96 protein-coding genes, 1 tRNA gene, 1 pseudogene and 1 riboswitch are annotated in these 108928 nt (G+C 72.6%); of the genes and pseudogenes, 56 read left to right on the top strand and 42 right to left on the bottom strand.

Going from position 1 to position 108928, the window contains the following annotated elements:
- Positions 1-126: 126 nt before the first annotated feature.
- The 6 genes from ABZX67_RS19555 to ABZX67_RS19580 are packed head-to-tail and all read right to left on the bottom strand — an operon-like array spanning position 127 to position 6515.
- Positions 127-777 carry a hypothetical protein gene (locus tag ABZX67_RS19555; protein ID WP_355361761.1) on the bottom strand — a complete coding sequence of 217 codons (651 nt, stop codon included), beginning with the start codon at positions 775-777 and terminating at the stop codon, positions 127-129.
- Positions 774-1070 carry a hypothetical protein gene (locus ABZX67_RS19560; RefSeq protein ID WP_355361763.1) on the bottom strand — a complete coding sequence of 99 codons (297 nt, stop codon included), beginning with the start codon at positions 1068-1070 and terminating at the stop codon, positions 774-776. Before ABZX67_RS19560 ends, ABZX67_RS19555 begins: the two co-directional genes overlap by 4 nt.
- Positions 1070-3439 (bottom strand): hypothetical protein, encoded by a 2370-nt coding sequence (locus ABZX67_RS19565; protein WP_355361765.1) that lies wholly within the window; start codon positions 3437-3439, stop codon positions 1070-1072. The genes ABZX67_RS19560 and ABZX67_RS19565 overlap by 1 nt, the downstream gene beginning before the upstream one ends.
- Positions 3426-4685 (bottom strand): hypothetical protein, encoded by a 1260-nt coding sequence (locus tag ABZX67_RS19570; protein ID WP_355361767.1) that lies wholly within the window; start codon positions 4683-4685, stop codon positions 3426-3428. The genes ABZX67_RS19565 and ABZX67_RS19570 overlap by 14 nt, the downstream gene beginning before the upstream one ends.
- Before the next feature lie 51 nt (positions 4686-4736).
- Positions 4737-5807: a hypothetical protein gene (locus ABZX67_RS19575; protein ID WP_355361769.1), complete on the bottom strand. Its 1071-nt coding sequence runs from the start codon at positions 5805-5807 to the stop codon at positions 4737-4739.
- 21 nt (positions 5808-5828) lie between these two features.
- Positions 5829-6515 (bottom strand): hypothetical protein, encoded by a 687-nt coding sequence (locus ABZX67_RS19580; RefSeq protein ID WP_355361771.1) that lies wholly within the window; start codon positions 6513-6515, stop codon positions 5829-5831.
- Positions 6516-6575: 60 nt separating this feature from the next.
- Here ABZX67_RS19580 and ABZX67_RS19585 point away from each other — a divergent pair, with 60 nt between their 5' ends.
- Positions 6576-7001: a DUF3592 domain-containing protein gene (locus ABZX67_RS19585; RefSeq protein WP_355361773.1), complete on the top strand. Its 426-nt coding sequence runs from the start codon at positions 6576-6578 to the stop codon at positions 6999-7001.
- 46 nt (positions 7002-7047) lie between these two features.
- Here the strand turns inward: ABZX67_RS19585 and ABZX67_RS19590 are convergent, their stop codons facing one another.
- From ABZX67_RS19590 to ABZX67_RS19605, 4 genes are all read right to left on the bottom strand, one after another.
- The gene (locus ABZX67_RS19590) at positions 7048-7389 is read right to left on the bottom strand and encodes a hypothetical protein (RefSeq protein ID WP_355361940.1); all 342 of its coding nucleotides are present in this window, start codon (positions 7387-7389) and stop codon (positions 7048-7050) included.
- Between the two features lie 65 nt (positions 7390-7454).
- Entirely contained in the window at positions 7455-7745 is a 291-nt protein-coding gene (locus tag ABZX67_RS19595) for a hypothetical protein (RefSeq protein WP_355361775.1), read from the bottom strand.
- Between the two features lie 125 nt (positions 7746-7870).
- Positions 7871-8455: a phage tail protein gene (locus ABZX67_RS19600; protein ID WP_355361777.1), complete on the bottom strand. Its 585-nt coding sequence runs from the start codon at positions 8453-8455 to the stop codon at positions 7871-7873.
- Positions 8456-8568: 113 nt separating this feature from the next.
- Positions 8569-8970, bottom strand: coding sequence for a hypothetical protein (locus ABZX67_RS19605; protein ID WP_355361779.1), 402 nt, complete (start codon positions 8968-8970; stop codon positions 8569-8571).
- Positions 8971-9299: 329 nt separating this feature from the next.
- Here ABZX67_RS19605 and ABZX67_RS19610 point away from each other — a divergent pair, with 329 nt between their 5' ends.
- Entirely contained in the window at positions 9300-9599 is a 300-nt protein-coding gene (locus ABZX67_RS19610; RefSeq protein ID WP_355361781.1) for a hypothetical protein, read from the top strand.
- Between the two features lie 118 nt (positions 9600-9717).
- Here ABZX67_RS19610 and ABZX67_RS19615 read toward each other — a convergent pair whose 3' ends face one another.
- From ABZX67_RS19615 to ABZX67_RS19625, 3 genes are all read right to left on the bottom strand, one after another.
- The gene (locus tag ABZX67_RS19615; RefSeq protein WP_355361783.1) at positions 9718-9951 is read right to left on the bottom strand and encodes a hypothetical protein; all 234 of its coding nucleotides are present in this window, start codon (positions 9949-9951) and stop codon (positions 9718-9720) included.
- Positions 9948-10739: a hypothetical protein gene (locus ABZX67_RS19620; RefSeq protein ID WP_355361785.1), complete on the bottom strand. Its 792-nt coding sequence runs from the start codon at positions 10737-10739 to the stop codon at positions 9948-9950. The genes ABZX67_RS19615 and ABZX67_RS19620 overlap by 4 nt, the downstream gene beginning before the upstream one ends.
- A gap of 198 nt (positions 10740-10937) precedes the next feature.
- Positions 10938-11321 (bottom strand): WhiB family transcriptional regulator, encoded by a 384-nt coding sequence (locus ABZX67_RS19625; RefSeq protein WP_355361787.1) that lies wholly within the window; start codon positions 11319-11321, stop codon positions 10938-10940.
- A gap of 210 nt (positions 11322-11531) precedes the next feature.
- On the opposite strand from ABZX67_RS19625, the gene ABZX67_RS19630 reads away from it, so the two are divergent.
- The 6 genes from ABZX67_RS19630 to tuf all read left to right on the top strand — a co-directional run bounded on the left by ABZX67_RS19630 (position 11532) and on the right by tuf (position 17696).
- Entirely contained in the window at positions 11532-12017 is a 486-nt protein-coding gene (locus tag ABZX67_RS19630) for a helix-turn-helix domain-containing protein (RefSeq protein ID WP_355361789.1), read from the top strand.
- Positions 12018-12188: 171 nt separating this feature from the next.
- Positions 12189-13007 carry a hypothetical protein gene (locus ABZX67_RS19635; RefSeq protein WP_355361791.1) on the top strand — a complete coding sequence of 273 codons (819 nt, stop codon included), beginning with the start codon at positions 12189-12191 and terminating at the stop codon, positions 13005-13007.
- Between the two features lie 337 nt (positions 13008-13344).
- Positions 13345-13716: a 30S ribosomal protein S12 gene (gene rpsL / locus ABZX67_RS19640; RefSeq protein ID WP_003948652.1), complete on the top strand. Its 372-nt coding sequence runs from the start codon at positions 13345-13347 to the stop codon at positions 13714-13716.
- A gap of 2 nt (positions 13717-13718) precedes the next feature.
- Entirely contained in the window at positions 13719-14189 is a 471-nt protein-coding gene (gene rpsG / locus ABZX67_RS19645) for a 30S ribosomal protein S7 (protein ID WP_031076642.1), read from the top strand.
- Between the two features lie 38 nt (positions 14190-14227).
- Positions 14228-16354: an elongation factor G gene (gene fusA, locus ABZX67_RS19650; protein ID WP_355361794.1), complete on the top strand. Its 2127-nt coding sequence runs from the start codon at positions 14228-14230 to the stop codon at positions 16352-16354.
- A gap of 148 nt (positions 16355-16502) precedes the next feature.
- The gene (gene tuf, locus ABZX67_RS19655; protein ID WP_355361796.1) at positions 16503-17696 is read left to right on the top strand and encodes an elongation factor Tu; all 1194 of its coding nucleotides are present in this window, start codon (positions 16503-16505) and stop codon (positions 17694-17696) included.
- Between the two features lie 83 nt (positions 17697-17779).
- Here the strand turns inward: tuf and ABZX67_RS19660 are convergent, their stop codons facing one another.
- From ABZX67_RS19660 to ABZX67_RS19670, 3 genes are all read right to left on the bottom strand, one after another.
- The gene (locus tag ABZX67_RS19660) at positions 17780-19807 is read right to left on the bottom strand and encodes a PIG-L family deacetylase (protein ID WP_355361942.1); all 2028 of its coding nucleotides are present in this window, start codon (positions 19805-19807) and stop codon (positions 17780-17782) included.
- A 198-nt stretch (positions 19808-20005) separates the two neighbouring features.
- Complete coding sequence (locus ABZX67_RS19665) at positions 20006-20461, bottom strand: DUF6463 family protein (protein WP_355361798.1); 456 nt, start codon at positions 20459-20461, stop codon at positions 20006-20008.
- Between the two features lie 73 nt (positions 20462-20534).
- Positions 20535-21221: a response regulator transcription factor gene (locus tag ABZX67_RS19670; protein WP_355361800.1), complete on the bottom strand. Its 687-nt coding sequence runs from the start codon at positions 21219-21221 to the stop codon at positions 20535-20537.
- A 185-nt stretch (positions 21222-21406) separates the two neighbouring features.
- On the opposite strand from ABZX67_RS19670, the gene ABZX67_RS19675 reads away from it, so the two are divergent.
- From ABZX67_RS19675 to ABZX67_RS19685, 3 genes are all read left to right on the top strand, one after another.
- Positions 21407-22354, top strand: coding sequence for an ABC transporter ATP-binding protein (locus tag ABZX67_RS19675; protein ID WP_355361802.1), 948 nt, complete (start codon positions 21407-21409; stop codon positions 22352-22354).
- On the top strand, positions 22351-23166 hold the full coding sequence (locus ABZX67_RS19680; protein WP_355361804.1) for an ABC transporter permease: 816 nt from the start codon (positions 22351-22353) through the stop codon (positions 23164-23166). The genes ABZX67_RS19675 and ABZX67_RS19680 overlap by 4 nt, the downstream gene beginning before the upstream one ends.
- Before the next feature lie 97 nt (positions 23167-23263).
- Positions 23264-24832, top strand: a complete 1569-nt coding sequence (locus tag ABZX67_RS19685; protein WP_355361806.1) for a histidine kinase — start codon at positions 23264-23266, stop codon at positions 24830-24832.
- On the opposite strand, the gene ABZX67_RS19690 is transcribed toward ABZX67_RS19685, so the two are convergent.
- A complete protein-coding gene (locus ABZX67_RS19690) occupies positions 24763-25746 on the bottom strand; it encodes a LysR family transcriptional regulator (protein WP_355361808.1) in 984 nt (327 codons plus the stop codon). The two genes, ABZX67_RS19685 and ABZX67_RS19690, sit on opposite strands and share 70 nt — an antisense overlap.
- A 121-nt stretch (positions 25747-25867) precedes the next feature.
- Here ABZX67_RS19690 and ABZX67_RS19695 point away from each other — a divergent pair, with 121 nt between their 5' ends.
- Positions 25868-26881: an alpha/beta hydrolase gene (locus ABZX67_RS19695; protein WP_355361810.1), complete on the top strand. Its 1014-nt coding sequence runs from the start codon at positions 25868-25870 to the stop codon at positions 26879-26881.
- A gap of 80 nt (positions 26882-26961) precedes the next feature.
- On the opposite strand, the gene ABZX67_RS19700 is transcribed toward ABZX67_RS19695, so the two are convergent.
- Both ABZX67_RS19700 and ABZX67_RS19705 read right to left on the bottom strand, forming a co-directional pair.
- Positions 26962-28626, bottom strand: a complete 1665-nt coding sequence (locus ABZX67_RS19700) for a penicillin-binding transpeptidase domain-containing protein (protein ID WP_355361812.1) — start codon at positions 28624-28626, stop codon at positions 26962-26964.
- 97 nt (positions 28627-28723) lie between these two features.
- The gene (locus ABZX67_RS19705) at positions 28724-30463 is read right to left on the bottom strand and encodes a phospholipid carrier-dependent glycosyltransferase (RefSeq protein ID WP_355361814.1); all 1740 of its coding nucleotides are present in this window, start codon (positions 30461-30463) and stop codon (positions 28724-28726) included.
- 52 nt (positions 30464-30515) lie between these two features.
- On the opposite strand from ABZX67_RS19705, the gene rsmI reads away from it, so the two are divergent.
- The 6 genes from rsmI to ABZX67_RS19735 all read left to right on the top strand — a co-directional run bounded on the left by rsmI (position 30516) and on the right by ABZX67_RS19735 (position 36095).
- Entirely contained in the window at positions 30516-31418 is a 903-nt protein-coding gene (gene rsmI / locus ABZX67_RS19710; RefSeq protein WP_355361816.1) for a 16S rRNA (cytidine(1402)-2'-O)-methyltransferase, read from the top strand.
- Between the two features lie 142 nt (positions 31419-31560).
- Positions 31561-32016, top strand: a complete 456-nt coding sequence (locus ABZX67_RS19715) for a hypothetical protein (protein ID WP_355361818.1) — start codon at positions 31561-31563, stop codon at positions 32014-32016.
- A gap of 36 nt (positions 32017-32052) precedes the next feature.
- A complete protein-coding gene (locus ABZX67_RS19720; protein ID WP_355361820.1) occupies positions 32053-32922 on the top strand; it encodes a TatD family hydrolase in 870 nt (289 codons plus the stop codon).
- 100 nt (positions 32923-33022) lie between these two features.
- Positions 33023-34336 carry a ubiquitin-like domain-containing protein gene (locus ABZX67_RS19725; protein ID WP_355361822.1) on the top strand — a complete coding sequence of 438 codons (1314 nt, stop codon included), beginning with the start codon at positions 33023-33025 and terminating at the stop codon, positions 34334-34336.
- Positions 34333-35196: a 16S rRNA (adenine(1518)-N(6)/adenine(1519)-N(6))-dimethyltransferase RsmA gene (gene rsmA / locus ABZX67_RS19730; protein WP_355361824.1), complete on the top strand. Its 864-nt coding sequence runs from the start codon at positions 34333-34335 to the stop codon at positions 35194-35196. Before ABZX67_RS19725 ends, rsmA begins: the two co-directional genes overlap by 4 nt.
- The gene (locus ABZX67_RS19735; RefSeq protein ID WP_355361826.1) at positions 35193-36095 is read left to right on the top strand and encodes a 4-(cytidine 5'-diphospho)-2-C-methyl-D-erythritol kinase; all 903 of its coding nucleotides are present in this window, start codon (positions 35193-35195) and stop codon (positions 36093-36095) included. Before rsmA ends, ABZX67_RS19735 begins: the two co-directional genes overlap by 4 nt.
- Positions 36096-36111: 16 nt before the next feature.
- Here ABZX67_RS19735 and ABZX67_RS19740 read toward each other — a convergent pair whose 3' ends face one another.
- The gene (locus tag ABZX67_RS19740; protein WP_355361828.1) at positions 36112-36804 is read right to left on the bottom strand and encodes a lipoprotein; all 693 of its coding nucleotides are present in this window, start codon (positions 36802-36804) and stop codon (positions 36112-36114) included.
- A gap of 64 nt (positions 36805-36868) precedes the next feature.
- Between ABZX67_RS19740 and ABZX67_RS19745 the strand changes: the two genes are divergently transcribed.
- The 8 genes from ABZX67_RS19745 to ABZX67_RS19780 all read left to right on the top strand — a co-directional run bounded on the left by ABZX67_RS19745 (position 36869) and on the right by ABZX67_RS19780 (position 47916).
- Complete coding sequence (locus ABZX67_RS19745; protein WP_355361830.1) at positions 36869-38683, top strand: ABC-F family ATP-binding cassette domain-containing protein; 1815 nt, start codon at positions 36869-36871, stop codon at positions 38681-38683.
- A 265-nt stretch (positions 38684-38948) separates the two neighbouring features.
- Complete coding sequence (locus ABZX67_RS19750; RefSeq protein ID WP_355361832.1) at positions 38949-40763, top strand: PQQ-binding-like beta-propeller repeat protein; 1815 nt, start codon at positions 38949-38951, stop codon at positions 40761-40763.
- 46 nt (positions 40764-40809) lie between these two features.
- Positions 40810-42555, top strand: coding sequence for a PQQ-binding-like beta-propeller repeat protein (locus ABZX67_RS19755; RefSeq protein ID WP_355361834.1), 1746 nt, complete (start codon positions 40810-40812; stop codon positions 42553-42555).
- Between the two features lie 251 nt (positions 42556-42806).
- Positions 42807-43499, top strand: coding sequence for a LuxR C-terminal-related transcriptional regulator (locus tag ABZX67_RS19760; protein WP_355361836.1), 693 nt, complete (start codon positions 42807-42809; stop codon positions 43497-43499).
- 103 nt (positions 43500-43602) lie between these two features.
- Positions 43603-44646: a galactose-1-phosphate uridylyltransferase gene (gene galT / locus ABZX67_RS19765; protein WP_355361838.1), complete on the top strand. Its 1044-nt coding sequence runs from the start codon at positions 43603-43605 to the stop codon at positions 44644-44646.
- Positions 44643-45614, top strand: a complete 972-nt coding sequence (galE, locus tag ABZX67_RS19770; protein WP_355361840.1) for a UDP-glucose 4-epimerase GalE — start codon at positions 44643-44645, stop codon at positions 45612-45614. Before galT ends, galE begins: the two co-directional genes overlap by 4 nt.
- Positions 45611-46801 carry a galactokinase gene (gene galK, locus ABZX67_RS19775; RefSeq protein WP_355361842.1) on the top strand — a complete coding sequence of 397 codons (1191 nt, stop codon included), beginning with the start codon at positions 45611-45613 and terminating at the stop codon, positions 46799-46801. The genes galE and galK overlap by 4 nt, the downstream gene beginning before the upstream one ends.
- Before the next feature lie 233 nt (positions 46802-47034).
- Entirely contained in the window at positions 47035-47916 is an 882-nt protein-coding gene (locus ABZX67_RS19780; RefSeq protein ID WP_355361844.1) for a response regulator transcription factor, read from the top strand.
- On the opposite strand, the gene tamR is transcribed toward ABZX67_RS19780, so the two are convergent.
- A complete protein-coding gene (tamR, locus tag ABZX67_RS19785; protein ID WP_355361846.1) occupies positions 47878-48372 on the bottom strand; it encodes a MarR family transcriptional regulator TamR in 495 nt (164 codons plus the stop codon). The two genes, ABZX67_RS19780 and tamR, sit on opposite strands and share 39 nt — an antisense overlap.
- A 131-nt stretch (positions 48373-48503) precedes the next feature.
- On the opposite strand from tamR, the gene ABZX67_RS19790 reads away from it, so the two are divergent.
- Complete coding sequence (locus ABZX67_RS19790; protein ID WP_355361848.1) at positions 48504-49331, top strand: trans-aconitate 2-methyltransferase; 828 nt, start codon at positions 48504-48506, stop codon at positions 49329-49331.
- Positions 49332-49436: 105 nt separating this feature from the next.
- Here the strand turns inward: ABZX67_RS19790 and ABZX67_RS19795 are convergent, their stop codons facing one another.
- Positions 49437-50114 carry a TetR/AcrR family transcriptional regulator gene (locus ABZX67_RS19795; RefSeq protein WP_355361850.1) on the bottom strand — a complete coding sequence of 226 codons (678 nt, stop codon included), beginning with the start codon at positions 50112-50114 and terminating at the stop codon, positions 49437-49439.
- Positions 50111-51103 carry a fatty acid desaturase gene (locus tag ABZX67_RS19800; protein ID WP_355361852.1) on the bottom strand — a complete coding sequence of 331 codons (993 nt, stop codon included), beginning with the start codon at positions 51101-51103 and terminating at the stop codon, positions 50111-50113. Before ABZX67_RS19800 ends, ABZX67_RS19795 begins: the two co-directional genes overlap by 4 nt.
- A 228-nt stretch (positions 51104-51331) precedes the next feature.
- On the opposite strand from ABZX67_RS19800, the gene ppc reads away from it, so the two are divergent.
- The gene (gene ppc / locus ABZX67_RS19805) at positions 51332-54061 is read left to right on the top strand and encodes a phosphoenolpyruvate carboxylase (RefSeq protein WP_355361853.1); all 2730 of its coding nucleotides are present in this window, start codon (positions 51332-51334) and stop codon (positions 54059-54061) included.
- A 60-nt stretch (positions 54062-54121) separates the two neighbouring features.
- Here ppc and ABZX67_RS19810 read toward each other — a convergent pair whose 3' ends face one another.
- From ABZX67_RS19810 to ABZX67_RS19840, 7 genes are all read right to left on the bottom strand, one after another.
- Positions 54122-54604, bottom strand: coding sequence for a hypothetical protein (locus ABZX67_RS19810; RefSeq protein WP_355361854.1), 483 nt, complete (start codon positions 54602-54604; stop codon positions 54122-54124).
- A 65-nt stretch (positions 54605-54669) separates the two neighbouring features.
- Positions 54670-55266, bottom strand: coding sequence for an aminoacyl-tRNA hydrolase (gene pth / locus ABZX67_RS19815; protein WP_355361856.1), 597 nt, complete (start codon positions 55264-55266; stop codon positions 54670-54672).
- Positions 55267-55371: 105 nt separating this feature from the next.
- Entirely contained in the window at positions 55372-55962 is a 591-nt protein-coding gene (locus tag ABZX67_RS19820) for a 50S ribosomal protein L25/general stress protein Ctc (protein WP_355361858.1), read from the bottom strand.
- A 205-nt stretch (positions 55963-56167) separates the two neighbouring features.
- Positions 56168-57145: a ribose-phosphate diphosphokinase gene (locus ABZX67_RS19825; protein WP_355361860.1), complete on the bottom strand. Its 978-nt coding sequence runs from the start codon at positions 57143-57145 to the stop codon at positions 56168-56170.
- 109 nt (positions 57146-57254) lie between these two features.
- Positions 57255-58706, bottom strand: coding sequence for a bifunctional UDP-N-acetylglucosamine diphosphorylase/glucosamine-1-phosphate N-acetyltransferase GlmU (glmU, locus tag ABZX67_RS19830; RefSeq protein WP_355361862.1), 1452 nt, complete (start codon positions 58704-58706; stop codon positions 57255-57257).
- A gap of 112 nt (positions 58707-58818) precedes the next feature.
- A tRNA-Gln gene (locus tag ABZX67_RS19835) sits at positions 58819-58891 on the bottom strand.
- A 27-nt stretch (positions 58892-58918) separates the two neighbouring features.
- Complete coding sequence (locus ABZX67_RS19840; protein WP_355361864.1) at positions 58919-59776, bottom strand: hypothetical protein; 858 nt, start codon at positions 59774-59776, stop codon at positions 58919-58921.
- A 155-nt stretch (positions 59777-59931) separates the two neighbouring features.
- Here ABZX67_RS19840 and ABZX67_RS19845 point away from each other — a divergent pair, with 155 nt between their 5' ends.
- A complete protein-coding gene (locus ABZX67_RS19845; protein WP_355361866.1) occupies positions 59932-61248 on the top strand; it encodes a histidine kinase in 1317 nt (438 codons plus the stop codon).
- Positions 61249-61251: 3 nt separating this feature from the next.
- On the opposite strand, the gene ABZX67_RS19850 is transcribed toward ABZX67_RS19845, so the two are convergent.
- On the bottom strand, positions 61252-61740 hold the full coding sequence (locus tag ABZX67_RS19850; RefSeq protein ID WP_355361868.1) for an SUKH-3 domain-containing protein: 489 nt from the start codon (positions 61738-61740) through the stop codon (positions 61252-61254).
- 10 nt (positions 61741-61750) lie between these two features.
- Positions 61751-62299, bottom strand: a complete 549-nt coding sequence (locus tag ABZX67_RS19855; RefSeq protein WP_355361870.1) for a YwqJ-related putative deaminase — start codon at positions 62297-62299, stop codon at positions 61751-61753.
- A gap of 237 nt (positions 62300-62536) precedes the next feature.
- Between ABZX67_RS19855 and ABZX67_RS19860 the strand changes: the two genes are divergently transcribed.
- The 3 genes from ABZX67_RS19860 to ABZX67_RS19870 all read left to right on the top strand — a co-directional run bounded on the left by ABZX67_RS19860 (position 62537) and on the right by ABZX67_RS19870 (position 67035).
- Complete coding sequence (locus ABZX67_RS19860; RefSeq protein ID WP_355361872.1) at positions 62537-63523, top strand: SMI1/KNR4 family protein; 987 nt, start codon at positions 62537-62539, stop codon at positions 63521-63523.
- Between the two features lie 7 nt (positions 63524-63530).
- The gene (locus tag ABZX67_RS19865) at positions 63531-66023 is read left to right on the top strand and encodes an SUKH-4 family immunity protein (RefSeq protein WP_355361874.1); all 2493 of its coding nucleotides are present in this window, start codon (positions 63531-63533) and stop codon (positions 66021-66023) included.
- 100 nt (positions 66024-66123) lie between these two features.
- On the top strand, positions 66124-67035 hold the full coding sequence (locus tag ABZX67_RS19870) for a cellulose-binding protein (protein WP_355361876.1): 912 nt from the start codon (positions 66124-66126) through the stop codon (positions 67033-67035).
- Between the two features lie 51 nt (positions 67036-67086).
- Here the strand turns inward: ABZX67_RS19870 and ABZX67_RS19875 are convergent, their stop codons facing one another.
- The 3 genes from ABZX67_RS19875 to ABZX67_RS19885 are packed head-to-tail and all read right to left on the bottom strand — an operon-like array spanning position 67087 to position 69244.
- Entirely contained in the window at positions 67087-67242 is a 156-nt protein-coding gene (locus ABZX67_RS19875; RefSeq protein ID WP_355361878.1) for a hypothetical protein, read from the bottom strand.
- The gene (locus ABZX67_RS19880) at positions 67239-67691 is read right to left on the bottom strand and encodes a DUF6518 family protein (RefSeq protein ID WP_355361880.1); all 453 of its coding nucleotides are present in this window, start codon (positions 67689-67691) and stop codon (positions 67239-67241) included. The genes ABZX67_RS19875 and ABZX67_RS19880 overlap by 4 nt, the downstream gene beginning before the upstream one ends.
- Positions 67692-67723: 32 nt before the next feature.
- Complete coding sequence (locus tag ABZX67_RS19885; RefSeq protein WP_355361944.1) at positions 67724-69244, bottom strand: MFS transporter; 1521 nt, start codon at positions 69242-69244, stop codon at positions 67724-67726.
- Between the two features lie 331 nt (positions 69245-69575).
- On the opposite strand from ABZX67_RS19885, the gene ABZX67_RS19890 reads away from it, so the two are divergent.
- Positions 69576-70394 carry an ABC transporter ATP-binding protein gene (locus ABZX67_RS19890; protein WP_355361882.1) on the top strand — a complete coding sequence of 273 codons (819 nt, stop codon included), beginning with the start codon at positions 69576-69578 and terminating at the stop codon, positions 70392-70394.
- A complete protein-coding gene (locus tag ABZX67_RS19895) occupies positions 70391-72970 on the top strand; it encodes an FtsX-like permease family protein (protein ID WP_355361884.1) in 2580 nt (859 codons plus the stop codon). Before ABZX67_RS19890 ends, ABZX67_RS19895 begins: the two co-directional genes overlap by 4 nt.
- 34 nt (positions 72971-73004) lie before the next feature.
- On the opposite strand, the gene ABZX67_RS19900 is transcribed toward ABZX67_RS19895, so the two are convergent.
- From ABZX67_RS19900 to ABZX67_RS19910, 3 genes are read right to left on the bottom strand one after another with little or no spacing between them, the layout of a single operon-like run.
- Positions 73005-74438 carry a DUF2079 domain-containing protein gene (locus ABZX67_RS19900; RefSeq protein ID WP_355361886.1) on the bottom strand — a complete coding sequence of 478 codons (1434 nt, stop codon included), beginning with the start codon at positions 74436-74438 and terminating at the stop codon, positions 73005-73007.
- Between the two features lie 24 nt (positions 74439-74462).
- Positions 74463-74819, bottom strand: coding sequence for a hypothetical protein (locus ABZX67_RS19905; protein ID WP_355361888.1), 357 nt, complete (start codon positions 74817-74819; stop codon positions 74463-74465).
- Entirely contained in the window at positions 74812-75324 is a 513-nt protein-coding gene (locus tag ABZX67_RS19910) for a SigE family RNA polymerase sigma factor (RefSeq protein ID WP_355361890.1), read from the bottom strand. The genes ABZX67_RS19905 and ABZX67_RS19910 overlap by 8 nt, the downstream gene beginning before the upstream one ends.
- A gap of 233 nt (positions 75325-75557) precedes the next feature.
- On the opposite strand from ABZX67_RS19910, the gene mfd reads away from it, so the two are divergent.
- A complete protein-coding gene (gene mfd / locus ABZX67_RS19915) occupies positions 75558-79112 on the top strand; it encodes a transcription-repair coupling factor (RefSeq protein ID WP_355361892.1) in 3555 nt (1184 codons plus the stop codon).
- Positions 79113-79151: 39 nt separating this feature from the next.
- Here the strand turns inward: mfd and ABZX67_RS19920 are convergent, their stop codons facing one another.
- The gene (locus ABZX67_RS19920) at positions 79152-79625 is read right to left on the bottom strand and encodes a carboxymuconolactone decarboxylase family protein (RefSeq protein WP_355361894.1); all 474 of its coding nucleotides are present in this window, start codon (positions 79623-79625) and stop codon (positions 79152-79154) included.
- Positions 79626-79825: 200 nt separating this feature from the next.
- Between ABZX67_RS19920 and ABZX67_RS19925 the strand changes: the two genes are divergently transcribed.
- The 3 genes from ABZX67_RS19925 to ABZX67_RS19935 all read left to right on the top strand — a co-directional run bounded on the left by ABZX67_RS19925 (position 79826) and on the right by ABZX67_RS19935 (position 84599).
- On the top strand, positions 79826-80578 hold the full coding sequence (locus tag ABZX67_RS19925) for an HNH endonuclease family protein (protein WP_355361896.1): 753 nt from the start codon (positions 79826-79828) through the stop codon (positions 80576-80578).
- 83 nt (positions 80579-80661) lie between these two features.
- Positions 80662-84105: a hypothetical protein gene (locus ABZX67_RS19930; RefSeq protein WP_355361898.1), complete on the top strand. Its 3444-nt coding sequence runs from the start codon at positions 80662-80664 to the stop codon at positions 84103-84105.
- A complete protein-coding gene (locus ABZX67_RS19935) occupies positions 84102-84599 on the top strand; it encodes a hypothetical protein (protein WP_355361900.1) in 498 nt (165 codons plus the stop codon). The genes ABZX67_RS19930 and ABZX67_RS19935 overlap by 4 nt, the downstream gene beginning before the upstream one ends.
- Here the strand turns inward: ABZX67_RS19935 and ABZX67_RS19940 are convergent.
- The gene (locus tag ABZX67_RS19940) at positions 84586-85323 is read right to left on the bottom strand and encodes a hypothetical protein (protein WP_355361902.1); all 738 of its coding nucleotides are present in this window, start codon (positions 85321-85323) and stop codon (positions 84586-84588) included. The two genes, ABZX67_RS19935 and ABZX67_RS19940, sit on opposite strands and share 14 nt — an antisense overlap.
- Positions 85324-85592: 269 nt before the next feature.
- Here ABZX67_RS19940 and ABZX67_RS19945 point away from each other — a divergent pair, with 269 nt between their 5' ends.
- From ABZX67_RS19945 to ABZX67_RS19955, 3 genes are all read left to right on the top strand, one after another.
- On the top strand, positions 85593-87608 hold the full coding sequence (locus ABZX67_RS19945) for an N-6 DNA methylase (protein ID WP_355361946.1): 2016 nt from the start codon (positions 85593-85595) through the stop codon (positions 87606-87608).
- 111 nt (positions 87609-87719) lie between these two features.
- Positions 87720-88277, top strand: a complete 558-nt coding sequence (locus tag ABZX67_RS19950; RefSeq protein WP_355361904.1) for a hypothetical protein — start codon at positions 87720-87722, stop codon at positions 88275-88277.
- Positions 88274-89821 carry a protein kinase gene (locus ABZX67_RS19955; RefSeq protein WP_355361906.1) on the top strand — a complete coding sequence of 516 codons (1548 nt, stop codon included), beginning with the start codon at positions 88274-88276 and terminating at the stop codon, positions 89819-89821. The genes ABZX67_RS19950 and ABZX67_RS19955 overlap by 4 nt, the downstream gene beginning before the upstream one ends.
- Before the next feature lie 40 nt (positions 89822-89861).
- On the opposite strand, the gene ABZX67_RS19960 is transcribed toward ABZX67_RS19955, so the two are convergent.
- Together ABZX67_RS19960 and ABZX67_RS19965 are read right to left on the bottom strand one after the other, a co-directional pair.
- Complete coding sequence (locus ABZX67_RS19960) at positions 89862-90677, bottom strand: class I SAM-dependent methyltransferase (RefSeq protein WP_355361908.1); 816 nt, start codon at positions 90675-90677, stop codon at positions 89862-89864.
- Positions 90678-90687: 10 nt separating this feature from the next.
- Entirely contained in the window at positions 90688-93135 is a 2448-nt protein-coding gene (locus tag ABZX67_RS19965; protein WP_355361910.1) for a YfhO family protein, read from the bottom strand.
- Between the two features lie 138 nt (positions 93136-93273).
- Between ABZX67_RS19965 and ABZX67_RS19970 the strand changes: the two genes are divergently transcribed.
- From ABZX67_RS19970 to ABZX67_RS20040, 15 genes and pseudogenes are all read left to right on the top strand, one after another.
- The gene (locus tag ABZX67_RS19970) at positions 93274-94269 is read left to right on the top strand and encodes a glycosyltransferase family 2 protein (protein ID WP_355361912.1); all 996 of its coding nucleotides are present in this window, start codon (positions 93274-93276) and stop codon (positions 94267-94269) included.
- Positions 94266-94724 (top strand): GtrA family protein, encoded by a 459-nt coding sequence (locus tag ABZX67_RS19975; protein ID WP_355361914.1) that lies wholly within the window; start codon positions 94266-94268, stop codon positions 94722-94724. Before ABZX67_RS19970 ends, ABZX67_RS19975 begins: the two co-directional genes overlap by 4 nt.
- Before the next feature lie 272 nt (positions 94725-94996).
- On the top strand, positions 94997-95527 hold the full coding sequence (locus ABZX67_RS19980; protein WP_355361916.1) for a hypothetical protein: 531 nt from the start codon (positions 94997-94999) through the stop codon (positions 95525-95527).
- A gap of 368 nt (positions 95528-95895) precedes the next feature.
- Positions 95896-96531, top strand: a complete 636-nt coding sequence (locus ABZX67_RS19985) for a SurA N-terminal domain-containing protein (protein WP_355361918.1) — start codon at positions 95896-95898, stop codon at positions 96529-96531.
- 9 nt (positions 96532-96540) lie between these two features.
- Positions 96541-97500, top strand: a complete 960-nt coding sequence (locus tag ABZX67_RS19990; RefSeq protein WP_355361920.1) for a nucleoside triphosphate pyrophosphohydrolase — start codon at positions 96541-96543, stop codon at positions 97498-97500.
- A gap of 31 nt (positions 97501-97531) precedes the next feature.
- Positions 97532-99412 carry a hypothetical protein gene (locus ABZX67_RS19995; RefSeq protein WP_355361922.1) on the top strand — a complete coding sequence of 627 codons (1881 nt, stop codon included), beginning with the start codon at positions 97532-97534 and terminating at the stop codon, positions 99410-99412.
- Positions 99409-100698 carry a cytochrome P450 gene (locus ABZX67_RS20000; protein ID WP_355361924.1) on the top strand — a complete coding sequence of 430 codons (1290 nt, stop codon included), beginning with the start codon at positions 99409-99411 and terminating at the stop codon, positions 100696-100698. The genes ABZX67_RS19995 and ABZX67_RS20000 overlap by 4 nt, the downstream gene beginning before the upstream one ends.
- Positions 100699-100863: 165 nt before the next feature.
- Positions 100864-101769 (top strand): transglycosylase family protein, encoded by a 906-nt coding sequence (locus ABZX67_RS20005; protein ID WP_355361926.1) that lies wholly within the window; start codon positions 100864-100866, stop codon positions 101767-101769.
- Between the two features lie 272 nt (positions 101770-102041).
- A riboswitch (cyclic di-AMP (ydaO/yuaA leader) is annotated at positions 102042-102212 on the top strand.
- 3 nt (positions 102213-102215) lie between these two features.
- Complete coding sequence (locus ABZX67_RS20010) at positions 102216-102926, top strand: transglycosylase family protein (RefSeq protein ID WP_355361928.1); 711 nt, start codon at positions 102216-102218, stop codon at positions 102924-102926.
- Positions 102927-103180: 254 nt separating this feature from the next.
- On the top strand, positions 103181-104470 hold the full coding sequence (gene eno / locus ABZX67_RS20015; RefSeq protein WP_355361930.1) for a phosphopyruvate hydratase: 1290 nt from the start codon (positions 103181-103183) through the stop codon (positions 104468-104470).
- A 103-nt stretch (positions 104471-104573) separates the two neighbouring features.
- Positions 104574-105068, top strand: coding sequence for a septum formation initiator family protein (locus ABZX67_RS20020; RefSeq protein ID WP_355361932.1), 495 nt, complete (start codon positions 104574-104576; stop codon positions 105066-105068).
- Between the two features lie 14 nt (positions 105069-105082).
- Positions 105083-105613, top strand: a complete 531-nt coding sequence (locus tag ABZX67_RS20025; protein ID WP_355361934.1) for a DUF501 domain-containing protein — start codon at positions 105083-105085, stop codon at positions 105611-105613.
- Positions 105610-106530, top strand: coding sequence for a Ppx/GppA phosphatase family protein (locus ABZX67_RS20030; protein WP_355361936.1), 921 nt, complete (start codon positions 105610-105612; stop codon positions 106528-106530). The genes ABZX67_RS20025 and ABZX67_RS20030 overlap by 4 nt, the downstream gene beginning before the upstream one ends.
- 382 nt (positions 106531-106912) lie before the next feature.
- Positions 106913-108298 (top strand): NAD(P)/FAD-dependent oxidoreductase, encoded by a 1386-nt coding sequence (locus ABZX67_RS20035; RefSeq protein WP_355361938.1) that lies wholly within the window; start codon positions 106913-106915, stop codon positions 108296-108298.
- Between the two features lie 215 nt (positions 108299-108513).
- Positions 108514-108928, top strand: a pseudogene (locus ABZX67_RS20040) (SAM-dependent methyltransferase); the annotation flags it as partial.

The following is a 108928-nucleotide window of genomic DNA, read 5'->3' on the forward strand; positions in this document are numbered from 1 at the left end:
GCGGGTCTGGGGAGTGGGGAGCGGCCATGCTTAGACGCCTCGTCGTGGTGGTGCGGGGGCGCGGTCCCGCCCGGGGGGCCGGGGGGGCCGCCGGCCGGCGCGGGGGCGGGCCGGCGGCCGCGGGGGTCACATCACGGGGTCGATGCGGATGAACCGGGTGTCGAAGTTGCCGGTGCTGGTGGCGTTCGCCGTCCGGTAGGCGGGGGTGGCGGTGTGCGTCGTGCCCACGGCCAGGCCGCCGACCAGGAACTGCGTCGAGACGGAGGACCGGTTGGGCGTGTTGACCAGCGCCGCCCGGTCGTCGGACGCGCCGAGCACCACGGCTCCGGCGGAGTTGCGGATGTTCGCCGACATGTAGCAGCCGACACCGGTGGTGGTGCCGTGCATGTAGCAGCCCACGGTGATGATGACCTGGCCCGAGGCGGGCACGGTGAACGTGGCGTTCATCGGGTCGCCCACGGCGTCGGTCAGGGTCTCGGCCCAGGTGGTGCTGGTGGTGCTGCCGCCGTCGAGGTTGACCCGGAAGACCGGGACCGGGCCGACGGGCGCCCAGGCCGAGCCCGTGTAGTACATCAGGCGCCCCGGTGAGGCGATCCACGCCACCATCCCGGCCACCGGCGCCGTGACCTTGGTGTCCCGCTCGGAGGCGGTGGCGAACCGCATCACCGCGCGCCCGTCCAGCGTCTGGGCGAGCGACTGGAGGTGCGCGGGCAGGTCGGCGGGGTCGCTCGGCTGCGGGTAGGGGAGGTTGCTGAGCGGGGTGTACTGGGTGGTCATGCGATCTCCTCCTGGCCTCCGCCGGAGACGGGGACGGCGGGTGCGGTGTCGGGCTCGGTTCCGGGCTCCGGGGCCTCCGGGACGGGGGGCGGGGGAGCGGGGGCGGGGTTGTGCTCCTCCAGGAGCACCTCGACCGGATGGGTCGGGTCTCCCGGCGCCTCGGTGATGATCTCCACCGGAGCCGGGGCGGGATCCTCGGCGACGGGCGGCGGCGGCGCGGGCTCGTCGGGTACGGGGATGTCCTCGGTGACCGGGGCGTCCCCGGTCACCGCGGTGTCGGCGTTCTCGGTCATCACGAGCTCTCCTTGACCTGCCGCCAGGTCAGACCGCTGTCGGCGAGGTCTCCCAGCGTGGGATGGGCGGCGGCGACGTCCGCGTAGGTGGCGCCCGCCGCGACGGGGGTGCGGTCGGAGGCGGTGTCGGGCGTCAGCCCGGCGTCCGCCGGGATGCCGTTCGTCCTGGTGCCGCGCAGGGTCAGGGTCTGCTGTACGGTTCCGGCGGCCGTGGAACCGGTCTTGATCCCGACGACCCAGGCGAGGGTGTCCAGCGCCGCGCCGGTGGAGTCCACGACGCGTACGACGTCACCGAGCTGGATGCGCGGGTCGTACAGCACCTCCACCTCGCCGAGCACGGGCACCGGGTACTGGCCCGCCACCCGCATCGCGTCGGCGAGTTCCTGCGCCGCCCGGTAGTCCTGGATCCAGTCGCTGGCCTCGGCGTAGAACTCCTGGCGCCCGTGGTACCTCTCGCTGGTGCTGCCGGAGATCCACGACGTCGCCCGCCGCTCGACCGCCTCGGTCGACGGCTTGAGCGTCTGGATGTGGACGGACGGCTTGCCGTCCTCCGTCACCGTGTACAGGCGGCGGCCGGTGCGGTTGGTGAACCGCAGGACCAGGCATCCCTCCTCCCGCCGCGCGAGGATGTCCACGGCTCCCTTGACGGCGTCCGCGCCGGCCGCGTTGGAGGCCGCGAAGCGCACCGAGAAGCCGGGGGCGACGCTCTGGTCGTCGTCGACGTTCGGCGGACCGACGTCGAACTCCTCCTCGGCGAGTACGTACTTCAGCGTCACCGAGCTGTTGCCGGGCACTTCGCGCACCACGGTGTCGTTGTAGGTCGTACCGCTGGTGACCTTCACCGACGACCAGTCCTTGAACGGCTGGACGCAGTAGTTGCGGCAGGCGTCGATCTCCTCGGTGACGGTGAGCGCCGCGATGTCCCGTACCGACGTCAGGGTCAGGTCGGCCGACGTCGGGGGCTTCGCGAAGCGCGTGTAGTTGCGCCAGTGGAAGATGCCCCGCTCGTCGAACTCGGCCGTCGACATGCTCGCCTTGGCGATCTGCGTGATCACGTCCCACTGGGAGCCGGACACGCGCGGGACCGCGTACAGCGGGAGGACCGCGTCGTCCAGTTCGGCTTCCTTGACCCACGTCTTCTGGTCGAACTCCGTGGCCGTGGGCGTGCCGGGCAGCCCGCTGGTGAGCTGGACCGCCTCGGCGGCGAGCTGCGTCACCAGCCGCAGCTGGTACAGCTCGGCGGCCGGCTGCTCGGACGAGGAGTGCGAGAAGGTCACCGGCTTGCACGGGTAGTGCGTCCCGTCCGGCGCGGTCAGGAACGGCTGCACGGTCGGCTGTACGGACGTCCCGGTCGACGTGGTGTCGAACAGGCCGCCGATGTGCCAGACACCGGGCTTCTCCTTGAGCGCCGAGACACCCCAGGAGTAGTAGTAGCCGCCGCCCTCCCGGGTGCCGGAGTGCATGAACACCTGGCCGGTCGAGAAGTCGACGGCCAGCCGCAGCCGGCCGGTCTGGGTGCCGGTGCGGTTGAGGTCCAGCTCCAGGGCGACGGTGCTGCCGAAGCCGACCGCGCTGTTCACCCACGCCTCGGCGAACAGCCGGTTGCCCGGAACGGTGACCCGGCTCCGGGGGAACCAGGTGGCGGTCATCGCGTTGGTGTCCGGCGCGGCGGCGTGCGGCACGAGTGCCATCTCGTGCGGGGCGCCCTGCCGGGTCCAGCTGTAGTGGCGCGGATCGGGCACGACCTCCGGCTGGCCGTAGGTCGCGGCGAACCCGCCGTGCAGCGAGGCGTACACCAGGGTGAGCGGCGCGTCCGGGTCGAACTCGGGGTAGCGCGGCGGCGGGCAGGAGTGCACGCCGGCCTGCCGCAGCAGCTCGTCGACGCACCAGGTGGCGGTGGCCACCGGACGCCGCCAGTAGAACCCGGCGTACGGCTTGGGCAGCTCGGCCGGGCCGTGCAGCCGCTCCGCGCCGTCGAGCGCCGTCAGCTGCACGCTGTCTGTGCCGGAGGCGGCGGACCGGTTGCGCAGGGTGCCGCGGAAGGCGGGCAGGACGCCGGCGTCGGTGCCGTACAGGTGGACCACGGACTGGCCCGGTCGGGCGATGTCACCGGTCGAGCGCGGCGCCCACGGCGAGTACAGCGCGGGCGCCGACTTGCCGCCGGTGCCGGACAGCTGGAGCTGCAGCTGCGCCGAGGAGCTGCCGGAGAACGCGCGCATGGCGTCCGGCAGGTCGGTGCTGTAGCTGCGCTCCAGCTGCCAGGACTGGACCTGCTCGGACACGTCCTGGCCGCCGAGGCGGGTGGTGTGGTGGGTGACGCGTGAGCCGGACTGGAGTGCGGCGGTCAGCTTCTCGTCAGTTGCTCGCACCGGCCACCTCCGCCAGCTCGATGGAGACGTTGCGGTACGGCAGCGGGCGGGCCGGGGAGTCGGTGAAGGCCGTGACGGCCATCACCGGGCACCCGTCGCCCGGCAGCTGGGGCACCGTGGGGTCGATGTGCAGCAACTTCGCCGGACCGATCCGCGACTGGAACGCCGTGGCCGCCGAGGCGAACGACACCGTGGCCGAGACCTGGGTGGCTCCGGCCGGCACGGCCGCCGGGGCCCAGCCGGTGACGGTCGCCAGGGACGCGCCGGCGGCGTCGTAGAAGGTGAGCGCGAGGCTCTGGGCGCGTGTGCGGACCGCGGCGGGCAGCACCAGGCCGACCAGTCCGGTCCCCGGCGGCAGTGCGTGCCCCTTCTGGGTGCCGTTGACGAAGGTCAGCGTTCCGGCGGTGGACGCGGCCAGGGAGGCGACCGCGTACCCCGAGGCGTCCGTCGACAGGGTGATGCCCGTCGCCGACCACTGCGTCAACGCCCCCTTGCCGGCGGCCTGGTCGGCGGAGAGCAGGTTCACCGGGGCGGTGGGCACGTGGTCGTCGTCGATGGTCAGGACGGCACCGTCGAGACCGTACGTCCCGATCTCGCCGGCGACTCCCGACGGGGTGACCAGCGCGGCACCCGCGGGGACCGTCGCCACGAGGGTGTGCCCGGTGTCGGCCGCGGACGACAGATAGGTGCCCGCCGCGTCGCGCCAGTGCAGGCGGGTGGCGCAGGGGCCGACCCGCCACGACTTCGGCAGGGTGAACCGCACCCGCATGCCGGGCACGACCGGGAAGCCGGCCCGGGGCCGGCGCTGCCAGTTCAGCTGCGCCGTGGTGGTCTCCGCCTTCCAGACGTACGTCTGGGGCAGCGCCCCGGCGGCCGTCGACAGCTCGAGCCTGCCGCTGCCGCTGACGGAGGTGTACCAGACGTTGTACGGGTTGCTGGACGCGATGCGCCCCTCCGCCTGGAGCGGGTCGAGCAGGTTGCGGGTCACCGGGTCGAGCAGGTCGACGGGGCCGGGGCCGTCGATGCGGCGGGCCAGCCGGTCCAGGTGCGCCGCGTCGTCCTGCGAGAGCCGGTCGAAGGTGAGCTTGATCCGGCGGGGGGCGCGCTTGGGCGCGATCGTGGTGATCTGGCCGCTCAGCGAGGTGAACTGGGAGACGCCGAGGTCCGCTCCGCGTTCGAAGGCGGTGGCCGCCTGGCTGATCTCCCGGAGCTGTCCGGGCAGGCCGACCCAGAGATTCCTTGGCATGGGACGTGCCTCCTTCCTTGGTCGTGACTACCGGGGCCGTGCGGGCACGACCTAGCGGCGGGCGAGTTGGCGGTGGCCGGCGATCACGGCGCGGGCGATGGTCTGGCCGTCGACCTGGACGTGGACGGGCCGGTCGGCGAGCCGCTCGACCGCCTCGGCGAGCCGGGCGATCTGGGCGCGGCTGCCGCCGGGGCCGATCATGCGCTCCAGCTTGCTGAGCGGGATGACGGCCTCGTGTTCGCCGGCCTCACCGATCACGGCGAGGGTGCCGCCGTTGCGGGGCTGGACGATGCCGCCCTTGGCGAGGTGGGGGACGGGGATCTTCGGCAGGTTGATGGAGAAGCTCTTGCCGCCGAACTTCGGCACCCAGCTGGGGATCGAGACCTTGAAGCCGTTGAGCGCGCCGATGATGGTGTTGATGGCGGTGGCGAAGGCCCGGAAGGGCGCGAGCATGACGTTGCCGACGCCCTTGAGGATCGGCGTGATGACCCCGATCGCCGTCGACACCGCGCTTTGGATCGCCTTCATGCCGGACTTGAAGCCCTTGGTGACGACCGCGACGATCTTGTCGACGTTGACGAACTTGGCGATGAGCGGGGCGAGCAGCGCCATGATGAGGCCGAACGGGCTGGCCGCCATGGCCAGGTTGAGGCCCTTCTGCGCGAGGCTCGCGCCCTTGAGGCCCTTGGTGAGGCCGCCGCCCATGGTCTTGCCGGTCTTGTCGGCGTTCTTGCCGGCCTTGCCGACCGACTTCTCGACGGCGTCCGCCTGGCGCTTGACGTCCCGCAGGGCGTTCTTCGCCTTGTCGGCGGAGCCCTTGAGCTTGTCGAGCGAGGTCTTGAACTTGTCGGTGCCGCCCTTGGCCTTGCCGAAGGAGGTGTTGGCGTTGTTGAGGCCGGTCCGGAGCTTGCCGACGGCGCTGTTGCCGTTGGTGGCGGAGGTGCGGAGCTTGCCGAGGGAGGAGCCTGCCTTGTCGGCGCCACCACGCAGCTTCGCCACGGCGGCGGCGCCCTGGGTGGCCGAGGTCTTCATACCGGAGACGGCTTTGCCGCCCTGTGCCAGTACTTGGGACAGCCGCTGGGTCGCCGAAGCCGCACCGCGCAGCTTGGTCGTCAATGACACTTTGGGTGCCACCTTTCCTGATCAGAGGGAGCTGGACAAATTGCGCAGCCCGTTCTGCACGGAGCGCATCTCGCGCATGAGGCCGCTCATTTCCGTCCGGGTCTTGCGAGAATCCGCAGACAAGTTCTTGCGGGCCTCTTCCGCCTTCTTCTCCATTTCCTTGATCCGGTTGAGCTTCATCTGCAGGGCGTTTGTCTGGCCGAGCTTGGCGACCTTTTCGCGTATGCGCTTTTCGGTGCGTTCCGCCTCGCGCATGAGCTTGCTCAGTTCGGCTCGCGTTTCATAGACGACGGTCTTGTCCTTCGATGCCCGCGCCTCGGTGTTCTTCTCGTCTACGCTCTTGCGGATGGCCTTGAGCTTCTCAACATCCTCGTTGAGCTTTTCGAGTTTTTTCTTTTCCGTTCGCTCCGCTTGCTCGATGCGGTTTTCGAGATGCTTCTTCTGGTCGGCCCAGGGGAAGGTGGCGATCTGCTTTCCGCGGAAGGTCATTCCCTTCTCGTCCACCTTGAACAGCGTGAAATCCGCCTTCACCACGGTGAGGCCCAGAGCGATCGCCGTGACGTCGAATTTGAGGCCGGCCAGACTCGTGGCCACCGCGTTGACACTGTGGCTGAGGTCGCGGTACATCTCCTTGTAGCGCAGCGCCTCTTTGGGGTCGATCCACGGCGGGGCGCCGATCAGCGGCTCATTCGATCCTTGTTGCGCCATTTTTTCCTCTTTTTCCGTTGCGGGAGGTTGCTGCCCGCCCTTTCGCTCCCCGGAGACACCATGTCCGTCGGACCGTGGATCGCGTGGCTTCTCCTGCTCTCGCCCGCTGTGGTTGTCGCGCCCGTGGCCGCGGCTTCGCTCTATATGCATCTGCGCTTGCGTCACAAGGGGGTTCCCGTGGAGGCGACGTGCGACCGCGCCTTCCGGAACAACGGGCTGTGGGCCTGCGCGTACCGCTATGTCGACAACGCCGGGGTCTCACACTTCGCGTACCGCCAGAAGCCCTATCCGCTGCCTATCCCGGAACAGGGCCGGCCGGTAGCCGTGGTCTACGACCCGAAACGCCCGAAGCGCTCGCGCACGCAGTACGAGTTGGGGCGCCGGGTCCCGTGGGCGGGTGTGAGCATCGGCACCTATCTCTTTGTTCAGCTCGTCCTGGGCATTCTGGGCGGCGCCTTTCTGGCCGTCGGCATGTTCGAGGGCTGACGCGCACCGGGTGTCCGGCGGCAGGGGTCCCCACCGGGCGGCCGGGTCAGGCGAAGAAGCGGGCGAGTGCGACCGGATCCGGGCCCGACGCCGCGGTCTCCGGCGGGTTGGACTCCTCGGTGTCCGCGTCGCCGTCGCCGGCGGGGCGCGGCACCGGCTTGGGGTACTCCAGTGCCTCCGCGTCCTCGTCCTGGTTGACCGTGGCGAACATCCAGTTGGACTCGGCGAGATGGTCCACCGCGGCGGCGAGCAGGTAGTCGCTCACACCCCACTCCGCCGCCTCGCCGTGCACCGCGCGCGCGAGCGCGCTGTCGCGCGGCATGTGGCGGACCAGCACCGCGAGCCGGCGGGAGGAGAGCCGGCCGCGGTGCCAGTCGAGCAGGTCCACGCCGTAGTGGCGCAGCAGGTCGGCCTCCAGGGCCTCGGCGTGCTCCTCGACGAGCACGCCGAGGCTCAGCCTTCCCCCAGGCCGAGCCCCGTCTCCTTGCCGTACGCCTCCAGGATCGCCGCGATGTCCTGCATCGTGACCTCGAGGCGGTCGAAGCGGGCGTACTGCTGCTCGCCCAGGAGCAGCCGCAGCAGCCCGTCGACGTCGTTGTCGTCGAGTTCGCGCAGCTTGCGGGCGGTGGAGCGGGACAGCTCGGTCGGCAGTTGGAAGGTCTGGTCGTCGAGCTCGAAGCTCCAGGCACGGCCGAGTGCTTCCAGGCGCTGGGCGCGGGCGGCGTTGACGTTGAAGGAGGACATGCGTGGGCTCCTCTGAGGGATGAAAGGGGGAAACGAAGGCGCCGGCGCCCGGCGCGCGGCCACGGGGGGCCGCGCGCCGGACACCGGCGTGGGGGAGGGGCGGGCGCCGGGGGAGCGCCGCGCCCTTACGCGTACGACTTGTCCTTCATGATCCAGGTCGCCAGCGTGGAGCTGCCCTCCGGCGCGAGGGCGGTGAAGGTGATACCGAGCTTCAGCGCCCCGGTGCGGGTCAGGCCGATCTCCTCGGTCTCCGTGACCTGGCCGCGCGGGATGATGAAGCGGTACGTGACGTCCGAGCCGTCCTTGAACTCGATGCCGAGCTGGCGCTCGTCCTTCTGCGGCTCGGCGCCCATCGCGTACGTGTAGGTGTCGACGGCCCCGGTGGCGGTCACCGGGGTGACCGCGCCGCCGCCCATGAAGAACGGCAGCGTGTCCTTGTTGAACTGCAGGAGCTGGAACTTCACCGTCAGGTCGCGGTCCGAGTAGATGAAGCGGGCCGGGCTGACCGACTGCCAGGTGTCGACCGGGTCGATCTTGTCCTTCTTGTTGAACTTGATGCCGTCGGTGCTGGTGTAGCCGAGCTCGGTCCAGCCGGTCACCCACTCGTCGGCGGTGTGCTTCGGCGCGGCCGGGCCGGTGGCGCCGGCGGCGGCGACGAGGATGCGGCCGGTGCCGGCGACGCGGATCTGGTTGCCGTTGTTGGCGGGCATGAGAACTCCTCAGTGAAGGGTGCTGCGGATAGGAAGAAGGCCCCGCCGCGGGTGCGGCAGGGCCTGGTCATGGGTGGTGCTGGTGATGCGGTGTTGCCTGTTACGCGGTCCTGTTACGCGGGCCGGATGGAGAGCCGGACCGTCGACAGGTAGCGGTTGGCGTTCGGCCGGTTGTAGTCGGGCAGCCAGCGCGGGCCGTCCGCCTCGGCCACCTCGGTGACGGCGGCGCCGCCGTACACCGTTCCGGCGGCTTCGAGCAGTGCGGCGCGCGCGGTGAGCGCCACCGTGTGGGCGGTGGTCTTGTCCGGCCCGTAGACCTCCAGGTCGAGCAGCGGATGGTCGAGGTGGAGGTCGTCCACCCAGGCGCCGCCGACGCGGGAGACGAGGACGGCCTTCTGGGTGCCGTCGAATCCGGCGGGCGGCCGGTTGTCGACCACGACACCGGTCAGTTCCGCCCGGTTCTTGAGGTGGTCGACCACGAGTCGTTCCGCGTCGGGGAAGGCGAGAGGGCTCACATGGACGCTCCCTTCGGGAGAGGTGTGCGGAAAACACGAAGCGGCAGGACCGCCGCCCTGGTGGAGGGCGCAGCTCTGCCGCTGCTCCAAGTGTGATCGAGGCCCGCGGGCTCCGCAACCAACTTGCTCCGGGCCCCGGCGGCGCGCGCTCCGTATGTCCGCCGCGACCTCCCTCATCTGCGCTACGCTCGCTAATCCGAACATGAGTTCGAGAAGAGTCGATCGGACGCGGACGCGGAAGGTACGGAGCACCCGGGCGGGCGTGAGGAGTGGTGGGGCGTGCAGGAGACGAACACGAGGAGCGGGCGGGCGGCCGGCGGTGAGGGCCGATGAGGAACAGCCCGCAGGACCGACTGGCCGATGTCGCCGCCGCCGTCGTCGAGGTCGCGGTGGAGAGCGCCGCGGCGGGGACGTACACCGGAGGGGTGGGGCGCGCCCTCACCGCCGTCATCGCCAAGGTCGGCGCGCGCCTCACGGTCGACGCCGAGCTGCGCGGCTTCTCCAGCGGCTGGCAGGAGGCCGTGGCCACGCTGACCCCCGAGCCGCCCGCGCCCGCGCAGCAGGTGCCGTCGCAGCACGCGTCCGTGGTGCGCATCCCCGGCCCGCCGGACCGGGCGGAACACGGCTGACGAGCCGGGACGCGCAAGGCGGACGCACGAAGACGCCGGGGCGGCCACTCCTTCAAGGGAGTGGCCGCCCCGGCGTCCGTGTGTACGACGTTTGTACGAGGTTTGTACGACGTGCGGCTCAGGCCCGGTCGGTCCGCGGCTTGCGGCGCGCGGAGCGCTCGGCGGCGAAGACGTCCTCCAGCCGGTAGAGCTGCGCCCGGCCCTGCCGCCCGGCGGGGGACAGGTGCCCGAGCTGCACCCACTTGCGGATGGTGGTGGGCACGACCCCCGCCTCCTGCGCGGCCATCGGCCCGGTGACGAGCGCGGCTCCGGCCGGGACCGGGACGCGGGGCATGGTCGGCGTACGACTCATCGGGCACCTCCGTCGCGCACCGCGGCGGTCACCGCCGTCGGCGCGGCCTCGTCCATGTGCGCGGCGATCTCCGCCACGCCGACCTCCGCCGCCCGGGCCAGGTCCTGCCAGGCGTCCTCCGCCCACAGGTGCCGGAACGCCGGGTCGCTCACGCAGTCGCAGTCCGGCAGGCCGCACCGGCAGCCGGGGTTGACGCACACCACGGCCCGGCTCGTCGGGAACGCCCGCAGCGACACCGAGTCGCACCACGGGCAGCGCCCGGACACGCGCACCATCGTCTCGGCCTCGCCCAGCGCCCGCGCGCAGCGCCTCGCCATGCGGCGCATCTCGTCCCGTACGTGGCCGGCGAGCGTGCGGTCGACGGCGATGAGGCCGAGCAGCCCCGTGATGCGCCGCAGGCGCTGCGCGACGTCGGCCCGGCGCGGCCGGCCCAGGCCCAGCCGGTCGTACACCGCCTCCTCCAGTTCGACCACGCCGTCGGTGATGTCCCGGATCGCGTCGGACACGTGGAGGCGGATGGGGGAGGCGACGTGGCCCGGTACGGACAGGCCGTGCCGCTGCTCGTTCAGCAGCGCCTCCTGCCGCTCGGCGCGCAGCCGGGCGGCGCGGGCGGCGAGCTGCGCGGCCCCGGGGGCCGGACGGTCGCCGGGGGCGGCGCCGCGACCCGGCGACGGCGCCAGTTCGGTGAGCAGTTCGGGGAACTGGCGGACCAGCATGGCGGTCCACAGTGCGGCATCCCGTACGACCTCGGCGGCGGCGGGGGTGGTGGTGGGCTGGTGAGCGGACATGAAGTGCTCCCTCCTGCGGGGCGCCCGCGAGGGCGCCGACGCGGAGCGACCGCCGGCGCGGACCGACCGGGAGGTGCCCGGGTCCGGCGTGACGGTGGCGGACGTAAGGGGTGGCTGCGGCCGGCTCGGCGGTTCTGGTCGCTTCCGGCGGCGCGTGAGGTGCGTGGTGCGGGTGCGGGTCCTGCGCTGCGGCGGAGGTCAGGCGGCCTGGTCGAGCGAGGGCGAGGGGCGGCCCTCCGTGCCCTGCGGGCTTTCGGCGCCCCCGGCGCCCCCGGTGTCCCCGGCGGCCTGCGCGCGGGCCCGGTGGCCGCGGTTCAGGTCGACCGGCCGCCCGTTGTGCCACAGCCGCCCGGCGCTGACGCCGTCGAACCACGTACGGGCCGGGTCCACGGTCTCCTCGCACTCCCGCGTCACGCGGCAGCGCGCACACGCCCGCAGCGCGGGCGCCGCGTCGGCCGGCCGCCGGGCGAAGACGACCTGCGGCGGCAGGCCCGCGCAGGCGGCGTCCATCCGCCACCCGAGGTACTCCCGCAGCTCCGCGGCGGACGACGACGGACGGGCGTTGAACGGCGGTACGGACATGACGGCGGCCCCCTGATGCGCTGCGAACGCGTGAGCGAAACGTATGTTGCGAGGCAGCACACTGGCATGTTGCGAGCGAGCGCGCAACTAAAAGTGAAAGCGGGCATATCTACTTCTCGACGCAACCTTCACAATTGCGTGCGCGTAAGCGCGCAATCCGTGCGCGCAAGCGCGATAGTGTGGTGGCCGCCTCGAAGGGAGGGCGTACCCATGTCCGTCAGCGAACTGGAAGAGTTCACGGCCTGGATCGAAGGGGTGATCCGGCGGCAGGGGTACGACATCGACAGCCCGCGCGGCGGTGGAAAATCCCGCCTCGCGGACGAGGCCGGTGTGCACCGGGCGGCCATCACCCGCCTGCTCCAGGGCCAGAGCATGCCGGACCTGGAGACCATGCGGCGTCTCGCCCACGTGCTGCGCGTCCCGGTGCGCGACATGCTGATCAAGTCCGGCAGGCTCACCGAGGAGGACCTGCCGTTGCCCGGCCTGCCCAGTGACGTGCCGCCCGCCGAGGAGGCGGCCGCCCCTTCCCTCACCCTCGAACAGGCCGCTGCCGGGCTCGGCATCCCGCCCGACCAGCGCGACATGTTCATCCGGGTGGCCGGGCAGTTCCTCCCGGAGTGGCCCGCCGGCCGCCCCGAGAGAGAGGGGCACCCGGGAGCCCGGCAGGCGGACGCGAAGGGTGTCCGTGAGGCCTGAGTCCGCTTTCTCGTAAGCTTGTTCGCGCCTGTCCCCACGATTTCGCAGGCTCATTGCCCCGGCGGCGCCGAGCCTCCGGGGGCACCGCCGTAGGTATGGGCGTCGTCGGCGCGGAGCGTGAACCGGCGTCTTCGGCGGAACCGACGGCGACGGGTTGCGAAAGAGAGTGTGATGGTCGAGGGCGAGGGGTGCTCCCGGCCGACCGGCGACCCGCGCGACGGCGAGGCCGGCCCGACCAAGGCCGGCAGGGGCCCCGTCCGCGGACTCCCCGAACCGGCCGACGACCTGCCGGCCCTGCTCGCCACCCTCGGCCGCTACCTGGAGGGCCACGCGCCCGACGAGGTCGTGGTCCTGCTGCGCGAGGAGCTGGCGCGCCGCGAGTTCCAGGCGTACGTCAACGGCTGGCGCGACGCCGCCGACGAGTACGAACCCGTCCTGGAGGAGGCGCGCCGCATCGCCCAGACCCGCCGCCTGCGGCTGGTCGGCCGTACGCCGGGCCAGGCGGCGGTCATCCCCTTCCCGCAGGGCGAGGGCCCGGCGGAAAGCGCCGAGTCGGCCGGGGCCGCCGAGGACGGGCCGGACACCCCGCCGGAATCCCCCGGACCCGGCGCCGAGGCGAGCGCCTCGGCCGCCCGCAGGAGGAGGGGGCGCGGCGGCGCGTCCGACGACGCCGGAAAGCCTCCGGCCCCGACGCCTGCGCGCTCGCGCGCAACGAACGCGGACGCGGCGGCGCCGACCGCGCGCCCCGCCGAGGCAGCCCCGGGAGGCGACGCCACGGCCTCCCAGGGCTCGCGGCACCCCCGCGACCGCCCCGACCGCCAGGTCCCGGACCAGGCCCGCGCGCCCGAGGACGACGTACAGCATCAGGCCCCGGACGCCTCCCGCGCCGGGGCCGGCGCACCCAAGCTGGTCGCCAAGTCCCGCAGCTCCCGCGTCCCCACGATTCCGCGGCTGCCGGCGCGCCGCCGGAGGCCGGGCGACCACCCCTGAGACGGCGCGCCCGCCCCGGCCGGACCCGGGGTCGGACCCGGGGTCGGACCCAGGGCCGGGCCGAGGGGCTTTCGCGCAGGCCGGCCGGGGCCTGGCGGGCGAGGTCATTTGTTTTGACCCAGCTCCATACGGTAGGTACGCTCAGACCTTGTGCCTGGGGTGTGCCTGGGCTCCTGTGCGTGTCCTCAACCGCACGGCGAGTCGAGCATCGGCCACCGCAATCTGCGCCCATTTCCGCCTCGCGGCGGAAGTCCGCAGTATTCGACACACCCGACCGCGTGGGTCGGCAACGTTCCAGGTTAGCTTTACTACACGGCACACAGAAACCGGAGAAGTAGTGCCTACGATCCAGCAGCTGGTCCGTAAGGGCCGGCAGGACAAGGTCGAGAAGAACAAGACGCCCGCCCTCGAGGGTTCCCCTCAGCGCCGCGGCGTCTGCACGCGTGTGTTCACGACCACCCCGAAGAAGCCGAACTCGGCCCTCCGCAAGGTCGCGCGTGTGCGTCTGACCAGCGGGATCGAGGTCACGGCTTACATCCCGGGTGAGGGACACAACCTGCAGGAGCACTCCATCGTGCTCGTGCGTGGTGGCCGTGTGAAGGACCTGCCGGGTGTTCGCTACAAGATCATCCGCGGCTCGCTCGACACCCAGGGTGTCAAGAACCGCAAGCAGGCCCGCAGCCGCTACGGCGCCAAGAAGGAGAAGTAAGAATGCCTCGTAAGGGCCCCGCCCCGAAGCGCCCGGTCATCATCGACCCGGTCTACGGTTCTCCTCTGGTGACCTCGCTCATCAACAAGATCCTGCTGAACGGCAAGCGCTCCACCGCCGAGCGGATCGTCTACGGCGCCATGGAAGGCCTCCGCGAGAAGACCGGCAACGACCCGGTCATCACGCTGAAGCGCGCCCTCGAGAACGTGAAGCCGTCTCTTGAGGTCAAGTCCCGCCGTGTCGGTGGCGCCACCTACCAGGTGCCGATCGAGGTCAAGCCCGGTCGCGCCTCCACGCTCGCGCTGCGCTGGCTCGTGGGTTACTCCCGCGCCCGTCGCGAGAAGACCATGACCGAGCGCCTCATGAACGAGCTCCTGGACGCCTCGAACGGCCTCGGTGCTTCGGTCAAGAAGCGTGAGGACACGCACAAGATGGCCGAGTCCAACAAGGCCTTCGCGCACTACCGCTGGTAGTCGCACCCACATCGAGACCGAGAGAAGACTGAAGCCTTATGGCTACCACTTCGCTTGACCTGGCCAGGGTCCGCAACATCGGGATCATGGCCCACATCGACGCGGGCAAGACGACCACCACCGAGCGGATCCTGTTCTACACCGGCGTTTCGTACAAGATCGGTGAGGTCCACGACGGCGCCGCCACGATGGACTGGATGGAGCAGGAGCAGGAGCGCGGCATCACGATCACGTCCGCCGCGACGACCTGCCACTGGTCGCTCGAGGACGTCGATCACACCATCAACATCATCGACACCCCGGGTCACGTCGACTTCACCGTCGAGGTGGAGCGTTCGCTCCGCGTCCTCGACGGCGCCGTGACGGTGTTCGACGGTGTGGCCGGTGTGGAGCCGCAGTCCGAGACCGTGTGGCGTCAGGCGGACCGCTACGGCGTTCCGCGTATCTGCTTCGTCAACAAGCTCGACCGTACGGGCGCCGAGTTCCACCGCTGCGTGGACATGATCTCGGACCGCCTGGGTGCGCAGCCGATCGTCATGCAGCTCCCGATCGGTGCCGAGGCGGACTTCAAGGGCGTCATCGACCTGGTCCGCATGAAGGCGCTGGTCTGGTCCGCCGAGGCCGCCAAGGGCGAGATGTACGACATCGTCGACATCCCGGCCACGCACGCCGAGGCCGCCGAGGAGTGGCGCGGCAAGCTGGTCGAGACGGTCGCCGAGAACGACGAAGAGATCATGGAGCTGTACCTGGAGGGCCAGGAGCCTTCCGAGGAGCAGCTGTACGCCGCGATCCGTCGTATCACCATCGCCTCCGGCAAGGGCACCGGCACCACGGTCACCCCGGTGTTCTGTGGCACCGCGTTCAAGAACAAGGGCGTCCAGCCCCTGCTCGACGCGGTCGTGCGCTACCTCCCCTCCCCCGTCGACATCGAGGCCATCGAGGGCCACGACGTCAAGGACGCGGAGACGGTCGTCAAGCGCAAGCCGTCCGACGACGAGCCGCTGTCGGCGCTGGCGTTCAAGATCATGAGCGACCCGCACCTCGGCAAGCTCACCTTCGTCCGGATCTACTCCGGTCGCCTGGAGTCCGGCACCTCGGTGCTGAACTCCGTCAAGGGCAAGAAGGAGCGCATCGGCAAGATCTACCGCATGCACGCGAACAAGCGTGAGGAGATCGAGTCGGTGGGCGCCGGCGACATCATCGCCGTCATGGGTCTGAAGCAGACCACGACCGGTGAGACGCTGTGCGACGAGAAGGCCCCGGTCATCCTGGAGTCCATGGACTTCCCGGCCCCGGTCATCGAGGTCGCGATCGAGCCCAAGTCCAAGGGTGACCAGGAGAAGCTGGGTGTCGCCATCCAGCGTCTCGCGGAGGAGGACCCCTCCTTCCAGGTGCACACCAACGAGGAGACCGGCCAGACCGTCATCGGCGGTATGGGTGAGCTTCACCTCGAGGTGCTCGTCGACCGCATGAAGCGCGAGTTCAAGGTCGAGGCCAACGTCGGCAAGCCGCAGGTCGCGTACCGCGAGACGATCCGCAAGGCCGTCGAGCGCGTGGACTACACCCACAAGAAGCAGACCGGTGGTACCGGTCAGTTCGCCAAGGTGCAGATCGCGGTCGAGCCGATCGAGGGCGGCGACGCCTCGTACGAGTTCGTCAACAAGGTCACCGGTGGCCGCATCCCGAAGGAATACATTCCTTCGGTGGACGCCGGCTGCCAGGAGGCCATGCAGTTCGGCATCCTCGCGGGCTACGAGATGACGGGCGTCCGCGTCACGCTTCTCGACGGTGCCTACCACGAGGTCGACTCCTCCGAGCTCGCCTTCAAGATCGCCGGTTCGCAGGCCTTCAAGGAGGCCGCGCGCAAGGCGTCCCCGGTGCTGCTCGAGCCGATGATGGCCGTCGAGGTCACCACGCCCGAGGACTACATGGGCGATGTCATCGGTGACATCAACTCCCGCCGTGGCCAGATCCAGGCCATGGAGGAGCGGGCCGGCGCCCGGGTCGTCAAGGGCCTGGTGCCGCTTTCGGAGATGTTCGGCTACGTCGGCGACCTCCGCAGCAAGACCTCGGGTCGCGCAAGCTACTCGATGCAGTTCGACTCCTACGCCGAGGTTCCGCGGAACGTCGCCGAGGAGATCATCGCGAAGGCCAAGGGCGAGTAACTCTCACCGGTTCACGCTTTAGGCTTGACACCATCCGCCGGGGCTCGGCCCCGAACCCGAGGCAGAGTTCCCGGCGGGTGGCCACCCAGCAAAGATCACCTGGCGCCGATGAGTAAGGCGTACCAGAACCACTCTCAGGAGGACCCCCGTGGCGAAGGCGAAGTTCGAGCGGACTAAGCCGCACGTCAACATCGGCACCATCGGTCACATCGACCACGGTAAGACGACCCTCACGGCCGCCATTACCAAGGTGCTGCACGACAAGTACCCGGACCTGAACGAGGCTTCGGCCTTCGACCAGATCGACAAGGCTCCTGAGGAGCGTCAGCGCGGTATCACCATCTCCATCGCGCACGTCGAGTACCAGACGGAGTCGCGTCACTACGCGCACGTCGACTGCCCGGGTCACGCGGACTACATCAAGAACATGATCACCGGTGCGGCCCAGATGGACGGCGCCATCCTCGTGGTCGCCGCCACCGACGGCCCGATGCCGCAGACCAAGGAGCACGTGCTCCTGGCCCGCCAGGTCGGCGTTCCGTACATCGTCGTCGCCCTGAACAAGGCCGACATGGTGGACGACGAGGAGATCCTGGAGCTCGTCGAGCTCGAGGTGCGTGAGCTCCTCTCCGAGTACGAGTTCCCGGGCGACGACCTGCCGGTCGTCAAGGTCTCCGCTCTGAAGGCGCTCGAGGGCGACCCGGAGTGGGCCGAGTCGGTCCTCAACCTGATGAACGCCGTCGACGAGGCCATCCCGCAGCCGGAGCGCGACGTCGACAAGCCGTTCCTCATGCCGATCGAGGACGTCTTCACGATCACCGGTCGCGGTACGGTCGTCACCGGCCGTATCGAGCGTGGTGTCCTGAAGGTCAACGAGACCGTCGACATCATCGGCATCAAGACCGAGAAGACCACCACCACGGTCACCGGCATCGAGATGTTCCGCAAGCTGCTCGACGAGGGCCAGGCCGGTGAGAACGTCGGTCTGCTCCTCCGTGGCATCAAGCGCGAGGACGTCGAGCGCGGCCAGGTCATCATCAAGCCGGGCTCGGTCACCCCGCACACCGAGTTCAAGGCGCAGGCCTACATCCTGTCCAAGGACGAGGGTGGCCGCCACACGCCGTTCTTCAACAACTACCGCCCGCAGTTCTACTTCCGTACCACGGACGTGACCGGCGTCGTGACCCTCCCCGAGGGCACCGAGATGGTCATGCCGGGCGACAACACCGCCATGACCGTCCAGCTGATCCAGCCGGTCGCCATGGAGGAGGGCCTCAAGTTCGCCATCCGTGAGGGTGGCCGGACCGTCGGCGCCGGCCAGGTCACCGAGATCGTCAAGTAACTCTGACGGTTGACCTGGTAGCTCGCTGAGCTGCAAGCCAAGGGCCCCGCACCGAGAGGTGCGGGGCCCTTCGGCGTATCCGTTCAGCCTTGCGTACGCGGCTCCGGGGCCCAGGTCCACGGGTGCGCGTCCGCGCCGAGGCCGACCGCGATGACGCCGTGCTCCCGGTGGGCGTGCAGCGTCGCCGCCTCCAGGGCCACGGCTCCCTGCGTACGGGTGGACAGCCGCCCGCCGCCGGTGCGGATCTGGACGCGGCCCTTCAGGTCCTTGCCGACCAGCACAGGTCCCTCGGGGGTGGCGACGGCGCCGACCGGTCCGTACCCGTCGAAGGCGATACGGCTCGGGGCCGCGCCGTCGACGCGTACCGCCGTCAGCTGCTCGCGGGTCGGTGCGCGGTAGTACAGCTCCAGGCCGCCGTCGGGCGCCGCGGCCACCGCCACCGGGTCGCCGGAGGCGGGCAGTCCGCTGTCCGGGCGGAAGGTGACCCGCCCGCCCGGCGCGACCTGCGCCCAGTGGTGGACGGTGTCCCGGGCGGTGGCGAAGAGGTGGACGCGCCCGGTGCGGTCCGCCGTGGCCGCCAGGCCGTCCTGGATCTCCTCGCCGCCGAGGTCCCGCCAGGGACCCCAGGTGCCGTCGGGCTCGCGGACGCGCGTGCTGACGCCTTTCTCCGCGTTGCGTACGAAGAGGTGGACGCGGTCGGTGCCGTCGGTGACGGCCACCGGGACGCCGAGCCGACGGCCGCGGTCGTCGCCCTGTTCGGGGTTGCCGAGCCCGCGCCAGGCGAGGAACGGCCCGCCCGGCGTGCGCTGTTCCAGCACCACGACCTCGCGCTTGTTGGCGCCGCCGTGCCCGCCGAGGGCCGAGAAGCGCAGGCCGAAGAGGAGCCGCCGGCCGTCTTCGAGGGCCGCCGAGCCGAGCCCGGGCGCGAGCGGCCCGCCGCCGAGGTCGTCGGGCTCGCCCCACTGGCCGCTGCCGCGCTCGGTCTCGCGCCAGCGCACCGCGCGCAGGCCGAGCACCCCGTACACGGCGAGCCGCCCGTCGGGCTCGGTGACGACGACCGGACCGGGGTCCGGGTAGCGGTAGTGCGTGGCCCGCACCCACCCCTTCTTGTTGGTGAGGGGGCGGACGCCGCCGACGTTGTAGTCGCCGCAGCCGCCGCTGTTGCCGCACTGCCAGGACGGGTCGCCGCCGTACGGCACGAGGTGCGCGGCCTTCTCGCGGAGGACGGGCTCGGGGAGGTTCTTGGGCCAGTGCCGGTTGTAGTAGCCCCGGAAGGACGTCGCCACGAAGGCCGGTATCGAGCCGCCGCCCTCCGTCGCGTGCGCGACCCAGCGGACCATGGCCGCCCAGCTGAAGGAGGCGACGGCGGTGTGGTCGGCGTGGTCCGAGTAGCCGGGCTGCTCGGAGTCCTTCTTGCGGGTCTTCTCGTCGCTGTGCTGGATGTCCGGATCCGGGTCCAGGGTGTGGACGACGGTCGGCCGGTACTGCTCCATGAGCCCGACGAGTACGTCGATGAGCCGGTCGTAGTCGTAGTCGTCGGCCTTGCGTACGGGGGAGTCGTCGGCGACGACGGTCCGCAGGCCCAGCTGGCGGTCGTGCCACAGGCTGGGGAGCGCCATCCAGCGGCGCGGGGTGTGCATGGCGAGGTTGAGGAAGACCAGCTCGACGCGGCGGTTGCCGTGGCTCAGCGTGTTGATCTCGGCGCGCCGGTCACCGCGGAGGGTGAGGACGCCCTTCTGCCACGGCGTGAACGTGTCGAGCCCGAGCATCTGCGCGTACGCCTGCCGCAGCCCCTGGTGCCGGGCCGAGGAGTACGCCGACTTGTCGGCGGTGATGTCCTTGCGGCCGGGGATGTGGTTCTTGCCGTCGTGCTCGCCCGCGGTGACGTAGACGCAGACGAGGGGGACGCCGGCGTCGACCATCCGCTGGGTGTCCGGGTTCATGAAGTACAGGTCGTCGTCCGGGTGCGCGGCGATCAGCATCAGCTGCGCGCGGCGCGAGCCGGCGATCGGCATCCCGGGCGCGGGATCGGCGGTGGGTCCGCTGCGCCGTGGTGTCGGCACGGTGCACCCGGTGATTCCGGCGGCCACCGCCGCCCCGATGGCGGCCATCCCGGCGAGGACCCCCCGCCGCCGCACGTGCGTCGCCACCCGTCCGATGGCAGGGCGCAGCCCCGCCCCCCGTATCTCGTCCACTTGTCGTGCTCCCCGTCCGCTTCCCCCGCAGCGGTGCCCCCGCCTGCGTTACGTCGTCCCCGATGGCGGCGGCGGGGCTGGTGCGGAGCCGCGCGCCGCGATCATCTAGACGGATTATCGGGGTGCGGGGTTGCCTGGGGCGGGGCGGCTCTCCTGACGGCTGCCCGCTGACGGCGACAGCGCCGACGCCGTACGGTCCCGACGCGAGGACACCACCGCCAGCAGGCCGATCGCGATCAGGGACCAGCCGCCGGAGACCGGCTCCAGCAGGGACACCGGGATCCCGAGCGCCAGCAGGATCCACCCGAGCTCGGGGGGCAGCGCCCCGGTGGTCGTCACGGACCTGCGGGCCAGGAGGCCGAGGCCGACGAAGGCGAGGCCGGCGGCCATGAACCAGAGGGCCATCATGCGGCCCTCGTCGTCGTTGGCGACGGTGTTCCACAGCCCCTCGGAAACGATGCCGCTCCAGTGGGAGCGGGCGGCGGCGGCGCCGACGAGCAGGTGCGCCGCGGCGGCGGCGTGGACGAGCCGGGGTATCCAGAGGCGGAGGCCTCGGGCCTGGGTGCTCATGAACTCACGGGCCTTTCCAGTGGTCTGTCGCGCCTTCGGTTTTCGTGCGGGAAGGGCGGGGACAGGGGCGGGGTCAAGGGCCGGGAGGCCGGGCCGGGACCAGGCCCGCCTCGTGCGCCGCGATGGCGGCCTCCACGCGGTTGCGGGCGCCGAGCTTGGCCAGTACGGCGCTGACGTGCGCCTTCACGGTGCCTTCGACCAGGTGCAGCTGGGCGGCGATCTCCGCGTTGGACAGGCCCGCGCCGAGGCCTGCCAGTACGTCCCGTTCGCGGCCCGTCAGGTGGTCGAGGGGGCGTCGGGGCCGGGCGGCCCGGTGCGCGCGCAGTCCGGCGACGACGCGGGCGGCGACCCTGGGGGACAGGTAGGCGCCGCCGGCGGCCACGGCCTGCACCCCGTTCAGCAGCTCCCGGGGGTCGTCCGCCTTGAGCAGGAAGCCGCTGGCGCCTTCCTCCAAGGCCTGCTGGATGAAGTGGTCCTCGCCGAACGTCGTCAGCATCACCACGCCGGCCGTCGGCACGGCCTGATGGATGCGGGCCGCCGCCGCGATGCCGTCGAGGCCCGGCATCTGGATGTCCATGAGGACCACGTCGGGCCGGTGGCGGCGCGCCAGGGAGACCGCCTCCGCCCCGTCGGCCGCCTCGGCGACCACCTCCGTACGCGGGTCCCTGGCCAGGATGGCCCGGATACCGGCCCGCACCATCGTCTCGTCGTCCGCCACGAGGACGCGGACCGGCCGTTGACCTGGTGTCGTCTCTTCCACACAGCGAGCGTACGGACCCGGCCGGGCCGCGCGGCCGGCTCCCCGGCGAAATCCGACCAGGGGCGCAAGGCCACCCCTGACGAACGGAAGGAAGGACCTGACGATCGGCCCATGTGCCCCTGGACGGAGCCCTCTTAGCGTCGAAGCCGTACCTCGGAACAGACCAGTCGACAGAGGGAACCGTTGTGATCACCCTGAGAGGGCTCGGCAAGCGCTACGGCGAGACCGTCGCCGTGAACGACCTGACGCTGGACGTCAGGGAAGGAAAGGTCACCGGCTTCCTCGGCCCCAACGGGGCCGGGAAGTCCACCACGATGAGGATGATCCTCGGCCTGGACCACCCCTCGCGGGGCAGGGCGCTCGTCAACGGCAGGCCCTACACCTCCCTGCGGCACCCGGTCCGCGAGGTCGGCGCGTTGCTGGACGCGAAGGCACTCCACCCGGCGCGCTCCGCCCGCAGCCACCTCATCGCCCAGGCCCGCAGCAACGGCATCCCCGTACGGCGGGTGGACGAGGTCCTGGAGACGGTGGGGCTGGCCAAGGCGGCGCGGCGCCGCGCCGGCACGTACTCGCTCGGCATGTCCCAGCGGCTCGGTGTCGCCGGAGCGCTGCTCGGCGACCCGGCCACGCTGATCCTGGACGAGCCGGTCAACGGCCTCGACCCCGACGGTGTGCGCTGGATGCGGGACCTCGTCCGCAATCAGGCCGCGGAGGGCCGCACGGTGTTCCTCTCCAGCCACCTCATGAGCGAGATGCAGCTGACGGCCGACCACCTCGTCGTCATCGGCAGGGGCAGGCTGCTGGCCGACACCTCCATGGCGGACTTCCTCGCGGGCAGCTCCCGCGCGACCGTGCGGGTACGCGTACCGGACCCCGAGGAACGGGCCGCCCTCGTACGCCGTCTGGCGGCCGACCACGCGGACGTCACCGTGACCGTCGACACGGCGGCCCGGGACGGGATCGTCGTCACCGGCCGGACCGCCGGACAGGTCGGCGACCTCGCCCACCGCTGCGGCGTCCGGCTGCACCAGCTGAGCGACGTCCAGGTGTCCCTGGAGCAGGCGTACATGGACCTGACGGCGCGCAGCGTCGAGTACGCGACCGGCGCACGGACCGACGAGGAGACACGATGACGGCCCACGACACGGCCACGACGACGGCCACGGCTCACGCGCAGGTCCGGCCGCCCGCCCGGCCGCCCGCCCAGCCGTTCCGCGGTGCGGTCGGCGCCGAGTGGACCAAACTGTGGTCGGTGCGCGCCCCGTACCTCTGCCTCGCGGCGGCCCTCGCCGTGACCGGCGTGTTCACCTTCTACTACGGCTCGATCGCGCGGATCAACGACCATCCCGTCCAGCCCGTCGGCCATGCGGCGGTCTCCTCCACGGTCCTGGTGCAGTTCGCCGTGGTCATCCTGGCCATGCTCACCATCACCAGCGAGTACACGACCACCAGCATGAGCTCGTCCCTGCTCTGGGTGCCGGTGCGCCGCCGCGTCCAGGCCGCCAAGGCCCTGGTCACCGCGCTGGTCTCCGTCACCGCCGGTACCGTGTGCGCCGCAGTGGGCACGGCTGTCGCGTGGGACCCGTTCGCCGGCCGCGCCTCGTTCGACGCCGGCGAGACGGCGGGCCAGGTGCTCGCCGTCGGCGCGTACTACGCCTTCATCGCCGTCATGACCGTGGGCGTCTCCTTCGCCACGCGCAACGCGGCCGGGGCGCTGACGGTGCTCGTCACACTGCTGTGGGCCCTGCCGAGCATGCTCGTGGGGCTCGGCGGGCAGACGCTGCTCGCGATCAACGACTGGTTGCCGCACAGCGCCGGTGCCGCCTTCATGCGGGGCGGCACCGACGCCCCCTACAGCCCCGCCACCGCGGTCCTCGTGCTGCTCGCGTGGACGCTCGCCGCCCATCTCGCCGGGCTGTACGTGCTGCGCCGCCGGGACGCCTGATCCGGTACCGGTACCGGTACCGGTGTCGTACGGGTGACGTAGCGTCGGCCCGGTGAGAGCACGCACCGCGCCCCCAGGAGAGGAACCCCCACCGACGATGCGGCGCCTTCACGCCCCGCTGAGGCCGGCGGTCGCCGACATCGCCCTGTGGGCGGTCTTCGCGACCGCCGGCGCCCTCTGGTTCGGCGACACCCGGGCCCCGTCCACCACCCGGGACCTGGTCCTCCCTCTGCTCGCGCTGGCCGTGGCCGTACCGCTGGCCCGGCGCCGCCCCGGGATGGCCGTTCTCCTGGCCGACGTCCCGTGCGCGCTGGGACTCGCCGGGACCGCGAGCCCGGCGAACGTCTACGCGCTGACGCTGGCCTGCATGAGCTTCCTGCTGGGTGTCCGCAGCGCCACGGCACGCACGCCGCTGCTGGTGCTCGCCGGCTGCCTGACGGCCGACCTGGCCGTGTGCGCCGCCCTGCGGGCCCCCGCGGTGTGGTGGTTCTACGCGATGACCGTGCTGCCCGCCGTGCTCCTGCTGCCCTGGCTCGCCGGCCGCTACTGGCGCGGTCGCCGGGAGCTGGCCGAAGGCGGCTGGCAGCTGGCCCGCAGCCTGGAGGAACGGCAGCACCTCGCCGCCGAGCGGGCCCGCCTGACGGAACGCGCGGCCATCGCCGCCGACATGCACGACTCGCTCGGGCACGTCCTGAGCCTGGTCGCGCTGCGCGCCGGGGCGCTGGAGCTGTCACCGACCCTCACCCCGCGGGACCGCGAGGACGTCGCCGAGCTCCGGCGGACGATATCCGACGCCGTCGACCACCTCCGGGAGACCGTCACCGTGCTGCGGTCCGACCCGCGGGCGGGCGCGGCCGACACGGTGGAGGAGCTCCTGGGGCGTGCGGTCGCCTCCGGCGTCCCGGTGCGGTGGGAGCGCAGCGGGCCGCCGCCCGCGCGGTCGCCCCTCGTCGAACGCGCCGTGTACCGCGTGGTGCAGGAGGCCCTCACCAATGCCACCAAGCACGCGCCGGGCAGCGCCGTCCGCGTCACCATCGCGCACACCGGCGACACCACGCGCGTACGGGTCGTCAACGCGGAGCCGCCGGCCGGGCCGACGCCTCACGACGCGGTGGGCGGCACCCACGGTCTGGCGGGGCTGCGCGAGCGGGTCACGGTACTGGGTGGCACCTTGCGAGCCGGTCCGTACGAAGGCGGCTTCGAGGTCGCCGCGACCCTTCCGCACCACGCCTCCGCCCAGGCGGCGCCCCCTGACCCGGACCGCACGCCGTCCGCCGGCCCCGTACCCGAATCCGTGCGGCGGCGTGCCCGCATCCGCCGCATCACCCGCTGGCGCTTCGCGGCCGTCTTCGCCGCCCCCGCGGCGGCGGCAGCGGTCTTCGTGCCGAGCGCCGTGTACCTCGCGTACCAGCTCACGGGCAGCGTCCTGCCGCCGTCCCGCTACGAGGAGCTCCGGGTCGGCACCCCGCGCGCCGAGCTGACGCACCTCCTCCCGGCGCGGCCCTTCCCGTACGCGCCCGACACCCCGGGTGCCACCTGCGACTTCTACCGCTCGAACGGCAACCTGCTGGAGGAGGTAGACCTTTACCGGCTGTGCTACGCGGGCGGGAGGCTGGTCGCCAAGGACACGCTCGAAGCGGATGGCGACGATGCCGGGAGCCCGTAGGGAGGTTCGGGCAACCAGTCGCGGGCCGGGTCGTACTCCAGCCATCGGCTTTGGCCGGCTTCAGCGGCGCAGGCGGTGGCGAGGCGCCTCAGCCCCGGGTGTGTGTCGCCGGTGCGCCACAGCAGCGACCAGGCGTACAGCGGCGTGGGGTCGACGAGGGGGACGGAGCGCAGGCCGGGGACCTCCGGCAGCGGTACGTCGGCGGGCAGCAGCGAGAACCGGCGCGGGTCCGCCGCGACCTCGGCGAGGAAGTGGGAGAGTCCCAGGTTGACGCTCGCGCCCCGCTCCCGGATGCCGAAGCGGTCGGCGAACTGGTAGAGGAAGTCCAGCCGTTCCAGGGCCCCGGGCGCCCACAGCACGCTGTCGCGCAGGTGGTCCGGCCGGAGCGCCGGCCGCGCCGCGAGCTGATGGTCCGCGCTCAGGACGGCGTCCACCGGTTCGAGCCGGACGAGACGGTGCGTCAGCCCGGCCGGGAGCGGCGCGTGGGCCCGGCCGAAGGCCGCGTCGATGTCGCCGTGCAGGAGGGCCGCCGTCACCGCCGGCAGGTCGCGCCCGTGCCCCAGCGCCAGCTCGCCCGCTTCCGGGGCGACGTGCGCCAGGGTCCGCAGCGGCGCGTAGAGGTGGCCCCAGACGTCCACCCGAAGCGGGCGGTCCTCCTCCGCGACTGCCGCTGCCGCGTCGTCGGCGGCGGCCAGTGCCCGCCGGGCGGGTGCGAGGAAGCGGTGCCCGGTGTCGGTGAGGCGCACTCCGTGGCCGGAGCGCTCGAACAGTTCCGTGCCCAGCAGCGCTTCGAGACGTGCGATCCGCTTGGACAGCGCCTGCTGGGAGAGGGACAGCAGCCCGGCCGCCCGCCCGAAGTGGAGCTCCTGGGCGGCGAGTACGAAGGCCCGCACCTGCGCCATGTCCAGATCCACAGCGCTCACCATAGGTGACAACCGATGGTTGTCGTTCTCCACCGTCCGTTGTTGGATCGGCGGCCGCCCGCGGAGGTTGCCTGGGAGCCATGCAGAGACTGATCCCCACGGGAGCGCCTCGATGAAGGTCGCCGAGTTCGTCGCCGCCCAGTGGACCCGCGCCACCGGCGCGGGTCTCGACCCCCACGAGTACCGGCGTGTCACCGGGGCTCTGGAAGCCGTCGCGGACTGGGGCCCGTCCTTCGTACGCACCGGACACCGCTACGTCCGGCGTGCGGCGAACGCGCGGTCCTCCTCGTCGGCGGGCGAGTACCTTCTGACGGCGGCCCGGTGGTTCCACGTCGCCACGCTGGCGCCGTACGGCGAGGCGCATCGCGCCGCGGCCGAGGCCGATGCCGCCCTGGGCCGAGGACTGGCGCTGCTGGAGCCCGACGCCCGGCGCGTGACCGGCGAAGGGTTCACCGGCTGGCTACGCGGTCCCGCCGACGGGCCCGGCACCGTGGTCGTCGTACCGGGCCTGGACTCGGCCAAGGAGGAGTTCCTCGATCTGGTGTCCGCGCTGCTGGCCAGGGGGCTGGCGGTCTTCGCGATGGACGGCCCCGGGCAGGGCGCGCTCGCGGCCACGACGACCGTCCGGTGGGACTACGACCGGGTCGTCGCCCGGGTCGTCGACGCCCTCGGCGTCGCACGCGTCGGGCTCGTCGGCCTCAGCCTGGGCGGCTACTACGCGGCCCGGACCGCCGCGCTGGAGCGGCGCGTGGCGGCTGTCGCGACCGTCAGCGGCCCCTTCCGCCTGGACTGGGACGAACTGCCCCCGCCCGTACGGGACGTCCTGGCCCTTCGCGGCGGCGGAACCGAGGCGGCCCGCGACTTCGCCCGCCACGTGGACCTGGCCGCCCTGGCACCCCGCATCGCAGCACCGCTGCTGGTCGTGGACGGAGGCCGGGATGTCATCCCGGGTGTGACGAACGGGGAACCCCTGGCCCGCCTGGCGCAGCACGGGACGTACCTGTCCGTTCCGCACGGTGACCATCTGCTGGGAAACGCGCGGCCGGACTGGCTGCCCCTGCTCGCGGACCGGATGCAGGAAGCACTGGTGGAAGGAGGGACGGAGGCACGGACGGGAGCGCCATGACCATGGGCAGCCGCCCTCGGGCAGCCTGACCACGGCGGTCGGCACCGCGGCCGCGACCAGCGGCATCACGCCGCCGCCCCCTACCGCGCCTTCAGCACCGACGCGACCAGCGGCCCCGCCGCGTCGCCGCCGTGGCCGCCGGACTCGACGACCGCCGCGGCCGCGAGGTCGTCGGCGTACCCGGTGAACCAGCTGTTGGAGGAGCCCTGGTTGTCCACCTCCGCCGAGCCGGTCTTGGCGCCCTTGTCGTTCGTGCCGAGCCCGGACATCGCCCGCGCTCCGGTCCCGTTGGTCGCCGTGGCGTGCATCATGTCGCGCAGGGCGCTCGCGATGGGGCCGGGAAGCGGCCGGGCGGTGGCCGGCGCGCGGTCGAGCAGGGTGCGCGGGACGATGACCGGCTGCTTGAAGGAGCCGTTCTTCGCGGTCGCGGCGATCGACGCGACGTTGAGGGCGTTCATCGTTATCTTGCCCTGGCCGATGTACGAGGCCGCGGTCTCGGCCCCGGCCGACTGCGGCACGCTGCCGTCGAGGGAGCGGACGCCGGTGTTCCACTCCTGCCCGATGCCGAAGTACGTGCGGGCCGTGGCGCCCAGCGCCGTACCGGCGACGCCCTTGTCGTTCAGCGGCTTGACGGCCTTGATGAAGGCGGTGTTGCAGGAGCGGCGGAAGCTGTCCCGGAAGGTGCCGCCCTGGATGGCGAAGCCGTCGAGGTTGTGGAAGGGGCGCCCGTCCCACGTGACGGTCGCGGGGCACTCGACGCGGTCGCCCGGTCCGGAGACCACGCCCTGGTCCAGCATCATCGCCGCCGTCACGATCTTCATCGTGGAGCCGGGCGCCTGGAGGCCGAGGAACGCGGCGTTGAAGCCGTCCTTGCGGTTGTTGGCGACCGCCCGTATCTCACCGGTGCTCGGCTTGATCGCCACCACCGACGATTCGCCGTACCGCCCCACCGCCTGCTCGGCGGCGGCCTGCACGTCCGCGTCCAGGGTGGTCTGCAGCTTGCCCGGCTCGCCCTTGGCGAGCGTCAGCAGCGTCTCCCTCGCCGCGCCCTCACCCGCGCCCTCGCCCGCCGGCTCGATCCACGTCTCCACGCCCGGCTTGCCGCCCGTCTCGGAGCCGTACTTCTCCCGCAGCTGGTCCAGGACCTGACCGAGCGACGGGTACTTCTCCTTCGTCAGCTCGCGGCCCTGGTGGTCGACCGCCTTCACCGGCGGGTCGGGCGCCTCGCCCGTCCGCAGGGCCGCGTCCTTGGTGAGCTTCGGGTGGATGACCGCCGGCTGCCAGTCGACCAGCGGCATGCCCGTCGTGACGCCCCGCACCACGGTCAGCTCGGAGGCGTACGTCCAGCGCGTGGAGACGCCTTCGTACGTCACCGTCGCGTCGACCGTGAACGGCACCTTCGGCCCCACCGCCTTGCCCGGCGTGATGACGGCCTTGGAGACGTGGGCCTTCTCGCGGAAGTCCCGCACGGCCGGGCCCGCGGTGCCGGCGGCGTTGGTCAGTCCGCCCGCCGTGTCCGCGTCCCCCTCGGCCCACGCCGCGAGGAAGTCCTTCGCCGTCCGCTCCACCTCGTCGGCGGTGACCGGCCCGCTCCCGGCCTTCCGCACCCCGGGCGCGGCCTTCGTCGACGGCGCGGCGGTCGTCCCCGTCACCCCGTTCCAGAGGTGGTAACCGCCGTACCCCACGCCCCCTGCCACCACGGCGAACACACCGCCGACGATGGCCACTTTCGCTCCGCTGCGCATCCGTGCAGCCCCCTCCGCCCGTAAACGGCAGTAACCCTACGGGACGGTACTGACAGCGGGGCCGGTTGTTATCCGAACGGAACGTCAGGCCCCCGGCTCACACCCACGTATCCAGCCACATCCGGTCCCGCCACTCGTCCATCGGGATCGCCTGCCCCGTGTACAGCGGCCAGAAGTAGATGAAGTTCCACACGATCAGCAGCATCAGTACGCCCACCCCCACGGCCCCCAGCGTGCGCCGCCGCTCCGCCGAGCCGTCGTGGCCCGGCGGGCCCAGCATGGCGCCGGCCATCATCGCCACCGCCAGGCACAGGTAGGGGACGAACACCACGGCGTAGAAGAGGAAGATCGTGCGGTGCTCGTAGTGCAGCCACGGCACCCATCCGGCCGCGAAGGCGCAGGCGATCGCGCCCGCGCGCCAGTCGCGGCGGAAGAACCAGCGCCACAGGACGTACAGCACCGCGAAGCACGCCGCCCACCACAGCAGCGGCGTACCGATCGCCAGCACCTCGCGCGCGCACTTCTCCGTGGCGTCCGCCGGGCAGCCGCCGGTGCCCGGGGCCTGGTCCTCGTAGAAGTACGAGACGGGCCGGCCCAGCACCATCCAGCTCCACGGGTTCGACTGGTACGTGTGCCCCGAGGTCAGCTGGATGTGGAAGTCGTAGACCTGGGTCTCGTAGTGCCACAGGCTGCGCCACCAGTCGGGGAACAGCCAGGACCACATGCTGTCCTTGCCGTCCTTCGCGGCCCAGTCCCGGAAGTACCCCTTGCCCGTGAAGATCCAGCCCGACCAGGAGGCGATGTACGTCACGACCGCGACCGGCACCGTCGAGACGAACGCGGGCAGCAGGTCGCGCGTCAGCACCGCCACGTACGGGCGGAAGGCACCCGCCGTGCGGCGCGCGGCCACGTCCCACAGGACCGTCATCACGCCGAACGCCGCCAGGAAGTACAGGCCGTTCCACTTGGTGGCGCACGCCAGACCCAGCAGCACCCCGGCACCGATCCGCCACGGCCGCCACCCCAGGCGCAGCGTCTCCGCGATCCGCACGTCCGGCCGCAGCACCCCGTCCGGGTCGACCGGCAGGGCGGCCGCCAGCCGGGCCCGCGCCCGGTCCCGGTCGACCAGCAGGCAGCCGAAGGCCGCCAGCACGAAGAACATCACCACCAGGTCGAGCAGCGCCGCCCGGCTCATGACGAAGTGCAGCCCGTCCACCGCGAGCAGCGCGCCCGCCAGGCACCCGAGGAACGTCGACCGCAGCAGCCGCCGCCCGATGCGGCACAGCATCAGCACCGACAGCGTGCCGAGCAGCGCCACCATGAAGCGCCAGCCGAACGGAGTGAAGTCGAAGATCCACTCGCCGAGCCCGATGACCCACTTGCCGACCGGCGGGTGCACCACGTAGCCCGGTTCCGTCGGCACGGTCACCGCGTCCGGGTTCGCCAGGATCGACTTGTCGACGTCCTTCGGCCAGGCCCCTTCGTACCCCTGGTTGATCAGCGCCCAGGCGTCCTTGGCGTAGTACGTCTCGTCGAATATCACCGCGTGCGGCTCGCCCAGCTTCCAGAACCGCAGCACCCCCGCCACGAGCGCCACCAGCAGCGGCCCGCCCCACGCCGTCAGGCGCACCAGCACGTCCGCCGCCGTGGGCGGCACCCCGAGGACCGTCCACATCCGGCCCGAGGGGCGCGTGTACGGGGGAACCAGCCGCTCCCGCAGGCCGGGCACCGGCCGCGGGGCGTAGCCGAAGCGGCGCAGGCGCCGTTGCCAGGAGGGCTGACTCCCGATGCCGTCGGCGCCCTGTCCGCGCAGGGCCTTCTGAGCAGTACTGGTCACCGCGCCATCGTAGGGAACGCGCCTGTGCGCGTCGCCTCTCCGGGCTGCGAGGATGGCACCTGTGACAGGAACGGGAACGGTAACCGGAACGCTCGTCCTCGCGGGGACCCCGATCGGTGACGTGGCGGACGCCCCGCCGCGGCTGGCCACGGAGTTGGAGAGCGCCGACATCATCGCCGCGGAGGACACCCGGCGGCTGCGGCGGCTGACGCAGGCGCTCGGCGTGCACACGCGCGGGCGGGTCGTGTCGTACTTCGAGGGCAACGAGTCCGCCCGTACCCCCGAGCTGGTCGAGGCGCTCGCGGGCGGGTCGCGCGTGCTGCTGGTCACCGACGCGGGCATGCCGTCCGTCTCCGACCCCGGCTACCGGCTGGTCGCCGCCGCGGTCGAGCGGGACATCCGGGTGACCGCCGTGCCGGGCCCGTCCGCCGTGCTGACGGCGCTCGCGCTGTCCGGGCTGCCCGTGGACCGCTTCTGCTTCGAGGGGTTCCTGCCGCGCAAGGCCGGCGAGCGGCTCGGCCGGCTGCGCGAGGTCGCCGCCGAGCGGCGCACCCTCGTCTACTTCGAGGCCCCGCACCGCCTCGACGACACGCTCGCCGCGATGGCCGAGGTCTTCGGCCGCGAGCGGCGCGCCGCCGTCTGCCGCGAGCTGACCAAGACGTACGAGGAGGTCAAGCGGGGCGGCCTCGGCGCGCTCGCGGCGTGGGCGGCCGACGGCGTACGCGGCGAGATCACGATCGTCGTGGAGGGCGCCCCGGAGCCCGCGCCCGGCGACCTCGACGCGGACGAGCTCGTGCGCCGGGTGCGGCTGCGCGAGGAGGCGGGGGAGCGGCGGAAAGAGGCCATCGCGGCGGTCGCCGCGGAGGCGGGCCTGCCCAAGCGGGAGGTGTTCGATGCCGTCGTGGCGGCAAAGAACGCGCCACGGGGAAGCTCGGCGGAGCCCGCGGGAGAGTAAAGGACTATCGTAAAAAGCAAAGCCCCGACCGCTCGGCAGGCCTTTCGGCATGGGATGCCCCAAAGCCGGACCAATTTCCGGCATGCGGCGATGCGCTCCCGCCGGTAAAGGCGTCCACTGGCAGCAGTGGAAAGGAGCCAGCATGAGCGAGACCACCAGCACTCCTCCAGTCGCCCACGAGGCCTACTCCTTCGCCTGCATGAAGTGCGGATACGGCTGGGAGGAGGCCTACGACATCGAGCACTACACGGACGCGCGCGGACACGAGTTCGTGGTCTACAAGGCCGAGGGGCGCCGGGTCCCCTCGCCGCTCTCCAACCCCACGTGCCCCAACTGCGAGTCCCACCGGGTCCGCATCATGCGGTCCGGCCGGGTGTCGTCCGTGCTGGACCTGATGGCGCAGGCGTACGAGACGACGGAGAAGACGACGGAGAGGAAGAAGGCGACCGGGCAGGAGGCGGAGCCGATCTCGGCGGCCGGGCCCACGGGCCAGAAGACCGAGGAGCCGAAGACCGAGCGCGGCCCGGAGGAGCAGACGCGGCGCGAACCGCACCACTGGCACCTCGGCGACCTCCTGCGCCACTGGCACCGTAAGTAGTCCCGGGGGCCACAGGGCTGCTCGTACGATCGGGGCATGAGTTCGAAGGACGCCCCGCCGCCGCTGCCCGAGCCCCTCGGGGTGCCGGTCGCCGATTCCCACACCCACCTCGACATGCAGTCCGGCACCGTGGAGGAGGCCCTCACCAAGGCCGCCGCCGTCGGGGTCGAGACCGTGATCCAGGTGGGCTGCGACCTCAAGGGATCCCGCTGGGCGGCGGAGACGGCCGCCGCGTACGACACCGTCTGGGCGGCGGTCGCCCTGCACCCCAACGAGGCCCCGCGGATCGTGCTGGGCGACCCCGACGGGTGGTCGCGGCAGGGGGCGCGCGAGGGCGGCGGGGACGCTGCGCTCGACGACGCGCTCGCCGAGATCGACCGGCTCGCCGCCCTCCCCGAGGTCAAGGCCGTCGGCGAGACCGGCCTCGACTACTTCCGCACCGGCCCCGAGGGCATGGCCGCGCAGGAGCGCTCCTTCCGCGCCCACATCGAGATCGCCAAGCGGCACCGCAAGGCGCTCGTCATCCACGACCGCGAGGCCCACGCCGACGTGCTGCGCATCCTCGCCGAGGAGGGCGCCCCCGAGCGGACGGTCTTCCACTGCTACTCCGGCGACGCCGACATGGCCCGCACCTGCGCCGAAGCCGGGTACTACATGTCCTTCGCCGGGAACGTCACCTTCAAGAACGCCCAGCCGCTGCGCGACGCCCTCGCCGTCGCCCCGCTGGACCTCGTCCTGGTGGAGACGGACGCGCCCTTCCTGACGCCCGCGCCGTACCGCGGACGGCCCAACGCGCCGTATCTCGTTCCGATCACGGTCCGCGCGATGGCGGCCGTGAAGGGCATCGACGAGGAGGCCATGTCGACGGCGATCGGCGTCAACACGGCACGCGCCTTTGATTACTGACGGATCACGACCGCGGGGTCCGGGCGCAGGGTAACGGTACGACCCTGCGTAGTCGAGCCGCTTTGGAGAGTGACGGAGGCTCCGCTAGGGTCCCGGCCTCGTGAACGGATTCCGTGCGCCCTTCGAGCCCGCCCCTACGGGTCCGGCCCCGGTCCTCCGGCCCGCGCCCGCCCACCCCGGCGTGCCGCGCCAGGCAGCCGCGGTCGACCCGGAGGCCCCCACCCTCGCGGCGGCGTATCCGCAGGCCCCCGCCCCCGGCGGTGGCCGCGCGGCGGCCCGCCGGGCACGGACGCGGCGGCGGGCGGGGCGGGGCGGCGGCGCGCCCGACGGCCTCGGGCGCCTCCTCCCGCAGGCCCTCGTCGTGGCGTTCCTCGCCGGCGGCACCAGCGCCTTCGTCGCCGGCGACAAGGCCGTACGCCTCTCCGTCGACGGCGTACCCCGCACCATGCACACCTTCGCCGACGACGTCTCCGAGCTCCTCGCCGACGAGGGCCTGCCCGTCGGCCCGCACGACGTCGTCGCGCCCGCGCCGGGCACCGAGCTCGGCAACGGCGACGAGGTGGTCGTCCGGTACGGCCGCCCCGTCACCCTCACCCTCGACGGGCAGCGCCGCCGCGTCTGGACGACCGCCCGCACGGTCGACGAGGCGCTGCGCGGATTCGGGGTGCGCGCGGAGGGCGCCTACCTGTCCGTCCCGCGCACCACCCCGATCCCCCGCCGCGGCCTGACCCTCGACGTCCGGACGGAACGGACGGTGACGTTCCTCGCCGACGGCCGCGAACGCACCATCCGCACCAACGCCGCAACCGTCCGTGAGGCGGTCGAGCAGGCGGGCATCACCCTCAGCGGCGAGGACACCACCTCCGTCCCGCCCGGCAGCTTCCCGCGCGACGGGCAGACGATCACCATCCTGCGGATCACCGGCCTCCAGGAGGTGCGCGAGCAGGCCATTCCGTACGCCGTGGAAAGGATCCGCGACCCCTCCCTCCACGTGGGCACCGAGGTGGTGGAGCGGCAGGGCCGCACGGGCGCGCGCCGCGTGACGTACGCCGTCCGCACGGTCAACGGCGTACGCCAGCAGCCCCGCAAGATCGCCGACGAGGTCGTACGGGAGCCGGTCACGCAGCGGGTGCTGGTCGGTACGAAGCCGATGCCGACCTCCGTCGCCGGAGCCGACCACCTCGACTGGGACGCCCTCGCCCAGTGCGAGTCCGGCGGCCGACCCGACGCCGTCGACGCGTCCGGGACGTACGGCGGGCTGTACCAGTTCGACCCCGGCACCTGGCAGCGGCTCGGCGGCCGGGGCGTCCCGCAGGACGCCCCCGCCGCGGAACAGACATACCGGGCGAAGAAGCTCTACGTGCAGCAGGGGTCGAGTCCGTGGCCGCACTGCGGCCGTAGGCTGTATCGGTGAGCACCACTGATCCCGACGCCCTCCTCGGCCCCGCCGACATCCGCGAACTGGCCGCCGCGCTGGGCGTACGCCCCACCAAGCAGCGCGGCCAGAACTTCGTCATCGACGCCAACACGGTCCGCCGGATCGTCCGGACGGCGGAGGTGCGGCCCGAGGACGTCGTCGTGGAGGTCGGACCGGGCCTCGGCTCGCTGACGCTGGCGCTGCTGGAGGCGGCCGACCGGGTCGTCGCCGTCGAGATCGACGACGTACTGGCGGCCGCCCTGCCGTCGACCGTCGCCGCCCGCATGCCCGCGAGGAAGGACCGCTTCACGCTCGTCCACTCCGACGCGATGCACGTCCAGGAGCTCCCGGGACCGGCGCCGACCGCGCTCGTCGCGAACCTGCCCTACAACGTCGCCGTGCCCGTCCTGCTGCACATGCTCGACCGCTTCCCGAGCATCGACCGGACCCTGGTCATGGTCCAGGCGGAGGTCGCCGACCGGCTCGCCGCGCGCCCCGGCAACAAGGTGTACGGCGTGCCGTCGGTCAAGGCCAACTGGTACGCCGAGGTCAAGCGCGCCGGCGCCATCGGGCGCAACGTCTTCTGGCCCGCGCCGAACGTCGACTCGGGCCTCGTCTCGCTCGTCCGCCGCACCGAGCCGGTGCGGACCACCGCCACCAAGGAGGAGGTCTTCGCGGTCGTCGACGCGGCCTTCGCGCAGCGCCGCAAGACCCTGCGAGCCGCGCTCGCCGGCTGGGCCGGGTCGCCCGCCGCCGCCGAGGCCGCGCTGGTGGCCGCCGGGATCTCGCCGCAGGCCCGCGGCGAGGCCCTCACCGTGGAAGAGTTCGCCCGCATCGCGGAGGCCAAGTCAGCGTGAGCATCACCGTACGCGTACCCGCCAAGGTCAACGTCCAGCTGGCGGTCGGCGCCGCACGGCCCGACGGCTTCCACGACCTGGCCAACGTCTTCCTCGCCGTCTCCCTGTACGACGAGGTGACCGCGACCCCCGCCGACGAGCTGCGGATCACCTGCTCGGGTCCCGATGCCGACCAGGTGCCGCTGGACGCGACCAACCTGGCCGCCCGCGCCGCGCTGGCCCTCGCCGCGCGCCGGGGCATCCCCGCGAACGTCCACCTCCACATCGCCAAGGACATCCCCGTCGCCGGCGGCATGGCGGGCGGCAGCGCCGACGGCGCGGGCGCGCTCCTCGCCTGCGACGCGCTGTGGGGTACGGAGGCTTCCCGCGAGGAGCTGCTCGACATCTGCGCCGAGCTCGGCAGCGACGTGCCGTTCTCGCTCATCGGCGGCGCCGCGCTCGGCACCGGACGCGGCGAGCGGCTCGCACCGCTGGAGGTCGGGGGCGCCTTCCACTGGGTGTTCGCCGTCGCGGACGGCGGCCTGTCGACGCCCGCCGTCTACGGCGAGTTCGACCGCCTCACCGCCGGAACGGACATCCCCGCCCCGGCCGCCTCCCCCGCGCTGCTCGACGCCCTGCGCACCGGCGACGCCACCGCCCTCGCGGGCGCCCTCGCCAACGACCTCCAGCCCGCCGCGCTCTCCCTGCGCCCCTCCCTCGCCGCCACCCTCGCGGCGGGCACGGACGCGGGCGCCCTGGCGGGCCTGGTCTCCGGCTCCGGCCCGACGACCGCCTTCCTGGTGAAGGACGCCGACGCGGCGGCCGCCGTCGCCGACGCCCTCCTGGCCTCCGGCACCTGCCGCACGGCCCGGGTGGCGACGTCGCCGGCGCCGGGAGCGACGGTGGTGCACACCCCCTAGGCCCTGACGCTGCCGGTCAGCCGGCCAGGGCGACCGACTTCTTCGCCAGCTCGTACGCCGGCAGCATCGCCTCGTGCTCCTCGGCGTCCATGCCGCCCAGGTGCACGACCACCGGGCCGCTCGGGGTCGTCACCGCGAACGCGCGCTCGGGCTTCGCCTCGTCGAGGGGACCGCTGGTGTACGTGACCTCCGTCGCCGGCAGGGCGCCCGCCTTCGTCTCGGTGTACCGCGCCTCGCTCGCGCCCTTGTCGGCGGTCACGAACGCCTCCAGCGCCTGGCGCGGGGAGCCGCCCTTCCCGGTGCCGGTCCAGACGCGGAGGAAACCGATGTGCCCGGCGGGCTTGGCGTCCACCTCGCACACGAGCGTGACCGAGCCCTGCTTCAGTACAAAGTCGGGGTTGGAGATGTCGACCTTCTCGGCCGTCCAGTCCTTCGCGGTGTCGAGCGACACGGGCAGCGCGCACGGCGACCCCGCGCCGCCGAGGGTCGCGCCCTTCACGGCGGCGTCGGCGGAAGCGGCCTTCGACGGCGACGCCGAAGCGGACGCGGACGCCTGCGCCTTCTTCCCGGCCGACTTCTCCGGCTTCTCCGAATCCGACGAACACCCGCTCAGCAGCAGCCCCGCCACCACGACCGCCGGAACCGCGCCCCGCACCACGTACCGCCCCATGAAGATCCCCACCCAGAGTCCGTTCGAACGAACGCGCACGCTACCGCACCGTCCGCGGCGGCTACCCTGGTAGGTCGGCCCATCCCCCCGTAGCAGGAGTGACATGGCAGTCAACCTCGTCAATGTCGAGGCAGTCAGCAAGGTGTACGGCACCCGTGCCCTGCTGGACGGTGTGTCCCTCGGCGTCTCCGAGGGGGACCGGATCGGCGTCGTCGGGCGCAACGGGGACGGCAAGACCACCCTCATCCGGATGATCGCCAAGCTGGAGGAGGCCGACACCGGCCGCGTCACGCACAGCGGCGGGCTCCGCCTCGGGGTCCTCACGCAGCACGACTCGCTCGACCCCGCCGCCACCGTCCGGCACGAGGTCATCGGCGACCTCGCCGACCACGAGTGGGCCGGCAACGCCAAGATCCGCGACGTGCTCACCGGGCTGTTCGGCGGGCTCGACCTGCCCGGCTTCCCGCAGGGCCTCGACACCGTCATCGGGCCGCTCTCCGGCGGCGAGCGGCGCCGCATCGCGCTCGCCAAGCTGCTCATCGCCGAGCAGGACCTGATCGTCCTCGACGAGCCCACCAACCACCTCGACGTCGAGGGCATCGCCTGGCTCGCCCAGCACCTGCGGGCCCGGCGCTCCGCGCTCGTCTGCGTCACGCACGACCGGTGGTTCCTCGACCAGGTCTGCACGCGCATGTGGGACGTCCAGCGCGGCGCGGTGCACGAGTACGAGGGCGGCTACTCCGACTACGTCTTCGCGCGCGCCGAGCGCGAGCGCATCGCCGCCACCGAGGAGGTCAAGCGGCAGAACCTGATGCGCAAGGAGCTGGCCTGGCTGCGGCGCGGCGCCCCGGCGCGCACGTCGAAGCCGCGGTTCCGCATCGAGGCGGCGAACGCGCTCATCGCGGACGTACCGCCGCCGCGCGACACGAGCGAGCTGATGAAGTTCGCCAACGCCCGGCTCGGCAAGACCGTCTTCGACCTGGAGGACGTGACCGTCACCGCCGGCCCCAAGATGCTGCTCAAGCACCTGACCTGGCAGCTCGGCCCCGGCGACCGCATCGGCCTGGTCGGCGTCAACGGCGCCGGCAAGACCTCGCTGCTGCGCGCCCTCGCCGAGGCCGCCGTCACCCAGGGCGAGAAGCAGCCGGCCGGCGGGCGGATCGTCGTCGGCAAGACGGTACGCCTGGCGTACCTGTCGCAGGACGTCGCCGAACTGCCGCCGACGCTGCGCGTGCTGGAGGCCGTCCAGCAGGTGCGCGACCGCGTCGACCTCGGCAAGGGCCGCGAGATGACGGCGGGGCAGCTGTGCGAGCAGTTCGGCTTCACCAAGGAGAAGCAGTGGACGCCCGTCGGCGACCTCTCCGGCGGTGAGCGCCGCCGCCTCCAGCTGCTGCGCCTGCTGATGGACGAGCCGAACGTCCTCTTCCTCGACGAGCCCACCAACGACCTCGACATCGAGACCCTCACGCAGCTGGAGGACCTCCTCGACGGCTGGCCCGGCTCGATGGTCGTCATCTCCCACGACCGGTTCTTCATCGAGCGCACGACGGACAAGACGTTCGCGCTCCTCGGCGACGCCACGCTGCGCATGCTGCCGCGCGGCATCGACGAGTACCTGGAGCGGCGCCAGAGGATGATCGACACGGCCGCCCCGGCACCGGCCGCCGCGTCGGCGTCCGCGTCCGCGCCCGCGAAGGAGAAGTCCGCGGGCGACTCCCGCGCCGCCAAGAAGGAGCTGCAGAAGATCGAGCGCCAGCTCGACAAGGTCTCCGAGAAGGAGAGCAAGCTCCACACCCAGATCGCCGAAAACGCCACGGACTTCGAGAAGGTGGCGAAGCTGGACGCGGAGCTGAGGGAACTGGCCGCGCAGCGCGAGGACTTGGAGATGCGCTGGCTGGAACTCGCCGACGACGCCTGACCCTCCGACCCTCAAAGGGGCGTGACGAAGGCGTGGAGAGCGGATAACGAGGGCATCACGGGCCGGTCCTCCCTTGGGAACAGGGGCGGACCGGCCCCTTTCGCGTCGTACCCGAGTGATAGAAAGAAACCCCGCTCGACTCACGTAACACTGCGGAATCCGTGTCCGATTCGCTCCATTCCGGTGGTACGCGTGCGCGTACGTGCGCCCCGGAATCGCGGGGGAGGCCGGTCGGTCACCGGACCGCACGAAGGGGGAAGCGCTGATGACTCAGCCGCCCAGCCAGCAACCGCCGCAGGGGGGCGGCTTCGGGTCTCCGCAGGACCCGCAGCAAGGATTCCCCCAGCCCCCGGGACAGCCGCCGGCCCAGCCGCCCATGCCCCCGGCCCAGCCGCCCATGCCGCCGTCGCAGCCGCCGGCGGGCCCGCCGCCGCAGGCGCCGTCCGCCCCGCCGCAGGGGGTCCAGCCCGGTTACGGCTACCCCCAGCAGCCGGGCCCGTACGCCCCCCAGCCCGGCCCCTACGGCCAGCAGCCGGGCCCGTACGGCCAGCCGCAGCCCGGCCCCTACGGCGGCTACCCCGGACAGCCGCAGTACCCCGGTGCGCCGGCCCCGGCGCCCGCCGGTGGCGGCCGCAACCCCTTCAAGGGCAAGCCCGGCGTCATCATCGGCGCCGCCGTGGCCGCCCTCCTCGTCATCGGCGGCGGCACCTGGTTCGCCGTGAGCGGCGACGACACCGACCCGAAGAAGCCCGACGCCAAGGGCTCCAGCGCCGCGCCCGACCCCACCGGCTCCGGTGACGTCGACCAGGGCGACGGCAACGGCGACGGCCGCGGCGCCGGGGACGACCTCAACGCCGGGCGCAAGGACGGCGAGGCCAAGGTCGCGTGGCTCGGCACCAACGACGTCGACCTCCCGCGCAACGGCGCGGACGTGCACGGCCCCTGGGTCGTCGGCGACACCCTCGTCAAGGCCATGTACAAGAGCATCAGCGGCTACTCGGTCGCCGACGGCAAGAAGAAGTGGGAGGTGCCGTTCACCACCGAGGTGTGCGCCGCCCCCGTCGCGCCCGCCGCCAACGGCACCATCGTCATCGGCGTCAAGGACGGCACCGGCGACCGCGCCGACTGCCTCCAGCTCCAGCAGATCGACCTCAAGACCGGCAAGGCGGGCTGGAAGCAGACCATCGCCAAGGGCACCGGCTTCAGCGCGCTCTCCGACGTCACGCTCGCCATCAGCGGCACCACCGTGACCGCCGCCGGCACCAACAACTCCTACGGCTACTCCCTCGCCGACGGCAAGCAGCTCTTCGGCAAGCGGTCCGGCGGCTGCCAGCCGTACGCCTTCGCCGGCGGACCCAAGCTCATCGCCGCCTCCAGCTGCCCCACCGGCGACTACGAGAAGCAGCAGCACGAGATCAGCGAGGTCGACCCGGCGACGGGCAAGCCCAAGTGGTCGTACAAGCTGGCGCCCAACTGGGAGGTCGACAAGGTCTACTCCGTCAGCCCGCTGGTCGTCTCGGCGACCCAGCGCAAGGAGAAGAAGTGGTCCGTCTTCGCGCTGACGGACACCGGCAAGCTCCGCTCCACGCTCGACGGCGGCAAGGACAAGTTCGAGGCCAACTGCGGCGGCAGCTTCATCGTCTTCGGCCAGAACCTGGAGGGCTGCATCGGCGTCGCCGCCGACGCCACCACCTTCTACATGGCGACCGCCCCCACGTCGGTGACCGACGGCACCAATGAGGTGGTGGCGTTCAACCTCGACACCGGCAAGCCCAAGTGGCGCGCCTCGGCGGGCCCGAAGAAGACCATGACGCCGCTGCGCATGGAGGGCGCCAACGTGCTGCTCTACATGGAGGGCTCCTGGGACCGGGGCGGAGCGGTCGCCACGCTCGCGCCGACCGGCGGCAGCCCCACGGTGCTGCTCCAGCACCCGCAGTCGACGGCCCAGATCGAAAGGACGTTCTTCGACGCGAAGTACGCCTACGCCGACGGCCGGTTCTTCATCGTCAGCGGTCGCGTGAGCGCGAGCAACGACGAGCAGGAGAAGCAGACCAAGACGATGATGGCCTTCTCCAAGTGACGAACCGCCAGCAGGGCCCGCACCGGACCCCAGAGGGACCCACACCATGACGCAGCCACCCCCGCCCCCGAGCCAGCCGCCCAACCAGCCGCCGGGGCCCCCGCCGGGCACTCCGCCCCAGGGCGGTTTCGGCGCCCCCACCCCGCCGCCGCCGAACCCGGGTTACGGCTACCCCCAGGCCCCGGGCCAGCCCCCCGGCTACGGCTACCCCCAGGCGCCCGGCCAGCCGCCCGGTCAGGCCCCCGGCCAGCAGCCGTACGGCTACGGCTACCCGACCGCCCCCCTGCACCAGCAGCCCCCGCTGCCCCCGCAGGGCGGCAAGAAGCTGTCCACCCAGATGCAGATCATCATCGCCGCGGCGGTCGCCGTGGTCCTGATCATCGCGGGCGGAATCTGGTACGCGACCAGCAGCGGCGACGGCGGCGGCAGAGGCAAGGGCGACGAGGCGAAGGGCGCCGCCTCCGGCGCCACCGCCGGACAGGACGGCGGTGACGGCGGCGGCAAGGCGCCCGACGGGCCCGGCACGGAGAAGGCGCCGGCCAACACCCGCTCCAAGGTGGCCTTCCAGATGCCGCACCCCAAGGTCGCGGACCTGACGACCGTGGTCGGCTCCTGGACCACCGACAAGGCGTACGTGAAGTCGGGCGTCAACTCGGTCGTCGGGTACGACCTGGACAAGGGCGCCCCGCTGTGGACCCTCGCCCTGCCGGGCCAGGTCTGTGCGGCGTCCCGTCACGTCCAGGACAACAAGGCGGCGATCGGCTTCGAGGCCACCAAGCGCGTCGCCCCGAAGTACTACCAGCCGTGCACCGAGATCGGCGTCGTCGACCTGACCACGGGCAAGCTGCTGTGGAGCAAGTCCGTGGCCGGCGCGAACGGCGACGCCAAGATCCGGTTCACCGAGGTCACCGTCGGCGCCGGCACGGTCGCCGCGGGCGGCACCGACGGCGGCGCGGCCTGGAACCTGGCCACCGGCAAGGAGCTCTGGAAGCCCCAGGCCAACACCGACCAGTGCTTCGACATGGGGTACGGCGGCGGCCAGGCGCTCGTCGCGGCGCGCAAGTGCGGCCCGCACAACCAGCAGTACGTGATGATCCAGAACCTCGACCCGGCGAGCGGCCGGCCGCTCTCGCAGTTCAAGATGCCGGCCGGGGTGGAGTACGTGGGCATCATCTCCACGAAGCCGCTGGTCGTCGCGGCCGACGTCGGCGACACCGCCGGTGACGGTTCCTCCATCTCCGACCTCTTCTCCATCGACGAGAAGACCGGCAAGCTGAAGGTCAAGATCGCGGTGGACGCCGAACGGTTCGCCGGCGACTGCGACTCCACGATGGTCGAGGCGTGCAGCAAGGTCGTCGTCGGCAACGGCCGCGTCTACCTGCCCACCGAGGAGCACGAAGGCACCGGCGAGGCGTACGGCCAGACCAACGAGATCGTCTCCTTCGACCTGACCACCGGCAAGCCCACCAGCGACAAGGCCGAGGCCGGCGAGCGGTACTCGATGTTCCCGCTGCGCATGGACGGCGGCAACATCATCGCGTACAAGGAGCCGCCCTACGACAAGGGCGGCCAGATCGTCAGCATCGACGGGGCCACCTTCAAGCAGACCGTGCTGATGGAGAACCCGGCCGACAAGTCCGTGCGCGACGCCGAGGGGAGCTTCTCGCTCGACCACGCGGAGATCCGCTACGCCGCCGGACGGCTGTTCATCTCGGAGCGGATGATCTCCGAGCCGAGCGGCTCGTCGACCGACGACACGCAGTACTTCGTGCTGGCGTACACCACGCACTGACGCCCGCCCGCCCCTCGCGGCGGGTCCGTCGCCCGGCCCGGCACCTCGGAAGACCGAGGTGCCGGGCCGTCACCATAAAGGGGCTCAAGTAGCCCTTATCAGCGAAGAATTCGACATTCCGGGGGGCTTCTGACAAGGAGGGGGCGCGCGACGTCGAACAAGCGTGTAGCTTGCCGGGTCAACAGTGCCGGGGACGGCGGGGGGCCGGAGCCGGCGGGGAGCCGGGACCGGCGGGGATGGGGGATTGCTCGATGGGCGTGCGGCTCATGGTGGTCGACGACCACCGCCTGCTCGCCGAGGCGCTCGCCTCGGCGCTGAAACTGCGCGGGCACCGGGTGCTCGCGGCAGCCGCCCCCGCCGCGGGCGCGGCCGAACTGGTGGTGAGCCGCGCGCCGGAGGTCTGCCTGCTGGGCACGGCCGCCCCGGCGGAACCGGGCGCCTTCGACCCGGTCGTCCGCATCAAGCAGGACCGCCCGCAGGTGGCGGTGGTCATCCTCGGCCCGGTGCCGAGCCCGCGCGGGATCGCGGCGGCGTTCGCCGCGGGCGCGTCCGGCTACGTACGTCATGACGAGCGCATCGAAGGCGTCGAGCGGGCGATGCTCAAGGCCCGGGCGGGCGAGGTGGCGGTCGCGCCGCAGCTGCTCCAGAGCGCCTTCACCGAACTGCTGAACCCGGCGGCCCAGCCCGACGACGAGGGCCAGCGGCTGCTGCGCATGCTCACCCCGCGTGAGGTCGAGGTCCTCGTCCGGGTCGCGGAGGGCGAGGACACACGGCTGATCGCCGCGGGCATGCACATCGCGCCGAGCACCGCGCGGACGCACGTGCAGCGCGTGCTGATGAAGCTCGGTGTCGGCTCCCGCCTGGAGGCCGCCGCCCTCGCCGCCCGTACGGGCCTCCTGGACCGCGCCGCCCTGCGCCACGCCTCGCACCAGCCCACCGACTGAACACCCCGCTCGCCGCCCGGGCGCGCTTCGGCATTGACTGCGATGTTCGGTTGTGGTTCCTTGTGTGTGGTTGTGTTGGAACGGCACACGGCAGGAGCCCGCAGTGAAGAAGACGTCGACCCGGCTGGCCGACGGGCGTGAGCTGGTCTACTACGACCGGCGGGACGACGCCGTGCGCGACGCCGTCGACCCCCGCCCCCTCGACCCCATCTCCACCACCTCCGAGATCCGGCACGACCCCCTCCTCGGCGACTCCGTCGCCATCGCCTCGCACCGCCAGGGCCGCACCTACCACCCGCCCGCGGACGAGTGCCCCCTGTGCCCCTCCCGGGACGGCCGGCACAGCGAGATTCCCGACTCCGACTACGACGTCGTCGTCTTCGAGAACCGCTTCCCCTCCCTCGCCGGCGACTCCGGGCGCTGCGAGGTCGTCTGCTTCACCCCCGACCACGACGCCTCCTTCGCCGACCTCACCGAGGAGCAGGCCGCCCTCGTCCTGGAGGCGTGGACCGACCGCACCGCCGAGCTCGCCGAACTGGACCAGGTGGAGCAGGTCTTCTGCTTCGAGAACCGGGGCGCCGAGATCGGCGTCACCCTCGGCCATCCGCACGGCCAGATCTACGCGTACCCCTTCACCACCCCCCGCACCGCGGCGATGCTCCGCTCCCTCGACGCCCACCGCGCCGCCACCGGCCGCAACCTCTTCGACGACCTCCTCGCCCGCGAGCGCGCCGACGCCGAACGGGTGGTCCTGGAGACCGACGAGTGGCTCGCCTTCGTGCCGTACGCCGCGCACTGGCCGTACGAGGTGCACCTCCACCCCACGCGGCGCGTGCCCGACCTGCGCGCCCTGGGCGACGCGGCGCGCGCCGAGTTCCCCGGCGTCTACCTGGAGCTCCTGCGCCGCTTCGACCGGATCTTCGGGCCGGGCGAGCCCCCGACGCCGTACATCGCCGCCTGGCACCAGGCGCCGCTGCGCGACCCCCGGCGCGGCGACTTCGCCCTGCATCTGGAGCTTTTCACCATCCGGCGCACCGCCGGCAAGCTGAAGTTCCTGGCGGGCTCGGAGTCGGGCATGAGTGTGTTCATCAACGACGTACCGCCGGAGGCCGCGGCCCGGCGACTGCGAGAGGTGGCGAGCAAGTGAGCAAGTACCTGGTGACCGGCGGAGCCGGCTACGTCGGCGGTGTGGTCGCCGCACACCTGCTGGAGGCCGGACACGAGGTGACCGTCCTGGACGACCTGTCGACCGGTTTCCGCGAAGGCGTCCCGGCCGGGGCCCGCTTCATCGAGGGCCGCGTCCAGGACGCCGCCCGCCACCTCGACGCCTCGTACGACGGCGTGCTCCACTTCGCCGCCTTCTCGCAGGTCGGCGAGTCGGTCACCGACCCCGAGAAGTACTGGGTCAACAACGTCGGGGGCACCATGGCGCTGCTCGCCGCCATGCGCGACGCGGGCGTGCGCCGGCTCGTCTTCTCCTCCACGGCCGCCACCTACGGCGAACCGGTCTCCACGCCCCTCACCGAGACCGACCCGACCGCGCCCACCAGCCCGTACGGCGCCTCCAAACTCGCCGTCGACCACATGCTCACCGGCGAGGCCGCCGCCCACGGCCTCGCCGCCGCCTCGCTGCGGTACTTCAACGTCGCGGGCGCCTACGGGGAGTGCGGCGAGCGCCACGATCCCGAGTCGCACCTCATCCCCCTCGTCCTCCAGGTCGCCCTCGGCAAGCGGGCGTCGATCTCCGTCTACGGCGACGACTACCCGACCCCCGACGGCACCTGCGTACGCGACTACATCCACGTCGCCGACCTCGCAGAGGCGCACCTGCTGGCCCTCGGCGCGGTCGAGCCCGGCGAGCACCTGATCTGCAACCTCGGCAACGGCAACGGCTTCTCCGTCCGCGAGGTCATCGAGACCGTACGGAAGGTGACCGGCCACCCGGTGCCGGAGGTCGTCGCCCCGCGCCGCGCCGGCGACCCGGCGGTCCTGGTCGCCTCGGCCGAGGCCGCCCGCGAGCGGCTCGGCTGGCTGCCGTCCCGCCCCGGCCTGGCGGACATCGTGGCGGACGCGTGGGAGTTCGCGCAGAAGCGGGAAGCGGGGGACGAGGAATGACGGACATCGGACAGGCGGAGATCGCGCGGTCGGACATCGCGCGGACCGACATCGCGCGGGACTTCCGGCGGCTGTACGGGTACGCGCCCGAGGGCGTGTGGGCCGCGCCCGGCCGGGTCAACCTGATCGGCGAGTACACCGACTTCAACGACGGCTTCGTGATGCCGCTGGCCCTCCCGCACACCGCCGTCGCCGCGGTGGCGCGCCGCTCCGACGGGCGGCTGCGCGTCCACTCCGCCGACGTCGGCCAGGGCGTCGTGGAGCTCGCGCCCGACGATCTGGTCCCCCGCGCGGACACCGGCTGGGCGGCGTACCCCGCCGGGGTCGTGTGGGCGCTGCGCGACGCCGGCCACCCCGTCGCCGGCGCCGACATCCACCTCGCCTCCACCGTCCCGACCGGCGCCGGCCTGTCGTCGTCGGCCGCTCTGGAGGTCGTCACCGCCCTCGCGCTGAGCGAGCTGTACGAACTCGGGCTGGATCGCGAGGCGTTGGCCGTGCTCGCGCAGCGCGCCGAGAACGCCTTCGTGGGCGTGCCGTGCGGCGTGATGGACCAGATGGCGTCGGCGTGCTGCACCGAGGGGCACGCCCTGTACCTCGACACCCGCGACCTGTCGCACCGCCAGGTGCCGTTCGACCTCGCCGCGCGGGGGCTCCGGCTCCTGGTCGTCGACACGCGGGTGAAGCACGCGCTCGGCGACGGCGCGTACGCCGAGCGGCGCGCCGGGTGCGAGGCGGGCGCGCGGGCGCTCGGCGTGCGCACGCTGCGCGAAATCGACCACATGCAACTGCCCGATGCCCTGCGGCGGTTGCCCGACAGGACGATTCGCTCGTACGTCCGCCACGTCGTCTCCGACAACGACCGGGTGCGGCGGACGATCGCGCTGCTCGACGCCGGCGACGTACGGGCGGTGGGGCCGGTGCTCACCGAGGGGCACGCGTCCCTCCGCGATGATCTGCGGGTTTCCTGCCCCGAGTTGGACCTGGTGGTGGCCGCGGCGACCGAGGCGGGCGCGCTGGGCGCGCGGATGACGGGCGGCGGCTTCGGCGGTTCGGCGATCGTGCTGACCGAGGCGGACGGCGCGGAAACGGTGACGAAGGCGGTCGAAGCGGCCTTCGCCGCCGCCGGGTTCACGGCGCCGCGCGTCTTCCCGGCGGTCCCGTCGGCGGGAGCGCGCCGCCTCGCGTAACCGGTCAGTTCCGCAAACCGCCTTCCCCTCCCGGCCGCCGGCCGTACTCTGATGCACGGTGCCGGTGGGGGCCGGCGCTGATCAGGGGCGAGACAGTCGGGTACGACGCCCGGGGCGGGGTAACAGTCACTGCGCGGCGGCGGCCGTGCGGCGACCACGAGACCTCCTCTCCGGGCGCCGTACCCGCGGCTGCTCCGTCTTCCTCGACACAGCGGCGACACTTGGGGGTGTCAGTGGTCCGTATCCGGGTTCTGGTGGTGGACGACCACCGCATCTTCGCCGAGTCGCTCGCCGCGGCCCTCGCCGCCGAGCCCGACGTGGACGTCGCGGCGGCCGGCAGCGGCCCCGCCGCGCTGCGCTGCCTGGAGCGGGCGGCCTCCGAGGGCCGCAGGTTCGACGTCCTGCTGATCGACGCCGACCTCGGCGCGGGCGGCCCGCCCGCCGCGAGCCCGGCGGTGAGCCCCGCGGTGACGGTGCCCGCGCCCCGGACCGCCCCGCCTCCGACGGCCCCGCTTCCGGCCGTCCCGCATTCCGCCGTCCCGCCGCGCGCGGTCCCGGACCACGGCGGGGAACTGGTCGACGGCATCTCGCTCGTCGCGAGCGTCCGCGCCGGTCAGCCCACCGTGCGGACCGTCGTACTCGCCGAGAAGGACGACCCGCGCCGGGCCGCGCTCGCCCTCCAGGCCGGGGCCTCCGGCTGGGTCGCCAAGGACTGCTCGCTCCAGCGGCTGCTGGCGGTGATCCGCGGCGTCCTGCGCGACGAGACCCACCTGCCGCCGGCCCTGCTCACCGGGGTGCTGCGGGAGCTGACGGCCGCCCGCAAGCACCGCACGGAGAGCGAGCGGCTGGTGGAGTCCCTCACCCCGCGCGAGCGGGAGGTGCTGCGCTGCATGGTCGCGGGGCTCGGCCGCAAGGCGGTCGCCGAGCGGCTCTTCCTCTCCCCGCACACCGTGCGCACGCACATGCAGAACGTGCTGGGCAAGCTGGGCGTGCACTCCACGCTGGCGGCCGTCGCACTGGCGCGCCGGGCCGGGGTGGGGCCGGCCGACCTCGGTCCGGCCGACCTGGGCCCGGGCTTAGGGGATGTTGTCGAACGGGGCGGTCAGCTGGCGTAGCAGCGCGGCGAGCTCGGCCCGCTGGGCGCGGGAGAGCTCCACGAGGATCGCCCGCTCCTGGTCGAGCAGCCCGGCGAGCGCCTGGTCGGCCCGGTCGCGCCCCTCGGGGGTGAGGCGCACGAGGACGCCGCGGCGGTCGCTGGGGTCGGGGAGCCGCTCGACGAGGCCCTTCTTGGCGAGCCGGTCGATGCGGTTGGTCATGGTGCCGGAGGTGACGAGCGTCTGCGTGAGCAGCTGGCCGGGGGAGAGCTGGTAGGGGGCGCCCGCGCGGCGCAGTGACGTCAGGACGTCGAACTCCCAGGGCTCCAGCTCGTGCTCGGAGAACGCCAGCCGACGAGCGCGGTCGAGGTGCCGGGCCAGCCGGGACACGCGGCTGAGCACCTCGAGCGGTTCCACGTCGAGGTCGGGGCGCTCGCGGCGCCATGCTGCGACCAGTCGGTCGACCTCGTCCTCCATGGCGATCAGTGTAGGCGCTCTGTCGATGTGAAGTCTCTTGACGTCAAGAAATACTCGCCTGGACCATTGGGCATGACGGGGCCGGGACTCTGTTCCGCTTCGGTACTCCGTTCCAGCAAGGGGGCTCTTCCATGCATTCCGCACCAATCTGGGATCCGCAGCAGTATCTGCGCCACTCCAGTCACCGCACCCGCCCGTTCATCGACCTCCTCAACCGCATACCCGAGCTGCCCGCGACCGCGCAGGGGAGGCCCGCCCGAATCGCCGACATCGGGTGTGGCCCCGGCAACGTCACCGCGCTCCTCGCCGACCGCTGGCCCGACGCGCATATCACCGGCTTCGACCTCTCTCCCGAGATGCTGGAGCAGGCCAAGCAGCGTTACGCCGGCACCACCCCGGGCGGCGGCTGGCTCGACTTCCGCCCGGCCGACGCCGCGCACTGGACGCCCGACGAACCGTACGACCTGATCGTCTCCAACGCGGCCCTCCAGTGGGTGCCCAACCATCCCGAGTCCCTGCCCCTGTGGATCGACGGCCTCACCCCGGGCGGCACGCTCGCCTTCCAGGTCCCGGGCAACTTCACCTCGCCCAGCCACGCGCTCCTCGGCGAACTGTGCGAGTCGCCGCAGTGGCGCGACCGCGTCGGGGACCACGGCCGCCGCTTCGTCCACATCCTCACCTCCGCCGACTACCTGGCCCGCCTCACCGACCTGGGCTGCGCCACCGAGGTCTGGGAGACCGTCTACTCCCAGCTCCTCCAAGGCGAGGACCCCGTCCTCGACTGGGTGAAGGGCACCGCCCTGCGCCCCGTCCTCACCGCCCTGGAGGGCGACGACGAGGCCGTCGCCGACTTCCTCGGCCAGTACCGCGACCTGCTGCGCAAGGCCTACCCGCCGGGGCCGCACGGCACGGTCTTCCCGTTCCGCCGGATCTTCGCCGTCGCGCACAAGCCGGAGTGAGCGATCCGGGAAACCCGGAAAGCGGAGGGGCGCCGCGCGTCGTGCGCGGCGCCCCTGCGCCCGTCCGTGGGCGACCGGCTCTGCGGCGGTGATCGGCTCTTGTGCTCAGCTCTTGCGGTGACCTATCAGCCGCGGCTTCGGCTCCAGCCCGTCCAGGCCGTGCCAGGCCAGGTTCACCAGGTGCGCGGCGACCTCCGCCTTCTTCGGCTTGCGGGCGTCCAGCCACCACTGGCCCGTCAGGGCCACCATCCCCACCAGCGCCTGCGCGTACAGCGGCGCCAGCTTCGGGTCGAAGCCCCGGGCCTTGAACTCCAGGCCCAGGATGTCCTCCACCTGCGTGGCGATGTCCGAGATCAGCGAGGCGAACGTACCCGTGGACTGCGCCACCGGGGAGTCGCGGACCAGGATCCGGAAGCCGTCCGTGTACGCCTCGATGTAGTCCAGCAGCGCGAACGCCGCCTGTTCGAGGAGCTCGCGCGGGTGGCCCGCGGTCAGGGCGCCGGTCACCATGTCGAGCAGCTGGCGCATCTCGCGGTCCACGACGACCGCGTACAGACCTTCCTTGCCGCCGAAGTGCTCGTACACCACCGGCTTGGACACCCCGGCCTTCGCCGCGATCTCCTCCACGGACGTGCCCTCGAAGCCCCGCTCTGCGAAGAGGGTGCGGCCGATGTCGAGCAGCTGCTGGCGGCGCTCGGCTCCCGTCATCCGGACCCGGCGGCCCCGCCTGGGTTTGTCACTATTGCTGGTGCTGCTGCCGTCGATCGCCACACCGTCCATCATGCCGCGTTCGCGGCCCGGTCCTGGCGGCGGGCTTCGATCCGCGAGGCGCTCGGCCAGCGCACGTCGTACGCCCAGCCCAGCTTCTCGAACCAGCGGATCAGCCGGGCGCTGGAGTCGATCTGCCCCCGCATCACGCCGTGACGCGCGGACGTCGGGTCGGCGTGGTGCAGGTTGTGCCACGACTCACCGCACGACAGCACCGCGAGCCACCAGACGTTCCCGGAGCGGTCCCGCGACTTGAACGGGCGCTTGCCGACCGCGTGGCAGATCGAGTTGATCGACCACGTCACGTGGTGCAGCAGCGCGACCCGCACCAGCGAGCCCCAGAAGAACGCCGTGAACGCGCCCCACCACGACATCGTCACCAGACCGCCGACCAGCGGCGGGATCGCCAGCGAGAGCACCGTCCATCCGATGAAGCCCCGCGAGATCGCCCGGATCGCCGGGTCCTTGATCAGATCGGGCGCGTACTTCGCCTGCGGGGTGCGCTCCTCATCGAACATCCATCCGATGTGCGCCCACCACAGGCCCTTCATCAGCGCCGGCACCGTCTCACCGAACCGCCACGGCGAATGCGGGTCGCCCTCCGCGTCCGAGAACTTGTGGTGCTTGCGGTGGTCCGCCACCCAGCGCACCAGCGGGCCCTCCACCGCCAGCGATCCCATGACCGCCAGCGCGATCCGCAGAGGCCGCTTCGCCTTGAACGAACCGTGCGTGAAGTACCGGTGGAAACCGATCGTGATGCCGTGGCAGCCGATGAAGTACATCGCCACCAGCAGGCCGAGGTCCAGCCAGCTCACGCCCCAGCCCCACGCCAGCGGCACCGCCGCGAGCAGGGCCAGGAACGGAACCGTGATGAAGAGCAGCAGCGCGATCTGCTCGATCGAACGCTTACTGTCCCCGCCCAGCGTGGCGGAGGGCGTATCCGGGGAAGCGGCAGCGTCAGCGGCCGGGTCCGCGGTGTGAAGCATGTCGGGGGTTGTGGTCATAGGGTCCCCTGGGGGTGAGGGATACGAAGGAAACCGGGCCTCGGGTACCCGTTCCTACGGCCCCGTAACCTACGGCGTCGTAAGTATGTCAGCGTGCGGGCGCGCGGCAAGGGGGCGGTGAACGGCGCCACGCCCGGCGACACCTATCCTGGGTGTCGTCGGACAGCGTGGTCCGCCAGCTTTCAGTACCCCTCCAGACGTGCTCGAACACTGCAAGGAGCCGCACCTGTGAGCAGTGCAGACCAGACCACCACCGCCAACGCCGAGCTGCGTTCCGACATCCGCCGACTGGGCGACCTCCTCGGCGAGACGCTCGTGCGGCAGGAAGGCCCCGAGCTCCTCGAGCTCGTGGAGAAGGTCCGCCGCCTGACCCGCGAGGACGGTGAGGCCGCCGCCACGCTGCTCGGTGACACCGACCTCCAGACCGCCGCCAAGCTGGTCCGCGCCTTCTCCACCTACTTCCACCTCGCCAACGTCACCGAGCAGGTGCACCGCGGCAAGGAGATGCGCGAGAAGCGCGCCGCCGAGGGCGGCCTCCTCGCCCGCACCGCCGACATGCTCAAGGACGGCGACCCCGAGCACGTACGCGAGACCGTCCGGAACCTCAACGTCCGGCCCGTCTTCACCGCGCACCCCACCGAGGCCGCGCGCCGCTCCGTGCTGAACAAGCTCCGCCGCATCGCCGAGCTCCTCGAAACCCCGGTCATCGCCTCCGACCGGCGCCGCCACGACCTGCGCCTGGCCGAGTCCATCGACCTGATCTGGCAGACCGACGAGCTCCGCGTCGTACGGCCCGAGCCCGCCGACGAGGCCCGCAACGCCATCTACTACCTCGACGAGCTGCACGCGAACGCCGTCGGCGACGTCCTCGAAGACCTCGCCGCCGAGCTCGAGCGCGTCGGCGTCGAGCTGCCGCCCGGCACCCGCCCCCTCACCTTCGGCACCTGGATCGGCGGCGACCGCGACGGCAACCCCAACGTCACGCCCACCGTGACCCGCGAGGTGCTGATCCTCCAGCACGAGCACGGCATCACCGACGCCATCGAGCTGATCGACCAGCTGCGCGCCCAGCTCTCCAACTCCATCCGGTACGCCGGCGCCACCCAGGAGCTCCTCGACTCCCTCCAGCACGACCTGGAGAGCCTCCCCGAGATCAGCCCCCGCTACAAGCGCCTCAACGCCGAGGAGCCCTACCGGCTCAAGGCCACCTGCATCCGCCAGAAGCTCCTCAACACCCGCGAGCGCCTCGCCAAGGGCACCCCGCACCAGGAGGGCCGCGACTACCTCGGCACCGCCGAGCTGCTGAGCGACCTCACCCTGGTCCAGACCTCCCTGCGCGAGCACCGCGGCGGCCTCTTCGCCGACGGCCGCCTCGACCGCACCATCCGCACCCTCGCCGCCTTCGGCCTCCAGCTCGCCACCATGGACGTACGCGAGCACGCCGACGCCCACCACCACGCCCTCGGCCAGCTCTTCGACCGCCTCGGCGAGGAGTCCTGGCGGTACGCCGACATGCCGCGCGACTACCGGCAGAAGCTCCTCGCCAAGGAGCTCCGCTCCCGCCGGCCCCTCGCGCCCCAGCCCGCCCCGCTCGACGCGGCCGGCACCAAGACCCTCGGCGTCTTCCTCACCATCAAGGACGCCTTCGAGCGGTTCGGCCCCGAGGTCGTCGAGTCCTACATCATCTCCATGTGCCAGGGCGCCGACGACGTCTTCGCCGCCGCCGTCCTCGCCCGCGAGGCCGGACTCATCGACCTGCACGCCGGCTGGGCCAAGATCGGCATCGTGCCGCTCCTGGAGACCACCGACGAGCTCAAGGCCGCCGACGTCATCCTCAACGACATGCTCGCCGACCCCTCCTACCGGCGCCTCGTCTCCCTGCGCGGCGACGTCCAGGAGGTCATGCTCGGCTACTCCGACTCCTCCAAGTTCGGCGGCATCACCACCTCCCAGTGGGAGATCCACCGCGCCCAGCGCCGCCTGCGCGACGTCGCCCACCGCTACGGCGTACGGCTCCGCCTCTTCCACGGCCGCGGCGGCACCGTCGGCCGCGGCGGCGGCCCCACCCACGAGGCCATCCTCGCCCAGCCCTGGGGCACCCTCGAGGGCGAGATCAAGGTGACGGAACAGGGCGAGGTCATCTCCGACAAGTACCTCATCCCCTCCCTCGCCCGGGAGAACCTGGAGCTCACGGTCGCGGCCACCCTCCAGGCGTCCGCCCTGCACACCGCGCCCCGCCAGTCCGACGAGGCCCTCGCCCGCTGGGACGCGGCCATGGACACCGCCTCCGAGGCCGCCCACACCGCCTACCGCAGGCTCGTCGAGGACCCGGACCTCCCGGCGTACTTCTTCGCCTCCACGCCCGTCGACCAGCTCGCCGACCTCCACCTCGGTTCCCGGCCCTCCCGCCGCCCCGACTCCGGCGCCGGCCTCGACGGCCTGCGCGCCATCCCGTGGGTCTTCGGCTGGACCCAGTCCCGGCAGATCGTCCCCGGCTGGTACGGCGTCGGCTCCGGCCTCAAGGCCCTGCGCGAGGCGGGCCTCGACGCCGTACTCGCCGAGATGTACGAGCAGTGGCACTTCTTCCGCAACTTCATCTCCAACGTCGAGATGACCCTCGCCAAGACCGACCTGCGGATCGCCCGCCACTACGTCGACACCCTCGTGCCCGAGAACCTCCGGCACGTCTTCGACACCATCCGGGCCGAGCACGAGCTCACCGTCGCCGAGGTCCTGCGCGTCACCGGCGGCGAGAAGCTCCTCGACTCCAACCCGGTCCTCCAGCAGACCTTCGCCATCCGCGACGCCTACCTGGACCCGATCTCCTACCTCCAGGTCGCCCTGCTGGCCCGCCAGCGCACCGCCGCCGAACGCGGCGAGGAGCCCGACCCGCTGCTCGCGCGGGCGCTGCTGCTCACCGTCAACGGCGTGGCGGCCGGACTGCGCAACACCGGCTGACGCACGGACGCGAACGCCCCCTTCCCCGTACCAGCGTGTACGAGGAAGGGGGCGTTCGCGTCAGATCGCGAAGAACGTCCCCACCAGCAGCGCCCCGCCCGCCAGCGCCGCCCCCCACGCGAGGCGCGGCAGCCGCAGCCCGCCGCCGACCACCAGCGCCGCCAGCAGCAGCGCCCCGCCCAGCGGCAGCCACGCGTGCAGGCCACCCGCCCAGCCCGTGCGGACCAGCTGCGTCGTGTCCGGCTTCACCACCACCGGATAGACGCCGCCCTTCCGCACCGCCACCGAACTCGGTATCGACATGTCGGTACGCACCCCGGCCGGGCCCTCCGGGTCGTACCGGCCCGTGCAGACATCCGCCGAACAGCCCGTCACCGTCAGCACGCCGTGCTCCCGGCCCTTGGACAGCAGCACGTGCTGCGCCGTCCCCCACGACGCCCACACGCCCGCCACCACCAGCAGCAGGGCGACCAGAGCCATGGCGGCGGCGCGGGCGTACGGGAGGAACGACGAGGTCCGCTTCTTGCGGGAGGGCTTGCTCATGGGGCGCGATCCTCGGCGATACGACCGCACCCGGTCAATCTCGGTCGAGCCCGGTCACGACGCGGTCACGAGTTGTACGCGGACTGCGCCCGCTCCAACCCCTCCGTCACCAGGCACTCCACCGCGTCCGCCGCCCGGTCCACGAAGTAGTCCAGCTCCTTGCGCTCCGCCGACGAGAAGTCCTTCAACACGAAGTCGGCCACCTGCATCCGCCCCGGCGGACGCCCGATACCGAACCGCAGCCGGTGGTACTCCGGCCCCATCGCCTTCGTCATCGACTTCAGACCGTTGTGCCCGTTGTCCCCGCCCCCCAGCTTCAGCCGCAGCACGCCGTAGTCGATGTCCAGCTCGTCGTGGATGGCCACGACGTGCGCCGTCGGCACCTTGTAGAAGTCCCGCAGCGCCGTGACCGGACCACCCGACAGGTTCATGTACGACATCGGCTTCGCCAGGACCACCCGCCGGTTCGCCGGCCCCACGGGCCCCATCCGGCCCTCCACCACCTGCGCCTGCGCCTTCTGCGCACGCTTGAACTTCCCACCGATCCGCTCCGCGAGGAGATCGGCCACCATGAACCCGACGTTGTGCCGATTGCCGGCGTACTCAGGCCCCGGATTGCCCAGACCCACGATGAGCCAGGGGGCGCCGGCGTCCGTCGTCATGTCGTCACGTCTCCTCGTACACGTACCGGAAAAACACGTACCGGAAAAAGGGAACGGGGCGGCGGGCCGCAGCCCGCCACCCCGTCACAGGGAACCCGGAAGGGCTCAGGCCTCGGCGGCCTCGTCGCCCTCACCCTCGGCGGACGGCTCCTCGGCCTGCGCGGCCAGGACCTGCAGGACGACGGTGTCGCCCTCGACGGCCAGCGTGGTGCCCTTCGGCAGCGGGATGTCCTTCGCCAGGACGGAGGCACCGGCCTCCAGGCCCTCGACGGAGACCGTCAGCGACTCGGGGATGTGGGTGGCCTCGGCCTCGACCGGAAGCGCGTTGAGCACGTGCTCCAGCAGGTTGCCGCCCGGGGCCAGCTCGCCCTCGGCGACGACCGGGATCTCGACGGTGACCTGCTCGCCGCGCTGGACCAGCTGGAGGTCGACGTGCTCCAGGAAGCCCTTCAGCGGGTCACGCTGCACGTCCTTCGGGATCGCCAGCTCGGTGGTCTTGCCGTCGATGTCCAGCGAGATCAGGACGTTCGACGTACGCAGCGCGAGCAGCAGCTCGTGGCCCGGCAGCGTCAGGTGGATCGGGTCGGAGCCGTGGCCGTAGAGAACACCCGGAACCTGGTTGGCGCGGCGGATGCGGCGGGCCGCACCCTTGCCGAACTCGGTGCGGGTCTGCGCGGCGAGCTTTACCTCGGACATGTGCACTCCTCGTAAGTGTCAGACGGATCAACGGTCGTGGTCACCCGGCCACGACTGGACTTGGCCTGCTACGAAGAGCGCGTCGATAACGGACCGCCGTACCGGATGAACGGGTACGGCCTCCCTCGCCGAGCAACTACACCAGTCTAACCGAAAGCGAAAGGCCGCCCCGACGCGTGGTCGGAGCGGCCTTACGGCTGCATGCTCAGCCCTGCTCCTCGAAAAGGCTCGTCACCGAACCGTCCTCGAACACCTCACGCACCGCGCGGGCGATCGTCGGCGCGATCGACAGCACCGTGATCTTGTCGAGCTCCAGCTCACCCGGCGTCGGCAGGGTGTTCGTCAGCACGAACTCGCTGACCTTGGAGTTCTTCAGACGGTCGGCCGCCGGACCCGACAGGATGCCGTGCGTCGCCGTCACGATCACGTCCTCCGCGCCGTGCGCGAACAGCGCCTCGGCGGCGGCGCAGATCGTGCCACCCGTGTCGATCATGTCGTCCACCAGGACGCACACCCGGCCCTCGACCTCACCGACGACCTCGTGGACCGTGACCTGGTTCGCGACGTCCTTGTCACGCCGCTTGTGCACGATCGCCAGCGGCGCGTCCAGCCGGTCGCACCAGCGGTCCGCCACCCGCACACGGCCGGCGTCCGGGGAGACGATCGTCAGCTTGTTCCGGTCGACCTTCGCACCCACGTAGTCCGCCAGCACCGGCAGCGCCGTCAGGTGGTCCACCGGGCCGTCGAAGAAGCCCTGGATCTGGTCCGTGTGCAGGTCCACCGTCAGGATGCGGTCCGCACCCGAGCACTTCAGCAGGTCCGCGATCAGACGGGCCGAGATCGGCTCGCGGCCACGGTGCTTCTTGTCCTGCCGGGCGTAGCCGTACGACGGGATGATCACGGTGATGCTCCGGGCCGAAGCCCGCTTCAGAGCATCGATCATGATCAGCTGCTCCATGATCCACTTGTTGATCGGAGCCGTGTGGCTCTGGATCAGGAAGCAGTCCGCGCCGCGCGCCGACTCCTGGAAGCGCACGTAGATCTCACCGTTGGCGAAATCGAACGCCTTGGTCGGCACGAGGCCGACACCCAGCTGATGTGCGACCTCCTCGGCCAGCTCGGGGTGGGCGCGGCCGGAGAAGAGCATCAGCTTCTTCTCGCCGGTCGTCTTGATCCCGGTCACAGCACTGTCTCCTCAGACGTGTTCCCTGGCCGCGAGCCACTTCCGCGCGAACCAGCCGAATTTGTGTGCACGTATCACGGTACGCCGAGTTCGACGCACCTGTTTCCGGTCAGTCCTCGCGTCGGGCCTGCTCGGAGGCCTCCGCTGCAGCCTGCGCGGCGGCACTCCCAGGACGCTTCCGCGCCACCCAACCCTCGATATTCCGCTGCTGGCCACGGGCGACGGCCAGCGAACCCGGCGGCACGTCCTTCGTGATCACCGAGCCGGCGGCGGTGTAAGCCCCGTCCCCCACCGTGACAGGAGCCACAAACATGTTGTCCGAACCGGTCCGGCAGTGAGACCCGATCGTGGTGTGGTGCTTCGCCTCACCGTCGTAGTTCACGAACACGCTCGCCGCGCCGATGTTCGAGTACTCGCCGATCGTCGCGTCACCGACGTACGACAGGTGCGGGACCTTCGACCCCTCACCCACCCGCGCGTTCTTCATCTCGACGTACGTGCCCGCCTTCGACTTCGCCCCCAGAACCGTGCCCGGACGCAAGTACGCGTACGGACCCACCGACGCCGCCTCGCCGACCTCCGCACGGTCCGCCACCGTGTTGTCCACCCGGGCCCCACGGCCCACACGCGTGTCCTTCAGGCGGCTGTTCGGGCCCACCTCGGCGTCCTCCGCCAGATGCGTCGCACCCAGCAGGATCGTGTTCGGGTGCACGACCGCGTCCCGCTCGAACGTCACCGTCGCGTCCACGAACACCGACGCCGGGTCCACCACCGTCACCCCGGCCATCATGGCCCGCTCCAGCAGCCGCTCGTTCAACAGCCGACGCGCCTCCGCCAGCTGCACCCGGTTGTTGATCCCCAGGATCTCCCGGTGATCCGGCGCCACCGAAGCCCCCACCCGGTGACCCGCCTCGCGCAGGATGCCGAGGACGTCCGTCAGGTACTCCTCGCCCTGGCTGTTGTCCGTCCGCACCTTGCCCAGCGCGTCCGCGAGCAGCTTCCCGTCGAACGCGAACACCCCGGAGTTGATCTCCCGGATCGCCCGCTGCGCCTCGGTCGCGTCCTTGTGCTCCACGATCGCGGTCACCGCGCCGGTCCCGGCGTCGCGCACGATCCGCCCGTACCCGGTCGAGTCCGGTACCTCGGCCGTCAGCACCGTGACGGCATTGCCGTCGGCGGCGTGCGTCGCGGCGAGCGCGCCGAGCGTCTCGCCCGACAGCAGGGGCGTGTCCCCGCACACCACGACGACGGTCCCCTCCAGCGCCCCGGCCCCCAGCTCCTCCAGCGCCATGCGCACGGCGTGCCCGGTGCCGTTCTGCTCGTACTGCACGGCGGTACGGGTGCCCGCGTAGTGCTCGTCGAGGTGCGCGGTGACCTGCTCACGCGCGTGCCCGACGACGACGCACAGGTGCTCTGGCTCCAGCTCGCGCGCCGCCGAGACGACGTGCCCGACGAGCGAACGCCCGCAGATTTCATGCAGGACCTTGGGGGTCTTCGACTTCATACGGGTGCCCTCACCCGCTGCGAGGACGACGACGGCTGCCGGGCGGTTGGCGCTCACGGGAATGCCCTTCGGCTTTCGGGTGGTGGACAACCGCAGGATACCGGGGGGTTTCGGGGAGGAAACGAGGGCGGGTCCTGACCGTGAGGCCAGGACCCGGCAAATATGGCGGCTCCCCCATCAGGATTTGAACCTGAACAGACGGTACCAAAAACCGCAGTGCTGCCTGATTACACCATGGGGGACCAAACCCGACTAAACCGGACATTGAGTCAGTCTGCCGAGTCGGCAGCCCCTACTATGCCGTACCAAGCCCCTTCCATGCGACGGTACAGATCGGCGCTTTTGGTCACGTAGATCACCAGGCAGCCTCGGTAGGCGTCAGTCGTGTTCTTCCGTGTCGTCCTGGGGTTGTGTTTCTTGAGTGTCGCCCGCTGGAAGGTCGAGGCATCGACGCCGACTAGGTCGGCCCAGAACTCCTCGGCTTCGGCGATGTCTGCCGACTCGTGGATGCTCAGTCGGAAGCGCATTCGCTCGCGTGGCACCTCCAGCAGGGCAAGCCATCTGAGGTAAAGGGTGATCACGTTGGGGTCGCTGTTGATGAACTGCAGAGACTCGCGGCGCTGATACGTCTTGTCCTTGGTGCCTTCGGCCCAATAGAGCGTGACCCCGGCGATGAATAGTTCGCGGTCCGAAAGCTGCCCGATCGCGTCGCGCGCTGAGCGCTTGGTTGCCTCGCGCTCTTGGTCTTCTGTCGCGCGGAGATGGGCGAGGCCCGCGTTCATGAGGACGCGGCGCTCCTTGTCCGTATAGCGCGGCTTGGGTTTCGGCAGGTCCCGCACCCATAGCGAGATCGAGCTCTTGGAGCAGCCGAGCTCGACCTGGATCTGGTCGTAGGTCATGCCTTGCACTCGCAGCTCGCGGGCGCGGGCCCGGAGGTCGTCCTTGGCGCGGGGGCGCTTGGTCCAGTCGGGGGGTGGCTCGCCCTTCACGAGCCGGTTGAGGATGTCGTTGTTGTAGACGCCCAGGCGGTCGCGGATCTGGCGAAGGCTGAGGCCTTCTCTGCGCAGGGCAATCGCCTGCTCGCGCAGGCTCTCGAAGTCGGCGTACTTGCCGATGGCGGTGGTCACGCGGACAGCTTCGTCCGGAATGCGGACGTCAGGGTCGAATGCGTGGGCGATTCACGTGTTCGAGGGATCAACGTGCGTTTCGCGTGCGGATCGTCCCGTTCTGTGCTGCTGGACTCACCGGAAATCGCGTGGCCGCCGCCCGTAGGCTGGGAGACATGACCACAACGGGGGCACACCAGGACGCTGCGGGCGCGACCGCCCGGGGCTGGTGGTGGTGGGGGAGACGGCGCAGCGCCGTGCTGGACGTGGTGCTGGCGTTGGTGTCGGCGCTGGAGTGTGCCGGCGAGGGGGTCGGGTTCGCGGAGAACGCGGGGCTGCCGGTGCCGGTGGGGGTGCTGTTCGGGCTGGTGGCCGGGGCGGTGCTGGTGGTGCGGCGGCGGTGGCCGATCGCCGTGGTGCTGGTGTCGATCGCGATCACGCCCGCCGAGATGGGCTACCTGATGGGGATCGTCGGGCTGTACACGCTCGCCGCCTCGGAGGTGCCCCGGCGGATCATCGCGGCGCTGGCGGGGATGTCGCTGGCGGCGGTGTTCATCGTGACGTACGTGCGGGTGCGGCAGGACGTCGCGGCGGCGGACTTCGAGACGTCGTCGTGGTACGTGCCGCTGGTGTCGGTGATGCTGTCGCTGGGGCTGAACGCCCCGCCCGTGCTGTTCGGGTTGTACATAGGGGCGCGGCGGCGGCTCATGGAGAGTCTGCGGGAGCGGGCGGACAGCCTGGAGCAGGAGTTGTCGCTGCTGGCCGACCGGGCCGAGCAGCGGGCGCAGATGGCGCGGGTGGAGGAGCGGACGCGGATCGCGCGGGAGATGCACGACGTGGTGGCGCACCGGGTGAGCTTGATGGTGGTGCACGCGGCGGCGCTGCAGGCGGTGGCGTTGAAGGATCCGCAGAAGGCGGTGAAGAACGCGGCGCTAGTGGGCGACATGGGGCGGCAGGCGCTGACGGAGCTGCGGCAGATGCTGGGGGTGCTGCGGGCGGAGGAGTCGCAGCCGGTGGCGCCGCGGTCCGCGTCGGTGCCGCTGGAGGCCGTGGGGCGTGCGGCCGCCGCTGCCGCCGAGGCGGCGGCCGAGGACGGGCCGTGCCTGGACGCCCTGGACGAGCTGGTGGAGCAGTCGCGGCAGGCGGGGATGGTGGTGGAGCTGCGGGTGATGGGCGAGGCGCGGACGTACGCGCCCGATGTCGAGCAGACGGCGTACCGGGTGGTGCAGGAGGCGCTGACGAATGTCCACAAGCACGCGGCGGGGGCGAAGGTGGTGGTGCGCTTGGCGCACCGGGGGGACGAGGTGGCGATGCAGGTGGAGAACGGTCCCTCGGACGGTGCGGTGGCGGACGCCGGTCTGCCGAGTGGGGGCAACGGCCTGGTGGGCATGCGGGAGCGGGTGACCGCGCTGGGTGGGGTCTTCGTGTCGGGTGCGACGGACGAGGGCGGTTTCAAGGTGTCGGCGGTGCTGCCGGTGGCGCCCGCGGCGTAGCGCTCAGGGGGATGTGAGGCGCGTGGGCAGGGTGCCGGTGATCAAGGTGGCGAGGGCGTGGTCGATGTCGGGGCCGAGGTACCAGTCGCCGGAGTGGTCGAGGCTGTAGACGCGGCCTTGGGTGTCGATGGCGAGGACGGCTTGGTGGTCGGCTTCCTCGCCGAGGGGGGCGATCTCGGTCTCCAGGGCGCGGCCGAGGTCGGCGAGGCTGCGGGCGAGGTGGAGTCCGGCGAGGGGGTCGAAGCGGACGGGGGTGGGGGCGATCTGGCGGCCGGGGCCGGGGCCCGCGATGTGGAGGCCGCCGAATTCGGCCCAGGCTTCGACGGCGGCGGGGAAGACGCTGTGCCGGTGTCCGGCGGGGGAGACGTGTGCCCGGAGGGCGTCGGCCCAGTGTTCCGCCTGCTTGATGTCCCAGCGGCCGGGTTGCCATCCGGCTTCGCGGAGGGCGGCGTCGACGGCGACGGGGAACCGGGTGGTGTTGAGGTCGGGCATGGGGGTGCGGTCAGCCGTTCCGGTCGGTGGTCGTCGGGTCGACGGGGCGTACGCCGAAGTGGGCGAGGAGCGCCGCGCAGGAGCGGCAGGGGGCGGCGTAGCTGCCGTGCAGGGGGTCGCCGTCCTCGCGGATGCGGCGTGCGGTGAGTTTGGCGTGTTTGAGGGCGCGGCGGGCTTCGCCCTGGGTGAGGGGTTTGCGCTGGGCGCGTTTGGAGCGGCCTGCCTCGGTGGCGGTGAGGTGGCGGGAGAGGAGGATGGCTTCGGGGCAGCGGCCGGTGAAGCGTTCGCGTTGGCCGCTGGTGAGGGTGTCGAGGAAGTCCTGGACGAGGGGGTGCAGGGCGGGTGGGCGGTTGCCGCGTCCGGCCGTGCAGGTGAGGGTTTCGCCGCGTACGGAGAGGGCGGCGCCGACGGTGGGGAGTATGCCGTCGCGGCGGTGGCGCAGGGCGGGGGCGCGGTCGGGGGTGCTGCTGCTCCAGGTGAGGCGGGGGTCGCCCGTGGCGGGAGTCCCGCTCGTCGCGCTGGTCCCGCTGGTCGCGGGTGTGGCTGCTGCTGGTTGCACTGTGTACATGGTGCCTGTCGTCCCCTCTGCAATCCCCCGAGTTGCGATCAACAGCCTGCCAAATGGGTGAGCTGATGGGGAAGCGGGGGCGCTTAAACGTGTGATCGGTGTGTCGTGTGGTCGCCGGTGGGTCACCTGGGGGTGACGTCGGGTCACCGAAACGGAGGACGGGTTCCCCGTGTTGCCCCACCGCATAGGCTGTGCGGACCAAGCCAGCAGCAGCAGGGGGCAACCGCCATGACGACAGGTCGGCTCGGGCAGCATCATGCCGCGCCACCGAACGCGGCCTACGCCGGGCAGGTCGTGCATTTCCCGGACCCGGTGCGTGCCGCCCGGCACCCCAGGGGTGTGCGGGTGGACGCGGACGGGCGTCCGGTTTTCTCGCCGTACGCGCGTGCGGCCGCGGAGATCGCCGAGCCGCCGGAGGGCTTCGGCGTCGACGAGCTGCGGCTGACGGACTATGTGTCGGCGAACGCGGCGCTCGCGGCGTCCGGGCACGAGCTGTGGGACACGATTCCGGCGGTGGCGACGCCGCACGGTTGGACGTGGCACCACGTGGCGGGTACGCGCCGCATGGAGCTGGTGCCGGTGGAGGTGAAGGCGCTGCTGCGGCACCACGGCGGGCTGGCGACGGCCGCGGTGGATCACGGCAAGCGCGGGACGCGGCCGCTGCAGGAGACCCGGCCCGCGCACTTCGGGCTGCCGAAGGGCGCGCTGTCGGTGTCCGAGGCGCAGCTGCAGGGTGTGGAGGAGGACCTCGGTTACCGGCTGCCGGGTGCGTACCGCTCGTTCCTGAAGGCGGCGGGTGGCTGCGCGCCGGTGGGTGCCGCGCTCGACGCGGAGCTGGGGCTGCTGGTCGATCAGCCGTTTTTCACGGTGCGTGAGGAGGCGGCGGTCAATGACCTGGTCTACGTCAACAAGTGTCTGCGGGACCATCTGACGAAGGATTACCTGGGTGTGGGTTTCGTCCAGGGCGGGATCCTCGCGGTCAAGGTGAAGGGCGTGGGCGCGGGGTCGGTGTGGTTCTGCGCGTACGACGACGCGCGGGATCAGGACGGCTTGACGGTGCAGGAGCGTGTGGAGCGGCTGCTGTTGCCGTGTGGGGCGGATTTCGACGAGTTCCTGCAGCGGCTGGCGGGCAATCCGCCGGAGCTGGAGACGGTGGCGAACCTGATGGTGGACGGCGGCTTCGCGCGGGCTGTCCCGGTCTCGGACGAGGGGTGACGGTCCGATGGTGACCTTCGCGCAGGCGCAGGAGCGCGCGGAAGAGTGGGTCAACGGCGACGTGCCCGCGTACCAGCACCGTGAGGTGCGGGTGCGGGAGTTCGAGCTGGGGTTCGTGGTGTGGGCGGAGGACCGCGAGGAGGGTCCGACGTCGGATGGCGGGCGTCAGCGGCTGGTGATCGCCCGGGACAGTGGTGAGGCGACGCTGTGGCCGGGGTTGCCGGTGGGTGAGGTGATCCGCCGGTACGAGGAGGAGTACGGGGCTCCGCCGGCCGACGCGGCCCCGGTGGCCGCGCCCGCGCCGGAGCGTATCGACCTGAACCAGACGTCGTTCCTGCTGACGCCGCCGGAGTGGTTGCAGGACGCGGCGGACAAGCGGGGCATTCCGCGGCGTGAGGCTTCGGAGCCCGCGGCCGTGGCTGAGGCTGCGGAGCCCGCGGTCGCGGCGCCTGACGTTCTCGTGGCCGGTGGCGGTTCCGCGTCCGCGGGTGAGGATGTCTGGGCCGCGCCGGTCGGCGCGCGCGGGCGCGGGGGCGTGGACTACGAGCCCACCGCCTCCGACGGTGTGCCCGCCGGGTCGGCCGGAGCCGCCGGGTCCGCCGGACCGTCCTGGAATGACACCAGCGGGGGGAACGGAAGCGGGGACGACGGTTCCGTACCGCTGCCCGCCACCGTGTTCGCGCCGCCGCTGACCGGGGCGGACGACGACGGGACGCCGCCGCCGGCGGTCGGCGCCGACGCGCCGACGGCGCTGCTCCCGGGCGGCAGTCAGCTGCCGCGTACCGCCATCGCGCCCGCGCTGGACCCGCAGGCCATGCCCGGCGCCGCGGCACCGGGGGCGCCGGGCCCGGCGGCGGGTGACATCGCGGACGCCGCGACCAGCAAGGCCGTCCTGCCGCCGCGCGCCGCGCGGCCCTCGCGGGGTGCCGGTCCGACGACTCCGCCGCCGCCCGGCGCGCCCGGTACGCCGGGGGCCAGGCCGTCCGCGACGGGGCCGGGTGCTCCCGGTGCGCCCGCCGGGGGGTACGTACCGACGCAGCTCGTGGCGCAGCTGGGCCCCGAGGGTCCGCAGCCGCCCGCGCCTCCGGCTCCGCCCGGGCCGCCCGGGGCCACGCCGCCGCCCGGCGGCGGGGTGCACCACGCGGCGACGATGCTCGCGCAGCCGGGTCCCGCCGGCCCGCCGCCTCCGGCGCCGCCGGGGCCGGTCGGTGGCGACGCGCACCATGCGGCGACGATGCTGGCGCATCCGGGGCCTGGTGGGATCGGTGGTGCTGGTGGTACCGGGGGTCCGCAGCCGCCGGCTCCGCCCGGGCCTCCCGGGGCGCCGGGTGCGCCGCGGCCGCCGGGTGCCACGCCCCCGCCCGGCGGCGGGGTGCACCATGCCGCGACGATGCTGGCGCAGCCGGGCCCCGGGGGTCCGCAGCCCCCGGCGCCGCCCGCGCCCGCGCCCGCCGCGCCCGCGTTCCCGCAGCCGCAGCCGCCGATGGGCCGGCCGATGGGGCCGCCCCCGGGTCAGCCGACCGGGCAGCCGACCGTCGGTCCGGGCTACCAGGCCGTGCTGCGCTACCGCGCGCCCGACGGCTCCGAGCAGCAGCTCATCCGCCGTTCGGCGCCCGGTACGCCGCACCCCGAGTGGCAGATGTTCCATGAGCTGCGTGCCATGAACATCCCGCCGGACCAGGTGCTGGAGCTGCACACCGAGCTGGAGTCGTGCGACCTGCCCGGCGGTTACTGCGCCCGGATGATCCGGGAGACGTGGCCGCAGGCGCGGATCACGTCGATCGCCTCGTACGGGCGTGACCACGTGAGCCGTCAGCAGGGCATGGCGCAGCTCATCGCGCACCACGGCGAGCTGCACCAGGTCGCGGACGGTCCGGCGCGCCCGGCGCCGCTGCGCGCCCCGCTGCCGCCGGTGCAGCCCGCGCCGCCGGTCCCGCCGGAGGCCATCGCGCAGGAGCTGGTGGCGGCGTTCGGGCCGCAGGGCATCTGCCGGTTCGACCAGCGGGCGGTGTCGCGGCAGGGCGTGCCGGAGCTGGTGGCGCTCACGCTCGTGTGGGCGGGGCTGCCGGCGGACTTCGGGCCGTTCTTCTGGGCGCAGCCCGCGCAGCCGGTCGTGCCGACGCTCGCCGAGCTGGCAGCGCAGCGGCAGGTGCAGCCGGCGAGCGACGCGGGTTCGTATCTGGTGCTGGGCTCCGACTTCGGGCGGGCGCTGTGCGTGCAGTACGGGACCGCGCACATCGTCGCCGTACCGGTGGAGGCCGGGCCGGGTGGTCAGCCGGTGGCGCCGCAGTTCGTGAACAGCGGGTTGCCGGAGTTCACGCGGTGCCTGGCGTTGCTGGGGCGGATGTGGCGGCTGAGGTTCGGGCTGACGCCGGAGCAGGCGGGGCGGTGGACCGTGGACTTCCAGGCGCAGCTGGCGATGCTGGACCCGGCGGCGCTGGCGTCGCCGGAGAGCTGGTGGTCGGTGCTGCTGGAGCAGATGTGGGACGGCCTGCTGTGAGGTGAGCCGAGGGGGCGAGGACGACGAGGGGGTGACCGGCCTGCTCCGTACAGGCCGGTCATTACGTCCCTTTTTGTGATGATTGACGCATCCTGGGCCTATGAGTCCTGACACAGCATCAACATCACCGCACGGGTTCGGGGTCGTCGCCAAGGGCCGGGGTTACCGCCCGAAGGACGTCGACCGTTACGTCAGCCAGCTCTCGGCCGACCGCGACGGCGCGTGGGAGCGCGCGGCGCGGCTGACCGTCCTGGCCAAGGAGATGGACAAGGAGGCCGCCCGGCTGCGGGAGGTCGTCGCCGGGCTGAAGCCGCAGCGGTACGAGTCGCTCGGGCCGCAGGCCCAGCAGCTGCTGGTGCTCGCGGAGGAGGAGGCCGGGGCGGTACGGGCGGGGGCGGCGGCCGAGGCGCAGACCCTGGCCGACGCGGCGGACGAGGCGGGGCGGCAGGCCCGGGACGCGGCGCGCGAGGCGGCGGACGCGCTGCGCGCGGCGGCGGAGGAGGAGGCCGCGCAGATCCTGCTCTCGGCCCGGGAGAAGGCGCAGGAGGTACGGGCCGAGGCCCGGGGCGAGGCCGAGCGCACGCGGGGCGAGGCGCAGGCGGAGCTCCGCCAGGTGCGCGAGCGCACGGAGGCGTTGATGGCGGCCCAGCAGAAGGTGCACGCGGAGCAGCGGGAGGCGGCGGAGCAGGAGCTGGCCGAGCGGCGCGCGGAGGAGAAGGAGCGGCTGGCGGGGCTCATCGCGGAGGCGGAGGGCCACCTGGCGGAGGCCGAGAAGGTGTACGCGGAGGCCGAGGAGATGGCGCGTCAGCGCGAGCGGGAGGCGGAGGCGCGGGCGGCGGAGCTGCTGGCGGAGGCGCGCGTGGAGGAGCAGCGCGTGGAGGAGGAGACCGAGCGGCTGCTGCGGGAGCACGCGGAGACGCGCGAGGGGCTGCGGGAGCACATGGCCCATGTGAGAGAGAGCCTCTCGACCCTGACGGGCCGTCCGGCGGATCCGGACCCGGACGTGGCGTGAGGTGTACGCGGCGGGAGCCGACGCCCCCGCCGCCCACGTCCTGGGGACCGGCTACCCCGTCGCCCCGGGCGGCGTCGCGCGCCGCGCCGACAGGAAGCCGTGGACGGCCCAGGCGGCACCGGCCGCCGCGGCCGTCCAGACGATGGCCTCGGCCACCATGATCTGTACGGAGAGGGTGAGGCCCGGCCGGGGCGGGAGCAAGATCATCTGGGCGGCCGCACCCACCGGACCGTCAGGCCGGCCAGCAGACCGGTCACCCCGGGGCTCCCGACCGTCGCGCCCGCCACACCCAGGACCGGCCCGAACAGCACGCTCGCCATCGACCACAGGCCCAGGTCGCCCGCGTACGAGGCGAGCGGATCGCCCAGGATCAGCGAGTCCGTGAGGTAGTACGTCGTCGTCGCGGCGAGCAGCGCCAGGGCGCCGGCCGCCGCGCCCCGGGCCGGCGTCGCGGCCGCGTAGCCCATCACCACCGCGAGGGCGGCCCATGCCCAGCCGACGTCCAGCAGCAGGCTGAGCACCTTGGCCGCGTCGCCCCAGACACTGTCCGCGAGCGGGGCGCCGAGCTCGACGTACGGGGAGGACAGCGCGTTGACGACAGACGTGGCCGCCCCGAAAGCCGCCCCGCCCGCGAGACCGGCCGCGATCGTCTTCATGCCGGAGAAGATGCGGTACGCGCGCGGCGCGTTCACTCGTCGGCCGACAGAACCGGAAAGCGGCGCGGCGCGAGGATGAGCAGGACGAGGAGGGCGAGGAGCGCGGCGCCCGCGGCGGCGGTGAAGACGTGGTCGACGGCCGCGTCCACCGCCGTCGGCGTGAGCGTCGCCGGGTCGTTGAGGTCGCCGGAGGGCAGGCGGGCGGTGAGGACGGCGTTGGCGAGGGCGCCGAAGAGCGCGGCGCCGAGGCTCTGGCCGACCTGGCGGCAGAAGAGCACGGACGCCGTCGTGGTGCCGCGCTCGGACCAGGGGACCGTGGACTGGACGCCCACGATCAGCGGCAGCTGGAAGAGGCCGAGCGCTCCGCCGAGCAGCAGCATGATCAGCGCGGGCTGCCAGGGCTCGCCGGGGTAGGGGAGGAAGGGGAAGGCCAGCAGGACCAGCATGGCCAGCGTGATGCCGACGACCGCGGTGAGGCGGAAGCCGATGCGGGTGTAGAGGCGGTTGGAGAAGGCCGCCGTGATGGGCCAGGACAGGGTCATCGCGGACAGGACGAACCCGGCGGCGATGGGGCCGAGGCCCAGGACGGTCTGGGCGTACGTCGGGACGAAGACGGTCGGGGCCACCATCAGCAGGCCGAGCGCGCCGAGGGCGAGGTTCACGGCCGCGATGGTGCGGCGGCGCCAGACCCAGCCGGGAATGATGGGGTCGGCCGCGCGGCGCTCGATGACGACCGCCAGGGCGCCGAGCAGGACGGCGCCCGCGAAGAACGCCAGGGACGGGGCGGAGAGCCACGGCCACGCGACGCCGCCCTGGACGAGGGCGGTGAGCAGCAGCGTTCCGGTGGCGAAGACGGCGAGGGCGCCGGGCCAGTCGACGCGTACCGGCGCCGTGCGCGTCGTACGCGTACGGGTGGGTTCCACCAGGTGGCGGGCGACCAGCCAGAGGGCGAGGGCGCCGACCGGGAGGTTGATCAGGAAGATCCAGCGCCAGTCGGCGTACCCGGCGAGCAGCCCGCCCACCGCGGGGCCGGCGACGGCCGAGGTCGCCCAGACGGTGGAGAGCCGCGCCTGGATCCTGGGGCGCTCCTTGAGCGGGTAGAGGTCGGCCGCGATGGTCTGGACGGTGCCTTGCAGGGCTCCGCCGCCGAGCCCCTGGACGACGCGGAAGGCGATCAGCGAGGCCATGCTCCAGGCGGCGGCGCAGAGGAGGGAGCCGAGGAGGAAGAGGACGATGCCGGCGATGAGGACGGGCTTGCGGCCGAAGGTGTCGGAGAGCTTGCCGTAGACGGGGAGGGTCACGGTCGCGGCGAGGAGGTAGCCCGAGAAGAGCCAGGAGAAGACGGAGAGGCCGCCGAGGTCGCCGACGATCTGCGGTACGGCGGTGGCGATGACGGTGCCGTCGAGCGCGGCCAGCGCCATGCCGAGCATCAGCGCCGCGACGACCGGGCCGCGTCGGCTCCGGGGGCCGGGGGGAGCGGGGGCGGCGGGGCCCGTGTCCGGGGACGCGGCGTCGGGTGTCGCGTCGGTCACCGAGTCGGGTCCTTTCCCTATGCATGTATCCGTCGGCTCAGCTTCTCATTCGGCCTGCGGATGGAGAAGCCCCCAGGGAACCCCTAGGGGGAGCTCCGTATGCGGGCCCGGGGGCGGTTCCTCCCGCCGGAGGAGGAGGGGAAGGGGGGTGGCTCCCTAGCGTGGGTGGGGAAAACCCCAGGTCGAAACTGCGCCAGGCCCCAATGCGCGGAGGCCTGTTGGGGCGGAAGACTCGAGAGCACTAGCAAGCGAGAGCAGTGGCAAGCAAGGCATCCGGAGTACCCGGAGTAGCCGGAGTAGCCGGAGTACCCGGACACGCATTTCCGAATGCGTCCGACAGAGGAGACGTACCGTGACAACGGCTGTGACCATCCCCAGGCACGGGGGTACTGGAGGGCGTACGGCCGTCGCGGCGCGGGCGCGGCAGGTCGTCAAGGCGTACGGCGCGGGGGAGACCCGGGTTGTGGCGCTCGACCACGTCGACGTGGACATCACGCGCGGGCAGTTCACCGCGATCATGGGCCCGTCCGGGTCCGGCAAGTCCACGCTGATGCACTGCCTGGCCGGTCTGGACACCGTGACGAGCGGGGAGATCTTCCTCGACGAGACGGAGATCACCCGACTCAAGGACAAGAAGCTGACGCGGCTGCGCCGGGACCGGGTGGGCTTCATATTCCAGGCGTTCAACCTGCTGCCGACGTTGAACGCCCTGGAGAACATCACGCTGCCGATGGACATCGCGGGCCGCAAGCCGGACACCGCCTGGCTGAACCGGGTCGTGGAGACGGTGGGCCTGGCCGGGCGCCTGAAGCACCGGCCGAACCAGCTGTCCGGCGGCCAGCAGCAGCGGGTGGCGGTGGCGCGGGCGCTGGCGGCCCGGCCCGAGATCATCTTCGGGGACGAGCCGACCGGGAACCTGGACTCGCGGGCGGGGGCGGAGGTGCTGGGCTTCCTGCGGACGTCGGTCGACGAGTTGGGGCAGACCATCGTGATGGTCACGCACGATCCGGTGGCCGCGAGCTACGCGGACCGGGTGCTGTATCTGGCGGATGGGCGGATCGTGGACGAGATGCTCCGGCCGACCGCCGATGCCGTCCTCGACCGCATGCTGCGTTTTTCCGGGGGACGCCCCCAGACCCCCGACTTCGACGCGCGGGGGCGGACGTCATGACGGTGCTGAGGACCTCCCTGCGCAACTTCCTCGCGCACAAGGGACGCATGGCGCTGTCGGCGGTGGCGGTGCTGCTGTCGGTGGCGTTCGTCAGCGGGACGCTGGTGTTCACGGACACCATGAACACCACCTTCGACAAGCTGTTCGCGGCGTCGGCGGCCGATGTCACCATCAGCCCCAAGTCGGCGGCGGCGAACGACGAGATCCCGGAGACGGGCAAGCCCGAGACCCTGCCCGCCTCGCTGGTGCGGCAGGTGGCGGGGGTCGAAGGTGTCGCATCGGCCGAGGGCGCGGTCGTGTCGATGAGCGTGACCGTCGTCGACGCCGACAACAAGGACATGGGCTCCAGCACCGGCGCCCCGACCATCGCCGGCAACTGGACGCGCAACGACCTGCGGTCGATGGAGATCACGTCGGGGCACGCCCCGCGCGGGCCCACCGAGGTGATGGTCGACGCCGACACCGCCGAGAAGCACCACCTCGAGCTGGGTGACGAGCTGCGCACCATCGCCGTCACCGGGGACTTCACGGCGAAGATCTCGGGCATCGCCACCTTCAAGGTCACCAACCCCGGTGCCGCCGTCGTCTACTTCGACACGGCGACCGCGCAGCGCGAACTGCTCGGCGAGGAAGGGCTCTTCACCCACATCGCGGTGGAGGCCGAGGCGGGGGTCGGCCACGAGCGGCTGAAGCGGAACGTGGCGGCGGTGGTCGACGGGGCGGCGTACAAGCTCCAGACGCAGAAGGAGGCGGCGGACGCCGGGCGTGCGGACGTGGGCGGATTCCTCGACGTCATGAAGTACGCGATGCTCGGCTTCGCCGGGATCGCCTTCCTCGTCGGCGTCTTCCTCATCGTGAACACCTTCTCCATGCTGGTCGCCCAGCGGACCCGGGAGATCGGCCTGATGCGCGCCATCGGGTCGAGCCGCCAACAGGTCAACCGGTCGGTGCTGGTGGAGGCGGTCCTGCTCGGCGTCGTCGGGTCGGTGCTCGGCGTCGGCGCGGGCGTGGGCCTGGCGATCGGCCTGATGGAGCTCATGTCGGCCATGGGCATGGAGCTGTCCACGCAGGACCTGACCGTCAAGTGGACCACTCCGGCGATCGGCCTGGTCCTCGGCATCGTCGTGACCGTGCTGGCGGCGTACGTCCCGGCCCGCCGGGCCGGCAAGGTCTCCCCGATGGCCGCGCTGCGCGACGCGGGCACCCCGGCCGACGGCAAGGCCGGGCTCGTACGCGGCATCGTGGGCCTGCTGCTGACGGGCGCGGGCGGCGCGGCGCTGTACGCGGCGGCGCAGGCGGACAAGGCGAGCGAAGGCTCGATGTACCTCGGCGTCGGCGTCGTCCTGAGCCTCATCGGTTTCGTCGTCGTCGGGCCGCTGCTCGCCGGTGGCGTGGTGCGTGTCGTCAGCGTCGTGGTGCTGCGCGTGTTCGGGCCGGTCGGGCGGATGGCGGAGCGCAACGCGCTGCGCAACCCGCGCCGTACGGGAGCGACGGGCGCGGCCCTGATGATCGGTCTGGCGCTGGTGGCCTGCCTGTCGGTGGTCGGTTCGTCGATGGTCGCCTCCGCGACCGACGAGCTGGACCGGTCGGTCGGGGCGGACTTCATCGTCCAGAGCACCAAGGGCCAGCCGATCGTGCCGCAGGCGCAGGCGGCCCTGGAGAAGACACCCGGCATCGCGCACGTCACCGAGTACAAGGCGGTGCCCGCGAAGCTGACCCTGCCGGACGGGAAGACGGAGGAAAAGCGCCTCGTCGCCGCCGACCCGACGTACGCCACCGATCTGCGTCGCGAGACCCTCGGGGGCGAACTGTCGGCGGCGTACGGCAAGGACGCCATGTCGATGGGGAGCGACTACGCCACCCAGCACGGTGTGAAGGTCGGCGACACGATCACCGTCGCCTTCAAGGGCGGCGAGCGCGTCGCGAAGCTCAGGGTCGCGGCGATCACCTCGGACGACACGAACGTCGACAAGGGCGCGATGTACATCAACATCACGACCGCGCAGAGTTACGTCCCCGCCGACCGGATGCCCAAGAACATCATCATGTTCGCGAAGGCGGAGGACGGGAAGGCGAGCGAGGCGTACGCCGCGCTGAAGGAGGCGCTGGCCGCCTATCCGCAGTACACGGTGCAGAACCAGACCGACTTCAAGCAGGACCTGAAGGACCAGGTCGGCCAGTTGCTGAACATCGTGTACGGGCTGCTCGCGCTGGCGATCATCGTGGCGGTGCTCGGCGTGGTGAACACCCTGGCCCTGTCGGTGGTCGAGCGGACGCGGGAGATCGGCCTGATGCGGGCGATCGGTCTGTCGCGCCGTCAGCTGCGCCGCATGATCCGGCTGGAGTCGGTGGTCATCGCCCTCTTCGGCGCTCTGCTGGGCCTCGGTCTGGGCATGGGCTGGGGCACGTCGGCGCAGAAACTGCTGGCCCTGGAGGGGCTGGGGGTGCTGGACATCCCGTGGCCGACGATTCTGACGGTCTTCGTCGGGTCGGCGTTCGTGGGCCTGTTCGCGGCGCTGATACCGGCCTTCCGGGCGGGGCGGATGAACGTGCTGAACGCGATCGCGACCGACTGAGCGCCGGCTCCGGCACTGATCCCCCATGCCACGGTCAGGTGCGGCGCTTGAGGAGTACGTAGCCGGCCGCCGTGCCCGTCACGTGGAAGCGGGCGTCCGGGTGGAGCCGCTCGGCGTAGGCGAGCGGGTCGCGCACCCAGCCGGAGTTGTTGTTCAACGCGATCCAGTCCGGAGCGGGGTTCCGCGGGTCACCGATCCACAGGACCCGGCAGCGGCCCGCGAGGCGGCTGACGGGTCCGACGTTCGCCTCCACGGTCGCGCCGTCCGGGATCCGGGACAGGAGCCGTTCGGCGGCGACGGCCCGGGGCGGCTTGCGGTACGTCGGCGCCTCGGTGAGCGACGCCAGGGGCAGCGTGGTGGTCAGGGCGAGCGCGGCCGCGGCGGCGCAGGCGGGCAGCCGGTCCGCGTAGGCGCGCAGCCAGGGGCGCGGGCTGCGGCGCGCGATGTCGGCGGCGTCGGTGAGGGCGAGGAAGAGCACCGGCATCAGGACGGCGCTGTAGTGCCACTCGGTGGACCAGTAGTGGGGGTCACCGGACAGGAAGCGCCAGCCGAGGGTCGGGGCGGCGACCAGGAAGAGGGGGGAGCGCAGCGCGAGCAGGCCGGTGGTGGGCAGCAGGATCCAGGCGAGGGTGCGCAGTTTCGTCTCGGCGCCGGTGAAGGGGCCCGGCCCGTCGCCGAGCTTGGTCCAGTAGTCGTAGCCGCCGGTGTGGTTGAAGGCCGGGATGACGGCGGTGAGGGTGAGGAGGGTGGCGGCGGCGCCGAGGAGCGCGACCCCGAGCGCGTACACGGCGGTACGGGGCGCGGTGCGGCGCGCCCGCCAGGCGACGACCAGCGCGAGCGCTGCGAGTGTGGCGCCCAGGTCCTCCTTGACCAGGACGAGGGGCGCCGCCCACAGCAGGGAGGCCCGCCACCGGGCCCGGAGCACCGCCTCCAGGGAGAAGGCGATCAGCGGGACGGCGAAGCAGATCTCGTGGAAGTCGAAGTCGGCCGCCCGTTGGATGCCCCACGACAGCCCGAAGGCGACGCCGACGGCGAGGCCCGCTACCCGGCCCAGCAGGCGGGTCGCGGCGCGCGTGACGGGGATGGCGGCGAGTGCGAACAGCGCGGCCTGGGCGACGAGGAGGGTGACGGGGGTGGGGAAGAGCCGGTAGGCGGGGGCGAGGAGGGCGGTGACGGGGCTGAAGTGGTCGCCGAGGACGTTGGCTCCCGGGCCCTTGAGGTCGGCGACCGGCGCCTGGAGGTGGGCGTAGCCGCGGACGGCCTGCTCGAAGATGCCCAGGTCCCAGGAGCGGGTCTCCATGCGGCGGTACCGCAGCACGGAGAGCGTGGTGTACGCGGCGAAGAGCGCGAGTGCGAGGAGGTGGGGTGCGCGGCCGCCCGCCGGGTCGCGTCGTGGGGCGGGCGGCCGGGGTATCGGCTCCGGTCCGGTGCGGTCGGTGGGGCGTGGGGCGACGACGACTCCATGCATGCGTCGGGGACTCCTTCGGGTCGCTTACGGGTTGCGGGACCCGAGGGGCGGCGGCGGCACGGACGAGGGGAACGCGGTCGGGGTGAGGGAGGGGATGGGGGAGGGGGTGGGGGCCGGGTACGAGGTGGAGGGCGCGGGCGACGGCCGTGTCGCGGGCACGGCCGGCGGGTCGGGCCGCAGGCCGAGCGCCGCGAGCGCGCCCGTCGCGCCCAGGAGGCACACCGCGGTCGCCGCCGCGGCGGCCAGCGTACGGCCGCGCCGCCGCCGTCCCCGTACGGCCACATCGGCGGGCGGCGCGGGCACGACGCGCCGGGCGGCGCCGTCGGCGGCCCGCTTCAGCGCCGCGGCGAGAGCTTCGTCCCTGTGCTGCTGGTCAGCCACCGTGCTCCTCCTCGGTGAGGTTCTCGGTGAGGTCGGCGAGGTGCGGTGCGAGGGCGGCCCTGGCCCGGGACAGGTGCGTCTTGACGGTCCCGGCCGAGATGCCGGTCTCGGCGGCGACCTGCTCCACGGACAGGTCGCACACGTAGTGCAGGACCGCGACGCGCCGCTGCCGTTCGGAGAGCGTGTGCAGCGCCGCCACCAGGGCGACCGACGAGGCGTCGGGCGCGGGCGCGGTGTCCCGCAGCCCGGCGCCGTGGCGGCGCCACGCCTCGGCGGCCCGGCGTCCGCGCCGCCACCGGCTGACGGCGAGCCTCCACGCCACGGTGCGGATCCACGCCTCGGGCCCCGCGTCGCGGACGAGCCGCGACCGGCGCCCCCAGGCCCGTACGAACGCCTCCTGGACCACGTCCTGGGCCTCGTGGAGGTCGCCGGTCATCAGGTACAGCTGGCCGACGAGCCGCGTGACGGAGTGAGCGTAGAGCTCGTGGAACTCCTCTTCGGTCAATGCGGCTCCCAGCGGCGCGGGGTGGAATCGGGTGGAACGGCTTTCGTGACGTATACGCAGGGGGACACGGTGCCGGTTGACACCGGGGTGGGACGTGTCCGGGACCGGCCGGGGGTTGTTTCGAACGCGGGTGTGTCGACGACGTCGTAGGCTGGGAACCCCCGGCCCGTGAGACGTGTCGGGCGGTTCGCGTTGCCCCACACCACGCTCCACACCCTGGGATGGAAGCCTCCATGAGCCTGCACGGTCTGCTCGACGCCGTCGTCAAGGACCCCGCCCTCGCCGAAGCGGTGAAGGCGGCGGCCGACGGCCACCGGAGCCATGTCGACCTGGTCGGCCCGCCCGCCGCGCGTCCCTTCGCGCTGGCCGCGCTGGCCAGGGACGCCGGGCGGCCCGTGCTCGCCGTGACGGCGACCGGGCGGGAGGCGGAGGACCTGGCGGCGGCGCTGCGCAGCCTGCTGGACCCCGACACGGTCGTGGAGTACCCGGCGTGGGAGACGCTGCCGCACGAGCGGCTCTCGCCGCGTTCCGACACCGTGGGCCGCCGGCTGGCGGTGCTGCGGCGCCTGGCGCACCCGTCGGCGGACGACCCGGCGGCCGGCCCCGTCGCGGTCGTGGTCGCGCCCGTACGCTCGGTGCTCCAGCCGCAGGTCAAGGGGCTCGGCGACCTGGAGCCGGTGGCGCTGCGCACCGGGCAGCAGGCGGATCTGAACGACGTGGTCGAGGGGCTCGCGGCGGCGGCGTACGCGCGCGTGGAGCTGGTGGAGAAGCGCGGCGAGTTCGCGGTGCGCGGCGGGATCCTGGACGTCTTCCCGCCCACCGAGGAGCACCCGCTCCGGATCGAGTTCTGGGGCGACGACATCGAGGAGATCCGCTACTTCAAGGTCGCCGACCAGCGGTCCCTGGAGGTCGCCGAGCACGGCCTGTGGGCGCCGCCGTGCCGCGAGCTGCTGCTGACGGAGTCCGTGAAGGCGCGCGCGGCGGCGCTGGCCGAGGAGCACCCGGAGCTCGGCGAGCTGCTCGGCAAGATCGCCGAGGGCATCGCCGTGGAGGGCATGGAGTCCCTGGCGCCGGTCCTCGTCGACGACATGGAGCTGCTGCTCGACGTGTTGCCGAAGGGCTCCATGGCGGTGGTGTGCGACCCGGAGCGGGTGCGTACGCGGGCGGCGGACCTGGTGGCGACCTCGCAGGAGTTCCTCCAGGCGTCGTGGGCGGCCACGGCCGGCGGCGGCGAGGCGCCGATCGACCTGGGCGCGGCGTCGCTGTGGGGCATCGCGGACGTCCGGGACCGGGCGCGCGAGCTGGGGATGATGTGGTGGTCGGTCTCGCCGTTCGCCGCCGACGACGAGCTGACGGAGACATTTGCCGCTGACGCGGCGGGGGACACGTTCAAGCTGGGCATGCACGCCCCGGAGTCGTACCGCGGTGACACCACCCGCGCCCTCGCCGACACCAAGGGCTGGCTGGCGGACGGCTGGCGCACGGTCTTCGTGACGGAGGCGCACGGCCCGGCGGCCCGCACGGTGGAGGTGCTGGGCGGCGAGGGCATCGCCGCGCGTCTCGACGGGGACCTCACCGACATCTCGCCGTCCGTCGTGCACGTGGCGTGCGGGTCGATCGAGTACGGCTTCATCGACCCCGGCCTGAAGATCGCCGTCCTGACCGAGACCGACCTGTCGGGCCAGAAGGCGGCCGGCAAGGACGGCCAGCGGATGCCGACGCGGCGCCGCAAGACGATCGACCCGCTCACGCTGGAGACCGGCGACTACATCGTCCACGAGCAGCACGGCGTCGGCCGCTACATCGAGATGGTGCAGCGCACCGTGCAGGGCGCGACCCGCGAGTACCTGCTGGTCGAGTACGCGCCCGCCAAGCGCGGCCAGCCCGGCGACCGGCTCTACATCCCCACCGACCAGCTGGAGCAGGTCACCAAGTACGTGGGCGGCGAGGCGCCGACCCTGCACCGCCTGGGCGGCGCGGACTGGACGAAGACCAAGGCCAGGGCGAAGAAGGCGGTCAAGGAGATCGCGGCCGACCTGATCAAGCTGTACTCGGCGCGGATGGCGGCGCCCGGCCACGCCTTCGGCCCCGACACGCCCTGGCAGCGGGAGCTGGAGGACGCCTTCCCGTACGCGGAGACGCCGGACCAGCTGTCCACCATCGCCGAGGTGAAGGAGGACATGGAGAAGTCGGTCCCGATGGACCGGCTGATCTGCGGCGACGTCGGCTACGGCAAGACGGAGATCGCGGTGCGCGCCGCGTTCAAGGCGGTGCAGGACGGCAAGCAGGTCGCGGTCCTCGTCCCCACGACGCTGCTGGTGCAGCAGCACTTCGGGACCTTCTCCGAGCGGTACTCGCAGTTCCCGGTCGTCGTCCGGGCGCTGTCCCGCTTCCAGAGCGACGCGGAGGCGAAGGCGACGCTGGAGGGCCTGAAGGAGGGTTCGGTCGACATCGTCATCGGCACGCACCGCCTCTTCTCGTCCGAGACGAAGTTCAAGGACCTGGGCCTGGTCATCGTCGACGAGGAGCAGCGCTTCGGCGTTGAGCACAAGGAGCAGCTGAAGAAGCTGCGGGCCAACGTGGACGTGCTGACGATGTCCGCGACCCCCATCCCCCGGACGCTCGAGATGGCCGTGACCGGCATCCGCGAGATGTCGACGATCACCACTCCGCCGGAGGAGCGCCACCCGGTCCTGACCTTCGTCGGCCCGTACGAGGAGAAGCAGATCGGCGCGGCGATCCGCCGCGAGCTGCTGCGCGAGGGCCAGGTCTTCTACATCCACAACCGCGTCGAGTCGATCGACCGGGCGGCGGCCCGGCTGCGGGACATCGTCCCCGAGGCGCGCATCGCGATCGCCCACGGCCAGATGTCGGAACAGGCCCTGGAGCAGGTCGTGGTCGACTTCTGGGAGAAGAAGTTCGACGTCCTGGTCTCCACGACCATCGTCGAGTCGGGCATCGACATCTCCAACGCCAACACCCTCATCGTCGAGCGCGGCGACAACTTCGGCCTGTCGCAGCTGCACCAGCTGCGCGGCCGCGTGGGCCGCGGCCGCGAGCGCGGGTACGCGTACTTCCTCTACCCACCGGAGAAGCCGCTCACCGAGACCGCCCACGAGCGCCTGGCGACGATCGCCCAGCACACCGAGATGGGCGCGGGCATGTACGTCGCCATGAAGGACCTGGAGATCCGCGGCGCGGGCAATCTCCTCGGCGGCGAGCAGTCCGGCCACATCGCGGGCGTCGGCTTCGACCTGTACGTCCGCATGGTGGGCGAGGCGGTCGCGGACTACCGCGCCTCCCTGGAGGGCGGCGTGGAGGAGGAGCCGCCGCTGGAGGTCAAGATCGAGCTCCCGGTCGACGCGCATGTCCCGCACGACTACGCGCCGGGCGAGCGCCTGCGCCTCCAGGCGTACCGCGCGATCGCCTCCGCGAACTCGGAGGACGACATCAAGGCGGTCCGCGAGGAGCTCACCGACCGCTACGGCAAGCTGCCCGAGCCCGTCGAGAACCTGCTGCTGGTGGCCGGCCTCCGCATGCTGGCCCGCGCCTGCGGCGTCGGCGAGATCGTCCTCCAGGGCCCGAACATCCGCTTCGCCCCGGTGGAGCTGCGCGAATCGCAGGAGCTGCGTCTCAAGCGCCTCTACCCGCGCACGGTGATCAAGCCGCAGACCCACCAGATCCTGGTCCCCCGCCCGACCACGGGCAAGATCGGCGGCAAGCCGGTGGTGGGCCGTGAACTGCTGGCGTGGACGGGGGAGTTCCTGACGACCATCCTGGGGTCGTGAGGCGCGGCCAGGCCGGGCCGCGGCCCGGCCTGGCCGCGATCAGGCGAACTGGCCGGGGACGTAGTCGCCGGCCGGCTGGCGGGCGATCACGTTCAGGCGGTTGTAGGCGTTGATGAGGGCGATCAGGGCCACGAGCGCGGCGAGCTGCTCCTCGTCGTAGTGCTTGGCCGCGTCGGCCCACGCCTCGTCCGTGACGCCGCCGGCCGCGTCCGCGATGCGGGTGCCCTGCTCGGTCAGCTCCAGCGCGGCGCGCTCGGCGTCGGTGAAGACGGTGGCCTCCCGCCAGGCCGCGACCATGTTGAGGCGCAGCGGGGTCTCCCCGGCGTGGGCGGCCTCCTTGGTGTGCATGTCGAGGCAGAAGCCGCAACCGTTGATCTGGCTGGCCCGGATCTTCACCAATTCCTGCGTCGCGGCCGGCAGGGCCGAGTCCGCTATCACCTTGCCCGCCGCGCCGAGGTGCTTCACGAGCTTGGGCGCGAGGGGGCTGCTGTAGAGGTTGAGACGGGCGTCCATGACGTTCTCCTTGCCGTGTTGACGGTTACACAGCAGGGACGGAGCGGCCCGGCCCGGATGTGACATGCCGGAGGGCCGGAGCGTGCGTGACGTGCGTCACGTAATGCCGGAGGCGTCGGCAGTGGGCTGCTGCCGCGCGAGAACACCCTCGGGATCGGCAAGGTGTAACGCCCTGAAGGCGCGCCACCTACGATTCGGGCATGCGTACGCCCCGAAGGGTCCTGCCCGCCGTGCTGCTGGCCGCCGTCGCGACACTTGCCGCCGGGTGCCTCCCGGGCTCCGATGACGGCGCGTCGGGCGCCCCCGGCCCCTCGTCGAGCGCCGCCCGGCCGCTCGACAACCCCGACGGTACGAAGCCGGGCCTCGCGCCCCTCACCTCCGACGCCGACCGCGCCGAGGCCCGCCGCCTCCTCGAACGCCTGGCGGTGAAGGGGCGCGGACCGAAGACCGGGTACGACCGCGAGAAGTTCGGCTACGCCTGGATGGACACGGCCGACGGAGTACCGCTGGCCCGCAACGGCTGCGACACCCGCAACGACCTGCTGCGCCGCGACGGGCAGCGGCTTCGCTTCCGTGAGGGGTCCGACTGCGTGGTCATGGCGATGACGCTGGCGGATCCGTACACCGGCCGGACCATCGATTGGCGCAAGCAGGACGCCGCCGAGGTGCAGATAGACCACGTGGTGCCGCTGTCGTACAGCTGGCAGATGGGTGCCTCCCGCTGGCCGGAGAGCAAGCGCGAGCGACTCGCGAACGATCCGCTGAACCTCCTCCCGGTCGAAGGACGTGCCAACTCGGCGAAGGGCGACTCCGGCCCGGCGTCCTGGCTGCCGCCGGACAAGCGGATCCGGTGCGCGTACGCCGTGCGCTTCGCGCAGGTGGCCGTCACGTACGAGCTGGCGGTGACCGCGGCGGACAAGGAGGCGATGCTGCGGCAGTGCGGGGGCGGCTGAACCGCCGCACAGGCGATGCCCATTCGGTAGCTCATCCGATAATCAGTTCGGTACGGTGGCCGTTTCAGGACACAATCGCCCCCATGTCTCGCACCGCCGCCCTCCTGCTCGCCGACCTCGAACCGCTCCCGCACGCGCGGCGGTTGCGGCACCTCGCCCGCACGGCCCGCGATCTGGCGCGCAGCGGGGAACTGCCCGAGGTGCTGGCGGAGTGGGATGGGCTCGGCGGCGGCGAGGGCACGTACGCGCGGCGGCTCGCCGCACTGGCCGCGCTGGCCGGGGGCCAGGCGGACTTCCTCGCCGAGCGGCTGACCGACCCCGACGAGGTGGTGCGCGGGTACGCCCTGCGCGCCGCCCGTACGCTCCCGCTGCCGGACGCGGTGATCGAGGCGGCGTACGACGACGCCTCCGAGGCCACCCGGCACGCCCTCGCCCGCGTCGTCCTGCGGGGGCGGCGCACGGCGCTCGCCGAGCGCCTGGTGGAGCGGCTGCGCGAGGAGTGGGGGGACGCGGAGGCCGCCCGGCTGCTGCCGGTCTGCTCGGCGCCGTTCGTGGCGCGGACGCTGCCTGCCCTCGCGTATGCCGTCGAGTCGTGGGCGCAGCTCGGCCGCCGCCACCCCGACGCCGTGCTCGACCACGCCGAACGCGACCTCGCCGCGCAGCCGCTCCATCTGCGCACGGCCTGGTGGCAGGGGCACGCGCGCGGGATCGCGGCCGCCGCGCCCGCCCGGCCGCTGCGGGTGCTCGCGCTGCTGGAGGCGTACGGGCCGGGCCTCCTGCCGGCGCCGCTCTGGGACAAGCTGGGCGTGCTGGCGGAGGCCGACGCCGAGCGCGTCGTACGGTGGCTGATCTCGCCGGAACGCCCGGCGCAGCGCTACGAGCCGCTGCCCCCGAACACGGTGCTGCGGCGGATCGCGTCGGCCGACCCGCCGTCCCTGCCCGCGCTCGCCCGCCACTGGGCGCGCCGCACGGCGCATCTCGCCGCGCTGCTCAAGGCCGTGCCGCCGGGGCGCCGGGGCGACCTCCTCGACGCGGCGACGGAGGGCACGGACGGCGTCTCCGCGCTCGCGGACGACGTGCTGGCCGTGCTGCCGCGCGAGCGGCGCTGGGCGGAGGCCCGCCACTGGGCGCGCAAGGGCCGCGCGGAGGGGTGGTACTGGAGCGACGTGCTGGACACGCTCGCCCACTGCCCGGTCGCCGAGGCCCGCCCCGACCTGCTGGACGCGCTGCGGCGGCCCGACGCCACCGAACGGGCCCTGGTCTGGCCGCTGCTGGTCGCCAACGTGGACGCGTTCGGCGACGAGACCGACGTCCGCGAACTGCTGGACCTGATGAGCGCACGGCTCCGCAACGAACAGGACCCGGTGCGCGCGGCGGCGCTCGAAGCGCTCGCCGGCGTGCGGGCCGCGCTGTTCACGGCCGCGTGCGCGGGCGCGCTCGACCAGGTGGTGCGTGACGCGCTGGAGGCGCGCGACGGTTCCCCGCGCACCCGGGGCGCGCTGCGCCGCCTCGCCCTCGCGGTGCTGCGCGCGCACGCGCACGTGCCGGACGGCGAGGCCGTCCTGCGCGACTGGGCCCTGTCCGTGCTGGAGCGGATCGCCGGGCACGTGGGCGTCGGGGACCTCGGCATGCTCCACCACGGCCTGCCGCGCGGCCAGGAGCACCGCCTCTTCGACGCCCTGCGGCCCTGGCTGGAAGCGGCCGCGCGCAAGGGCGACCACCGCCCGCTCCTCGCGCTGGTCCAGGCGCTCGGGCCGCGCGCCCACCGGATGGAGCCGCTCCAGCGGATGCTGGAGGACGCCCTGGCCAATGCCGACGACAGCGCCTTCGAGACCGCGGCGCGGCTCTGGCTCGAACCCGCGGCGACGCGCGACGAGCGGGTCGAGCGCCTCCTCGCCCTCGAACCGTCGGCGGCCGCCCTCCCGCCGGTCCACCACGTGCTGGCGGCCCGCCGCACCGACCTCCTCGACACCCTGATCGGCGAGACCCCGCGGTACGGGCGGTTCCTCAAGCCCGGCACGCGCCGCCCCTTGCCCTCCTTCTGGTACGCCCACCGGTGGCTGCCCCGCCAGCAGGCGGCGGCGGCCCGGCTGGCCGCCGAGGCCGTCGCGGACGCCACCCTTCCGCTCCACGAGCGGGCCGCGGTGCTGCGGGCGGCGGCCGCCCTGCCGGTGCACGGCCGGGCGCTGGCGCTGCGGTACGCCGAGGAGGGCGAGGAAGCCGGGCCGGTAGAGGTGGTGCTCGTGGAGGCCGCGCTCGGCGCGCTGGTGTGGACCGGGCAGCCGCAGCTCGCCCTGCCGGTGCTGCTGGCGCACGCCGGAGGCGACCGCGCCCGCGTCGCCGTGTACGCCGCGGGGCGCGCCGCCCGCTACGCCGCGCCCTCCGAACTGGACGAGCGGCTGCGGACCCTGCTCACCGCGAGCGACGGCGTGAAGGTGACCAGCCGCAAGGAGGCCGTCCGCCTCGCCGCCCGCCACCTGCCGCCGCACCGCGCCGCCGCGCTGCTGGCGGCCGCGTACCGCGCGCCGGGCGCCCACCCGGACGTCCAGGCTGCCGTGGTCGCCGCGAGCACCGACCTCCTCGGCCGCGAGGAGGCGTGGGCGGTGCTCACGGAAGCCGCGTGCGACGGCGCCGAGCAGGTGCTGCGGGCGCTGGTGGGGGCGGAGCACGGGGCTGTGCCGGCGGTCCACCGGGCCCGGTACGCGCGGCTGGTGGGGCAGGTGTGCCGGTCCGCGCACCGCGCCGCCGCGGCGGCCGCGCTGGAGAAGCTGCCGCTCTGGGCCGGGGACGCACCCGAAGTGGCGGACGTCCTGCTCTCTACGGTCACCGCTCTGGAGGAGCGCACCAGAGCGGGCGGTTGGTACAGCCTCTGGCGCAGCGCCGCGCAGGCCGTCGCGACGCTGGCCGTCTCCGGCCTGCCCCACCCGCTGGGCGGCGCGGCGCCGGGGAGCCTGCTCCACGACACGGTGGCCCGGCTGCTCACGGCCGTCGCGGCCGGGGAGTACGAGGCGCTGGAGGACCGCGACCTGCCGGCCCGTCAGCGGCTGTCGGCCCTGGTGGAGATCCTGCCCGTGGACCAGGGCCAGGGGCCCGGTGCCCGCCCCGTCGTGGAGGCGGTCGCCGCGCAGCTGGCCGTCGAGCCGGCCCTGGCCGCCGCCCGGGCGCGGCTCCTCGTGACGCTCGTGGACCTCGACGCGGAGCCGTCCGAGCTGACGGCCCGGCTGCGCGCCGTGGCCGACGCCGTGGACGGCAGGCCGGCGCTCGCTGCCCGGACCGCCGACCGGCTTGGTTCCCGCGTCGCGGTCACGCACCGCGCGCAGGACCCGGCGGTGGCGCTGGCCGCCGCCGAGCGGTGCACGGCGGCGGGCGACCCGGGCGCCGGGCTGCTGGCCGTCGCCCTGGTCGGCACCCTCGGCATCCGCCTCGGCTGGCCCGCCCCCTGGCGCGCCGCCCTGCGCACACTGCGCCGGCACCCGGTGGCGGACGTGCGGGAGGCGGCGCTGGAGGTCACGGTGGAGCGGGAGTGAGGGCCCCGGACACCCCCGCAGACCACCTCCGTGGGAGCCGGCCGGACCTCCTGCCCGGCTTCCTCCGGAACGGCGAGGACGTCATGCTCCTGGACCGGGAGGACAGCAGGAGCGTGGCGGCCGCGACCCTGGGGCTGTTCCCGGCCCTGTCCGGTGACCGGCTGGACTGGAGCGCCGGCTCCGTGCGGGAGCGCCGCTGGTGGGACGACGAGGACGGGTGGGCCCGGCTGGCCGCCGAACTGCTCGCCCCCGAGGTGGAAGCGGGCGCGCTCGTCGCGGTCCAGTGGAGCAACCTCATCCTGCCGACGGTGGTGCTGTCCGCGGAGCTGGCGGTCGCGCACGCGCGCGACCTCCTGGACGTCGAGCCGCATCTCTGGATCCATCCGCTGGGTGGGCGGGTGCTGCTCGAATGCCTGGTGGACGGTCAGGTGACCCTCGGGACCGTCCCGCCCCGTGGGACGGGGGCCGTCAGGGCGAGCGTCAGCCCGTCTTGACCCAGTCCTTGCAGCCCGTCGTCTTGAAGTAACCGTCGGTCGCGGTGATCTTCACGATGGCCGTGCCGGAGACGTTGTCGTTCGCGAGGATCGCGTCCGTGCTGTGGGAGGCGTCCTTCGCGCGCTCCCAGTAGCACGTGTCGTCCTCGTTGCCCGTGGACTTGTACGTGCCGGGGGCGAGGTCCGCGCCCACCTTGAACATGCCGCCGTCGCCCTTCGCCTCCGACTTCGGCGTCCCGGCGGCCTTCTCGTCGACGGCCTCCCAGTCCTTGCAGCCGTTGGACTTGAAGACCTTGTCGCTCGCCTTGAGCAGCACGTAGCTCGTGCCGGTGACGTTGTCGTTGGCGAGGATGGAGTCGGTCTCGCCGGTGGAGTCCTTGGCGCGCTCCCAGTAGCAGAGGCCGTCCTCGTTGCCGCTGGTGCGGTACAGGCCGGGCTGGACGTCCTTGCCGACCTCGTGGTCGCCGTCGCCGGCGATCGAGGCGGCCTTCTTCTCTTCCTGCGGCTTGGCCTGCTGCTCCTGCTTGCCCTTGGTGTCGCCCGAGGCCGTCTTGGGGGACGCGTCGTCACCGCCCGAGCCGACCGCGGAGGCCACCGCGACGACCACGACGACCGCGCCGAGGCCGGTGAGCACCTTGTGGCGGGCGAACCAGCCGCGCTTCTTCTCCGGCCGGCCGTGCTGCGGCTGCTGCGGCTGCTGCGGGGCGTACATGGACTGAGACATGGCTGTGGCACCTTCCCGGGCGCTGGAGTTGCTCCGTTGTTCGATGGGTCAATCACAGCAGAGCTTGTGAACCGAGTCAACACGGTTCACGGAATTTCGATCGGCTCACACTGTGAACCGTTGGATCGGTATGCTCGGTCCTTCAGTGCGGATGAGGGCGGATGAGGGGAGACGGACACGTGCCGCAGGAGCGCGCAGCAGGCACAGCAGGCACGGCAGCCGCAGCAGCCGCTGCCGCAGCAGGCGCACCGGAGGTCACCGCCGCCGGTATCGCCCGGCTCGCGGGCGTCGGCCGCGCCGCCGTCAGCAACTGGCGCCGGCGCCACGCCGACTTCCCCAAGCCCGTCGGCGGCACCGAGACCAGCCCCTCCTTCGCCCTCGCCGAGGTCGAGCAGTGGCTGCGCGACCAGGGCAAGCTCGCCGAGGTACCCCTGCGCGAGCGCGTCTGGCAGCACCTCACCGCCCACCCCGCCGGACCCCTCACCGCGCTCGTCCACGCCGGCTGCGCCCTGCTCCTCGTCCACGAGCGGCCCACCGGCTGGCTGGAGCACTCCGCCCTCCCCGACGACCGCCTCGCCGACGGCCTGCAAACCGCCCTGGAGGAGGTGCTCACCGTCCGCTTCGGCGTCCCCCGGTCCGTACGCACCCCCACGGCGGCCGACCTCGAACCCTCACTGCCGCTGCTGCGCGGCGCCGCCGAACTGGCCGCCCAGCTCGGCGGGGCGCGCCAGGCGTTCGAGTTCCTGCTCGGGCGGCACCTGGACGCCAACCCCCGCCAGTACACGCTCACCCCGCCCGGCCTCGCCGAGCTGATGGCCGCCCTCGCCGGCCCCTCCGCGCGGACCGTGCTCGACCCGGCCTGCGGCACCGGGGGGCTCCTGCGCGCCGTCGACCGCGCCGACAGCGTCCACGCCCAGGACGCCGACCCCGACCTCGCCGCGCTCACCGCGCTGCGCCTCGCCCTGCACAGCTCGGCCGAGATCCGTACGGCCGCCGCCGACACCCTGCGCGGCGACGCCTTCCCCGGGCTCCGCGCCGACGCCGTCGTCTGCCACCCGCCGTTCAACGAGCGCGACTGGGGCCACGACGAACTGGCCTACGACCCCCGCTGGGAGTACGGCTTCCCGGCCCGCACGGAGTCCGAGCTGGCCTGGGTCCAGCACGCCCTCGCCCGCCTCCGCGACGGCGGCACCGCCGTCCTCCTGATGCCCCCGGCCGTGGCCTCCCGCCGCTCCGGCCGCCGTATCCGCGCCGACCTGCTGCGCCGCGGCGCCCTGCGCGCCGTGATCGCCCTGCCCGCCGGGGCCGCGCCCCCGTACGGCATCCCGCTGCACCTGTGGGTGCTGTGCCGGCCCGGCGCGGACCAGCGCCCGGACCCCGAGCTGCTGTTCGTCGACACCACCGGCCTCGTCCCGGACGGCGGCCGCGACAAACTGCCCTGGCCCGCCCTCCAGTCGGCCGTGCTCGACGCCTGGCGCGGCCGCGGCGACCACCCCGGCGTCCCGGGCGTGAGCCGCTCCGTACCCGTCATCGAACTCCTCGACGACGACGTCGACCTGGCCCCCGCCCGCCACCTGCCCGCCCCGGCCCCCGGCGGCTCGGCGGCCGGCCTCGAAGACGTACGCGAACGCCTCGGCGCCACCCTGCGCCGCACCATGGAGCTCACGCCCCCGCCCGCCGCCCCCGCGCCGTCCGCCGCGGGCGCCGCCCGCACCCTCACCACGGTCGGCGAACTCGCCCGCGCGGGAGCCCTCCAGCTGCGCGCCGGCGGCGCCGGCACGGCACCCGCCGGCCACCCGGTCGCGGTCCTCACCGAGCACGACGTACTCGCCGGCGCGGCACCCTCCGGCACCCTCCCCGACGGGCCCCCGGAAGAGCCGGTGCTCACCGAGGAGGGCGACGTGGTCGTCCCCGTCCTCGGCGGCGGATCCGTCGCGCGCGTCGTCGACGCCGCCACGGCCGGTGCCGCGCTCGGCCGCAACCTCCAGCTGCTGCGGGCCGACCGCACCGCCCTGGACCCCTGGTTCCTCGCCGGCTTCCTGCGCGGCACGGCCAACAACCGCCGGGCCAGCAGCTACGCCTCCACCGCCACCCGGCTCGACGTACGGCGCCTCCGCCTGCCCCGGCTGCCCCTGGCCGAGCAGCGCCGCTACGGCGAACGCTTCCGCGCCCTCGCGGAGTTCGAGGACGCGCTGCGCCTCGCGGGACGGCTCGGCGAGCAGCTGGTGCAGGGCCTGTACGACGGCCTGGCGGACGGCACGGTGCTGCCCGAGCGACCTGAGTGACCAGGAGGGCGGCCGTTTCGTACAACCCTGGGGCGGCTGTCGGTGTCGGTGTATACGCTCGAGTTCCTCTGATCCGCACCCCTGGAGCGACGTATGCACGGGCACGCGCCCATGACGCCCCCGCGTCCCGCCGTGACGGCGGGCGTGATCGCCGTGCGCGTGATCCTCTGCCTCCTGATCGTGCTGACGCTCGGCATGCTCGCCTGGGTGGCCATGCTGCGGATCGCGATCGTGCGCCGTACGGGCCGGGACTGGGCGCTGTTCTGGTGCCAACTGGTGCTGAACATCGGCTGCCTGGCGACCCTGGAGGAGCACTTCGCGGACCACTGGATCTCGAACGTCGGCATGGCCGGGCTGCTGGTGCAGATGGTCGGCGTCGTCGTGTACTACCTGATCGTCGACATCCACCACCGTCAGCGGGCCACGGCGGCACCCGTACCGCCCATGCCCCCGTACGGCCCGCCGCAGCCCGTGCAGATGCCGACGCAGCCGACGCAGCCGACGCAGCCGTACGGATACGGCCCGCCCGCCACACCCCCCACGCCCCCGGCGCAGCCCCAGCCCCAGCCGCCCCGTATCGACCAGGTGCGCGCCGAGCTCGACGAGCTCAGCCAACTGCTCCGCAGGGACCCCCGCGACCCGCGGAACCCCGAAGGAGACAGCCGGTGAGCGGGCGGATCATCGCCGACCGGTACGAACTGTCCACCGTCATCGGCCAGGGCGGCATGGGCCAGGTCTGGACGGCCTACGACGGCCGCCTCGACCGCCGCGTCGCCGTCAAGCTGCTGCGCCCCGACCACATGGCCGCCGCCACCGCCGCCGAGGAGATGCGCCGCCGCTTCGTGCGCGAGTGCCGCGTCACCGCCCAGGTGTCCCACCCCGGCCTGGTCACCGTCCACGACGCGGGCAGCGACGGCGACGACCTGTACCTCGTCATGCAGTACGTCGAGGGCGCCGACCTCGCCGACCACCTCGCCGAGCACGACCCGTACCCCTGGCAGTGGGCCGTCGCCGTCGCCGCCCAACTGTGCGGCGTGCTCGCCGCCGTGCACGCCGTGCCGATCGTCCACCGCGACCTCAAGCCCCGCAACGTCATGGTGAAACCGGACGGCACCCTCACCGTCCTCGACCTCGGCGTCGCCTCCGTCATCGACACCGACACCACCCGCCTCACCCACACCGGCTCGCCCGTCGGCAGCCCCGCCTACATGGCGCCCGAACAGGCCATGGGCGGCGCCGTCGGCCCGTACACCGACCTGTACGCCCTCGGTGTCCTCCTCCACGAACTCCTCAGCGGCAACGTGCCCTTCGCCGGTTCCACCGCCCTCGGCGTCCTCCACCGCCACCTGTACGAGCCGCCGCTGCCCGTGCGCCGCCTGCGCCCCGAGATACCCGAGGCCCTGGAGGCCCTGGTGCTGCGGCTGCTCGCCAAGGACCCACAGCACCGGCCGTCCGGCGCCCAGGAGGTGTACGAGGTCCTCGCGCCGCTGCTGCCCGCGCGCGGCGTCACGGCCGGGCCCCTCGACCCGACGCGCCCCTTCCTGCGCCCGTACGCGCCCTGGCCGGACCGCGCCGCCGCACCCCCGCCCCCACCGCGCCCGCCGGTCGCGCCGGTCGCGACGACCGCCGCCGGGCGGCCCGACGTCGCCGCCGCGGTCGACGAGGTGAAGCGGCTCCTCGGCGAGGGCGGCATCACCCAGGCCGTGGACATCCTCGGCGGCATCCTCCCCGCGGCCGCCGCCGAGCACGGCGAGCACTCCCCGGTCGTCCGGATCCTGCGCAAGCAGTACGCGACGACCCTGATGGACGACGGCCAGTACCGCCGCGCCCTGCCCGAGCTGCGGCGCCTCGCGGACGACCGGACGGCCGAGGCGGGCCCGGCCGACCCGCAGACGCTCCAGTTCCGGTACGACGCCGCGCTCTGCCTGGAACAGCTCGGCGAGACGGCGGCCGCCCTCGCCGAGTACCGCGCGCTCCTGCCGTACTACGAGAACGGCGGCACGACCGCAGCCACCGCGCCCGACCCCGGCCGCGCCTTCGACCTGCGCCACCGCATCGGCCACCTGCTGCTGGCGATGGGCGACCACTCGGCTGCCTACCAGCAGCTGCAGAGCCTGCTGTACGACACGGAGCGGGTCTACGGGCCGTACCACCCGCAGGCGGCGGAGCTGCGGCGCGCACTGGAACGCCAGCAGCAGATGCGCACCCTCTAGAGCGCAGGTTCCGGCGAGCGCCTGTCCGCCTGAGCCGCCGTTACGCCTCGGCCGCCCGGCAGTACACGGAGTCCGCCACCCGGCCCAGGCCCGTGAGCCCCGCCGGGCGGGGCGGGCCGCCGGCGGTCGTGACCACGACGGCGCCCGGTGCGGCGAGCTCCCGCACCGCCGCCAGGTCATGGCCGCCGTCGACGACGATCACGCCGTAGCGCCGGTCGCCGACCGCGTCCCGTACGCACGCCTCCGCGAAGGAGCCGCGCACCAGCCGTGCCGCGTCGTCCGCCGGGCGCCCGCCGCCGAGCGCCAGGTTGCCGCGTACGACGTCCTCGCGGGCGGGGGAGCCGTCCAGCGGGTCGACGACCGTCAGCCGCGCGTCGAGGCCGCCGCGCTGGAGCATGCGCCGCAGCGCCGCCGCGAACAGGCCGTGCCGGGTGCCGATTTCCAGGACCTCGCCGTTCGGCGGCGCGAGCAGCGGCACGGCCGCGAGCCGTCCGCACACGTCGGACACGGACCCGCCGAGCCCGCCGGCCCCGAGCGCCTCCAGCGCGACCAGGTGGCGGTACGCGACGGTGATGTCGTGCCGCACGCGCTCGCCGCGCTCCCCGGTGACGGCGCCGACCTCGCGCACCAGCGTGTCGACCTGTGTCGCGGTGGGCATCCGGTCGCCGTCCCGCCCGGCCCGGTCGAGGAGCAGCCCGAGCCCGTAGCTCTGCCGCCGCAGGTCCGCCACCTCGTGGTGCAGGGCGTCCAGGTCCGACTGCAACGCGGTCGTGGCACGCTCCAGGCGCTGCTCGACCAGGGCGAACGCGGGCTTCAGCACCCGCTTCGCCAGCCGGTTGCTCAGAAGAGAGGGCATGCGCCGCAAGCTACGCCGCACCGCCCGCGCGCGGGCCACGGGACGGTGCTGCTCCGGTGAAGTCTTGGTGGCGCGCAGCCGACGCCACGCGGCCGCGCCGCCGCAGCCGTACGCGTGCCCGCAGCCGTACGAGCGCCCAGGCCGCCCACACCGCCGCCGCGAGCGAGCCGCCCGCCGCCCCCGCCCGCAGCCCCGGTGGCCGGAAGGCACAGCTGACAGACGTCTGACCGGCCCTCACCGGTACGGCGACCAGGCCCAGGTACGAGTCCGCCGGGCGGCCCTCGCACCGCCAGCCCGCGATGCGCGGCGCCGCCAGGACCGCCGTACCGGCGCGGGCACCCGGCGGCAGCTGCGCGCGCACGCCGTCGGGCCTGACGTCGACCACCGCCGCCGCGGTCGCCCGCAGCCGCGCCACGGCGGCCGCCAGCCGCGCCCGGTCCAGGCATCCGACGCTCCCGGACGGCGGCACGGAGCCACGGCCCTCCAGCACCACCCGCGCGCCCGCCGTGCGCTGCGTACCGAGGGGCGCCATCGCCGCGCGCCGCTTGGGCAGTCCGCCGCGCAGCTCGACGGACGGGCCGCCACCCGCGGTGCCGAGCCGTGCCGTCCCGGTGAAGTCGGGCGCCCACACGAAGACGTCGCTGCCGACCGGACACGCGCCGTCCGCGGGGAGGTCGTAGACGCGTGATCCGAGCAGCAGTTCCTGGTTGCGGAACGGCGAGTCCCCGTACCGGAGTTCCCCGCTCCGGGCCCGGACCGTCACCAGCGGAAACACGTCCGTCGTCCGCGGCACGGCGGCATCACGCCACCGCGCGCCCACCCCGAACAGCGCGTCCGTCACCGGGTTGTCCAGGGACTGCACGCTCCGCCCGTTCGACGTCCAGCCGCCGCCGAGCGCCGCCAGCGTGCGCGTCAGCACGGCGGGCGTGTGACTGCTGTAGTACGCGGCGCCCTGCCCGCCGACCAGCAGCGGATCGTTACCGGTCAGCTGCGGCCGCCCCGGGTCGGTGCGGTAGCCCGGCCACCCGTCCCCACCGGCCACCGCCGCCGCCCGCGCCGCGTGCTCGGCGCCCCACGCCGGGTAGTCGTCCAGCCGGGCCGGCCGCTCCCGGTCGGCGTACGCCGTGGTGGCCGCCGCCTGCACGGCCAGCGCGCCCGCCAGCAGCCCGGCGCCGACGACCGCGCGCCGAGGCCGGCGGCGTACGACGGCCACCGCGCCCACCGAGGCCGCCAGCCCGCCCGCGCACAGCGCGTACGACCACACCGTCGCCAGGCCCCCGAACGCCGCGCCCGCCGCCACCACGCCCAGGACCAGCGTCCCGCCCAGCAGCGCCCGCCGCCCGGGCCAGCCGTACGACACGGCCGTCCACGCCGCGATGACGACCACCCCGGCGAACACGAACGTCTGGCGGTACGGACTGCCGTTGGGCGTGGCGAAGACGTGCCACACCAGGTGCGTGGGCTCCCACTGCGAGGACAGCAGGACCCCCGCCACCAGCCCGGAGAACACCCACCGTTCCCGCACCGGCACCTTGCGGTGGAACGGCAGGGCCGCCGCGAGCAACAGCGCGCCCGTCCCGACGAAGAGGGCCGGGGTGAAGAAGCCGTACGTCGCCGGGAGCGTCCGCGCCGCCACCTCCGCCCACCCGGCCGCCCGGAACTCCCGCGTCCAACCCGGATACGCGTGCCGCGACCCCAGGAACACCGGCACCAGCACCGGCGCCGCCAGCCCGACCCCCAGCAGCACGGTCCCGGCCGCCCGGCCCAGCACCCGCCATCCGCCCACGCCACCCACCCCGCGCGCCAGCAGGACCAGCGCGGCACCCAGCGTGGCCATGTACGCGGTGTAGAAGTTCGCCACCCACACCACCGCCACCACCGCCGGGCCCAGCAGCGGGCGCCGTCCCGTACGGACCCACTCGCCCACCAGGCACAGCAGCGGGAAGCCGATCAGCCCGTCCAGCCACATCGGGTTGTACGACGCTTCGACGACGGCCCAGCCGCACAGCCCGTACGACGCGCCGAGCACCGCCGCGCCCCACCAGGGGCTGGAGGCGGAGGCGGGGCCGGGGGCGCGCTGCGCGCGCAGCAGGACGGCCATGGCGCCCGCGGCGACCGCCGTCTTCAGGACCGTGATCACGTACACCGCGAGGTCGATCTCGTCGCGCGGGAAGAGCCCGACGAGCGGCGCGAAGGGGCTCGACAGATAGGTCCCGAAGTCCGGAAGGAAGGCGGTGCCGTACCCCGACTGCCAGTTCAACAGCAGCCCCCCGTCCGCCCGCCCGTGCAGCAGGTCCCACAGGTGGGCGTGGAACGGCACGAACTGGTTGCCGAGGTCGTTGACGGCGCGCGTACGCGGCCCGAAGGGGAAGGTACGGGCGACGGCGTCACCGGCGCAGACCGCGAGCACGGTGAGCAGCCCGGCGAACACACCGGCCCGGAAAGCGTCTCTCTGCATGATGGCCTGCATGATGGCGCCGAATATGCCAGCGCTCCGCCCCCGAATAGTGGGCCTCGTACGCCAGTTCATTCAATGGTCGCCGGGCCGCCATGTGCGTCGCCCGCCGGTGACACGCGCGTCCGTTGTCGTACTTCCGTGCTGATCTCGATTGTCGTGCCGTGCTTCAACGAAGAGGAGATCATCGGCCGCTTCCACGCCCGCGTGACCACGGAACTCGAACGCCTCGCAGCGGAAACCGGGACGGACTTCGAGCTGGTCTACGTCGACGACGGAAGCCACGACCGTACGCTCCCGCTGCTGGAGGAGATGGCGGCCCGCGACCCACGCTCCCGTACGCACTACGTCTCCTTCAGCCGGAACTTCGGCAAGGAGGCCGCCATGCTGGCCGGCCTGCGCCACGCGACCGGGGACGCCGTCGTCCTCATGGACGCCGACCTCCAGCACCCGCCCGAGCTGCTGCGCCGCATGCTGGAGCTGCACGGCGAGGGCTTCGACCAGGTCGTCTGCCGCCGCACCCGCACGGGCGACCGCGTCACCCGGACCCTCGCCGCCCGCGCCTACTACCGGCTGATCAACCGCCTCGTCGACGTCGAGCTCGTCGACGGCGTCGGCGACTTCCGCCTCCTGTCGCGGCGCACCGTCGACGCCGTCCTGGAGCTCACCGAGTACAACCGCTTCTCCAAGGGCCTCTTCGCCTGGGTCGGCTTCCGCACGACGACGCTCGCGTACGAGAACGCGGCGCGCGAGCGGGGCCGCTCCAAGTGGACCTTCCGCAAGCTGCTCAACTACGGCCTCGACGGTCTGCTCTCCTTCAACGACCGCCCGCTGCGGGCCGCCCTCCACCTCGGCCTGCTGCTCGTCTCCGTCGCCGCCGCGTACGCCGCCTGGATCGTCGGCGCGGCCCTCGTGAACGGCGTCGACACCCCTGGTTACGTCACCCTCCTGGTCACGGTGACGGCGCTCGCGGGGGTCCAGATGGTGATGCTGGGGGTCGTCGGGGAGTATGTGGGGCGTATCTACTACGAGGTGAAGCGCCGCCCGCACTTCCTGGTGAAGGCGTCGAACACCGCCGCGCCGCCACCCCGGCGGCCGCACCGTCCAGACCAGCCAGGGGAGCTCGTACGCCGATGACCGTCCAGGGCCGGATGGGCAGGATCAGGGGCCAGATCGTCAGGTTCGCGCTCGTGGGCGTGGTGAACACCGCCACGTACTACGGCTTCTACTTGCTGTTCCTGTCCCTGAGCCTGCCCTACGTGGCCGCGCACGTCGTCGCCTTCCTCCTCTCCATGACCGGCTCCTTCTTCCTGAACTGCCACTTCACCTACCGCACCCGTCCGACCTGGCGGAAGTTCCTGCTGTTCCCGCTCACCAACGCCGCCAACTTCGTCATCACGACGAGCGGCGTCTGGCTCCTGGTCGACGTGGCTGGCCTCTCCAGCCGCTACGCTCCGCTCCTCGCCGCGGCGGCGGCGATCCCGATCACCTTCGTCGTCTCGCGGACGATCATGCTGCGGCACGAGCCGCCGAGCGCCCTTCCGGCGGAGCGAGCCGGGGCGGTGTCCTGCACTCGACATGGCGAGGTATGAGCGAGATCCTGAAGAGGACAACTCGCACCGGTAACCCTCGTGCACAGCAGTGGGCCGCGCACCGCGCAGTCGCCCGGCGACGCGGCAAGAGGGCGGTGCCGCACCCGAAGCGCGGTGCTTCACGGCCGCGGGCGACGGGACCGGGCCGAGCCCGGCCGGCCGCACGCTCCGGTCGTCTCACATCAGCAGACACATCCTCCAAGGCCGCCTGCCGGTAGTCCCGGCCGTGTGCGCGCGATGGGAGACAAACGATGAAGAGAAGGATCATTTCGGTGGCGACAGCGGCATGCTTCCTCACCGGAAGCGTGGGCGTCGGCGCCCTGGCCGCGGAGGCGTCCGCGGCACCGGCCATCACCTGCCAGGTGACCAAGGGAGCGGGCAAGACGTTCGGCGTCTCGGGGAGTGGCTTCCCGGACAACGAGAAGGTGACGGCCACCAACTCCAAGGGCGCCGTGGTGGGCACCACCACCACCCTGCCGGGTGGCGGGTTCGAGTTCACCGGGCTGCCCAACGACACCTACACCGTGACGTCCAAATTCGCCAAAGTGACGTGTGCGAAGGCCAATGTGGCGGACGAGAAGAAGGAGGACAAGAAGAAGGAGGACAAGAAGAAGAAGGAAGACAAGAAGAAGGAAGACAAGAAGGCGAAGGAGCAGTACCGCAAGGGCCACACCGACGGCTTCAACGCCATCAAGAAGAACTGCAACGCCAAGCCGCCGAAGAACATCAAGGCCGTGGACCCGAACTACGAGAAGGGCTACAACGCGGGCGCGAAGCTCGCCGCGGACAAGTTCTGCAAGTAGCGTGCGCAGTCGGTGACATCCGGGCCGGGCGGTGCCACGTGGTCGCCGCCGGTCCGGTCCGTCCGGTCGACCTGCGCCGTGTGCCCCATCGGCCCGCCGGAGATTCCGGCCGGGCCACGCCCGTTCCTCCCGCGCGTATCCCTTTTGCGCGACCGGTGGGCCGGTGAATCGTTGTCCGAAGCGGCCGGAAGAGCCGGCGACGACCGAATCGGCCACGGCAGTGGTGCCGAAGTAGTGGCCCAGACCACGTCCACTGCCTACCATCGATCACCGCAAGGTCGTTCCCGCCCACCCGTCACCCGACCACCACCCCTCAACGAGACGCTTCGCGTCCCACCTGCTGAACCGACCCACGCCGGGAGGCTCCTTTGCACCGCCTGCATCGACGCGCGCTCTCCGTATCCGCCGCCCTGCTGGTCGCAGGGCCGCTGCTCACCGCCTGCGGAAGTGAGGCGCACCCAGGGGCCGCGGCCGTCATCGACGGGCAGCGGATCGAGGTCGCCGCACTCCAGGCGCAGGTCAGGGACGTGCGCAGTGCGCAGGAGGCGTCTCCGCAGGCCGCAGAGCTGATCAAGGCGACCGGCGACCTCAACCGCGAGAAGCTCAACGGGATGATCTTCGACCGGGTGGTGGAGAAGGTCGCCGCCGACCACGGGATCACCGCCAGCCGCAAGGAGCTCCAGGAGACCCGGCGCTCGGCGGCCCGGCAGACCGGCGGCGAGGAGCAGCTCGCCGCGATGCTGCTCCAGCAGCAAGGCGTGGCGCCCGACGAGATCGACGACGTCGTCCGCCGCAACGTCCTCATGAACAAGATCGCCGAGAAGCTCGGGGCCACCAATACGCCCGAGGGGCAGCAGAAGCTCACCGAGGTCTTCGCCGCCGCCTCCAAGGCGCTCGACATCGAGGTGAACCCCCGCTACGGCGCCTGGGACAACGACAAGATCCAACTGGGCGAGTACCGGGCCCCCTGGATCCGGGAGCTCGGCGCCCAGCGGCAGATGTAGGTTCGTGGGGTGAACGCTGACACCCCCGGCCGTATCGTCCTGCTCACCGCCAGCCACCGCGTCGCGCCCGGGCTGCTGTCCTGGCCCGCGTGGCAGACGCTGCACGCCGCCGACCGGGTGCTGTGCGCCGACGCGAACCACCCCCAGCTGCCGTACCTGCGCGAGGCGGGCGTCGCCGTCGAGACCGCCGCGCCCACCGCGCAGGAGCTCGTCGACGCCTGCGCCGGCGGTCGCACGATCGTGGTCCTCCCGTCCGGCGAGGGAGACAGCGCCCTCACGGACGGGCTGGCCCGCATGGCCGGCTCCGGCCGCGTGGCCATGCCGGACCTGGAGCTCCTCCCCGGTTCGTACGACCTGCCGGGAGCCAGGCTGCTGGACCTGGTCGAGGTCATGGACCGCATCCGGCGCGAGTGCCCCTGGTCGTCACGGCAGACCCACGAGGGCCTCGCCAAGTACGGCATCGAGGAGGCGTACGAACTCGTCGAGGCCATCGAGGACGGCGACCGCGACGAGCTGCGCGAAGAGCTCGGAGACGTCCTCCTCCAGGTCGTCTTCCACGCCCGGATCGCGCAGGAGCACGACGAGGAGCCGTTCTCGATCGACGACGTCGCGGGCACCATCGTCGACAAGCTCATCCACCGCCACCCCCACGTCTTCGGCGAGGAGCGCGCCGAGACGCCGGAGGAGGTCAAGGAGCACTGGCTCCGTACGAAGGCGATCGAGAAGCAGCGCGAATCCGTGACCGACGGCGTCCCCCTCGGCCAGCCGGGCCTCGCCCTCGCCGCCAAGCTCGCGAGCCGGGTCCGCAACGCCGGACTGGACGTGCCCCTGCCGTCGGGCGAGGGCATCGGCTACGAGCTGCTCGCCCTCGCGGTCCGCGCCGAGGCCGAGGGCGTCGACCCGGAGGCGGCGCTGCGGGCGGCGGGGCGGGTGTACCGGGACGCGATCCGGGCGGCGGAGGGGCGGTAGCGTTCCCTCACGGGACGGATGGGGCGGGGCGATGGACGAGGAGTCGCGGGCGGCCGAGGCCGCCGCCGTGCGCAACGAGATGTCGGGCGGCATGGCCTCGGCCATCGTGCAGTCCGGCTCGATCGGCACCGTTCACGTCGGCGGCGCCCCGCCGCCGGATCCGTTCCTCTGGCTGCCGGTCCGCGAGACGGACCCCGTGGCGCTGGGCGGGCGGCACTACGACGGCACGTACGTCCTCCGGGACCGCGACGCCGAACTGGCGGAGCTGAGCGGGCTGGTCGTCGTCACCGGCGAGCCGCTGTCCGGCAAGACCACGACCGCGTGGGCGGCGATGGTCCGCGCGCTGCCCGACCACCAGGTGTGCGTCCCGCCGCCGGGCGCCGACCTGCGCGCGCTGGCCCGGCATACCGGTGGCCCCTGGGTGCTGTGGCTCGACGAGCTGGAGAAGCACCTCCACGAGCGGGGCCTCGATGCGGGGCTGCTGGCCCGGCTCACGAGCCTCGGCGTGCCGGTGGTCGCGACGATGTCCGACGAGGCGTACGACGAGCACCGCTTCGGCGCGTCGGCACACGCGCGGGTGCTGAGCCGGGGGCGGACGGTGGAGCTGGGCCTGGAGTGGAGTGAGGGGGAGCTCGGGCGGCTGTGGGAGAGCGATGACGCGGGCCACTGGTTCGCGCTCGAGAGGCGAGGCCGGACCGGCGTGACGCAGTACCTGGGTCTCGGCCCCGACCTGTGGGCAGAGTGGCAGCGCGCTCGCCGTCCGGCCAACCACCCGCGTGGCCACCGGCTGGTGAGGGCGGCCATCGACTTGGTCCGTTGCGGGATCACGGGGCCGCTACCGGTGGAGCTGCTGCGTACGACGCACGAGCTGTACGACTCCGACGCCGCCTCCGGCGGGTCCTTCGAGGACGCCCTCGCCTGGGCGGCCCGGCCCCGACTCGGCATCACGGGCCTGCTTGTCGAGGACCGTGGCGGATGGCGGGCGTACGGCTCGCTGCTCGTGGACGCGACCTGGACGTATGCCCTGCCGCCGGTGCCCGACGCGGTCTGGGGCGCCGCCCTCGCGCACGACCCCAAGGCCGTGACCCCGCAGGCGAGCGTGTACTACCTGGTGAAGGCGGAAGCCGGTGACGCGGAGGCGATGTACCGCCTCGGGCGGCTCATCGACGACGAGGCGTGGCTCCGCAAGGCCGCCGACGCGGGCCACGCGGGCGCCTGCGGCGAGCTGGGCCGGTTGCTCGCCGAACGCGGCGAGGCCCGGGAGGCGGAACCGTACCTGCAGACCGCTGCCGGGGCGGGCGACGCGAAAGCGGCGCTGGAGTTGGGGAAGCTGCTGAGCGACCGGGCGATGCACTGGCTGGGAGTCGCGGCGGATGCCGAGGATCCCGAGGCGGCGCACCGGCTCGCTGACCTCTACTTGGGCATGGGCGAGGACGACAAGGCCTTCAACCTCTACCTGGCGGCGCTCGACCGGGGTGACGAGGGAGTCGCCGGCAGCCTCGGCGTCCTGCACCGCTACCGGGGTGAGGAACTCCTCGCCAGGCTCCTCTTCCGCCGGGCTGTCGACGCCGGGGACACCCAGAGACTGGCGATGCTTGAAGGCGGGGGGCGATCCGAGCGCGTCGCGGAGGAGTACCTCCGGAGCCGTGCCGCTGACCACGGACTGGACGCCGTCCATCTCGGCGTGCTCCTCGAAGAGCGCGGCCACACGCGCGACGCCGGCTTCTGGTACCTGCACGGCTTAACTCTCGGCGACTCCTACGGTGCCTTCCGCCTCGCGTGGCTCCGCGCCAAGGAGGGCAAGCTGGACGAGGCACGCGCATGGATGCGTAAAGCCGCCGAAGCCGGTCACCCCGTGGCCAAGAAGGCCCTCGCCGCCGAGGCGGACGGGGCGGATACCGTCGAGGGGTGAACGCCCCGAACCACGCGAACCCCGCCCCCGAGCTCTTCACCTGGGAGTTCGCCACCGACCCCTACCCCGCCTACGCCTGGCTCCGCGAGCACGCCCCCGTGCACCGCACCAAGCTGCCCAGTGGGGTCGAGGCGTGGCTGGTCACCCGGTACGCGGACGCGCGGCAGGCGCTCGCCGATCAGCGGCTCAGCAAGAATCCGGCGCATCATGACGAGCCCGCGCACGCCAAGGGGAAGACCGGCATTCCGGGGGAGCGGAAGGCGGAGCTGATGACGCACCTGCTGAACATCGACCCGCCGGACCACACGCGGCTGCGCCGGCTCGTCTCGAAGGCGTTCACGCCGCGCCGGGTGGCGGAGTTCGCGCCGCGGGTGCAGGAGCTGACGGACCGCTTGATCGACAACTTCGCTACAAAAGGGAGCGCCGACCTCATCCACGAGTTCGCGTTCCCGCTCCCCATTTACGCCATTTGCGACATGCTCGGCGTCCCGCCCGAGGACCAGGACGACTTCCGGGACTGGGCCGGGATGATGATCCGGCACGGCGGCGGGCCGCGCGGTGGGGTCGCGCGGTCGGTGAAGAAGATGCGGGGCTATCTGGCCGAGCTCATTCACCGCAAGCGCGAGGACCTCGGGGACGACCTCATCTCGGGGCTCATCCGGGCGAGCGACCACGGCGAGCACCTCACCGAGAACGAAGCCGCGGCGATGGCCTTCATCCTCCTCTTCGCCGGGTTCGAGACCACGGTCAACCTCATCGGCAACGGCGTGTACGCCCTGCTGCGCAACCCCGGCGAGCGCGCCCGGCTCCAGGAGTCCCTCGCCGCCGGCGAGCACGGGCTGCTGGAGACCGGGGTCGAGGAGCTGCTGCGGTACGACGGGCCCGTGGAGCTCGCCACGTGGCGGTTCGCCACGGAGGAGCTCACCATCGGCGGGGAGCGCATCGCGGCGGGCGATCCGGTGCTGGTGGTGCTCGCGGCCGCCGACCGGGACCCGGAGCGGTTCGCGGAGCCCGACACCCTGGACCTGGCGCGGCGCGACAACCAGCACCTGGGGTACGGGCACGGCATCCACTACTGCCTCGGCGCGCCGCTCGCCCGCCTCGAAGGGCAGACCGCGCTGGCGACGCTGCTGACCCGGTTGCCGGACCTCCGGCTCGCGGTGGATCCTGCCGATTTGCGGTGGCGCGGGGGGCTGATTATGCGTGGACTGCGCACGCTCCCGGTCGAGTTCACCCCCTTTGGGAGGGGTCCCAGCGGGGCACCGGAAATGACGATCCGTCAGTAATGTGATCTTCGCGTAATCTCCCCTGCATCGACTTGTGACTGACGTTCGAATGCCGCTACGTTCACCGTCACCTCAGCAGTCACGCGAAAGGCACACCGCATGCGCTCCGGGAACGGCAGGCACCGTCGACCCCGTCAGGCCCCCGCCATCGTTGTCGCGGCAGGGGTGACCGGATCCGCCATCGCCCTTCCGCTGCTCGGCGCCGGCTCCGCGTCGGCCGTCGACGCCCACACGTGGGACCGGGTCGCCGAGTGCGAGTCCGGCGGCGCGTGGAGCGCCGACATGGGCAACGGCTTCTACGGCGGACTCCAGCTCTCGCAGGAGACCTGGGACGCGTACGGCGGCAAGCAGTACGCCCTGCGCCCCGACCTCGCCAGCCGCGCCCAGCAGATAGCCGTCGCGGAGCAGGTCTACGCCGCGACAGGCGTCAAGACCTGGGAGACCTGCGCCCCCATCGTGGGCCTGGGCGGCGCCACCGGGGCGAAGCCGGACGCCACGCCCGACGCGTCCTCCGGCACCGCGACGCCCGAGGCCGCCCCGGACGCCGCTCCCGGCGCGTCCGCTCCGGCCGACGCCGGCCAGCCGGTGGAGCCCACCGAGCCGGTGACCCCCGCCGACCCGGTCGAGAGCCTCCTGCCGGCCGAGCCCGCCGCGCCCACCACGCCGGACGCCGCGCCGGAGACGTCGGCCCCGGCCGCCCCGCCCGTCCCCGGCAACGGCAAGCACCGCGGCGCGCCCGACCCGGCGGAGCCCCCGGCGGCGACGGACCCGACCGCGACCGACCCGGCCGCGCCGGAGGCCGAGAACCCCACGAGCGCCGACAATTCGGTCAGCGGGCGCGAAACGGACGGCCACACCTCGCGAGGTGACGGCGCGACACGCGACCTGGCGGACGCCCAGCCGGGCGCGTACACCGTCCGCCCCGGCGACAGCCTCTCCGCCATCGCCGCGGCGAAGGACCTCGAAGGCGGCTGGACCGCCCTCTATGACGCCAACCGCCAGACCGTGGGCGCCGATCCGGACCTCATCCTGCCCGGCCAGAGCCTCGATCTGGCCCCCGCGCAGCGCTAGGTGGCGGGGGTGTTGGTACCCCTATGTCCGGGTCTGCGTCAGTGAGACATGAGTCTCTTTGTGCCAACTGGCGCCTCACGAACGCACGATGTGTCCGATCCGCCCCTCACCTGCGCAAACGTCCGTCAAGCGCAGGGCGGTAGGGGCGGATTGACCCGGATGTCCGTCTTTGAACTTCACCGGGCTCTGTGATTACGGTCTTCATCGCTCGCCATCGCGGGCCCCTTCGACCGGTACGCCGAATCCTGCCGCCGGACGCAAGGGAACAGTCGTCGCGTCATGCGCCGAAGGCAGGAGCGGGGGACCCAAGGTAGGTGCCGGCCCCCGGCCGTCGAAGGACGGTCCGTGAGCCGGCTTGGGGTGAGGCCGCGCGAGTCGCGCGGCGGGGCAGCTCATCAGCCCTAACCCGACAGCTCACCTCGCAGGCGTCGGTGAGGAGAATCTCCATGCTGTTTTCCAGCAAGGTTTCCGGCAAGGCCAAGCACCGTCGCCCGTCCAAGGCGGTCCGTTTCGCCGCGTTCGCCGGCATCACCGGCGTCGCCGTGGCCGCCCCGCTGATGGGCGCCACCTCCGCCTCGGCGGCCACCTCCGCCGAGTGGGACAAGGTCGCCCAGTGCGAGTCCGGCGGCAACTGGTCCATCAACACCGGCAACGGCTACTACGGCGGCCTGCAGTTCTCGGCCTCCACCTGGGCCGCGTACGGCGGCACCGCGTACGCCGCCACCGCCGACCAGGCCAGCAAGGCGCAGCAGATCGAGATCGCCGAGAAGGTCCTGGACGGCCAGGGCAAGGGCGCGTGGCCGGTGTGCGGCGTGGGCCTGTCCAACGCCGCGTACGACGGCGGCGCCGCCGAGCGCACGGCCGAGCAGCCCACCACCCGCAGCGAGCAGCGCACCGCGCCGAAGGCCGCGCCCAAGGCCGGGGAGGCCCCCAAGGCCGCGCCCAAGGCCGAGGCGAAGAAGACCGTCACCACCCCGACCGGCAAGAAGGTCGCCAAGGGCGACGGCGAGTACAAGGTGAAGGCCGGCGACACCCTCAGCACCATCGCCGAGGCGGAGAACGTCGAAGGCGGCTGGCAGAAGCTCTTCGAGCTGAACAAGGACATCGTCGAGGACGCCGACCTCATCTACCCGGGCCAGCAGCTCCACCTGAGCTGACCCCCCGACGGCCCCGGCCCGAGTCGCCCATGCGGCGGCGGGCCGGGGCCTTCGCGGTTACCGGCAGGTAAACCTTGTGGGCTTTTGCCCCGTAAACAGGGCCCTTGGGTCGTTTTTCGTCCCACGAGGCGGGCGTCGGCTGGCCCCGGCCCCCCGGCCGGATAGGCTCTTGTCGCACGGCGCAAGGCCAAAGAGACCCTGCACCCTGCACCGCTCGCGTCACACATTGCGTCACATCCCAGAAGGAGATGCTCGTGCCGTCCATCGACGTCGTCGTAGCCCGGGAAATCCTGGACTCCCGAGGCAACCCCACGGTCGAGGTCGAGGTCGGCCTCGACGACGGCAGCACCGGCCGTGCTGCCGTCCCGTCCGGTGCCTCCACCGGTGCGTTCGAGGCCCTCGAGCTCCGCGACGGTGACAAGGACCGCTACCTCGGCAAGGGTGTCGAGAAGGCCGTCCTCGCCGTCATCGAGCAGATCGGCCCGGAGCTCGTCGGCTACGACGCCACGGAGCAGCGGCTGATCGACCAGGCGATGTTCGACCTGGACGCCACGCCCGACAAGTCGTCGCTCGGCGCCAACGCCATCCTCGGCGTCTCCCTCGCCGTCGCGCACGCCGCCTCCGAGGCGTCCGACCTGCCGCTCTTCCGCTACCTGGGCGGCCCGAACGCGCACCTGCTGCCCGTTCCGATGATGAACATCCTGAACGGCGGCTCGCACGCCGACTCCAACGTGGACATCCAGGAGTTCATGATCGCCCCGATCGGCGCGGAGTCCTTCTCCGAGGCGCTGCGCTGGGGCGCCGAGGTCTACCACACCCTGAAGAAGGTCCTGAAGGACAAGGGCCTGTCCACGGGTCTGGGCGACGAGGGCGGCTTCGCCCCGAACCTCGACTCCAACCGCGCCGCCCTCGACCTCATCCTCGAGGCCATCAAGCAGGCCGGCTACACCCCGGGCAAGGACATCGCGCTGGCGCTCGACGTCGCCGCGTCCGAGTTCTACAAGGACGGCGCGTACGAGTTCGAGGGCAAGTCCCGCTCGGCCGCCGAGATGACCGACTACTACGCCGAGCTCGTCGAGGCGTACCCGCTGGTCTCCATCGAGGACCCGCTGTTCGAGGACGACTGGGACGGCTGGAAGACCATCACCGAGAAGCTGGGCGCCAAGGTGCAGCTGGTCGGCGACGACCTGTTCGTCACCAACCCGGAGCGCCTGGCCCGCGGTATCGAGGAGGGCGCCGCCAACGCGCTGCTCGTCAAGGTCAACCAGATCGGCTCGCTGACCGAGACCCTCGACGCCGTCGAGCTGGCCCAGCGCAACGGCTTCAAGTGCATGATGTCCCACCGCTCCGGCGAGACCGAGGACGTCACCATCGCCGACCTGGCCGTCGCCACCAACTGCGGCCAGATCAAGACCGGCGCCCCGGCCCGCTCCGAGCGCGTCGCCAAGTACAACCAGCTGCTGCGCATCGAGGAGATCCTCGACGACGCAGCGGTGTACGCGGGCCGCAGCGCCTTCCCGCGCTTCCGCTTCTCGGGCGAGTAAGGCCGATAGGCCCTCAGTAGCCCGGTTACGTACGTCCCCGGCCGCGGTCCCGTACCGTGTCCGGGGACGTACGTACGTAACGGGGTGCAGGGGAGGAGCGAGGATGGCCCGGGACCGGTTCTCCACCGCGACCAGGCTGCGGCTGCTCGGGGAGCAGACCGCCGCCCGCGTGTACCGCTCCCAGACCCGCCGTCAGGAACGCTCCCGGCTCACCGGCCGCGCGGCCTTCCTCGCGCTCGTGGTCTGCTCGATGGTGGTGGCCCTGGCGTACCCGATGCGCCAGTGGGTCTCCCAGCAGAGCGAGATCGCCGAGCAGGAGCGGCTGGCGGCCGAGGCGGCCGAGCGCGTCGAGCGGCTGCGCGACGAGAAGGCTCGGCTCCAGGACGACGCGTACATCAGGCGCCTCGCCCGCGAACACCTGCACTACGTCCGCCCGGGGGAGACCGGTTACACGGTCATCGACCCCGACGCGGTGCGCCAGCGCCGCAGCGACCAGGGCGCGGCCGACCGCCCCTGGTACTCCAACCTCTGGGACGGCGTGGACACCGCCGACCGCACCGACCCCGCCACCCGCACCGATCGCACCGACCGCAAGTAGAACCCAAGGCAGGCATGGACACGCCCCCTCCGCAGACCGAACGCACCGAGCCCACCGAGGCGGACGTCGCGGCGTTCGAGGAACAGCTCGGCCGCCCGCCGCGCGGGCTGCGCGCCATCGCGCACCGCTGCCCGTGCGGCAACCCCGACGTGGTGGAGACCGCGCCCCGGCTGCCGGACGGCACGCCGTTCCCGACGACGTACTACCTCACCTGCCCGCGCGCGAACTCCGCGATCGGCACGCTGGAGGCGAACGGCGTCATGAAGGAGATGACCGACCGGCTGCAGTCCGACCCCGAGCTGGCGGCCGCCTACCGGGCCGCGCACGAGGACTACATCGCGCGCCGCGACGCCATCGAGGTCCTGGAGGGCTTCCCGAGCGCGGGCGGCATGCCGGACCGGGTGAAGTGCCTGCACGTGCTCGTCGCCCACTCCCTCGTGGCCGGCCCGGGTGTGAACCCGCTGGGTGACGAGGCGCTGGCGATGCTGCCGGAGTGGTGGGCCAAGGGCCCGTGCGTCGGCGCTCACCGGGAGGACGCGCAGTGACGACCCGGGTCGCCGCCATCGACTGCGGTACGAACTCGATCCGCCTGCTCGTCGCCGACGTCGACCCGACGACCGGCCAGGTCACCGACCTGGACCGGCGGATGACGATCGTCCGACTCGGCCAGGGCGTCGACCGGACCGGCCGGCTCGCCCCCGAGGCGCTGGAGCGCACCTTCGCCGCGTGCCGCGAGTACGCCGGCGTCATCAAGGAGTACGGCGCCGAGAGGCTGCGTTTCGTGGCCACCTCGGCCTCGCGCGACGCCGAGAACCGGGACGACTTCGTCCGGGGCGTGCGGGAGATCCTGGGCGTGGAGCCCGAGGTCGTCACCGGTGACCAGGAGGCGGAGTTCTCCTTCGTCGGCGCGACGAAGGAACTGCCCGACACCGGGCAGGAGTACCTGGTCGTGGACATCGGCGGCGGCTCCACCGAGTTCGTGGTCGGCCGCTCGCACGCGCGTGCGGCCCGCTCCGTCGACATCGGCTGCGTACGGCTGACCGAGCGTCATGTGCGCAGCGACCCGCCCTCGGAGGCGGAGATCGCGGCGATCCGGGCGGACGTCGAAGCGGCCCTGGACCTCGCGGAGGAGACCGTTCCGCTGCGTGAGGCCGGGACGCTGGTCGGGCTGGCCGGGTCGGTCACCACGGTGGCCGCGATCGCGCTGGGGCTGGAGGAGTACGACTCGGCGGCGATCCACCGCTCCCGCGTCTCCTACGAGCAGGTCGCGGAGGTCACCGGGCGCCTGGTCGCCTCCACCCACGACGAGCGGTCCGCGATCGCGGTGATGCACCCCGGCCGGGTGGACGTCATCGCCGCCGGGGCGCTGGTGCTGCTGGCCGTCATGGACCGGATCGGGGCGCGGGAGGTCGTGGTCTCCGAACACGACATTCTGGACGGAATCGCCCTCTCGCTGGTCTGACGCGGGGCCGTCGGTCACCCGGTCGGAAGTCGCGCCGGACAGCCCGTCGGGAAAGTTCGTGAAGTTCTTCACAAGGAAAAGGGCCCCGAGGGGGGTCGTGGGGGCGTTTCGGGGCCTCCGAGGACCCCTTCGGGGCCCTTTCTCGCGCCCGCGAGGGGCACCTCGCCTATGTTTCGCAGGTGTGAACTCCGGTGTGGTCCACCGTTGCAAGGTGCTCTCTGTCCCAGTTCAACGGGGGTGAACAACGTCTTCGCTTACACCCCGGTTCCCCTCCGGCGCCATGACCTCGGTCACGTGGGCGGCGGAGTGTAGCAGAGGTCCCCCGGAAGCTTGTGAAGGGGCGCACGAGCGACCCCCCTCCGGCGGGTGGATACTCGATGGCATGAGCACCACGGAGCGTCCCAGGATCCTCGTAGTAGGCGGTGGGTACGTAGGCCTGTACGCAGCTCGGCGCATTCTCAAGAAGATGCGCTACGGCGAGGCGACCGTCACGGTCGTCGACCCCCGGTCGTACATGACCTACCAGCCCTTCCTGCCCGAAGCCGCCGCCGGCAGCATCTCGCCGCGGCACGTCGTCGTCCCGCTGCGACGCGTGCTGCCCAAGGCCGAGGTACTCACCGGCCGGGTCACCAGCATCGACCAGGACCGCAAGGTCGCCACGGTCTCGCCGCTCGTCGGTGAGGCGTACGAGCTGCCGTTCGACTACCTGGTCATCGCGCTCGGCGCGGTCTCCCGGACCTTCCCGATCCCCGGCCTCGCCGAGCAGGGCATCGGAATGAAGGGCATCGAGGAGGCCATCGGCCTGCGCAACCACGTCCTCGAGCAGCTCGACAAGGCCGACTCGACGACCGACGAGGAGGTCCGCCGCAAGGCGCTGACCTTCGTCTTCGTGGGCGGCGGCTTCGCCGGCGCGGAGACCATCGGCGAGGTCGAGGACCTGGCGCGCGACGCCGCGAAGTACTACAAGAACGTGAAGCGCGAGGACATGCGCTTCATCCTGGTGGACGCCGCCGACAAGATCCTCCCGGAGGTCGGCCCGAAGCTCGGCCAGTACGGCAAGGAGCACCTGGAGAGCCGTGGGGTGGAGATCTACCTCAACACCTCCATGGACTCCTGCGTCGACGGCCACGTGGTGCTGAAGAACGGCCTGGAGGTCGACTCCAACACCATCGTCTGGACCGCCGGTGTGAAGCCGAACCCGGTCCTCTCCCGCTACGGCCTGCCGCTGGGCCCGCGCGGCCACGTCGACACCGACGTCACGCTGCAGGTCAAGGGCACGGACTACATCTGGGCCGCCGGCGACAACGCCCAGGTCCCGGACCTCGTCGGCCGCAAGGCCGGCAACCAGAACGCCTGGTGCCCGCCGAACGCCCAGCACGCGCTGCGCCAGGCCCGCGTCCTCGGCGACAACGTGATCTCCGGCATGCGGGGCTTCCCGCAGAAGGAGTACAGCCACGCCAACAAGGGTGCGGTCGCCGGTCTCGGCCTGCACAAGGGCGTCGCGATGATCGTCATGGGCAAGATGAAGATCCGCCTCAAGGGCCGTCTCGCCTGGTACATGCACCGCGGCTACCACGGCATGGCCATGCCGACCTGGAACCGCAAGATCCGCGTCTTCGCGGACTGGACGCTCGCGATGTTCCTCAAGCGCGAGGTCGTCTCGCTCGGCGCGATCGAGTCGCCGCGCGAGGAGTTCTACGAGGCGGCCAAGCCGGCGCCGCAGGCCTCCTCCTCGGCGACGCCGCCGCAGAAGGCCAAGGCCTCCTGACGCACGCTCAGCGCTGAGCCGGACCGGCCGTACGTCCGGCTCCCGAGGGGCCGCCCGCCATCCGTGGTGCGGGCGGCCCCTTCGTGCTGTCCAGGGGGCCGCCCACCGCGGGTTTTTGCCCTTCCATTGCGTCGTTCCGGGACTGCATCCCGTCGCTGTCGGTGTTTACGTGGTGACGAGCATTTCTGGGATCGAACGTCACGGAGGTGTGCACCATGGCCGACGCCGCGTCGCGGCTCACCACTCTCGCCGAGGACCTGCTCGGGGTTCCCCTGCCCGTCCGGATCCGGGCCTGGGACGGGAGCGAGGCGGGCCCTCCGGGCGACGCCCCGGTGCTCGTTCTCCGCAGCCGCCGGGCCCTGCGGCGGCTGCTGTGGAAGCCGGGGGAGCTGGGCCTGGCACGGGCGTGGGTGGCCGGGGAGATCGACGTCGACGGAGATCTGTACGAGGCCCTCGACCGGCTCGCCGGCTTCATCTGGGAGCGCGGCGCCGACGCGAAGGACACCGTCCACGCCGTGCGCGACCCGCGGGTGCGGGCGGCGGTCCGCGGGCTGGTGAAGATCGCCGGGCCCTGGCCGCCGCCCCCGCCGCCCGCCGAGGAGGTCCGGCGGCGCACCGGGCCGCTGCACA

Origin of the sequence: Streptomyces sp. NPDC003036 (assembly GCF_040611175.1) — a bacterium.
Taxonomy (GTDB): domain Bacteria; phylum Actinomycetota; class Actinomycetes; order Streptomycetales; family Streptomycetaceae; genus Streptomyces.

Excerpts from the sequence above, each read along its gene's own strand:
- ABZX67_RS19895 (WP_355361884.1), top strand. The coding sequence starts at position 70,391 with ATGACGGTGCTGAGGACCTCCCTGCGCAACTTCCTCGCGCACAAGGGA.
- ABZX67_RS19760 (WP_355361836.1), top strand. The coding sequence starts at position 42,807 with ATGGGCGTGCGGCTCATGGTGGTCGACGACCACCGCCTGCTCGCCGAG.
- ABZX67_RS19930 (WP_355361898.1), top strand. The coding sequence starts at position 80,662 with ATGTCTCGCACCGCCGCCCTCCTGCTCGCCGACCTCGAACCGCTCCCG.
- ABZX67_RS19620 (WP_355361785.1), bottom strand. The coding sequence starts at position 10,739 with ATGTCCGCTCACCAGCCCACCACCACCCCCGCCGCCGCCGAGGTCGTA.
- ABZX67_RS19940 (WP_355361902.1), bottom strand. The coding sequence starts at position 85,323 with ATGTCTCAGTCCATGTACGCCCCGCAGCAGCCGCAGCAGCCGCAGCAC.
- ABZX67_RS19960 (WP_355361908.1), bottom strand. The coding sequence starts at position 90,677 with ATGCCCTCTCTTCTGAGCAACCGGCTGGCGAAGCGGGTGCTGAAGCCC.
- ABZX67_RS20035 (WP_355361938.1), top strand. The coding sequence starts at position 106,913 with ATGAGCACCACGGAGCGTCCCAGGATCCTCGTAGTAGGCGGTGGGTAC.
- ABZX67_RS19865 (WP_355361874.1), top strand. The coding sequence starts at position 63,531 with ATGGTGACCTTCGCGCAGGCGCAGGAGCGCGCGGAAGAGTGGGTCAAC.
- ABZX67_RS19900 (WP_355361886.1), bottom strand. The coding sequence starts at position 74,438 with ATGCATGGAGTCGTCGTCGCCCCACGCCCCACCGACCGCACCGGACCG.
- ABZX67_RS19925 (WP_355361896.1), top strand. The coding sequence starts at position 79,826 with ATGCGTACGCCCCGAAGGGTCCTGCCCGCCGTGCTGCTGGCCGCCGTC.
- ABZX67_RS19615 (WP_355361783.1), bottom strand. The coding sequence starts at position 9,951 with ATGAGTCGTACGCCGACCATGCCCCGCGTCCCGGTCCCGGCCGGAGCC.
- ABZX67_RS19950 (WP_355361904.1), top strand. The coding sequence starts at position 87,720 with ATGACGCCCCCGCGTCCCGCCGTGACGGCGGGCGTGATCGCCGTGCGC.
- ABZX67_RS19625 (WP_355361787.1), bottom strand. The coding sequence starts at position 11,321 with ATGTCCGTACCGCCGTTCAACGCCCGTCCGTCGTCGTCCGCCGCGGAG.
- mfd (WP_355361892.1), top strand. The coding sequence starts at position 75,558 with ATGAGCCTGCACGGTCTGCTCGACGCCGTCGTCAAGGACCCCGCCCTC.
- ABZX67_RS19600 (WP_355361777.1), bottom strand. The coding sequence starts at position 8,455 with ATGCCCGCCAACAACGGCAACCAGATCCGCGTCGCCGGCACCGGCCGC.
- fusA (WP_355361794.1), top strand. The coding sequence starts at position 14,228 with ATGGCTACCACTTCGCTTGACCTGGCCAGGGTCCGCAACATCGGGATC.
- ABZX67_RS19570 (WP_355361767.1), bottom strand. The coding sequence starts at position 4,685 with ATGCCAAGGAATCTCTGGGTCGGCCTGCCCGGACAGCTCCGGGAGATC.
- ABZX67_RS19820 (WP_355361858.1), bottom strand. The coding sequence starts at position 55,962 with ATGTCCGAGGTAAAGCTCGCCGCGCAGACCCGCACCGAGTTCGGCAAG.
- ABZX67_RS19920 (WP_355361894.1), bottom strand. The coding sequence starts at position 79,625 with ATGGACGCCCGTCTCAACCTCTACAGCAGCCCCCTCGCGCCCAAGCTC.
- ABZX67_RS19630 (WP_355361789.1), top strand. The coding sequence starts at position 11,532 with ATGTCCGTCAGCGAACTGGAAGAGTTCACGGCCTGGATCGAAGGGGTG.
- ABZX67_RS19995 (WP_355361922.1), top strand. The coding sequence starts at position 97,532 with ATGGACGAGGAGTCGCGGGCGGCCGAGGCCGCCGCCGTGCGCAACGAG.
- galK (WP_355361842.1), top strand. The coding sequence starts at position 45,611 with ATGACGGACATCGGACAGGCGGAGATCGCGCGGTCGGACATCGCGCGG.
- ABZX67_RS19715 (WP_355361818.1), top strand. The coding sequence starts at position 31,561 with ATGAGCGAGACCACCAGCACTCCTCCAGTCGCCCACGAGGCCTACTCC.
- ABZX67_RS20010 (WP_355361928.1), top strand. The coding sequence starts at position 102,216 with ATGCTGTTTTCCAGCAAGGTTTCCGGCAAGGCCAAGCACCGTCGCCCG.
- ABZX67_RS20020 (WP_355361932.1), top strand. The coding sequence starts at position 104,574 with ATGGCCCGGGACCGGTTCTCCACCGCGACCAGGCTGCGGCTGCTCGGG.
- ABZX67_RS19755 (WP_355361834.1), top strand. The coding sequence starts at position 40,810 with ATGACGCAGCCACCCCCGCCCCCGAGCCAGCCGCCCAACCAGCCGCCG.
- ABZX67_RS19790 (WP_355361848.1), top strand. The coding sequence starts at position 48,504 with ATGCATTCCGCACCAATCTGGGATCCGCAGCAGTATCTGCGCCACTCC.
- ABZX67_RS19560 (WP_355361763.1), bottom strand. The coding sequence starts at position 1,070 with ATGACCGAGAACGCCGACACCGCGGTGACCGGGGACGCCCCGGTCACC.
- ABZX67_RS20025 (WP_355361934.1), top strand. The coding sequence starts at position 105,083 with ATGGACACGCCCCCTCCGCAGACCGAACGCACCGAGCCCACCGAGGCG.
- ABZX67_RS19745 (WP_355361830.1), top strand. The coding sequence starts at position 36,869 with ATGGCAGTCAACCTCGTCAATGTCGAGGCAGTCAGCAAGGTGTACGGC.
- ABZX67_RS19580 (WP_355361771.1), bottom strand. The coding sequence starts at position 6,515 with ATGGCGCAACAAGGATCGAATGAGCCGCTGATCGGCGCCCCGCCGTGG.
- ABZX67_RS19585 (WP_355361773.1), top strand. The coding sequence starts at position 6,576 with ATGTCCGTCGGACCGTGGATCGCGTGGCTTCTCCTGCTCTCGCCCGCT.
- ABZX67_RS19880 (WP_355361880.1), bottom strand. The coding sequence starts at position 67,691 with ATGAAGACGATCGCGGCCGGTCTCGCGGGCGGGGCGGCTTTCGGGGCG.
- ABZX67_RS19850 (WP_355361868.1), bottom strand. The coding sequence starts at position 61,740 with ATGCCCGACCTCAACACCACCCGGTTCCCCGTCGCCGTCGACGCCGCC.
- rpsG (WP_031076642.1), top strand. The coding sequence starts at position 13,719 with ATGCCTCGTAAGGGCCCCGCCCCGAAGCGCCCGGTCATCATCGACCCG.
- ABZX67_RS19680 (WP_355361804.1), top strand. The coding sequence starts at position 22,351 with ATGACGGCCCACGACACGGCCACGACGACGGCCACGGCTCACGCGCAG.
- ABZX67_RS19860 (WP_355361872.1), top strand. The coding sequence starts at position 62,537 with ATGACGACAGGTCGGCTCGGGCAGCATCATGCCGCGCCACCGAACGCG.
- pth (WP_355361856.1), bottom strand. The coding sequence starts at position 55,266 with ATGACGACGGACGCCGGCGCCCCCTGGCTCATCGTGGGTCTGGGCAAT.
- ABZX67_RS19635 (WP_355361791.1), top strand. The coding sequence starts at position 12,189 with ATGGTCGAGGGCGAGGGGTGCTCCCGGCCGACCGGCGACCCGCGCGAC.
- rsmI (WP_355361816.1), top strand. The coding sequence starts at position 30,516 with ATGGCACCTGTGACAGGAACGGGAACGGTAACCGGAACGCTCGTCCTC.
- ABZX67_RS19685 (WP_355361806.1), top strand. The coding sequence starts at position 23,264 with ATGCGGCGCCTTCACGCCCCGCTGAGGCCGGCGGTCGCCGACATCGCC.
- ABZX67_RS19750 (WP_355361832.1), top strand. The coding sequence starts at position 38,949 with ATGACTCAGCCGCCCAGCCAGCAACCGCCGCAGGGGGGCGGCTTCGGG.
- ABZX67_RS19800 (WP_355361852.1), bottom strand. The coding sequence starts at position 51,103 with ATGACCACAACCCCCGACATGCTTCACACCGCGGACCCGGCCGCTGAC.
- ABZX67_RS19975 (WP_355361914.1), top strand. The coding sequence starts at position 94,266 with ATGACCGTCCAGGGCCGGATGGGCAGGATCAGGGGCCAGATCGTCAGG.
- ABZX67_RS19795 (WP_355361850.1), bottom strand. The coding sequence starts at position 50,114 with ATGATGGACGGTGTGGCGATCGACGGCAGCAGCACCAGCAATAGTGAC.
- ABZX67_RS19595 (WP_355361775.1), bottom strand. The coding sequence starts at position 7,745 with ATGTCCTCCTTCAACGTCAACGCCGCCCGCGCCCAGCGCCTGGAAGCA.
- ABZX67_RS19555 (WP_355361761.1), bottom strand. The coding sequence starts at position 777 with ATGACCACCCAGTACACCCCGCTCAGCAACCTCCCCTACCCGCAGCCG.
- ABZX67_RS19610 (WP_355361781.1), top strand. The coding sequence starts at position 9,300 with ATGAGGAACAGCCCGCAGGACCGACTGGCCGATGTCGCCGCCGCCGTC.
- ABZX67_RS19810 (WP_355361854.1), bottom strand. The coding sequence starts at position 54,604 with ATGAGCAAGCCCTCCCGCAAGAAGCGGACCTCGTCGTTCCTCCCGTAC.
- ABZX67_RS19875 (WP_355361878.1), bottom strand. The coding sequence starts at position 67,242 with ATGATCTTGCTCCCGCCCCGGCCGGGCCTCACCCTCTCCGTACAGATC.
- ABZX67_RS19870 (WP_355361876.1), top strand. The coding sequence starts at position 66,124 with ATGAGTCCTGACACAGCATCAACATCACCGCACGGGTTCGGGGTCGTC.
- ABZX67_RS19665 (WP_355361798.1), bottom strand. The coding sequence starts at position 20,461 with ATGAGCACCCAGGCCCGAGGCCTCCGCCTCTGGATACCCCGGCTCGTC.
- ABZX67_RS19660 (WP_355361942.1), bottom strand. The coding sequence starts at position 19,807 with ATGGCCGCCATCGGGGCGGCGGTGGCCGCCGGAATCACCGGGTGCACC.
- tamR (WP_355361846.1), bottom strand. The coding sequence starts at position 48,372 with ATGGAGGACGAGGTCGACCGACTGGTCGCAGCATGGCGCCGCGAGCGC.
- ABZX67_RS19695 (WP_355361810.1), top strand. The coding sequence starts at position 25,868 with ATGAAGGTCGCCGAGTTCGTCGCCGCCCAGTGGACCCGCGCCACCGGC.
- ABZX67_RS19700 (WP_355361812.1), bottom strand. The coding sequence starts at position 28,626 with ATGCGCAGCGGAGCGAAAGTGGCCATCGTCGGCGGTGTGTTCGCCGTG.
- ABZX67_RS19965 (WP_355361910.1), bottom strand. The coding sequence starts at position 93,135 with ATGCAGAGAGACGCTTTCCGGGCCGGTGTGTTCGCCGGGCTGCTCACC.
- ABZX67_RS19845 (WP_355361866.1), top strand. The coding sequence starts at position 59,932 with ATGACCACAACGGGGGCACACCAGGACGCTGCGGGCGCGACCGCCCGG.
- ABZX67_RS19720 (WP_355361820.1), top strand. The coding sequence starts at position 32,053 with ATGAGTTCGAAGGACGCCCCGCCGCCGCTGCCCGAGCCCCTCGGGGTG.